Raw genomic sequence first — 115,343 nt, 5'->3', positions numbered from 1 at the left:
GTTCTCGAGCCCGTCCATCTTCTCGTGCATCGAGCCGGTGGCCTCGTTCTGACCCTTCTTGACCTTGGACAGCTCGATGTAGCCGGCGCGGAACATCGCCGCCAGCGGGCTGTACTTGAGCTGTTCGGCGACCCGGTAGATGTCGTCGAGGCGCTTCGACTCCCAGAAGCGGTCGAGGAACGTGATCGACTGCGACTGCGCCTGGCTGATGTGGATCAGCTTGTAGAGAATCACGAAGATCGTGGTGAAGATCGAGATGACCAGCAGGATGGCGACCACGAGCACGAGGCCCTTGGCGCCGAACAGCAGGTGGATGATGTCGATCTCGGCGAGCAAGCTGGGCGCGGGAAGCAACACGCCGGCAGGCTACACGCCCCCGCCCGGCTCCGTCAAACCGCGGGGCGCCCCCGACGGCGACGGTTTTGCTATCCTCCCGGCCGTGCCTCGCCCCGCCCAAGCGCTCGCGCCCGCGCCCGCCTCGCCCCTGCGGCGGCGCCCGAGCCCGGCGGCGGGAGCGATCCTCGCGCTCTCTGCGGCGACCGCCTGTGTCCGCGACAAAGGCGAGGTCGAGCTCAATTGGACGGTCGTCGACGCCGCCGGCCGCTCGATCTTCCCGGCCGGTGAGTTGGGCGACGTTTGCAACCTCGACGCCGACAAGTTCGACGACCTGTGCGGCTTCATCGGCAGCACCACCCCCGACGGTCCGCGCCGGCCCTACCGGCTGCGCACGCAGCTGCGCCTGTGCGAGCCCGACTGCCCGCAGGCCTGCACCGCCGACGAATCCTGCCAGATCGACGTGCGCACCTACGGCTGCAAGGCCGCCCGCGGGTTCTCCATCGTCGACGCCCGGGCGGACGAGCCCTACGACTTCGAGGTCGCGCTGGTCGCGGAGTTCGAGGACGACGGATGCGTCTGCGAGCTCGGCCCCGCGTGCGCCCTGACCCCCGGCCCGCGCACCCGCACCGTCGAGCCGGGCCTCTTGACCGACCTGCAGGTCTACCTCTTCGTGCTCACCGGCCTCGACGCCTGCGCGCAGGAGCCGTCGGAGCAGGGCCGCACCGTCATGGACCTCCAAGGATGCTGCGACGGCTGCTCCTAGGGACCTGGCTCTTGGGGCCGGCGTGCGTCCTGCCCGCGGGCGGGGCCACCGGCCTCGAGTTAACGTGGACCGCGCGCGAGGCGAACGCGGTCGACGGCCCCGACGCTCGCCGGGCGCGCACCTGCGAGGGTGCGGGCCTGTCCGGCGTGACCGTGCGGGTGATCGACGCCGGGGACCCCGCGCGCGACCGGGTGTTCGCGTACGCGTGTGAGACCGGCAACATGTCGCCGGCGGCGCGGGCCGTCGAGGCGCCGGAGATCTTCCTCGACCTGCGCCCGGGCACCTACGACTTGACGGCCAGCGGCCGCGCCGCCGGGGACGCGCCGCTCGTCACTGCCGTCGCCGTCGGCGAGGTCGAGAGCCACGCGATCACGGCCGTCGACCTCGAACTCGAGCGCGCCCCGCAACCACTCGACCTCGCGCTGACCGGCGCCTGCAGCGACCTCATGGTCGCCCTGCGCTACGCCGACCCCGCCGCCGACCTGTTCCTCGGCGACACCGACGCGCCGCCGGCGGTCTACCGTCAGAATTTGAGCAGCGACCGCGGCCTGCGCCTGGGCGGTCAGGAGCAGCCCTGCGCCGGCCTCCAGGGCGCGCACCGCGTCGCCGACGTCGACCCCGGCCGCTACCGCCTCGACCTCGAGATCGACGGCCGGAGCTGCTCGCGCGCCGTGACAATCGAAGACTCACCCGTCCAGATCGCCCTGGACCTTGAAAACCCCGCCTGTGACGGATAGACCGGCCCTGATGCTCCGCGCCCGCCTCGCCCCCCTCGCGCTCGCGACCGTCGCCGCGGCCGGCTGCGCGGAGGACCCGAGCTTCTGGGTCCGCTGGCGCCTGCAGCCGCCCGAACAGGCCGAGGCCGCCGAGCTCGTCTCGGTCGACCAGTGCACGGAGCTCGGCATCAGCGGGATCCGCGTCAGCACCCGCGACCAGGGCAACGCGCTGCTCGACGAGCGCGAGTTCCCCTGCTTCCCCTCCGGCTTCGAGGACCGGGACGCCCGCGCCCCCGGGCCCGAGGTCGGCGCCGGCACGTACAGCGTCACCGTCACCGCGCTCGGCCGGCGCGCCGTCCAGTTCTGCGCCGACGAGCCCGCCCCCGCCGCCGACACCGACGGCAGCGAGGCCGACACCTCTTGCAAGAAGGTGCTCGCCTCGGTCGCCCAGGACGTCGTGATCCGCGAGGCCGGCGAGGGCAAGCCGCTCGACGTCGTCATCGTCGGCGCCCCGCAGTGCAGCGACGGCATCGACAACGACCGCGACGGTTACACCGACCTCGCCGATCCCTCGTGCGCCGGCGACCGGGCGGGTTTCGAGCTCGGCGACAGCGCCGGCGCCCAGGTCGTCGTCCGCCCGCAGCTCATGAGCGGCAACCCGAGCGCCTACTGCGATGGCCTGGGGCTGTCGCAGATCGAGCTGGCGATCACCGGCCCGACGGCGAAGAAGCTCCGCTTCACCTGCACCACCACCGCCCAGACCTTCACCGAGTCGCTCGATCCTGGCGATTACACCCTCTCGGTCACCGGCCTCGACGCCAAGGGCAAGGTGCTCGCGGTGCCCACGCTGGACCCCGACCTCGTCAACTTCACGCTGGCGCCGGAGGGCTTCCGCAGCGTCGACCTCCCCGCCGACTTCACGATCGCCAGCTTCCTCGCGCCGATCGAGGCCGGCTTCGAGTTCTCGCTGGCGCTCCTCAGCGGCCCCGAGCAGCAGCCGCTCACGACCTGTGAGCCGGAGCCTGGCCTCGTGATCGACCGCGTCCGGCTCACCGTCCTCGGCCCCGACCTCGAGCTCGTGCCCACCGCCGCGCTGCACGACGGCGCCAACCCGCCGATCGTGCTCGACGGCGTCACCACCGTCCCCTGCACCCTGCTCGGCGGGCTCCCGCGCATCGAGCCGCTGGTGTGGGACGACGCGCCGATGGCCCACGAAGAGCTGTACCTGCGCGTCGAGGCGTTCGCTGTCGGCTCCGACGTGCCGTGCTACGGCAACGGCGACGAGCCGGTGCCCGCCGCCCCGAACGCGAGCCTCGCCATCGAGCTGCCGCGGGTCGCCTCCGACGGCGCCTGCGCCGAACCGACGAACCCATGACCGACACACCCGAACAACCCGGCACTTCGGCCCCGCCCGCCGCCCCGGCGCCTCGCTCCGACTCGCGACGCAAGCGTCGCGGCACCGGCCCGTTCCTCACCGCGGAGCAGGAGATCGCGCAGGCCAAGGAGGCCGCTCGCGCGCGCAACCCGGCCCCCGCGGCGGCGCTGACGAACGAGCGACCGCTCACCCCGAAGTTCGGCCGCTACGAGCGCACCGACTTCGAGCGCGTCGAGTCGATGCTCGGCAGCTTCGCCACCCGCCGGTTCGGCCCGTTCGTCGCCCAGGTGATGAACGGCTTCTTCGGCGGCGCCACCCCGGCCGAGAAGAACAACGCCGACCTGCGCCGGGCCGCCCAGACGTTCTGTCTGTACGGCTACCGCGACCCCAAGGGCGTCCGCCTGGTCGACATGTTCGCCAGCGCCGGCGTGCCGCTCGAGGGCCGCCAGCGCGCCGCCCTCGACGCCTGCCTGCAGGCGCGCCTGCTGCTGGTCGCCGTCGACGACGTCCACCCCGGCAAGCAGCGCGTGCGCGGCAAGGACCTCCTGCGCGACGAGCCCGTCACGCTCACCGACAGCAACCTGTCGCAGGCCCTGCGCGCGGGCGACCGCGTCCTGACCTGGTCGATCCCGTGGGGCACGAGCTGGCAGCCGATCGGCGTCGGCCAGCGCCTCGAAGCCCGCCGCGCCGCCGTCCTCGACCGCGGCCTCGAGACCCTGTGCGACAGCCTCCGCGCCGTCAAGCGCGAGCTGCCCGAACGCCACGGCCCCAACCTGTTCTGGCTGGTCCACCGGATCGCCAACGCGCCGATCGGCTGAGTGTGTCTTCCGGGGCATGTCCTCATGGACATGTCCGGAACGGACTAACTTGAAGGGCATGCCCGCGAGGGCATGCCCGCGAGGACATGCCCTCTCGACTCAGGGGCGACGGCGCCGGCGGCCCGTCGCCTCAGCGGCGGCGGCGCCGTCCCGCCAGCAGCCCGAGCCCCGCGAGCGCGAGCAGACCCCCGCCCGGCGCCCCGTCGCTGCGGCAGCCGCAGCCGCTGGCGTCGTTTTGCCCGCCGCTCGTCGCCGAGTCCGGCCCGCCCTCGCTGGACCCCGAGCTGTCGGTGTCGGTGTCGCTCGCGCTGGTGGTGGGCGCCCCCTCGGGGAAGCGCGGCCAGCCGTGGGCGAGGTTCCACTCCTCGATCTTCTTGTTGATCGCGGCCGTGTTGTTGACGAGGTGCATCGGCTTGCCCTTGAGGGCGACCTGCTGGACCTCCTCGGCCCACCACATCTCGCCGATGAAGTCGGGCCACGGCCCGCCGTTGGGCACGAAGATCTCGCGCTCGTCGGGCAGCGTGACCACGCTGTTGCCGTCGCACAGGTTGTACTCGGTGGCCGAGCGGAAGTTCGGCACGTCCTGCAGGTCCGGGTTGATGTGGAAGATCGGGTCCGCGATCATCTCGTTCGGCGAGATGACCGTGTACATGCGCGTCAGGTACGGGTAGGCGTCGACCAGCTCCTGCGCGTGCTCGCCGGGGGCGATGATCCGGCTGTCGAGCGCCTGCGCGAACGCGCTGCCGTCGCCCCACGCCATCGCGTCGATCTGGTCGGCGTAGGCCTGCAGGTTCGCGTAGAACTCCTCCGCCGTCAGCCCGTCCGGCACCGGCAGGAAGTCATTGAGCAGGCCCTCGACCAGCGGGTGGTTGTAGAAGCAGAAGTCGGCGCCGAAGCAGTTGGCCAGGCCCTGGTTGTTGAGGGTGCTTATCACCTCTTCGGGCGGCAGGCCGACGAACGCCGCCTCGTTCCACGACGTGCTGTAGAAGTTGAACGCGAACGGCTGGACCACGTTCGACGGCCCGGCGTACTCGGTCACGAACGCCAGCCCCTCGGCCTCGAGGTCGTCGACCGCCTTGGTGATGACGTCCTTGTAGTTGGCCGCGAACTGCAGCCAGTCGATCTTCAGCGGGTTGACGAGGACGTGGCGGTAGTTGGTCGGCGCCGCGCGGCTGTTGCCGAGCACGAACACGCGGATGTCCATGTTCTCGATCGACGCGAACCGCGTCAGCCGCAGCGGGAAGCAGTTCTCGTTCGACGGGTAGCGCAGCACGATCGGGTGGACGTCGCCGCCGTCGGACCCGGCCGCCAGCTTGAGCGCGACGATCACGTTGCCCTCGTCGAGGTACTGCTGCAGCACCATCTCCGAGCCGTCGATCCACTGGTACTCGTTGTCGATCAGCCACTGCTTGATCGGCTCGATCGTCTGGTCCTGCAGCACCACGATCTCGAACGCGCCCGCGGTGGTCTTGAACACCACCGGGTCCTCGCCCGGCCCCGGCTCCGCGCCGCTGGTGCTGCCGCCGGCCGAGTCGCCGGCGTCGGTGCCTGTCCCGTTGGTGGTGATGCCGCCGGAGATGCCGTCCTCGCCGCACACCTCGAACGTCTGCTGCAGCTGATAGGTGGGGACCGACGAGTTCAGCAGCGCGTCGAACAGCGGCTGCGAGCCGACCTCGAACTCGGGGATCTGGGCGATCGGGATCAGCCACGCGAACTTCTGCGCGTTGGTGTTGGGATCGATGCTGATCTGGATGTGGACCTCGACCTCGTTCTGATTGAGGACGAAGAGCACGTTCTCGCCGTCCTGGTTGACGGGCATCGAGTTCGGCAGCCCGCCGTCGCAGAACACGCCGCCGCAGGCCTCGGCCGTCTGCGGGATCGCCAGGGTCCACGCCGCGCCGAGCGCCGCACACAACAACAGGGAAGTTCGCATCACCGGTCTCCAATCGCGCAAGTTAAGCAGTCGACCACGACAGGGTCGCACAGGCGTGCGAGCCCCGCCAGTCGGGGCTCATGGCGACCGGCCGGCCCCGCCCCGGCCGCTGCAACCCGTTACAGCCGGCCGACGGGACGGCCTGCGGCTCAGGTGCGGAAGATGTAGGACCGCTGGCCGTGGACTCGCGCGACGCCGCGCGGTCGCGGCTGCATCGCGCCGCGCAGCTCGGCCATCATCTCGAGCGACGGGCTCGGGTCGCTGGGCGACTGCGGCGGCACCACGTCGAGGGTGAAGCGGATGTCGGGCGAGGGCTCGATCGTCCGCAGGTATTGCATGCAGAACTCGCGGGCCTCGTTCTCGTCGGTGGCCAGCACGGTCAGGCCCGTGGTGTAGCCGTCGGTGTTCTCGGGCCAGTGCTCGGGCCGCTCGCCGGCCTCGGCGCGGGCCACCACCGTGTACATGCTGACCTGCGGCGAGCGCCCGTGGTCGGCCTCGTTGAGACAGTCGAGGATGTGCGGCGTGATCCACTCGCGCTGGCCGGCCAGCCTGGCCACCTCGCGGGCCTCGCCCTGACGGCCGTTCTGCCACAGCGCCTCGAAGATCTCCTCCGCGACCAGGCTGCAGTAGCCGATCTGGCCCGGGTCCTGGGCGTAGCGCCGCTCGAGCAGGTCGAGCGCGCCGTACAGGAGGCCGAGCGCCTCGTCGAGGTCGCAGTCGGCCGCCGACAGCCGCCAGCCGCCGAGCACCGCGAGCGTGAGCGCGTTGCCCTTGTCGAGCTGGCGCGCCCGCTCGAGCGCGTTGAGGGCCTGCTCGTAGCGGCCGAGGCGGTACAGCGTGATCGCCTTGTTGTACTGCGCCCCCGCGTTCTCGGGGTCGAGGCTCAGCGCGAAGTCGAAGCGATCGATCGCCTCGTCGAGGCGATCGAGGTCGGACAGACAGATGCCGTGCTCGACCAGGATCTCGACGTTGATCGAGTCGTCGCTGAGGTACAGGTCGTAGATCTGTTCGGCCTCTTCGAGCCGACCCTGGCGCCGCAACAGCGCCCCGAGCGCCGCGATCGCCTCGTACATCCCGCCGTGCGGGTCGCACTCGTTGGCCCGGCGATAACAGACCTCCGCGTCCATCTCGCGGCCGAGTCGCTCGAGCACCGCGCCGAGGTTGTAGTGCTGCAGGCCGCCGCCCGGGTCCTGATCGATCGCCGCTTCGAACGCCTCGCGGGCCTTCTCGAGATCGCCGACCAGGTCTTGCACGTTGCCCAGCGCGATCAGGACGTCGGGCTCGCGCGGGAACTCGCTCGCGGCCCGGCGCGCGAGGGTCAGCGCGTGGTCGAGTTCACCGGTCTCGCACAACCCGCGGACCCACATGCAGTACATGCGCACGAGGTCGTCGGGCGGGAGATCGGGCTCCCAACAGCTTCGCAACAAGCGGACCGCCGAATCCGCGGCGCCCTGGTTCAGCAGGGTCGCGATCGCGTCGAGTTGGGGGAGAGAAGACATGGGAAAGCCAGGGCTTGGCGGCCTGAAGGGCCGTGGGGTTATGGTTTTTGCACGGGCCCTCGCGCTTGGCAATCCTGGGGATTTCGCCCGCTCGCTTTCTCGCCCGCCCCCCGGATTTTACGCGCTCTCGGGTCCGCCGCGAGTGGCACCAGCGGCGGGACAACGTCGCACATTGCGACGACCTGCGAGCCAGGCGAGCGTCCGCCGTGGCAACGCGCGGGCGAGCAGCGCCACCAGAGCCGAGGCCACGCCGTCGTGCGATACGGCGCGCCCGGCCAGCGCGTCGCGCAGCGCTAGGGCCACCACCCGGTCCGGCGACGCGGCGCCGGAGATCGGCTCACGCATGCCGGCGACCGCGAAGAACTCGGTCGCCACCGGCCCTGGACACACCGCGCACACGTCGATCCCCCGCGGGCGCAGCTCCTCGCGCAGCGCATACGCCAGGGAGATCACGAAGCCCTTGCTGGCTGCATAGGCCGCGAAATAGGGCGAAGGCACATACCCCGCCGCAGATGCGACCAGCACCAGCTTCGAGCCGCGCGACATCGAGGGCAAAATCCCGTGTGTCAGCAAGGAAAGTGCGCGAATGTTCAGGTCGAGCATGCGCGCCAGCGACTCGGCGTCCTGGTCGGCGAATGGCCCGAGGTGACCGACGCCGGCGCTGGCCACGAACAGGCGCACGGCAGGTCGTTCGTCTCGCACGCGCGCGAGCACGGCCTCGGTCCCTGCGGGCGTCGCCAGGTCGGCCGTGATCGGCAGCCCGAGCTCGCGCGGCAGCTCGCGCGCGATCGCGTGCAGGCGCTGCTCGCGGCGTGCGACCAGCCAGATCCGCGCCAGGTCGGCGAACGCCGGGTGCGCGGCGATCGCCCGCGCGAACGACTCGCCGAGCCCCGCGGACGCCCCGGTCACGATGGCGATCGGGCGCCCCGTCATGTCAGCGCGGCCAGGCGGTCGCGGACGATGCCGAGGAACATCGCCACCCCGGTCGGGATGAGGTCGTCGTCGAAGTCGAAGTCGGGGTGGTGGCAGACCGGCGTGTCCTCGTCGCCGCGGCGGGCCCCGAGGAAGAAGTACGCCGCCGGCACCGCTTGCGCGAAGTAGGCGAAGTCTTCGCCGCCCGCGAGCGGCAGGCCCGCGTTCGACACCCGTTCCCGGCCGAGCACGGCGGCCCCGACGCGGACCACCGTCTCCACGCAGCTCGCGTCGTTCATCGTCACCGGGTAGCCGATCTCGATCTGCAGGTCGATGTCGACCGCGAACGTCGCCGCCGTGCCGCCGATCACCTCGCGCACGCGCTCCAGCACCCGCTCGGTGGTGCTCGGCTCGAACGTGCGGATCGTGCCCTTCAGGCGCGCGACGTCGGGGATCACGTTGTGCGTCGTGCCCGCCGTGAATTGCGTGATCGACACCACCGCTCCGCCGGCGTAGCCGAGCCCGCGCGACACCACGGTCTGGAGCGCCGACACCAGGTGAGCGCCGGCCACGATCGGATCGCGACACAATTGCGGCTGACTGCCGTGGCCGCCCTTGCCGCGGATCGTGATCGACAGCATGTGGACCTGCGCCAGCATCGGCCCGACCTGCACGCGCAGCTCGCCTTTCGGGAACGCCGGCCAGTTGTGCAGCCCGTAGATCTCGCGCACCCCGGCCAGCGCGCCCTCTTCCACCATCACCTTCGCGCCGCCGCCGCGGACACCTTCCTCGGCTGGCTGAAAGAGCAGGCGGATGTTGCCGCGCACCGACTCGCGGTGGCGCGCGAGGATGTCGGCGACCCCGAGCAGGATCGCCGTGTGGCCGTCGTGGCCGCACTTGTGCGCGCGCCCCTGGTGGACCGAGCGGTACGGCAGGTCGGTGTTCTCTTGCATCGGCAGGCAGTCGAGGTCGGCGCGCAGCGCGATCGTCGGCCCCTCGGAGTGCGGGTGCAGGTCGGCCACCAGCCCCGTCTCGGCGCAATTGCGCGGCTGGTATCCGCGCTCCTCGAGCCACGCGCGGACCAGCGCCTGCGTGCGCACCTCCTCGAAGCCGAGCTCCGGGTGGCGGTGGAGGTCGTGGCGGATCTCTCGCAGGCGATCGGTGAGCGCCTCGATCTCGGCGCGCGGGTCGGTCCAGGACATGCCAGCAAGCTAGACCATCCTCCGGCCCGACGCGACCGCTTGCCCGCCTGCGGGCCGGCGCGCATCCTGGGGTCCATGAGCGGCAGCACCCCTCGCGGCCCCATTCGCAGTAAGGCTCTGGTCCTCTACGAGGGCGTGCTCACCGCCCACCGCTCCTGCGGGATCGCCCTCGCCGAGGCCTTCGATCGTCCGCCGGCCGCCTACCAATCGCTGCGGCGCGGCGGGATCACCGGGCAGGGCACCTGCGGCGCGGTCGTGGCCGGTCAGCTGTTGCTCGGCGAGTTCCTCGGCGATCCCGACCCGACCGGCAAGGTCACCCCGGCGCTGCGCGCCGCCATGACCCGTTACCTCGCGCGCGTCGAGGCCGAGCTCGACCGCGGCACCAGCCCCGACCTCGTCTGCAACAACCTCACCGGCCAGCACGGCGACTTCACCGGTCCGGCCCGCCACGCCTTCTGCACCGCCCTCGTCGGCCAGGTCGCGCAGATCGTCGACGACACCCTGCGCGAGCACGGCGTGGCCCATACCGCCACGCCGGTGACGCTCGCCGACGGGCGCCGGTTCGACCCGACGCTCGACCTCGAACCTGCCCCGAAGGCCAGCTGAGCGGCGGACGGGCGGGCGATTGCGTCGGCCCCGGTCGTCGTGCCACCCTTGGCGCATGCAAGAGCCGCAGGCCAGCCTTTCGCCCCCGGGAGTGCCTCCGCAAGCGCAGCCGCCGCTCGGCTCCTCGCCGACGCAGGCCACCGACGAGCTCTTCTTCGAGGGTATCGCCAAGCACAGCGCCAACATCGGCACTTATCTGTGGTGGGTCGGCGTATGCATCCTCGGCGGCGGCATCGCCTACGGCCTGTTGCAGATCGAGGCGCTCCAGGGCAAGCCGCTGTGGCTGCTGGCGCTGATCGGCACGCCGATGCTGCTGTGGTCGTACCTGCAGCACATCACCACCCGCTACAAGATCTCGCGCCGGCGGGTCGAGTTCCAGAAGGGCGTCGTCAGCCGCCGGCTCGACTCGCTCGAGCTGTGGCGCGTGCTCGACGTCCGCTACGAGCAGAGCCTGCTCGACCGGATCTTCGACAACGCCAAGATCACCCTCATCGGCACCGACCAGACCCACCCGAACCTGCTGCTCTACGGCCTGCCGAACCACCGCCAGCTGTTCGAGCGCCTGCGCGAGGCGGTGCAGTTCGCGCGCAGCAACAACCGGCCGATGGAGCTCGCCCCGGGCGCGCACGAGGGCGCCGACGCGTTCGCTCATCACCACCACTGAGGCCCGCGCAACTTCGCGCTGTGGGGTGACCGGCGACGTTCCGATCGCCGGAACACGCTTGCGGTATTCTCGGCTGCGATGAAGCCGCAGAACCCGTCCGCTTTGCACATCCTCGCCTTCGTGTACCTCACCTTCAGCCACGTCACCGACGGCGAGCTGAGCCACGAGGAGATCGACACCATCGCGCGGGTGCTGCACGGCTGGGTCCCGGACGCCACGAGCGACCAGATCTCCCGCGTCATCGTCGACACCGCCGCGTGGGTCCACAGCGTCGCCAGCGACGAGGAGCGGCTCGCGCAGGCCGAGACCTACACGCACCTCATGAAGGAGCAGATGAGCGAGAAGCAGCGCAGCGCCGTGCTGGTCAACCTCATCGAGCTCGCCCGCGCCGACGGCAAGATCACCGCGACCGAAGAGCAGTTCATCGGCCTCCTCACGCGGATCCTCGGCCTCGGTTGAGCTAACGTCGCCGCGCATGCGGCCCGACGAGGCGCTCTACCTCCCGGACGGCGACGCCGACCGCGCCACCCGCTTCATCGCCACCCCCTGGACGCGCGGCCCGTGGGACATGCGGCTCCAGCACGGCGGACCGCCGACCGCGCTCATGGTGCGGGCCATGGAGCGCCACGCCGCCGAGCTCGGTGAATTCCAGCTCGCCTGCGTCACCACCGACTTCCTGCGGGCCGTCCCGATCGGCGCCTGCGACCTCGCCGTCGAGCCGCTGCGCAGCGGCCGGCGGGCGCTCGGCCTGCAGTGCACCCTCGCCGTCGACGGCCGCCCGTGCGCCCGCGCCGGCGCCCTCTTCATCCGCCGCCTCGACGTCCCGGTCCCGCCCGAGCTCGCGCCCGCAGGCGACCCCGTCGACCCGCGCGGCCTCGACGAGCGCACCTTCGACTTCTTCCCCGACCCGGTCGGCTACCACACCGCCATCGAGCTGCGCCTCGGGACATGTCCCATCGAACCTGGCTGCGGGGACGGGTGGCTGCGCCTGCGCGGCCACCTGGTCGCCGGCGAGGCGCCGAGCCCGGCCCAGCGGGTCGCCGTCGCCGCCGACGCCATCAACGGCGTCGGCTTCGCCCTCGAGTTCGCCCGCTGGACCTTCATCAACGCCGACCTCACCATCTACCTCCACCGCGCGCTCGAGGGCGAGTTCGTGCGCCTGCGGACCCGGCACGTCTCGCAGCCCGACGGCCGCGGCCTGGTCGACGCCGAGCTCGGCGACCGGCGCGGCCCGATCGGCCGCGCGCTCGAGGCCCAGGTGCTCGAGCTGCGCGGGCCTGTCCCCAAGGACAGTTGATTCCGCGGCCGGGCGCCCGCGGGACGGCAGGCACCGGCGACCTCCCATGGATCGCCGGATCGCCGGCGCGCCTGAACCTGTCCCCGAGGACAGCCCGCTAGACCAGCGAGTACCCGCCGTCGGCCACGACGTCGGACGCGGTCATGAACGACGACTCGTCGGAGGCGAGGAACACCGCCGCGCTGGCGATCTCCTCGGGCGTGGCGCTGCGGCCGAGCGGCGACGCGCCGTGGGTCGAGCTCTTCACGTGGGCGATCGTCGCCTCGTCGAGGCCCATGTTGATCAGGATCGGCGTCTCGGTGAGGCCGGGGCTGAGCGAGTTGACGCGGATCTTCCGCGGCGCCAGCTCGACCGCGAAGGTGCGGGCGAACTGCCGCACCGCGGCCTTGGTCGCCCCGTACACGGACATGTACGGCGTCGCCTTCTGGTGCAGCCCCGACGAGATCAGGACCACCGAGCTGCCGGCGGGCATCAGCGGCAGCGCCTTCTGCACCGTGAAGAACACCCCCTTGATGTTGGTGTCGAGCAGCATGTCGAGCGACGCCTCGTCGACCGCGTCGACCGGGCCCATCACGCTGCGGCCGGCGTTGGCGACCACCACGTCGACGCGGCCGAACTTCTCCTTCACCGCGGCGTACAGCCGCTCGATGTCGGCCACGCGGGTGACGTCGGCCTCGACCGTCAGCGTGTCCGCGCCGAGCTCCTGCTGGGCCGCGTGCAGGGATGACGCGCTGCGCCCTGCGATCGCCACCTTCGCCCCCTCGCGGACGAACGCCTTGGCGATCGCCAGACCGATCCCGCTGTTACCGCCCGTGATGACCGCGATCTTGTCCTTCAGTCTCATACGTCCCCTCTTGCCGGCAGCCTACGCCGAAGCGCCGGCGCTTGACCATCGGTCTGCACGCGCGGAACCGCCCGGGCGCGAGCACCAACATGTCTCTTCGGACATGTCGTCTTCGCCGCTCGATCGCCCGGCGAACGGCGGTGCGCCGCGGATCCTGCGCCGCGTCGCGTGCGAGCGGGCGTGAGGGCTCGACGCCGCGTCGTCGTCGACGCCGCGCGAAGCCCCGTGCGCGCCGGCTCGAGCCACCCGCGCTACCATCCGCGGCGATGGAGCCCGACCCGCGCGAGCTGCAGACACCCGGCCAGCGCGTCCTGTCGCGGCTCCGTCGCATCTTCGTCGGCGAGCACCCCGGGGGCAACTACGTCCTCACCCGCTTCGTCGTCCTCCGCGTCCTCGGCCTCGTGTTCGTCGCCGCGTTCGCCACCGCGGTCGCGCAGCTCGTGCCCCTCGTCGGCGCCCACGGCATCACCCCGCTGGGGCCGGTCGACGACTTCTGGGCCCGACCGACCCTCTTCTGGTGGAGCGCCTCCGACGCGGCGCTGGGGGCCGTCAGCGTCCTCGGCCTCGTCCTCTCGATCGCGCTCCTGCTCGGCTGCGAGAACGCGATCCTCCTCGTCGTCCTCTGGGCCCTCTACCTCTCGATCGTCCACGTCGGCGGCCGCTGGTACGCGTTCGGCTGGGAAATTCAGCTGCTCGAGACGGCGCTGCTGTGCGCCGTCCTGAGCCCGCTCGCGCGCCTGCGGCCGCTGGCCGGCGATCGCCCTCCGCCCTACGTCGCCGTCGTCCTGCTGCGCTGGCTCGCCTTCCGCATCATGCTCGGCGCGGGCCTCATCAAGCTGCGCGGCGATCCCTGCTGGACCGAGCTCACCTGTCTCGAGCGCCACTTCGAGACCCAGCCGATCCCGAACCCCGTCAGCTTTTATTTCCACCACCTGCCGCCCGCGGTGCTGCGCGCCGGCGTCGTCTTCAACCACCTCGCCGAGCTCGTCCTCCCGTGGTTCGTGTTCGGCCCGCGGAGGCTGCGGATCGTCGCCGCGCTCGGCATGATCGCCTTCCAGCTCACCCTCATCGTCAGCGGCAACCTCTCCTTCCTCAACTGGCTCACCCTCGTCCCGCTGCTCGCCTGCCTCGACGACCGGTTCCTGCGCCGCCTCGTCCCCGCCCGCCTGCGCGCGCGCGCCGGGGACGGCAGCGCCCGTCCCACCCGCGCCGCCGTCGTCGCCGCCGCCTGTTACGCCGTCGTCGTCGCCTGGCTCAGCATCGACGTGGTCGCCAACCTGGCCGGGCGGCGCCAGCAGATGAACGCCTCCTTCGATCGCCTGCACCTCGTCAACACCTACGGCGCCTTCGGCAGCATCAGCACCGTCCGCCTGGAGCTGCAGATCGAGGGCACCGACGCCGCCGTCCCCGACGACTCCGCCGTCTGGCGGCCATATCACCTGCCTTGCAAGCCCGGCTCCGTCGACCGGCGGCCGTGCTGGATCTCCCCCGACCATCGCCGCCTCGACTGGCTCATGTGGTTCGCCGCGCTCGACCTCGCCGGCAACGGCTACCTGGCCCGAGAGACATGGCTCTTCAGCCTCCTCGACCGCCTGCTCGCCGGCGAGCCGACCGTCCTCAGCCTGTTCGCCGACCCGCCGCAGTTCGCGGGCGGCGCCCCCACCTTCGTCCGCGTCGACGTCTACCGCTACTGGTTCGCCCCGCTCGGCCACCCGGACTGGTGGCGACGCGAGCGCCTCGACCGGCTGATCCGTCCCGTCGCCCGCGACGATCCCGACCTCCGCGGCCTGCTCGACGGCGAGTGAGCCCCGTCCCTCGCGCCTGCGCATCGGCGCGCGCCGTCGCACCCCGCCACGTCGCAATTTGCCACGTCCGGCCCGGGTGCCCGTGTGCAAGCGCCGACCCTCGCGCCCGGCCTGGAACGGCGCTTGAATCGCGAGCGGCGGAGGATCTTCGTGACCCGGGCACTCGCGCTCCCCCTCCTCTTCTTCTGCGCCTGCGGCGGCGACCTGCCCGCGGGCAGCGACAGCGACGGCAGCACCTCGGCGACGACCGGCACCGCCACCGCGAGCGACGACCCGACCGCCGGGACCACCGGCGACCCGGGCGACGGCGACCCGATCCTGCTCGACCCGCGCGACCGCCTGTTGCGGATCTCCATGGCCCTCCGCGGCGTGCGGCCGAGCGACGCCGACTACGCCGCCGTCGAGGCTGACCCGAAGGCCATGTCGAAGCTCGTCGACGCTTACCTCGACTCGCCCGACTTCGGCGCCACCGTGCGCGACCTCCACAACGACGCCTTGCTCGTGCTCGCCGACTTCGGCGCCCCGCCGGCCGGCTTCCTCGCCAAGGACGGCCTCGCCGGCATGGACCTCGTCGCGGCCAACCGCGCGATCATGGAGGCCCCGCTGCGGCTCATCGAGCACGTCGTCACCGGCGACCGCCCCTACAGCGAGATCGTCACGGCAGACTACACCCTCGTCAGCGCCGCCTCGGCCGCCGCCTGGGGCCTCCCCTTCGATCCCGCCGGCGACCCCTGGCAGGTCCAGGAGCCGCCCAGCGACCTGCGCAACGCGGGCGTGCTCGCCGACTCGTGGCTGTTCCAGCGCCACGGCTCGACCCGCACCAACGCCAACCGCGGGCGGGCCAACGCCGTCGCGCGCGCCTTCCTGTGCGTCGACTTCAACGACCGCGACCTCGAGATCGACCCCAGCGTCAACCTCGCCGACCCCGAGGCCGTCGCCGACGCCGTGCAGGAGAACGCCACCTGCGCCGCCTGTCATCAGACCCTCGACCCGCTGGCCGCCTTCTTCTGGGGCTACAAGCCGCAGTTCGTCCCGCTGCTCGTCGACTACCCGCAGGACCACTACGCCGAGGGCTTCTTCACCACCGTCCTCGGCGTCCCGCGCCGCGACCCGCACTACTTCGGCAGCGTCGGCGGCTCGCTGGCCGACCTCGGCGCCCTGCTCAGCGTCGACCCGCGCTTCAGCCTGTGCGCCGCGCGGCGGGCCTACGCCTACTTCCACCAGACCGACCTCGCCGCCGTCCCGCTCGATCGCGCCGGCGAGCTGCAAGCTGTCCTTCAGGCCAGCGACGACTACAAGGCCATGATCAAGGCCCTCGTGCTCGCCGACGACTTCGCCCGCGGCGACGGCGAGCTCGGGCGCAAGCGGGCCCGCCCGTTCCAGCTCGCGCGGCTGGTCGAGGACCTCACCGGCTTCCGCTGGCGCAGCGACCTCACCGACTTCGGCGCCGGCGTCCTCGACCTGATGGACGACAGCCTGATCGGCTACCACGTCCTCGCCGGCGGCCTCGACGCCATCTTCGTCAACACCGCCTCCTACACCTACAGCGCCACCACCAGCCTGGTCCTGCGGGCCCTCGCGCGCCAGGCGGCCAACGACGTCGTCGAGGACGACTTCGCCCTCGCCGACAAGGCCGCGCGCCGCCTGTTCACCCTCGTGTCCGCCGTCGACACCGGTCAGGCCAAGCTGCGCCCGCAGATCGCCCTGCTCCACCGCCGCTTCTTCGGCCGCGACCTCGCCGACGACGCCCCCGAGGTGAGCGAGACGCTCGAGCTGTTCAAGGCCGCCCTCGCCCTCGCCCCCGGCGACGCCAGGCGGGCCTGGAAGATCACCCTCACCGCCCTCCTGCAGGACGTCCGGATCGCCTTCTACTGAGGAACATGTCATGAACACCATGTTCGAACATCCATGCCCTGAGGGACATGTCACGAGCGACATGTCTCGCCGGACCTGGCTGAAGCGCGGCCTCTACGCCGTCGCGGCCGCCGGCGCGCTCGCGGGCGGCCGCCGCCTGGCCGCCGCCGAGCCCGGCCCTGCGCGCCGGCTGGTCCTCGTGCTCGTCCAGGGCGGCTGGGACACCACCTACGCGATCGACCCCAAGCCGGGCGTCGGCGGCGTCGACGGCCCCGCCGGCGCTGTCCAGGAGTTCCACGGCCTCGACGTCCTCACCGACCCGGCGCGGCCGGCCGTCGGCGCCTTCTTCGACGCCTGGGGCGACCGCTGCGCGATCGTCCGCGGCGTCTCGGTCGCCAGCGTCGCCCACCCCGACTGCATGCACCGGATCCTCACCGGCGTGCTCGACGACACCGCCCCCGACGTCGCCGCCATCGCCGCCGCCGCTCACGCCCCCGACCTCCCCGCGCCCTACCTGATCCTCGGCCGCACCGCCTACAGCGGCCCTTACGGCGCCCTGTCCGCCAGGACAGGTTCCGTCAACCAGATCGTCACCCTCCTCGACCCCCAGCTCACCTTCCCGGCCATGGGCGCCCCGCTGCTCCCGCTCGTCCCGACCGACGCCGAGGAGGCCCTGATCCGCGCCCACGTCGAGCTGCGGGCCGAGCGCGAGCTCGCGGCCGCGAAGGGCAGCGCGCGCGTGCAGGACTTCCTCGACTCCCTGCCGCGCGGCGACCTCTTGCGCGACCTCGGCGAGGTCAGCAAGCTCGATCTGACCCGCACCTTCGACACCCAGATCAAACTCGCCGTCGACGCCCTGAGCCGCGGCCTGTGCCACTCGGTGCAGATCGAGAGCGGCGACTGGGACACCCACACCGGCAACGACGCCCAGGGGCCCAAGCACCAGGCGCTGTTCCAGAGCCTGGCCGGCCTCATGCAGTCGCTCTCCGCCGCCAAGCTGCTCGACGACACCGTCGTCGTCGTCGCCTCCGAGATGGGACGCACCCCGCGGCTCAACGCCGCCGCCGGCAAGGACCACTGGCCGATCACCAGCGCCCTCGTGCTCGGCGCCGGCGTGGCCGGCGGCCGGGTCGTCGGCGCCACCACCGACGCCCTCGACGCCGCCCCGATCGACTTCACCACCGGCGCCGTCGACCCCAAGGGCCGCCCGATCGCCTACGCCGACCTGGCCGCCGGCCTCCTCCAGCTCGTCGGCGTCGACCCGGCCGCGCACATCCCCACCGGAGCGCCCCTGCATGCCCTCTCGGCCTGACCCGCGGGCCCTCGCCCTGCTCGCCTGCCTGTCCCTCGCGTCCTGTACCGAAGACCCTGTCCCATCGGACAGCGATACCGACGACGCCACCGGCTCGACCGGCACCGGCGACCTCACCGGCACCACCGCCGACTCGACCGGCGCCGACTATCCGAGCCTCGACGAGCGGCCCTGCCCCGAGGACAGCATCCTCACCGCCGAGAACTTCGGCGCCCCGTTCATGCTGACCCACTGCACCGGCTGCCACCACGTCGCCCTGAAAGAAGGCGAGCGCGCCGGCGCCCCGCTCGGCGTCGACTTCGAGAGCCTTATCAAAGTTCGCGCCCAGGCCGAACGGATCTGGGCCCGCGCCGCCGATCAGAACGCCACCATGCCGCCGGTCGGCCCGCCCGCGGCCGAGGAGCGGGCCCGGCTCGGCGAGTGGCTCGCCTGCGGCGCCCCCACGGCCGCCGACCTCTGACGTCCCCTGCCGGTTCAGCGCCTCGGTCGCCGTCGGCCCGTTCGCCCCGCGCCTCCGCGCGCGGGTGCACGTCCGCGCGCGCCCCCGCACGCCTGCCTCCGCTCTGGCGAATCACGCTACCTTCCCTCCGTGCGCCTCGCCTTCGCGGTCCCTCTCGTGTTCGTCCTCGCCTGCGCCGACGGTTTCCCCGACACCGCCACCCTCGACATCGGCACCAGCTTCGACACCAGCACCAGCACGAGCACCAGCACCAGCACCAGCACCACCTGGTCGACCACCTTCGACACCACGATCACCGTCGACACGACGACCAGCGGCGACCCGACCACCACGACCGGGTCGACCTCGACCACCACCGGCGAACCGCCCGACGCGGTGCGCGAGTACGACCTCGACGCCGACGGCCAGCCCGACACCGACCTGTCCCTCGGGACATGCAACCAGTCCGCCGACCTCACCTGCCTGCGCGTCGACAGCGACCTCGTCCCTGTCCTCGAGGTCAGCCTCAGCCCCTTGCCCGACCAGTGCGACGGCAACCTGTTCGGCGCCCCGCGGATCACCTTGATCGGCGACCACGACGGCGACGGCCTGAGCGAGGTCGCCGCGCGTCACTGCCGCTTCGACGGCGCCCATGGCCCGCCCTCGCTCGCCGTCGTCACGCTCTCCACTGGCACCGTCAGCGCCCGCGCCGACGCCCCGACCGTCCAGGACCACGCCTGGAGCGACGACCTCCGCGATCCGCAGGGCCGGCGCCACCCGTTCCTCGCCCCCTCGTACGGCGACGGCGACAACCCGCTCGGCGACTGGGGCCGGCTGTGCGTCTACCGGCCCGACCTCCCGCCCGGCGACGGCTGCGGACCTGGCTTTTCGGCCATCCCGACCCTGCTCGCCCCCGGCGAGTTCCGCGAGGTCGGCGGCACCTTGCAGGACCTCGACGGCGACGGCTGGGAGGACATCAACCTGATCTACCACCGCCGCCAGCACACCGTCTCCGCGGCCACCCTCTCCCTCGTCGACGATCTCGAGTACGACGTCGCCGCCGCCAGCGAGCCGGAGAGCCCGAAGTGGTTCCACTCCGGCCGCAACTACGGCACCCACAGCGCCGTCGTCGGCGGCGACGGCCAGCAGCGGCTCGTCGTCGTCGGCGGCGCGCCGGTCGGCAGCTTCGGCGACGACCTGTGCAACGTCAGCCGCTTCCTCGCCGTGCTCGAGTCGAGCCCCGGGCAGCCGGCCACGCGCAAGCTCGCCTGGTCGACCTACTTCTCGTTCTCCTCGACCATCTTCGCCACCTACGACCCGATCTATACCGGCGACCCGATGGCCGACGTCGCCCGCCTCGCCGACGCCGTCGACGGCTGCATCCACCGCTTCGGCGACAGCCGCACCGTCATGGACGGCAAGGAGGTTTTGCTCGTCAACTACTTCGCCATGGACGCCCCCGTCGACCTCTGCCTCGACGAGCAGTTCGCCCTCTACCAGCCGCCCACCTGGACCGACGCCAAGGCCGACGCCTGGTACGGCTGCTTCGCCAAGAACAGGCAGGCCGCGGGCAAGTGGGGCATGCAGGTCGTCGACGAGCGCACCGGCCAGGGCCTCACCGGCAGCCAGCAGACCTACGTGTGGGGCTGGAGCGACCGCTTGCGCCCCGGCGAAGTCGTCTACCTCGTCGAGTACCTCCCGCCCACCACCCGGTGGGACCTCGGCGACGTCCCCGCGAGCGCCCTGCAGGTCCAGGCCCTCGTCGGCGGCCTGTGGCAGAGCCGCGGCGTCTTCCCGGTCGCCGGCCGCCCCAGGCTGCAGCAGCGCGTCCCCACCGGCGCCCAGGGCGTCGGCTCGTACACCACCTTCGCCGAGCTCACGCTGCACCCCGGCGACCCGCCCGGCGTCGAGCTCGAGGACGGCACGATCGTCGCCCACGACCCTGACAGCGACGCGTGGATCGTCCGCTGAGGTTTCGGACATGTCGTTACCTGTCCTTTCGACCAGCCTCACCCGGAGCTCCGCCGTGTCCGCCGCGCGACCCGCCCTCGTCCTCGTGCTCCTCCTCGCCTGCGGCCCCGAGGCGCCGCCCGAGACCGAGTCCACCGACAGCGGCACCACCGCGCCTGCGACCACCTCGACCACCAGCGGCGCCTCGCTCCCCTCCACCACCTCCACCACCTCGCCCACGACGACCTCGGGCACGACCACCACGACCCGCGACGGCGTCGGCTTCATCCGGCCGTTTGACGGCGGCGGCTGCTACGCCGAGTTCGAGGGCGAGGGCGCCGTGCGCTGCTCCCCGTGCGACCCGTGGTTTCAGGACTGTCCCCGGGGCGAGAAGTGCGTCCCGGAGGACGAGAGCGGCCAGGGCGACTGGAACGAGACGACCTGCATCCCGCTCGACCCCGACCCGGACGCGCCCGGCGAGCCATGCACCGTCGATCCGAAGCCGACCCACATCGTCGACAGCTGCGAGCTGGACGCCATCTGCCTCGGCGTCGATCCGGAGACCCTCACCGGCACCTGCGTCCCGCGGTGCCAGGGCTGGGCGGACGCGCCGGAGTGCCCGGCGGGCACCGCCTGCGTCATCAGCCACGAGGGCGTGCTGATCCCCTGCCTCCCGACCTGTGACCCGCTGGGCCCACCATGTCCCGGAGGCCAGGCGTGCCAGCTCAACTTCAGCGACCCCGACAACTTCGTCTGCCTCGAGACCGACCCGGACGCGCTGGCCCCTCTGTTCGCCCCGTGCGCCGGCCCTCTCGACTGCGGCCCCGGCCTCGCCTGCATGGACGCCGCGCTCGCCGGGGAGTGCGACCCGCAGCAGTCGGACCGCTGCTGCCTGGCGCTCTGCGACCTCGCCGCCCCGAGCTGCCCGGGCCTGATGCAGGAGTGCCTGCCGTTCTGGTCCACCGACCCGCCGCCGTCCGAGTGGGCCGACCTCGGCCTGTGCCGGCTGCCCTGAGGCGCCGTCGCCCGTCTCCGGCCAGCCCCTTGGGTCATGTCCTCTCGCACATGCCCGCTCGGACATGCCCGTAAGGGCATGCCTCTTCAGACATGCTCAACCGACCATCAGCCGCCCCTCGGGGAACGTCACCCGCCCGGTCTTCTGGGCCCCGAGGGCCAGCGCCAGCGACGTCGGCCCGACGCGGCCGATGAACATCAGCACGATCAGGACCCACTTGCCGATCGCGTGCAGGTCGTCGGTGATCCCGAGCGACAGGCCGACGGTCCCGACCGCGCTGACGACCTCGAACACCACGTAGGCGAACGGCAGGTTGTGGGTCGCCAGCATGATCACCACCGCGATCGCCGTGATGAGGCCGGCGACGGTGACGATGGTCCCGGCGCGGTACACGATCTCGTTGGGGATCGCGCGGCGCATCAGCACCGCGCGCGGCTGGTTGTAGAGCATGGCCGGCAGCGCCGCCGCCAGCACCGCCAGGGTCGTCACCTTGATCCCGCCGCCGGTCCCGCCCGGGGCCGCGCCGATGAACATCCACACCATCATCACCGCGATCGTCGCCTGCTCGACGCCGGTGAAGTCGACCGTGTTGAACCCGCCGGAGCGCAGCGTGACCGACTGGAACAGCGCGTTCATCCACTTGTCGAACGTCGACATCCCGGCCAGCGTCGCGTCCCACTCGAGCAGCGCGTACAGCAGCGTCCCGAGCACGATCAGCGCCAGCGTCATCCACAGCACCACCCGCGTCTGCAGCGAGAAGCGGCGGCTGACCCCGCGGGCGCGCAGCCACAGCGCCGCCAGCACCGAGAAGCCGACGCTGCCGACCACGATCAGCGCCATGATCGTGACCAGCACCACCGGGTCGCTCTGCTGCGAGACCAGCGAGTCCGGCCACAGCGCGAAGCCGGCGTGGCAGAACGCCCCGACGGCGTGGAACACCCCGTGCCAGATCGCGTCGAGCACCGGCATCCCGTGCTGGGAGAACCGCAGCGCCAGGACCGCGGCCCCGAGCGCCTCGAGCGCCAGCGTCGCCACGACGATGAAGCTCGCCAGCTCGTACGCCGCGCCCGGGCTCTGGATGTCGAGGATCTCCTCGAGCGCCTGCTCGCTGCGCAGCGCCAGGCGGCCGCCGAGGAGGATGGTCGCGAACGTCGACAGCACCATGATCCCGAGCCCGCCGAGCTGGATCAGGATCAGGATCACGCCCTGGCCGAACGGCGAGAACGTGCTCGCCGTGTCGAGCACCGCCAGCCCGGTGATGCAGGCCGCGCTGGTCGCGGTGAACAGCGCGTCGAGGAACGACAGCGGCTCGCCGCGGGCCGACGCCGGGAAGCTCAGCACCAGCGCCCCGGTCACCGCCATCGTCGCGAACGTCGACAGCAGCAGCAGCGCCGGGCGGTGCAGGAAGCTCTGCACGAGGTCGTCGAACAGCGGCCCGCGCGCCAGCACGAACGCGAACGCCACGACCTGGTACAGCGCCAGCGCCACCAGCCCGGCGTTCAGCGCCGACGTCCCCCAGGGCACCCCGAGCAGCACCAGCGCCAGCCAGATCAGGTGGCGCGGCGTCTGCCGCACCACCGCCAGCATGAACGGCCCGGTGAGCATCACCACCCCGAGCCCGAGCAGCAGGCACGTCAAGTCGGCCACGCGCGAGGCCGCGATCTCGAAGCCGACGATCGACAGGTTGGCGATCAGCGACACCGCCAGGATGTGGCGCGCCGCCGGCCCGTAGCGCTGGATCCACACGAAGTCCGGCGTCACCTTCTGCTCTTGTCGGCGGGCCCGCTGGCCGCGGGCGTCGGCGACGAAGAACTCGTTGGCGACGTGGACGCCGCTCCACAGCATCACCGCCCCGGCGACCGGGAAGTCGTGGATCAGCGCCGGCAGGAACGCGCCGATGTTGAGCGACAGCAGGATGAGCGGACCCCAGGTCGCCCACCGCCGACCTTGCAGCGCTGCAAGGGAGAACAAACCTGACAGCGCGACCAGGGCGGCGGCGTAGATCGCCCCGAGCAGCGTCACCTGGCTCGACGCACCGAAGTGGCCGAGCGGCGCGTCGGTCACGATCATGCCGAGCACGCCGACGACCGCGAGACCGACGAGTCGAGCGGCTTGCAGGCGGCGGGTCGGGCGCGGGACCAGCGTCGACGACATGGGGGCGACCGGCCTGCGACCATACCACGACCGCTCGCACCTCCCCTGCGGCGCCGGACGCGGGCGCGGGACCGCCGCGGGTCCGCGGCGTCCTGGGTTATTCTTGCGGTCGCATGAGCGCAGCCGGCTTCGCCGACCACATCCGCGACCTGAGCATCGTCCTCAGCACCGCCGCCGTCACGAGCCTGATCTCGCAGCGCCTCAAACAGCCGCCGGTGCTCGGCTACTTGCTCGCCGGCATCCTGCTCGGCCCGCACGTGCCGGGGATCGTGCTCGGCGGCGAAGAGAGCACCGAGCTGACCCACAGCCTGAGCGAGCTCGGCGTCATCCTGCTGATGTTCACCATCGGCCTCGAGTTCAGCCTGCGCAAGATCGCCCGGATCGGCCCCGTCGCCGGCTTCACCGCGGTCGTCGAGGTCGGCCTCATGCTCACGCTCGGCTTCGTCGCCGCGCGCGTGCTCGGCTTCACCTCGATCGAGTCGCTGTTCGTCGGCGCCTGCGTCGGCATCTCCTCGACCATGCTGGTCGCCAAGGCCTTCGAGGAGCAGAAGCTCAAGGGCGGCTTCGCCGAGGTCGTGTTCGGCGTCCTCGTGTTCGAGGACATCATCGCCATCCTCCTGCTCGCCGTGCTCACCGCCGTGTCGTCGGGCGAGGGCCTGACCACCGGCGAGTTCGCGCTCGAGATCGGCAAGCTGCTCGGCTTTTTGCTCGCGCTGCTGGCCATCGGCCTGCTCGTCGTCCCGCGCTTCATCCGCGGCGTCGTCCGCCTCAGCCGCAGCGAGACCACCCTGATCGCCGGCATCGCCGTCTGCTTCACCATGGCCACCCTGGCGGCCGAGGCCGGCTACTCGGTCGCGCTCGGGGCCTTCCTCGCCGGCATGCTGGTGTCGGAGTCGGGCGAGGGCGGCAAGGTCGAGCACCTCGTGCAGCCGCTGCGCGACATCTTCGCCGCCATCTTCTTTATCGCCGTCGGCCTCTCGATCAACCCGATGGACGTCGTCACCCACTGGCTGCCGGTGCTCGTGCTGACCGTCCTCGTCATGGTCGGCAAGACCGTCGGCGTCAGCCTCGGCGCCTTCCTCACCGGCAACGGCGTCAAGCGCTCGGTGCGCGCCGGCATGAGCCTGGCGCAGATCGGCGAGTTCTCGTTCATCATCGCCGGCCTCGGCATCGACCGCGGCGCCACCGGCAGCTTCATCTATCCGGTCGCCGTCGCCGTCTCGCTGCTCACCTCGCTCACCACCCCGTGGATGGTCCGCAACTCCGAGCGGGTCGCCGACGCCGTCGACCGCCGCCTGCCGGCCCGCCTGCAGACCTTCGTCACCTTCTACGAGGCGTGGATCGAGCAGCTCAAGACCGCCCGCGGCCCGGTCTCCACCTGGCAGCGGATCCGTCGCACCATCATCCTGCTCGCCGTCGACGCGGCGCTGCTGATCGCCAGCCTCGCCGGCGCGCGGCTGGTCCACCGGCGCGTGGTCGAGGCGCTGCACGACCGCTTCACCCTGCCGACCTGGCTGGTCGAGCCCGCCTTCACCGGCGCCACCCTGCTCGTCGCCGCGATCTTCTTCGTCGGCGTCATCCGCCAGAGCGTCAACCTGGCCAACATCCTCGCGCGCATCGTCCTGCCCGAGCGCCCGGGCGACGGCACGCCCCGGCCCGACCTCGGCGCCGCCCCGCGCAACCTCATCATCGTCGTCTTCCAGCTCGCGCTCGGCCTCGCCGTCGGCCTGCCGCTGGTCGCCATCACCCAGCCGTTCGTCCCGCCGGGCTCCACCTTCGCGGTGTTCGCCCTCATCATCATCGCCCTCGCGGTCAACGTCTGGCGCAGCATCAAGAACCTCCAGGGCCACGTGCGCGCCGGCGCCGAGCTGGTGGTCGAGATGCTCGGGAGGCAGAGCCGCAAGGCCGCCGAGTCGCACCACGGCACGCCCATGGTCGAGCCCGAGCCCACGGTCGAGGAGATTCTGCCCGGCCTCCCCGGCATGACCGCCGTGCAGATCGCCGAGGGCAGCGCCGGCCTCGGTCGCAGCGTCGCCCAGCTCAACCTGCGCCTGCGCACCGGCGTCGCCATCCTCACGATCCACCGCGCCGACGGCACCGAGATCCCGCAGCCGATCACCCGCCACAAGCTCGCGCTCGGCGAGGTCGTCACCCTCGCCGGCTCGCGCGAGGCGGTCGACCGCGCCAGCGAGATCCTGCAGAAGGGCCCGGCGGTCGACCCGAAGTTCCTCAGCTACGCGAGCTGACGCCGGCCGCGACGCGCAGGCGCGCTTGCGCGCTGGTCCGCGCCGCCCCGGGCCCTCGGGCGCGCGCGTGACCGGGATCCGCCCCGCCGTCGCCGCGATCCTGCTCGCGCTCGGGACCGCCCTGATGGGGCTCGTCCCCCGCGGCCACCCCACCGGGCGACCCGGTCCCCGCCGCCCCCGGGCCTGACCTGTCCTCATGGACAGCAGCGTCCGCACGCGCGGGCCCGTGGGCCCGTCGCAATCCGTGTTAGAACGGCGGGCTGTATGGTGAGGCTCCCTCGGCTCGGAATCGCCGGTGCGCTGATGTTGCTCGGCAGCGCCTGCTACGACGACAACAGCGCCCGGGACAGCGACCAGGCCGCGAGCAGCAGCGGCGATTCGGCCGGCACCGACGCGCCGCCGACCGGCACCGGCGAGCCGACCGGCACCGGCGGCGAGACCGACGGCGACAGCGGCGACGCGCCCGAGGCCTTCGAGCCGGCCGAGCCGGTGCTGCCGCGCCTCACCGCCACCCAGTACCGCAACGCCATCGAGCACCTGCTCGGCCCCGGTTTGCCCGGCATGCCGCTCGAGCCCGACACCAACCCGTACCTCTTCTACAACATCGGCGCCACCAGCACCTTCATCTCCGAGCTCGGCGTGCAGCAGTACGAGGAGGCCGCCGACGCGCTGTCGCGGGCGGTGTTCGCCGATCAGGCCCGGCGCGAGGCGCTGGTCGGCTGCGTCCCGCTCGCGCCCGGCGACGGCTGCGTGCAGAACTTCATCGGCACCTTCGGCCGCCGCGCCTATCGCCGGCCGCTCACCCCTGACGAGCAGGCGCGCTGGACCGACGTCGCCGATCAGTTGTCCGAGGGCGACGTCTGGCGCGGCCTGCAGTTCGCGGTCGCCGGCATCCTGCAGTCGCCGCACTTCCTCTACCGCGTCGAGCTCGGCGAGCCCGACCCCGGCGATCCCACGCGGCTGCGCTTCACCGGCTGGGAGATGGCGACGCGCCTGTCCTTCCTGCTGTGGAACGGCCCGCCCGACGACCTGCTGCTCGACGCCGCCGGCCGCGGCGACCTCTACACCGACGCCGGCCTCGTCGCCGAGGCCCAGCGCCTGCTCGACGACCCGCGGGCCCGCGTCGCCCTGCAGGAGTTCTTCGCCCAGTACCTCGACCTCGCGCGGCTCGACCACGTCAGCCGCGACCCCGCGCGCTGGCCGATGTTCAGCCCGACCATGACCGCGTCGATGCGCACCGAGGTGCAGCTCCTCGTCGACGACCTGATCCACCGCAACGACGGCGACATCCGCCAGCTCTTCAGCACCCGCCGCACCTTCGTCAACGCCGAGCTGGCCGCGCTCTACGGCGTCGCCGCCGAGGGCGCCTCGCCGATCACCTTCGTCCCGGTCGAGCTGCCCGAGGACGGCCCGCGCGCCGGCATCCTCACCCTCGGCGCCTTCCTCACCATGAACGCGCACGAGACCATCACCTCGCCGACCAACCGCGGCAAGTACCTGCGCGAGCGCGTGCTCTGCCAGGTCATCCCGCCGCCGCCCGGCGACGTCGACACCGACCTCGGCGACGACGAGAACATGGACGCCCAGACCGTGCGCGAGAAGCTCGAGCAGCACCAGAAGGACCCGGTCTGCGCCGGCTGCCACTCGATCATCGACCCGCCCGGGTTCCTGTTCGAGCACTTCGACTCGATCGGCGCCTACCGCACGCTCGACAACGGCTACCCCGTCGACGCCAGCGGCAACCTCGACGGCACCCCGCTGGACGGCGCGCGCGACCTCGCGGAGGCGCTCAAGACCGACCCGCGCGTCGGTCGCTGCATCGTCAACCAGCTCTACCGCCACGCCACCGGCCGCCTGCCGGAGCTGTCCGAGAACCCCGCCCTCGAGGCGCTCGAGCAGCGCTTCATCAAGGCCGACCATCGCTTCAAGCAGCTGCTGCTCGACCTCGTCGTCAGCGAGGCGTTCCGCACCGTCGCCGAGGAGACCGACGTATGAGCTTCCTTGTCCGCAAACCGCCCCTCTCGCGCCGCACCGTCCTGCGCGGGGCCATCGGCGGCGCCGCCGTGGCCCTGGCCCTGCCGCCGCTCGAGGCGATGCTCGGCGAGGGGGCCCGCGCCGCCGAGCCGACCGGCGACCCGATCTTCGGCCTCTTCTACTGGGCCAACGGCGTCCCGTGGCACGCCGGCCACGGCCCCGATCAGGGCGCCAACAGCCCCGGCGGCGACGTCTGGACCCCGCCGACGATCGGCGCCGACTTCACGCCCTCGCCGCTGCTGACGCCGCTGGCCGCCCACAAGGTCAGCGTCGCCACCGGCCTCGAGCCCAAGACCGAGGTCCCGCAGCCCGACAACGGCCAGAGCGACGGCCACATGCGCGGCTTCATGGTGGCGATGACGGGCGACCGGATCCGCCCCGAGGGCTTCGACCACCCGTCGCACACGCTGACCTGCCTGCGGCCGACGCTCGACCAGTACATCGCCGGCCACGAGCAGTTCTACGGCAACTCGCCGTCGCGGTTCCGCTCGCTGTGCCTCGGCGTCAGCGAGGCCCGCTTCCACGACTACGGCCACTGGAACGCGATCTCGTTCACCGGCCCCGACTCGCCGGTGGCGGCGATCCACAACCCCGCGCAGCTCTACTCGATGCTGTTCGACGTGCCGGCCGACCTGATGGCGCTGACCCGCCGGGTCACCCTGATCGACGCCGTCATGGCCGACGCCGAGGGCCTGCGCGGCCGCCTCGGCGGCACCGACAAGCAGCGGCTCGAGGCCCACCTCGACCACCTGCGCGAGGTCCAGCGCCGCCTCGACCTGTCCTCCGGGACATGCGACGTCATCCCCGCCGCCCCCGGCGACTCGGCCGACGTCATCGCCCGCACCGACATCATGGCCGGGCTCCTCGCCGCCGCGCTCAATTGCGGCCTCACCCGCGTGTTCTCGTTCATGCTGAGCTCGCCGGCGACCACCCACGTGTTCAACAACCTGGGCGTGCCGAACGGGATGCACCAGGTCTGCCACGACGGCCAGTGGGAGTACGTCCGCAGCATCACCGAGTACCAGATGCTGGCGTTCGCCCGCCTGCTCGACCACCTCGCGCTCGCCGTCGACCCGATGGGCGTCAGCGTCCTCGACCGCGCCTGCGTCTACGGCGTGTCCGAGTACGGCGAGGGCTACAAGCACAGCGTCGCCGAGATGCCGGTGGTCCTGGCCGGCGGCGCGAACGGCAAGCTGGTCCGCGGCTACCACTACCGCGAGCAGGGCGGCAACCTGTGCAAGGTCCACGTCACCATCCTGCGCGCGCTCGGCATCGACACCCCGAGCTACGGCTTCAACGGCGGCGAGACGACCGAGCACCTCACCGGCATCCTGGCCTGAGCGCCATGCCCGGAAGGACCTGCCCCTTGCAACCTGGCGCGCGCATCATGTCCCTTGGGACATGGCTCGCCGCCGCCCTCGCGGCCCTGCCCGCCTGCGCCGGCGGCGAGGGCCGCGACGACGTCTCCGGCGCCGCGGCCCCCGGCCCGACCGCGCCCGCGTCGACCGGGACCGACGCGACCGGCACCGCCGCGACCGAGCCCGACAGCACCACCGACGCCCCGCCGACGTCCACCGACGACGCCAGCAGCAGCAGCACGACCGACGGCGCCGACGACCCGCCGCTCGTGTGCGACCCGCTGACCACCTGCGGGGTGCAATGCGTCGACCTCATGACCGACCCGGCCAATTGCGGCAAGTGCGGCATCAGCTGCGTGATCCCCCGGGCCACCGCGGCCTGCAGCGCCGGCCAGTGCGCCCTCGGCGAGTGCGACGACGGCTGGTTCGACTGCGACGAGGACGCCGACAACGGCTGCGAGCAGCAGCTCGCCCCCGGGCAGATGTGCGGCCTCGTCTGCAAGCCCGACAAGCCCGAGGCCTGCAACGTGTTCGACGACGACTGCGACGGCCAGTGCGACGAGGGCGGCCTGCCCGGCTGCCGCGTCGGCGTCCACCGCAGCTCGAGCCCGACCCTCGGCCACCTCTACACCACCGACGCCGCCGAGGCGATGTCCGGCGATTTCACCCCCGAGGCGCTCAACTTTTATTATCTGTACTCGGCCCCCGGCACCGGCCTGGTGCCGTTCTACCGCTGCCTCAAGCCCAACGGCCGCCGCTTCTACACCACCAGCGGCACCTGCGAGAACGCGGCCACCCTCGAGGGCCCGCTGGGCCACATCGCCACCGACCCGCAGTGCGGCCCGACCCCGCTGTTCCGCCTCTACAGCGACGGCAACCACTTCTACACCACCAGCGAGGCCGAGCGCGACAACGCGGTGGCGATGTACGGCTATCAATACGAGGCCGTCGCCGGCTACGTGTGGTCCGGCCCGTGAGCGCCGACGCCTGACCGCCTGACCGCCTCCGCTGCGACCGGCGGCGCGGCTCGCCCGGACCGACCGGGGCTCGGCCTCTCGCCGCGCTCGCGGCCCGCGGGCCCCTGGGGCGCGCAGCGCCCGCCTCGGGCCCTCGCCGGGCCGGGCAGCGATCGCGCCCCGCCGCGCTCCGCTCGGACGCGTACGGTCTCATGGGGCCACGCGCGAGCCGTAAGACCGCCCCTGAGCCCCGTCGACACCCAAGCAAGGGTTGCACCGACGGCCGGCCACCCCCTCCAAACCTTAACGCGGATCGCGATTGCAGCATTCGCCGAACGGCCCTCGCGGTCCTGACAGTGCATACGCCATTCGTCCATTGTTCTGTCCTCCGCGAGCACCGCGCATTGCGTCGTGGCCCGCCTCGCAGCCGACGGTATCTTTTGCGCCGCCGGTCCGCCGCGTTCATGCGTCTACAGCCATGATTTCGATTGCGCCAGGCGGGCTCGTCTGTCAAATTGATGAAGTTTGGATGATTCGCCGGCGCGGCCGCTCACCGCCGCCTCGCCCGGCGTATACGACGATAGCGATGGGCTGACGATGGACGACGACAGGGCGCACTTCGAGTACCGAACACCGGTTATTCAGCTGTGGGGTCGACTCGTCGTCCCGCTGCAGGGCGACATCACCGATGAGGTCGCCGCGGCGCTCGTCGACGACGTGCTCCGGCGGATCCGCGACAGCGCGGCCGCCGGCCTCGTCCTCGACGTCACCGGCATGTGGACGATCGACAGCCACCTCTGTCACGTCATCGCCGGCCTGGCCACCGCCGCCCACCTGATGGGCACGCCCACGGTCCTTTGCGGGATGAGCGGGGCCATCGCCATCACTCTCCAGACCATGGGCATCGATTTCCGCCAGCTCCACACCGCCCTGACCCTCGAGGACGCGCTCGAACGCCTCGGCGTCACCGCGTGCCTCCGCGATATCGACCTCGAGGTTCAGGGCCCCCCATCGCCCGATAGAGGAGACCTAAGTGATGGATACGCATCCGCAACGTCCCCCCGAGACACCATCCCTTGAAGTATGCGGCCTCGAATACCGCTGGGACCTCGCCCGCGGCAGCTTCACGATCGGCGGCGTCCCGGGCGTCGCCTTCTTCCGCGACTCGTCGCTAGCGCGGCTCCTCGTCGGATTTTTGACCACACTCGGCCCGCACCGATTCGCGCTGATGCTGCTGGCCGAGGGCCAGCGCAGCATCGACGATGATTGGAGCATCATCGCCGCCCACCCCAGCTTCGAGGCCGGCTTCGCCGAGCTGGCCAAGTACGCATATACGGCCGGGTGGGGGCGCTGGGAGCTGGTCAGCATCGAGCGCGAGGCCCGGCGCGGCGTCTTCCGCGTCCACAACGGCTGGGAGGGCGCGATCCAGCGGGCGACCGCGCTCAACTGGGGCGTCGGCCTGGTCGCCGGCAAGTTCACCGGCTTCTGTCAGAAGTTGTTCGGCTGCACCTGCTGGCCGCGCCAGACCCGGTTCCTCGCCGACGGCGACGCCTACGACGAGATCGTCGTCGAGCCCTCGTCCCGCACCGTCGCCGACGAGCTCGACGCGCTGGCCGACGCCGGCCTGGCGACCAACGCCGACCTGCAACGCCTGCTCGCCGACCTCAAGACCAGCGCGGCCGCCCGCGAGCGTGCGCTCGGGGAGCGCGACCGCATGGTCGAGGAGCTGCAGGACAAGCTCCACATCATCGCCGAGCAGCGGGTCGCCATCGCCGCCCTCTCGACCCCGATCGTCCAGTTGTGGGACGAGGTCCTGGCCGTCCCGATCGTCGGGGCCATCGACACCGAGCGGACCGGCCGGCTGATGGAGAAGCTGCTCGCCAGCATCATCGACACCAAGTCGCGCTTCGCCATCCTCGACGTCACCGGCGTCGAGGCCATCGACGCCGGCACCGCCGACAACTTCGTCCGCATCATCCGCGCCGTCCAGCTGCTCGGGGCCCACGGCGTGCTGTCCGGCATCGTCCCCGGGGTCGCGCAGACGCTCGTCGACCTCGGCGTCGACCTGTCCGGCGTCCGCACCTTCGCCAACCTCCGCGAAGCCCTCAAGGCCTGCCTCGCCGAACCTGCAAGGAGCCGCCGTCATGCCTGATCTGCACCGCCGCTTCCTCGAGATCAGCGCCGAACTGATGTGCACCGCCAACAGCGACGGCTACTTCGTCGAGCTCAGCCCGGCGTGGGAGCGCGTCCTCGGCTGGACCCTCGACGAACTGCGCAGCACGCCGTTCCTCGAGCTCGTCGACCCCGCCGACCGCGAGGCCACGCTCGCCGCGATCGCGCGCCTCGCCAACGGCAGCGACATCGTCCGCTTCGAGAACCGCTACCGCAGAAAGGACGGCTCCTACATCGCCCTCGAGTGGGCCTCGGCGGCCCCGCAGGGCCCGGGCGAACCGATCTGCGCCGTCGCCCGCCCCCTCGCCACGCCCGACGCCGCCGACGCCGCCGCCGTCAGGCTCGGCGAGATCCGCCGCGAGGCGCTCACCGCCGCGGTCTCGACCCCGATCATTCAGGTGTGGGACGACATCCTCACCATGCCGGTGGTCGGCCTCGTCGACAGCATGCGCGCGGCCGACATGAAGTCGGCCCTGCTCGCCGCCGTGTCGCGCACCGGGGCGAAGTTCGCCATCGTCGATCTCACCGGCGTCGACGTCGTCGACACCGCCACCGCCGATCACCTGCTCCGGGTCATGCGCGCCGTCCAGCTGCTCGGGGCCCGCTGCGTGATCACCGGGATCCAGCCGTCGGTCGCGCAGATCATCGTCGGCCTCGGCCTCGGCCTGCCCGGCGTCGTCACCCTCCGCAGCCTGCGGGAGGGCCTGCGCTTCTGCCTGCGCGACCTCGGCTACGCCGTCCGTCGCGACGCCCCCGCCCCCTAGCTGCGTCGCCCGGCGCCGAGGTCCGGCGCCGGACCGTCGCCGCCGGCGATGTGGTGAATATCATCGCCACGCCGGATCGCGCATGGCCGCGCGTCCGCCGTCCGCTAGGTTTTTCCCGCAAGGGAGACGACCCGGATGTCCACGAAATTGTCCTTCGGCCTATTGATAGCACTGGCGACTGCTGCGCTCGCCTTCGACGATTGCATCCTGATCAACTTCGGCGAAGAGGACGACGAAGACAGCGAGCGCCGGGACCAGGACGTCCCTCCCCACCTCCGCGCCGACGCTGCGGCCGCGTGACGACCCCGCGCGCGGGCCGGCAGCCCGCGCGCGCCACCGCTCGCCCGCCGACGCGGGCGCCGATCGGCTATGTTGCTCGCGTGCGCCGCGAGCTCCGGATCTGCCGAACCTGGCCCCTCGCAGGGGCCTCCGCGCTCGCCCTCGCCCTCGCGCCGGCCTGCCCCGCGCCGCCCGACCCCGCGCCGGCCGGCTGCCCCGCGCCGCTCGCCGAGTCGATCGACGTCGCCGCGCTCGAGCAGCACCTGCTCGCCCTCGCCGACCTCGCCCGCGCCCACGCCGACACCCGCGCCGCCGGCAGCGACGGCTTCTCGGCCTCGGCCGATTACGTCGCCGAGCAGCTCGCCGCCGCCGGCCTGAGCGTGCGCCGCGAGCCGTTCACCTACGACGACTTCGTCCTCCTCGCCCCGCCGCGCCTGCTCCGGACCGACGCCGCGGCCGCCGAGTACGTCGCCGGCGTCGAATTCCGCGTCGCCACCTTCTCGGCCAGCGGCGACGTGGCCGGGCCCGTGATCCCCGTCGACCTGTCTCTTGGGTCAGGCAATGCCTCGACCAGCGGCTGCCAGGCCGAGGACTTCGCCGGCTTCTTCCCCAGCAGCATCGCCCTCTTGCAGCGCGGCGGCTGCACCCACCGGCAGAAGATCGACAACGCGATCCGGGCCGGCGCCGCCGCGGTCGTCTACTTCAACCAGGGCGACGCCCCCGAGCGCCTGGCCCTGTTCACCCCGCGCCTCGACCGCGGCACCACCCTCCCGGTGGTCGCGCTGCCCTACGCGCTCGGCGAGGCGCTCGCGCAGGAGAGCGACCTGCGGCTGCGCCTCGTCGTCGCGGCCGAGGCCGTCGTGCGCGAGACCGTCAACGTGATCGCCGACACCGCCCCGACCGCCAGCGGCCGCGTCGTCATGCTCGGCGCCCACCTCGATTCGGTGCCCGCCGGCCCGGGCGTCAACGACAACGGCTCCGGCGTCGCCGCGCTCCTCGCCGTCGCCGGCGCCCTGCCGCGCTGTGATCTGCGGCATCAGGTCCGCTTCGCCTTCTGGGGCGCCGAGGAGCTCGGCCTGCTCGGCTCGGTCTTCCACGTCGAATCGCTGCCGGCGGCCGAGCGCGCCGCGATCGCGCTCTACCTCAACCTCGACATGATCGCCTCGCCCAACCCGGTCCGCTTCGTCTACGACGGCGACGGCTCGGCGTGGCAGAAGGCCGGCCCCGCCGGCTCGGCCGCGATCGAGGCCGCCTTCACCGACTACTTCGCCGCCCTCGGCGTGCCGACCCGCGAGACCGCGTTCGACGGCCGCTCCGATTACTGGGCCTTCATCCGCCACGACATCCCCGCCGGCGGCCTCTTCACCGGCGCCGAGGCCCGCAAGAGCGCCCACGAGGCCCAGCTGTTCGGCGGCGAGGCCGAAATCGCCTACGACCCCTGCTACCACGCGGCCTGCGACGACCGCGACAACTACAGCCGCGAGGCGCTGCTCGAGAACACCCGCGCCACCGCCCACGTGCTCGCGGCCTTCGCCATGAACGACCCACCGCTGCCGGACGAGCCGACCCCCGCCGCCCCGCGCGCCGCCGTCGACGTCCACGCGCCCGAGCATTGCGACGATCGCCGCTGAGCCGCGCAGCCGTCGACCTCCACGCGCTCGACCTTGCGACGCCCGGTCGCCGCGCGCAGACGTCGACCTCCGCGCACTCGACCCTTGCGACGCAGCCGTCGACCTCCGCGCACTCGGCCCTTGCGACGCAGACCTCGACCTCCGCGCACTCGACCCTTGCGACGCCCGTCGCCTGGCAGCCCTCGACCACGCACCCGACCGCTGCGACGCGCCGTCGCCTCGCGCGCAGCTCTCGACCGCCACGCACCCGACCCGTGCGACGTCCGGTCGGCACGCGCAGCCCTCGACCTCCACGCACGAGCTCGCGACGACGTCGCCGCACCGGCGCCGGCTCCGCAGCGAAAGCGGGAAGCGGCGGCGAAGCGCCCACGTGCGCCCATCCACACCGGCGCCGAGTGCGACCGCCGCGGGTGCTACGTTGGATTTGGAATGCGCGAGCCTGCCGCTCTCCTCCCCGATCCCGCGCGCCGGATCGTCGACGCGCTCGCCGGTCTCGGCGGCCTCGACGTCGTCGTCGCCGTCCCGCCGCACGGCGCCGTCGTCGCCGCCACCGGGTCCGCGGCCGCCCTCCTCGCTCACTTCCCCGACGACCCCCGGCGCCACCCCATCGCCCGCTGCCTCGCCGGCGCCGTCGTCGACGAGGAGGTCCGCCGCGTCGGCGACAGCGGTCGGGTCACCTACGTCCGCGTGCGCGCGGTGCCGGTGCGCGACGCCGGCGGATCGATCCTCGCCGTCGTCGCCGTCCTCGCCGACCTCACCGCCGAGCGCCGCCGCCTCGTCGCCGCCGAGCTGCTCGACGAGGCCGGCCGCGTGCTGCTCGAGTCCCTCGAGCTCGCCCGCGTCGCCCAGCTCGGCGCCGAGCTGCTGGTCCCGCGCCTGGGCGACTTCTGCCTCGTCTCGCTGCTCGGCGGCGAGGACGAGCTGCGCCTCCTCGGCCTCGCCCACGCCGACCCGGCCGCGCTCGCGCGGCCGCTGCACGACCTCTTCCCGTTGCAAGATCGCGTCTGGGAAGTCCTTCAGGACAGCCGAGCCCGCCTCGTCGCCGACCTCGGCCCCCTCGACCCGCCGCTCCGCGACCTCGGCCTGCGCGCCGGCATCCTCGCGCCGCTGATCGCCCGCGACCGCGCGCTCGGGGTCGTCCGGATCCTCGCCGCGCGCCGCCTCGACGACGACGACCTCGAGCTCGCGCGCCGCCTCGCCGACCGGATCGCCCTCGCCCTCGACAACGCCCGCCAGCACGCCGAGGCCCTGCGCGCCAGCCAGGCCCGCGAGGACGTGCTCACCGTCGTCTCGCACGACCTCCGCAACCCGCTCAGCGCCATCACCCTCGGCGCCACCGTCCTGGTCAAGAAGCTGCGCGACGCCGAGGAGAACGTGGCCGTCATCCAGCGCAGCGCCGCCCGCATCGAGCGCCTCACCGAGAACCTGCTCGACCTCGCCGGCGCCCAGGCCGGCCGGACCACCGTGCTCGAGCGCGAGGTCGCCGACGCCCGCGAGATCCTCGAGGAGGCCCTCGCGCTGCAGAAGCCGCTCGCCGACAAGAAGGGCGTGCGCCTCGTCGCTCGCCTGCGGATGGCCCAGGCCCCGCTGTTCTGCGACCGCACCCGGATCGCCCAGGTGTTCGGCAACCTCCTCGACAACGCGATCAAGTTCAGCGCCTCCGGCCAGGAGGTCGTCGTCGCGGGCGACATCGTCGACGGCCAGGTCCGCTTCTCCGTCCGCGACCACGGCCCCGGGATCGACGACGCCGACCTCCCGCACATCTTCGAGCCGTTCTGGTCGACCGTGCGCGGCGGCAAGAAGGGCCTCGGCCTCGGCCTCTCGATCGCCCGCAGCATCATCGACGCCCACGACGGCCGCATGTCGGTCGCCAGCGACCACGCCGGCGCCGAGTTCACCATCACCCTGCCCCTCGCCCACGGCCCGGGCGGCGAGGACGCGCCGGCCGACGAGGGTTTTTCTGCCCCTTGAGACATGTCCCGGGAGACTGTCCCGCGCGCGGCCGACGCGTGGTCATGACATGTCTCTTGGAACATATCGCAGCGACGCCGGTCAGCCCTCGTGTCCGCCGCCGAGCTCGAGCAGCACGACCCCCGCGACCACCAGGCCGATGCCGACCAGCTGCGCCCCGGTCAGCGTCTCGGCGAACACGAACCGGCTGACGAGCGCGACCAGCACCACGCCGACCCCCGCCCACACGGCGTAGGCGATCCCCAGCGGGATCCCGCGGCCGAGCGCGAGCGCGAGCGCGACGAACGCCAGCACGTATCCGCCGGCCACGACCGGGTACGACCACCACGCCGCTCGCTCCCCCGCCGTGAAGCGCAGGAACGAGGTGGCGATCACCTCGAAGACGATCGCGGCCGACAGGAACAGGTACGCCAAGACGCACTCCCTGGACGCCTCGCACCATACCACGAGCCCGCCTCTCGCCCAGCGCGTCCGCGGCGCTCATGCCACCGGCGCAAGCAATGGCGATATTTCCCCTGCCCTCGTTGGACGATCCCGGCGCTCGTCGGCGGACCCGCCCGCGCGCTCATTCTCCGACGCAGGCCTCCGCGGGCGCCGTCCTCGAATCGATCGTCCGCGACGCGGCGCGCATGACACCGGCGCGAGCCTCCATCCGCCCGACCTGGCCCATCTCGCCGTTTCGCCGCGCTCGCCGGCCGAGTGACATGTCCGCAAGGACATCTCGCCCCTCGTCGGCCGGCGCGCCCGCGATTTCGCCGTCCTGGCGCCCGCGACGGCCCTCCGGTCGCTCGCCCCGCTGCCCTGGCCCCCCGACATGACATGTCCGCAAGGACATCTCGCCGCTCGCCCGTCCGCAGCGCGCGACCTGCGACGGGCGCCTGCGGTCGGGCTCGCTCGCCGGTCCTGCGATTTCACCGGCGGGGCCCGCTGGCTTGCGGCCCCGAATCCATCTTCGCGGCGAGCGTGGCCCGGCTTTTGCCGTATCCCCTCGATCGGCGACGCGGCCCGCCGCGGTTCGCATGCCCGCAGCGATGCTCCATCACACCCCCCTGCTCGACACGATCGCCGCTGGCCTGGTCGCCGCGTTCGCGCTCGGCGCATTGGCGACGCGCGCCCGGCTGTCGCCGCTCGTCGGCTACCTCGCCGCGGGCATCGTCGTCGGCCCGCACACCCCGGGGATCGTCGCCGACACCGCGCTGGCCAACGAGCTGTCGGAGATCGGCGTCATCCTGCTGATGTTCGGCGTCGGCCTGCACTTTTCGTTGCGCGACCTGCTCGACGTCAAGTCGATCGCGGTCCCCGGCGCCGTCGTCCAGATCGCGATCGCCACCGGCCTCGGCGCCGGCCTCGGCTGGCTGCTCGGCTGGTCGGCCAGCGCCGGCTTGATGTTCGGCCTGGCGCTGTCGGTCGCCAGCACCGTCGTGCTGCTGCGCGCGCTCGAGGAGCGGCGCCTGCTCGACAGCCCGCGCGGCAAGATCGCCATCGGCTGGCTCATCGTCGAGGACCTCGCGACGGTGCTCGCGCTCGTGCTCGTGCCCGCGATCGCCGGCGGGGAAGGCGGCGATCCGTGGCTCGCGCTGGTCCTCACCCTCGTCAAGGTCGCCGGCTTCCTCGCCCTCATGCTCGTCGTCGGCCGGCGGGCGATCCCCTGGATGCTCGAGCAGATCGCAGGCACCGGCTCACGCGAGCTGTTCACGCTGTGCGTGCTGGCGATCGCCCTCGGCGTGGCTCTCGGCGCGGCGCTCCTGTTCAACGTCTCGCTGGCGCTCGGCGCCTTCTTCGCCGGCATGCTGCTGACCGAGTCCGAGTTCAGCCACAAGGCCGCGAGCGACTCGCTGCCGCTGCGCGACGCCTTCGCCGTGCTGTTCTTCGTCTCCGTCGGCATGCTGTTCGACCCGCGGATCCTCGTCGACCAGCCGCTGCTCGTGCTCGCGACCTGCGGGATCATCATCATCGGCAAGTCGCTCGCCGCGCTGGCGCTGGTGCTGGCGTTTCGCCGCCCCTTCGCCACCGCGCTGACGATCTCCGTCAGTTTGGCGCAGATCGGCGAGTTCTCGTTCATCCTCGCCGGCCTCGGCGTCGAGCTCGACCTCATGCCGACCGAGGCCCGCGACCTGATCCTCGCCGGCGCCATCCTCACGATCCTCTGCAACCCGCTGCTGTTCGTCGCCCTCGACCGCTGGCAACGCCGCCGCGATCGGGTCGAGGCCGAGGAGCGGGCCGTGGTCGCGTCCGGCCCGCCGGCCCCCGAGGGCCCGTTCGTGCTGCTCATCGGCTACGGGCGGGTCGGCCGCGCGATCGCCCAGATCTTGCGCGAGCGCGGCACGCCGCTGCTGGTCGTCGACACCGACCCCGACCTCGTCGATCGCGCCCGGGCGCGCGGCATCCCGGCGATCTGCGGCAACGCGGCCAACCCCCGCGTCCTCGCCGAGACTCGGCCCGCCCAGGTCCGCCTCGCCATGCTCGCCATCCCGCAGGCCCTCGAAGCCGGCGAGGTCGTCGCCCGCCTGCGCGAGGCCAAGCCCGACATGACCATCATCGCCCGCGGCCACTCCGAGGCCGAGGTCGAGCACCTGCTGCGCCACGGAGCCGACGGCGCCGTGATGGCCGAGCGCATCATGGCGCTGCGCATGGCCGAGATGGCCGCCCACTCGCTGGCCTACCAGGACAAGACCGCCGCGACCGCCGTGGTGCCCGCGACGAAGGAACAACCTCCGGCGCCCTGAACCATGACGTCGATGACCGCCTCGCCGGTCGCATTGCGCACCGGCTCCGCGGTCGACGACCGGCCTAATGGCAGTCTTCGCGCTCGGTGCCGAGGAGCGGCGGCATGCCTCGCCGCCTGGGATCGAGGATCCATCGCGCGATCGTCCGCATGAATGTCCACGGCCCATCGCTCGACGGTCGGACATAGCTCGAATCACCGGGATCGGAGCCCATGCGCGCGAACATCCGGACGATCCACTCTCTCTTGTCGTCGCGCGGGATCTCCAGCTCGGGGAACCATCCTTCGAGCTCGCCCACGGGCACCGCGAAGATCCCGTACTCCTCGAGGTCTCGCAGGTATTTCTCCCACCCCTCGCGGAGCTCGGCCGGGACCGCGTGCAATCCGAGCGACTTCAGCCGCTTGCGATCTTCCACGCCCCGCGCCAGATCGCCGCGCATCTGGCCCATGCCGCGCGCGATCGTCTCGGGCACCCCCGCCGCCGCGAGCAGCGTCTTCGCGTCGTCGTGGATCACCGCGTCGAGATCGACCAGCATCACGGCCGGGATCCCCAGCCGACGAAGCGCACCGGCGATCCTCGGGATCGTCTGCCAGTTCTGCGCGTTTACGAAGTGGCAGCTCTCGAGGCCCTCCCGCTGATCGAGGAGCCGCTCGTTGATCTCCTGATAGAACGCGCGGTCGGCGTCCGCTTCGCAGACGACCGCGCCGTCGTAGAACAGGCCGGAGAGGATGTTCGCCGAGCGCAGCAGCGGGTCGCGCATGAGCGGCAGCAGGTCGCCCGTCGACAACAGGCGCGCCGTCGATGCCCCGTCGCGGTAGGTGAGCCGGATGACGTTCGACTGGCAGCCCGCCTGGACGCATCCGAACACGAAGTCGGGGCTGTGGGTGGCGGCGAACACGTGCCCGTCGCGCTCGATCGCCAGGTGTGTGAGCTGCTTGCCCAGCTTGCGGGCGAGCGGAGGATGAAGAAACGCGCCGGCCTCGTCGAGGAAGATCAGCCGCTCTTTCCCCGAGAACAAATGCCCCCAGAGCCCCACGTAGCTCCTGGTACCGTCGGAGAGATCGCGGGGCGACAACGTCGCGTCCATGAAGTCCTCGCTCTCGCGTCGAATCAACCGGCCGACGTCTTCGGGCGGAGGTGTTCGTGACAACCGTAGCTTGAGCGGCCCGGCTAGCGCATCGATGACCGGGAACAGGCCGAACATCTCGGAGAGCAGGGCATGGAACCGGGCCGTGGCCTCCGCATCCCGGAAAAGACCGTCGAGGCGGCTCACGGGATGCTCCTTGAGCGCTCTTCGCTCGCCACCCGCGATTTCGTCGATGCTCCGGGTGACCGACAGCACGAGGCGCTGGGCGGACTCGAACCCGGAGAACAGCGAATGAGCGAACTTGTCACTCCGCAGGTCCGCTTCGCGCCTGTTCATGGCATAGGCGGAAGGGCCGGCGAGTTTCATCAAATCGGTGAGGCGGTCCAGGAGAGGCTCCCCGTGCACTGCGAGGGCCCATTCGAGGAGCTGGGCCCGATCGGCGCGCAACGTTCGCTCGCACACGATGAGGCGCTGCCTGCGTTGTCCGGCGAGCTCGTGGAGCGCCGTGCTCTTGCCGGACGAGTTGGGGCCGACGAACACGTTGATGGGGGCGACCGGGATCGCCAGGTGTTGCACCTTCGCGCCGGCGATCGGGCGAAAGTGAAGCTCGATCGTTTCGTAGAGGGGCACGGCTGTCCTTTCTCACGCGATTCGCAGCGCTCGCACGAACGGGCGAGCCCGCCTCACCCCGGCGGCTCGATCGGCGCGCAGGTCGACACCCCCGCCCCGACGATGCGGATCGGCGCGTTCGCGTGGACCGTCGTCAGCGCCTTGCCGCTGTTGTCGCTGTCGTCGTAGTCGAGCTTCGTCACCTTGCTGTTGCCCGTCTGGCCGTTCGGGTCGGCGAGGGTGAAGAAGTAGAAGTCGCCGCCCCAGAACGCGAACGCGAACGCGTTCGTCAGCGGCAGGTTGTTGAACGGCAGCGTCTCGATCGCCTGCGCCGTCTGCTTGTCGAACTGGATCAGCTTCGCGTTCGGCACCCCGCCGAACGCGTAGAGGCGGCCGTCGCCGGTCCCCGTCAGCTCCGCCCCGTTGTAGTTCGTCGTCCCGAGCGTGTTCATCTGCATCGCCACCGGGTCGAACACCCCGAGCTTGCCGACCCCGGCGCCCTCCGACCACAGGCCCGCCTGGCCGTCCCAGTGCTGCCCGTACAGCTCGTCGCACGGGTCGCTCGCGCTCGCCGACACGAACGCCATCCCGAAGTGCATCCATCCGTTGGCGCCGGGTGTGTAGCCGGGGTCGACGCAATTCTGCGGATTGCTCACGTCGAGGCGGAACAGGTCGCCGACGTAGTTGCTCAAACCTTGCGGGATGGTCGTCTGGATCCACGCGAACCCGTCGCGGCCGACGCCCATCGAGAACGTCCCGTCGGTGGTCGGGCAGCCGAGCGGGCCGACCAGCGCGAAGCTGTTGCCGAGCGGATCGTAGGTCCACAGCTCGCGGTCGTCGGACAGCACGTAGATGAGGTCGAGCTTGGGCGCGCACGGGCACAGCGCGTCGTCGGGCCCGCCCGTCGTGCCCGGTCCGGGGTCCTCGCCGAGGTCGAATTTCGGGCCCCCGCCGCCCGTCGTCACCGCGCCCTCCGACGTCGTCGCCGCGCCCGTCGTCGCGCCTGTCCCCTGCGACTCGCCGCCGTCGCCGGTGGTCGTCGCGCCCGGGTCGCCCGGCAGCGTCAGGTTGGGCAGCGTCGTCGGGTACGTCCCCGCCGCGCCGGTCGCTTCCGCGCCGGACTCGTCGTTGCAGGCCAGCGCGAGGGCGACGAGCCACACGGGCGAGGGAGATCGCATTGCGGCACGCTATCGCCGGCCGCGCGCCAGCGTCAAGCCCACGCGCGCGCGTCCGCGGCGGACGAGCGGCCGTCGCCGCGAAAGCCCGCAGGTCCTTTCAGACATGTCCGAAGAGACACTATCCCGCGCCGCCGCGGCCGTGCTACCGTGGGCCCGTGCGCCCGGCCCTGCTCGCGCTGACCTGCGTCGTCGCCTGCACGCCGGGCGACGTCGGCGAGCGGACCCCGCTCGCCGCCCGCGAGCCGGCCCGAGATCCACCCACCACCGCCACGGCCCCCGCCGATCCGGCGGCCGCCCCCGCCTCCTCGCCCGCGAGCCCGCACGACCCTACCGCCGCAACCTCGCTCCCCGCCTCGCCCGCGCCCTCCGACGCGCCGTCCTCCTCGCCCGCGAGCCCGCACGACCCTACCGCCGCAACCTCGCTCCCCGCCTCGCCCGCCCCGTCCCTTCCCGCCGCCGACTCCCCCCTTTCTCGCGATTCACCATTGTCGACACCGCCCTCGCGCCTCCCATCATTGTCGGCACCGCCGCGCGACCCTGCCGAGTACTTCGCCCTCCTCGCGCCGCTGCGCTGCGATCGCGCCGTCCGCTGCGGAGAGATCGGCGCCTCCGAGCGCGAGCGATGCCTGCGCGAGCAGCCGCGCGCCCGCGTCCTCCTCGGCGTCGAGCGCGGCCTGCAGGCGGGCCGCTACCGCTTCGATCCGGCCCGCGCCGCCGCCTGTCTGCGCCTCCTCGCCGAGGCCGCCTGCGCCGTCGATCACGAGGTCCTGCCGGCCGGCTGCCTCGGCGGCGCCGTCCCGGCCGGCCTGCTCCCGGCGGTGGCGCCGGGCGGCGCGTGCGAGCGCTGGGAGGAGTGCATCGACGGCCGCTGCACCGGCGAGCTCGGCTGTCCCGGACAGTGCCGCGCCCACACGCCCGCGGCGGGCGGCCCCTGCGGCGCCGACACCCTGTGCAGCGACGGCCTCTACTGCGACCGCGACGTCTGCCGCCCGCGCGGAGACCTCGGCGCCCCTTGCGACGGCCACTGGCACGCCTGCCGACCGGGCCTCGTGTGCCAGGGCTACGTCGCCCCGGTGCACGAGCCGCACGCCTACCGGCGCAAGCAGCTCGGCGTGTGCGAGGCGCGGCCTGACGCCGGCCGGCCGTGTCACCGCGTCTCGCTCGGACACGACTGCGCCCCCGCTCAATTCTGTGACTTCAGCGCCGCCGAGCCCCGGTGTCGCGCCCGTTCGCCCGCCGGCGCCGCCTGCTCGTGGCAGGACGCCTGCGCCGACGGCCTGCGCTGCGACGGCCTGCGCCTGTCCGCCGCGGTGAACGGCGCGGGCGAGCGGCGCCTCGAAGCCCCGGGCGTCTGCCGGCCCGTCGCCGACGCCGACGCCCCCTGCGATCCGGCCGCCGCCGAGACCCGCTGCCCGATCGACATGCGCTGCGGCGACGACGGCCGCTGTCGCCCGCGCGGCGACACCGGCGCGACCTGCCGCGAACGCAACGACTGCGGCCCCTATCACCATTGCGAGCCCGCGACCCGCACCTGTCAGCCCGACGCCGCGCTCGGCGAGCCCTGCCGTCCCGATCGCGGCGGCGGCCGCGGCGACGCCGGCCCGTGCTTCCTCGGCGCCTGCGATCCGGCCGCCCGCCGCTGCGTCGGCGCCTGCTCGCGCGGCAATTGACGGCCGCCTGCGGCATGCTGTGCGCGTGCAGCTCCGCCCGCTCGTCGTCCTCGCCGCCGCGCTCGCCTGCGGCCCGCCGCCTGCCCCGAGGGACACCTCGCCTGTCCCCGCGGACAGCCGCCCGCAACCTGCCCCGAAGGACACCTCACCTGTCCCTCCGGCCACCCCGCCTGCCCCTCCGGACAGCCCCGCGGTCCGCGACCTGCCGATCCGCGCCGGCGCCGACGTCCCGGCCGGCCCGCTGGTCGTCACCCACGCCGGCGTCGGTTCGCCGCTGAGCGACGCCGACGGGGCCGAGCGCGCGGCCACGGCCGGCGGCGACGTCCTGGCCGCCGGCGGCAGCGCCCTCGACGCGGCGATCGCCGCCGCCGTCGTGCTCGAGGACGACCCGCGCTACAACGCCGGCACCGGCGCCAACATCCGCCTCGACGGCAAGACGATCCAGCTCGACGCCTCGCTCATGACCGACGACGGCCGCTTCGCCGCGGTGGCGGCGATCGAGCGGGTCAAGAACCCGATCCGCGCCGCCCGCCTGGTGCTCGACTCGCCGCACGTCCTGCTGGTCGGCGAGGGCGCGACCCGCTTCGCCCACAAGCTCGGCCTGCCCGACGAGGTCCCGCGCTCGCCCCAGGCCGAGGCCAAGTACGCGGCCCGCATGAAGCGGCTGCGCGAGGTCATCGAGGCCCCCGGCACGCAGGAGCCGGACTGGCGCCTCTACTGGAACTACCCCGGCGAGATGCCGCCCGACATGGTCGCGTGGCGCCACGGCGGCGACACCGTCGGCGCGGTGGCCCGCACCGCCGACCACCACTTCGCCGCCGCCCTCTCGACCGGCGGCACCTCGGTCACCCTCTACGGCCGCGTCGGCGACGTGCCGATCTACGGCGCCGGCCTGTTCGCCGGCCCCGCGGGCGCGGTCGCCTGCACCGGTCACGGCGAGGAGATCATCCGCCAGGCGATGGCCCGCACCGTCTACCAGGCGCTGGCCGCCGGCACCCCCGCCCGCGAGGCCGTGGCCCGGGCCGCCGCCGCGTTCGACCCGCGCTGGGACGTCGGCATCATCGCGGTCGATCGCGGCGGCTGGGGCGTCGCCGCCACCCAGCCGATGGCCCACGGCCACGTGCCGTGACGCTGCAGGCCGTGTCCGATCGGGCATGCCCTCCCTCGCGGGTATCGGTCATGTCCGTGCTGCCATGTTCGATAAGACATGTTCGCCGCGCCATGTCCTCATCGCCATGAAGGCTCCGACATCGCGCTCGCCAAAACCCGCGCCGACGCGCCTCGTCGACCACCCGCCGGGGTGCAGCCCTCCGGTCCGCCCGCGCCGTCAGGGCCCGGCGGCGCCGCAGCGGGCGCGGTAGCGCGGCAGCTCGGCGCCCGGGCCGTCGTTGAACTTGTCGACGAGCTTCCCGCTGCCGGTCCCCTGGACCAGCTGCAGCCGGTGCACGTCGCCGGCCCGGAACGAGCGCACGCGGGCGCCCTTGCCGTCGCGGCACGGCGACAGGCCGAGCTCGGGGCACTGCAGGGCGACGTAGAGGTCGCGCTCGCCGTAGCTGCCGGCCAGCACGCGCTTCACGGCGTAGCGCATCACCACCACGAACTTGTCATGGCCGCAGTGCGGGGTGCTGCGAGCCTCGACCAGCTCGGCCTCGACCTCGAGCTGGCTCGACGGCTCCGGCAGCGCCGACGGGTCGCCGCCGTCGACGTCGTCGACCGCCTCGTCGACCTCGGCCGCCGCCACCGCCGCGTCCGACTCCGGCGCGATCACGGCGGGCACCATGCCCGGGCTCGCCGAGGCCTCCAGCACCGGCACCGACATCCAACAGCCGGCCGGTCCCAGCAGACCGACGAGGGCGAGGCTCGCGACGCGCAAGCGGGTCACGGGACAATTCATAGCGCTTTCTCGCCGCGAGCACAGCCGAAGCCGATGGCGGGGCGAGCGGCGACGAGGCCGCAGGGCCGGGCGACGCCGGCCCCGGCGAGCGACGGCCCCGGCCGCGAAACGGCGCCAGCGGGCCCGTCCCCGCACGAATCAGCGAGCGGCGCCGGGACCGAGGTCCCGAGCGCCGCTTGTGGGGCCGACACGCACGTGCGATCGGCCGATCGCATGGAACGTGTTTCGCCGGAGCGAGCCGTCACTCCGGCGCGCGGCTCACGGGTTGAAAACGACCGTGAGCTCGACGCTCTGCAGCGTGCCGGTGTCGCCGCCGATGCTGTCCCCGATGCAGACCTGCCAGTCGCCCGCGCCCATGCTGCCGGCGAAGGCGGCGAGGTTCGGGCCGGGGCCCTTGCCGGGGTTCGGCTTGTAGTCGCACTGGAAGTCGTCGCGGCAGACGACCTGGTCGGTGCTGGCGAGGGTGCTGCCCATCGTCTCGGCGTCGGTGGTCCCGGCGTCGCGGAAGAACAGCGGGAACATGGCGTTCGCGTTCGACGAATCGCCGACGTAGAAGTTGGCGTCGTCGTTGGCCTCGACGACGCCCGGGCTGCGCATCAGCGTCACGACCTGCATGGCCGGGTTGAGGACCTTGATCGTCAGGTCGCCGATGAAGGTGTGGGTGAAGCCGATCAGCAGCGTCACGTCCTTGACCGTGCCGTTGCCGCCGCCGTTGACGGTCATGGTGGTGCAGGTCATCGTCGCCGGCATGCCGTTGTAGGCGTCGTCGGCGATCGCCAGGTTCAGGGCGTTCTTCGTCACCGTCTCGTTGGGCTGCTCGAACTGGCAGGTCGGGCTGCAGCCGTCGCCGGCGTTGGTGTTGCCGTCCTCGCACTGCTCGACGCCGATGTTGATGATCCCGTCGCCGCACTTGTTGGCCTTGCACATGGCGAGGCAGCCGTCGTTCGGGTTCGCGTTGCCGTCGTCGCACTCCTCGACGCCCTGCTGGACGAAGCCGTCGCCGCAGGTCGCCGGCTTGCAGGCGTTGGTGCAGGCGTCGGTCGAGTCCGTGTTGCCGTCGTCGCACTGCTCGCCGGCTTGCATGAAGCCGTCGCCGCAGGAGGCCAGCTTGCACACGGTGGTGCAGCTATCCTGGTTGTTCACGTTGCCGTCGTCGCACTGCTCGACGCCGACATGCACCTTGCCGTCGCCGCACACGGCGGTCACGCACAGCGACAGGCACGCCTTGTCGTCGCCGTTGCCGACCCCGTCGTCGCACTGCTCGACGTTCTCCTGGATGAAGCCGTCGCCGCACTTGGCGTCCTTGCACTCGAGCGTGCAGGCGCCGGTGTTGCTGTTCTCGGCCCCGAGGTCGCACTGCTCCGCCAGGCTGGCCTGCTCGAACCCGTCGCCGCACTTCGGCGCCTGGCACAGATCGGTGCAGCCGTCGTCCTGGTCGCCGTTGAGGGCGTCGTCGCACTCCTCGCCGGGGTCGACTTCGCCGTCGCCGCAGCCCTCGAGCGTGCAGGTCGCGCTGCAGCCGTCGTCCGCCATCGTGTTGCCGTCGTCGCAGGTCTCGCCCGGGCCGACGTCGGCGTCGCCGCAGACGTTGAGCACGCAGCCCTCGAGGCAGGTCTTGCCCGGGCCGTTGTCCTTGCCCGCGTCGCACTCCTCACCGCCGTCGATCCACGCGAACCCGTCGCCGCAGACGTTCGCCTTGCACTCGGGCGTGCACATCGCGTTGTCGCCGTTGGCGGCCCCGTCGTCGCACTCCTCCATGTTGCTCATCTGCGAGAAGCCGTCGCCGCAGCTCGCGCTCGTACAGGCGTTGGTGCACTCGTCGGTGTCCTCGGCGTTGGCGTCGTCGCACTCCTCGTTGAGGTCGACCATGCCGTCGCCGCAGCTCGGCACGCTGCAGTCGTCCTTGCAGGTCTCGCCGCCGTTGTCGGGGCCCTCGTCGCAGCCCTCGCCTGGTCCGACCTTGCCGTCACCGCACACGTTCTCCTTGCACTCCGAGGTGCAAACCGCGCGGTCGCCGTTGTTGGCCCCGTTGTCGCACTCCTCGCCCGCGTCGACGTTGCCGTCGCCGCACACCGGATCCGGCCCGTCCGTGTCGGTGTCGGTGTCGGTGCCCGTCTCGGTGGTGGTCCCGGTCGTCCCGGTGGTGGTCGGGCCGGTCGTCGGCATGTCCTCGGTCGGATCCGGCGTGCTCGTCATCGAGCCGGTCGTATCCGTCCCCGTGGACGTCCCGGTATCGGTCTCTGTCCCCGAGTCGGTCGTCGTGGCCGGGGTGTTCGAACACGCGGTCAAGAGCGCCACCGGCGCCGCGCCCAGGAAATAACCAAGGATCTGACCCTTCGTACAAATGCTTACTCGCATGGCGCGGACCATACCCTCGAGTTCACCTCGTCAACCAGGGACATCCGCTTGGAAAAACGTCCGCCAATTGCGGCACAGCAGCCCGGTGTGCGAGCCGCTGCGCACCCGCGGCTCCCCGATCTCGGCTGTCGCCGGCGACAGGTCGCGGCGCGGTCAGGATGCCTTGAAGCAGGCGCCGCTCCTGCCGAAGATCGCCGACGCAATGCTCGGAGCACGCCGTTCCGCCGTTTCCCTGCGGTTCTGCGCGAGCCTTTCGACCCTGGCTTGCGGCGACAGTGGGACGACCAGTTCGGCCATCGCCGCGGAGACGACGACGACGGGCTCCACCGGCTCCACCGGCGAACCCACCACCGCGACTGCACCGACCACCACGGCCGCGGAGACCTCGACGACGACCGACTCCGGGACCACCACGACCACGACGGCGCCGACCACCACCGCGGTCTCGGCCTCGACCACCACGACCACGCGTCGGACTCCACGACGACCACGACGACCACGGACCCCGACACCACCGACGCGACGACCTCGACCAAGGACGCCGGGACCGACTCGACGACCGGCCCCGGGGTGTGCGATCTCGGCTGCCCCGACGGCTTCTTCGACGTCGATGGCAACCCCCTCGCCGGCGAATGCGGATGTGAGTACTCCTGTATCAAAAAGGGGGACGACGATCCATTCGACGATCAATTCGACGACGCCAACTGCGACGGCAGCGACGGCGTGGTCGAGGATTGCATCGTCGTCTCGCCCTCGGTGGGCGACGACATCCACACCGGTCGCGCGAAGATCCGGTCAAGTCGACCGGTCACGCGATCGAGCTCGCGGTCCAGGGCGGATTTTCGGCGGTCTGCGTCTCGGGCGAGCTGTACGACGAATCGATCGTGGTTGCCTCCGGCGTCGACGTCCTCGGCGGCTTCGATCGCGAGGACCCGGACTTCAAGTTCCGCCGCTCGGCCAATGCCATCACCACGATCCAGGCCGCCTGCACCGTCGTCAGCGCCAGCGACATCGACGACGAGACCTGGCTGGCCGGCCTCACCCTCAAGGCCACCAGCAGCGGCCGGCCCGGATCCACCACCTACGCGGTGCGCCTCGCCAGCGGCAGCGCGCCGCTGGTGGTCCGCGACAAACTCATCGACGTCGCCGCCCGCGCGAACGGCCAGGACGGCGTGTCCGGCCAGGCGCCTCCGACTCCGCAGGCCAGCGCGGGCGCCAGCGGTCAGAACGGCTGCCAGGGCGCCAAGTGCGGCAACGGCGGAGCCGCCCCGCCATGCAGCGGGGCCGGCGGCGCCGGCGGCAAGGGCGGCTACAACGACGGCAACGGCCAGACCGACTTCCCCGGCAGCGGCGAAACCCCGGACGAGCCTCGGGCGCCTGCTTCACAAAGAGCGGCAGCGGCGGCGTCGGGGCCACGGGCGCCAACGGCACGCAGGGAGCCACGGGCGCCGGCGGCGCGAACCTCGGCCAGCTCTCGGCCGGCCTCCACGTCCCCGCCGACGACACCTCCGGCGCCGACGCGACGAACGGGCGCGGCGGCGCCGGTGGGGGCTCGTGCACGCTCGCCGGGGCGTGCTCCTGCAATCAGGGCAGCGGCGTCGGCGGCGCGGGGCTGCTGCGGCGGCCTCGGCGGCGAAAAGGGTCACGGCGGTCAGGGCGGCGGAGGCGGCTTCGCGGTGTTCGCCGTTGGTGGCATCATCCACATCCTGAGCAACGCGATGACCACCGGCAAGGGCGGCAATGGGGGCAAGGGCGGCGACGGCGGGCCCGGCCAGTTCGGCGGCCAGGGCGGCAACGGCGGCTCGGGCAACGACGATTCGGGCAACGGCGGCGTCGGCGGGAATGGTGGCACCGGCGGCAACGGCGGGGCCGGCGGAGGCGGCGGCGACAGGCCCTCGGCCTGCCTCGCGCGCGCCAGCAACGTCGTGTTCGTCTACGCCATGAACAGCTGCACCACCGGCGTGCCGGGCTTCGGCGGCGCGGGTGGTACCAATCCGGACAACAACCCCGCCCCCGACGGCGCGACCGGCCTCGCGGGCCCGAACCTGCAGATCCATTGACGGACCACGACCCCGACGAGCCGACCGACGCCGAGCTGCTGCTCGAGGACCTCGCCGCCGACCTGGTCGGCGAACGGCGCCACGAGCCGCTGCTGGTCCGCCTGTTCGCCGCCGAGGCGGGCGTGTGGCACGACCTCGACGAATTGGCCGAGGGCCTGCCGCTCGTGCGCGCCCGCCTGGACGAGCTCGACGCGCTGCCGATCCACGTGTCGTGGATCGACCTGCCCGACTCGATCCACGGCGAAGGGTATTGCACGATCACCTTCTACTGCGAGCGCGGTCACCTCTACCGCCTGGCCCTGTACAACCGCGGCCTTTTGGCCCGCAGGCGCGGCGAGCCCGGCCCGCCGCGCCCGCCGGGTCGCCTGCTCAATTGATTCACCGCGGCGCGATCACTGCGGCATGATCATCACGTCGTTGATCGGCCGGATCGCCGCGCCCGCCGGGTACGCGTACGACACGTTCAGCGTGTAGAAGTCGACCGACTCCGGCGAGCCCCAGCCCCACACCGTCACGCCGATCGGGTTGGCGCTCGCGATCTCGTGGCGGCCGTTCGAGCACTGGCCGACGTCTTCGAAGTTGCCGGTCACGAGGTCGACGCGGGTGTACTCGTGCTCGTCGTCGACCTCCGCCCAGCCGTCGAGCACGCCGGCGCAGCCGAGCGTGACGTCGGCGTAGGCCCCGTCCTGCTTGCGCCGCACCACCACCAGGCTGGTCTCGGAGTAGGTCGGGTCGGTGAAGAACACGTAGCGGTCGAGGTACTGCTCCGACGGGATCACGTTGACCCACTCGGGGTCGCCGCGGTTGTCGTGCAGCTGCCCGCCGGTCATGTACCCGGCGAGGTAGAACGGGTGCTCGCTGTCCTGGCTGCGCACCGTGAACGGCCCGGCCGCCGTGAATTCCGCGACCTGGCCGAAAGCCAAGGTGTCGGGCGCGCCGGCCGGCTTGGCCGGCTGCCACGACAGCGTCGTCCCGTCGACCGTGCCGACCAGCCGCCACGGCGGCGTCTCCTCCTGGCCCATCGCCAGCCGGTTCTTGTAGCGGACCGCCACGTACGCGCTGCCCAGCGCCTTGATCGGCGGGATCTGCTGGTGCGCCCCGTCGCAGTACGACGCCCCGACCGGCACGTTGAAGCAGCTCGCCCCGCCGAACACCCCGACCGGCTTGTTGGCGACCAGCGGCGAGCCCGTCAGCTCGGCCGACTGCGCGAACTGGATCGTCTCGCCGCGGTCGAGGTTGTACTTGATCGGCACCCCGGCCGCGCCGGCGGTGACGCCCGGACCGCCGTCGATCGCGACCTTCGGATCGATCGTCACCTCGGTGCCGTCCTCGCCGGCGACGACCGCCCACAGCGGCCGCGCCGCGGGCACCGCGACGCTCTGCGCATAGGCGTTGACGACCACGTAGTTGGTGTCCCACACGCTCGTCGGCAGCATCAGCGTCGCCGACGTGATCGCCACCGAGCCGCCGCCGTACGGCAGCATCTGGTAGGCCGCGACCGGCCGGTCGGTCGAGATCCGGAACCCCTTCCCGCGCCCCGTCCCGGCCACCTCGGTCTCCGTGGCCACGCCCGCGGGCGCCGGGCAGTCGGGGTTGTCACCTGGCCCTCGGGACAGGAACACCAGGGCCACCTGCCCGACCGGCAGCCCGGCGACCGGGTCGTACGGCGCGTAGGTGATGCTCTCGCCCTGGCCCTCGGGGATCCGCGTGAAGCCGGCGACATCGAGGCTCTGCCCGTCGTACTCGACCTCGATGTGGACCGACTCGTCCCAGGTGTTGGCCACGAACGCCGCGAAGCAGCCGCCCGTCTTGGTCGTCTGCGTCTTGACCGCCCAGAACTCGCAGCCCTCGCTGCCCTGCAGCAGCGCCGCCGCCTCGCACGGCTCGAGCGGGGTACACGCGCCCTCGACGCAGTACGAGTCCTCCTCGCAGGTCGCCACCAGCTGCCCCTCGCACTCGAGCCCCTTGAGGTCGGCCGAGCACTGCACCGGCGCGCACGGCTCGCCGGTGGTCGAGCTCGTCGTCCCGGTCGACATCTCGGTCGTGACCGCCTCGGTCGTCGTCGGCACCCCCGCGGTCGTCCCCATCGTCGCCGACTCGCTGCCGCTGCCCTCGGTGGTCGTCGTGCCGCCGAGAGTCTCGGTCCCGGTCGGCGCGTCGGTGACCGTCCCGGTCGCATCCGCGGCCGTCACCGCGCCGACCGTCGTCTCGGTGGCACTGCCGCCACGGCTGTCCGAGCCCTCTCCCCCCGCGCAGGCCACCACCGATCCGGCGACGAGAGTGACGAGAGCGACCGTGCCGAGCCCGCGCATCATGGCCGGCAGTATGACACGGAGCGCGCGCTCGTTGGCGCGCGCGAGGGAGCCGCCTGCCCGTCACCGGCCCGTCTCGCCGCCGCCGGTCGAGCGGCCGCGCGACCGTGCGCCCCACCCGCTGCGGGGCACGCATCGGGACACCTCGACGGCCGCGCCCCCGCACGACCGGTCGCCCCGCATCGATATGTTTTTTAGAACATGTCCGAAACGACATGTTCTATGAGTCATTGCCCGATCGCCGGGCCGGCGACCGGGCGCGGCATCGCGAGGCGGCCCGGGTCTCCGCGAAGCGCCTCCGCTCGCGGCGGGCAGCGACCGCCGCACGAGCGAGTTCCGCGGCGAACGCAACGACCGGACGCTGGGCATCCGGCAGCCCTCACGAGCGGTCCCTCACGGATCCTGACGCAACTGCGGCGGTTCGTCGGCCTTGAATCGGTCGACGCTGGGCTCGTATGGAGAGCATGACCGAGCTTCTTCGCCACCCCCTGGTGCAGGCGGCCCAGAGCTACGCCACCCGCGCCCACGCGGAGACCAATCACCTGTATGACGGCCGGCCTTATGCCAGCCACCTGAGCATGGTCGTCGAGCGGGCCGTCGAGTTCCTCCACTTGCTCGACGAAGCCGACCGCCCGATCGCCCTCGCCGGCGCCTGGGTCCACGACACCATCGAGGACGCGCGGCAGACGTACAACGACGTCAAGAAGGCCACCAACGAGGCCGTGGCCGAGGTCGCCTTCGCCTTGACCAACGAGAAGGGGCGCACCCGCAAGGAGCGGGCCAACGCGCGCTACTACGAGGGCATCCGCGCGAGCGACGTCGCCACCTTCGTCAAGATCTGCGACCGCCTCGCCAACGCCGGCTACTCGGCGGCCACCCGGTCGCGGATGCTCGCCGTCTATCGCCAGGAGCAGCCCGACTTCCGCGCCGCGCTCTACTCGGACCGCTTCGCCGAGATGTGGGACGCGCTCGAGCAGCTCCTCGCCCGCGCCTGACCTCCGCTCGCACGCGCGCGACGACTTGGTCGAATGGACAGGTCCAGGCCTCCCCGCTCGCCCTGGCTGCGGCGTTCCGGCCCGGGCCGCGCGCCTCGCGACCTCTGCGAGCGCCGACGCCCACCCGCGCTCCGACCCATCGGTGACATCGCTTTCGTGTGAGTGCCGGCGCGCGACGATATTGCCGTCAGCGGCCGCCGGACCCCAGGCGCCCGAGGTTCCCCCACGGTCCGCGCAGGCCATCGGCGCCCTCGTGTGCCCCGCCCGTCGCCGCGCGGCGCGTGATACCGTGGGCGTCCATGCCGACCGCGATCTCGCTCCGACACGCTGTCCTCGCTGCGCTATGTCTGGCGCCCCACACCGCCCGCGCAGAAGGCCCGCACGAACACCCCGACGTCTGTGAACTGACCGCCCCGCCCGACATCGGCGAGCACCCCGCGCCGATCGATTGCGCCGAGAGCAAGGACACCGGCTACACCAACGGCAACCCGTTCGAGATCACCGTCGTCCACATCGACGGGCGCCCGGTCGAGAAGAGCACCGCCAACGCCTACTGGGTCATGCGCGAGGCCGCGGCCGCGGACGGCGTCGACATGCACATCAACAGCGGCTTCCGCACGATGGCCGAGCAGGAGTACCTGTACGGCTGCTATGTCAATTGCAACTGTAACAATTGCAACCTGGCGGCCAAGCCCGGCTATTCGAACCACCAGAGCGGCCACGCGCTCGACATCAACACCGCGACGCCCGGCGTCTACAACTGGCTGAACGCCCACGGCGGCGCCTTCGGGTTCACCGAGACCGTCCCCGGCGAGCCGTGGCACTGGGAGTGGTGGGGCGGCGGCCCCGGCGGCGGGGTCTGCGACATCAGCATCCCGCCGCAGGGCTACCTCGACACCGTCGATTGCGACAACGTGTACGGCTGGGCCCAGGACCCCGACGCGCCCGACGCCGCGATCGACGTCCACGTCTACTTCAACGCCCCCGCCGGCGATCCCAACGGCATCGGCGTGCCGACCACCGCCAACCTGCACCGCGAAGACCTGTGCATGGCCCTCGGCTCGTGCGCGCACGGCTACGAGCTCGGCATTCCTCTCAGCCTGCGCGACAACGTCACCCACCCGGTCCACGTCTACGGCATCGACATCGAGGGCCAACAGAACCCGCAGCTCGCCCAGAGCCCGCTGACGTTCACCTGCGCCCCGCCGGCCCTGTCCGGCGTCCGCCGTCACATCACCAGCCCCGACATCCTCGCCGCGTGGAAGTTCGACCTGTTCTGGCAGCTCGTCAACGTCGACGAGCCGACCCTGCTGGCGATCCCCGACTGGATCGCCATCGAGCCCGCGCCGCAGCTGATCCGCGCCGACGACGGCACGCCCGAGGTGTACCTCAAGGACGGCGACGTGCGCCGTCACATCCCGAGCCCCGAGGTCGCCGACAATTGGGGCTTCGACCTCGGCGCCGTCGTCACCGTCCCGGCCGCCGAAGTCTATGCGATCCCGCTCGGCACGCCCCTGTGGGACAAGCCGGTGCTCGTCAAGGGCCCCGGGCCCGAGGTCTATCAGCTCGACGACCTCCAGTGCCCGCCCGGCAGCCGCGAGCCCCTGTGCCAGGTCGACGACACCACCACCGGCGGCGACGATCCGACCGGCCCGGCGCCGACCACCGGCGGCGATGCCACCGGCGGCGACTCGACCGGCGAAGGCCCCGACGCCAGCACTGGCGCGTCGTCGTCCGACGGCTCCGGCGGCGGCCCGACCGGCAGCGCCAGCGGCACCGCCGGCAACGACAGCGGCGACGCCGGCGGCTGCGCCTGCCGCTCGAACGCCGGCGACACGCAGCCGTGGGCGCTCGGCCTGTTCGTCCTCGGCGCGCTGGCCCGCCGGCGCCGCCGCGCGCCGCGGGCCTGATCGCCGCCACTGCCCGGGACAGCGCACCCGCGCCGCAGCTGTCCCGCGGAACAGGTGATGACCGCCGCGCCGTGGCTGTCCCTCGGGACAGGTGCTTCCGTGGTCTGGCCCGCGGGACAGGTCGTTGCCGCCCGCGCCGCTCATGTCCCCCGGGACATGTCGTTTCACGCCCCGCTCGCGGCAGGCGAGCCGTCTCCGCTCCCAAAGCCGTTCCTCTGCGCGTCACCAGCCGAATTGCCGCAGCGTCTCGCGGATCGGCGCCGGACGGACCGCGCCGTCGCTGCGCGCCCGCGTGCCCGCCCACGCCTCCACGGCCGCGACCGCCGCGGCCCGGTCGGCGTCGGCGAGGTCGGCGATCAGCGCCCCGTGGTTGCCGCCCGGCGCGTGGAACACGTACGAATCGGCCGCGTCGCCGAGCTCGAACGCGCCGGCCGTCCACGGGTCGTTCTCGCCGTAGACCAGCAGCACCCGCTCGCCCTCGCTGGCCAGCCAGTCGGCGACGTCCTGCCCCGGCGCCGGATCGTACGGCGCCGGCGTCTTGCCGGGCCCGGGCACGATGAAGTGGCGCGGCAGGTTGAAACCCGGGAACAGCCGCAGATCGGCGACCGCCGACTCGTCGGTGAAGGCCCCCCCGATCTGCGTCGCCGACTGCCAGTAATACGGCTCGTATCGCAGCAGGACCGCGTCCTCGCTGGGCTCGCTGACCTTGGCGAGGAACGCCCACACCGACCCGGTCACCGGCGCGCCGGCGCTGCTCGTCACCCAGACCGACGTCACCGGGCGCCGCGCCCACCTCGCCGAGCTCGAGCGCAACCGCCAGCCGATCGCCGCGCAGGCCGACGCGCTGCTGCGCCTGGCCGCGCCCGTGATCCGCGTCGGCGCCGGCGTGCTCGCCCTGCCGCGGATCGGCGCCCTCGATCGCCGGCGCGTCGACGTCGCCCTCGCCGCCCTGCTCGACCACACCGGCCGCGGTCGCGTCGTCCGCGTCGTCCTCGATCTCACCGGCGCCGCCGTCGACGACGCCGAGGTCGCCGCCGGCGTACTGCGGATCGTCCGCGTCCTGCGGCTCCAGAGCGTCGCCGCCGCGCTCAGCGGGGTGCGCCCGCCGCTCGCCCGCGCGATCGTCGGCGCCGGCGTCGACCTGTCCGAAGTGCCCTGTCATCAGACCCTCGAGCACGCGCTCGCCAAGCGCTGAAGCGATCCTTGAGGTGCTCGAAAGGACATGTTTCTCTGGACATGGCCTTTCGAACATTGCCTTTCGAACATTGCTCTTGATCGTCCGCGGGACGTCCAGAGACATGTCCGAATCGACATGCCCTTCCAGGCATCTTCCACCCGCGAGGACGCCGCGTTCGCCGGAAGCCGGTCCGCGATCACGCCGGCGTGCCGGCGTCTCGCGGCCGAGACCGGGCCCTTCAGGGCCCGGCCACGACGGTCCAGAGGCCGGCCTCGCCGGCGGCGAACACCAGGTCGAGCGCCCCGTCGGCCTGCACGTCGGCGGCCGCGAGGTGCTCGACCGGCGACGTCAGCGCCGCGCTCGCGCAGCGGCCCAGCTGCCGCCCCGGCGCGCTGCACAGGACCTCGAGCACGGCCTGCCCCGGCTCGCCGAGGCGGCCGACGATCACGTCGCCGAGGCCGTCCTGGCTCATGTCGCCGGCGATGTGCTGGATCGCCACGTCGGCGAGCTCGACCTGGGCGACGGGCCACTCGGCGGGCGGGCCGACGAGCCACATCGCGCCTGCCGCGTAGAGCGCGTCGTCCCACCATTCATTGGCGTGCGCGAACAGGAGCTCGTCCGCGCCGTCGCCCTCGAGGTCCGCCAGCGCGTAGCTCGCCTGCGGCGGCAGCGGCTCGTCGGAGGCGACGAAGGTCCCGTCGCCCTGTCCCCACCACGGCGTCGTCACCCCGGACTCGCTGACGAGCACGTCGGGCAACCCGTCGCCGTCGGCGTCGCCGATGCCGGTGAGCGCGGCCCACCGCGACATCGGCCCGATCTCCAGCGGGACGAACGAACCATCGTCGGCGGCCGCGTAGGTGCGCAGCGCGTCGAGCTCCGGCGCCTGGGCGACGATGTCGCTGCGGCCGTCGCCGTCGACGTCCGCCGCCGCGGCGCTGCGCAGCTCGCTCGCGTCCGTGACGACCGGCGCGCCGAAGCTCCCCTGCCCGTCTCCGCGGCTCCACGCCAGCGTGCGCGCGTCGCCGTCGTACGCGAACAGGTCGACGCGCCCGTCGCCGTCGAAGTCGCCGATGCCGGCCGGCGCGAGCGGCAGCGCCGAGCCGGGTTCGAGCCCGCCGTCGCGCTGCAGCCACAGCCCCGTCGGCGTGAGCACGTCGTCGCGCCCGTCGCGGTCGACGTCCGCGGTCCAGACGCGATGGACCGGGCCCACGTCGATCTGCCGCGGCGGCCCGAGGCAGACCTCGCCCGGCTCCACCACTCCGTTGCCGCAGGTGTCGGGCGCAGCGTCGGTCGTCGCCGCGCCGGTCGTCGGCAGCTCGCCGCTCGTCGCCGGCGCCGCCGTCGACGCGGTCGCGTCGCCGCTGGTGCGGGTGGTCACCGGACCGCCCGCGTCGGTCTGCCCGGGCAGCTCGCGCTCGTTGCACGCGCACCCCAGGGCCACGAGAACGACCGTGCGACGACGCATTGCGAAAGCCACCGTATCACGCGCCGGCGGCTCGGTGCGGCCGGCGCAGCACGGACCCAGACCGGCCCGGAACGGCGTCCAGAAGGCCGCGCTGGCGAGCACCCGGCGCAGCGCCGCTCGCTCCGCCGATGGCTCGGGCAGCAGCCTCGACCGCGCGCGGCGAACTGCGGGGCCGGGCGACGCGCCGTGCTGTCGCCGTGCTGTCGCGCATGAAAGGTCAGTCGCCGTCCCGGACCTGCTAGACCTGCTGGCATGTCCAAGACCTTCTCCGGCGATCGTTGCGTCCCGTGGCTCTATTCTCAGGCGGGGGTTCGCGTCGAGGGTGAGCCGAAGCCCGTCGCCCCGGCCGTCGACGAGGTGCGCGCACGCGTCCCGCGAAAGGCCGCGCTCGGCCTCAAGTTCGGCGGCATGGTCGGCCTGTTCGCGGCCGCCATGGCGCTGATGGCCGGCGCGCGTCCGGCCAAGGCCGAGGGTCAACCGGCGCAGGCCGCCTCGGTGCGGGCGATCACCGGCTACACCCTCGGTGGCCTCAGCATCGCCTCCTTCGCCGTCGGCCGCCGCCTCGACCGCAGCGCCCCCGCGCTGGCCGTCCTGTGCGCCGCCCGCGAGGCCGAGCTCGACGACCACCAGCTCGCCGCCCTCGCCGGCGACGCCCGCAAGCGGCTGTCCGACGCCTCCTTCCCCGAGGGCCAGGTGTGGCTGATCTCCGAGGCCCCGCTGGCCCCCGAGCGGCGGGCCGAGGCCGACGCCCTCAAGATCCGCTGCTTCGCCCCGGTCCAGGGCCGCATCGTCGAGGTCTGAAGCGCCGCGCCGGCAGGTTCGAAAGCACATATCCTCCCGGACATGTCCTGAAGAGAATGTCCTCGAGGGCATGTCCGAATGGCCATGTCGGCCCCGCCATGCGGGCCCGTCCTCGACGCCGCGCCTCAGCAGCCGTCGGCGACGTCGGTGAGCATCAGGCTGGCGGCCGGCTCGACGGTCTGGTAGGTCGCCTCCGGGTGGTGCTCGACGCAGCCGCCGACGATCGTGCCGGCCGCGTCGTCGTCGAGGTCGAACACGATCGTCGCCGGGTCGTCGTCGACGAAGCGCGAGTCGGTGACCGTGAACACCCCCTGCGGGTTGCCGTGGACCTGGGCCTGCGTGCCGGAGCCGCCGCGCTTGTGCGGGTCGAGGCCGACGCACCCCTCCATGGCGATCTGGCCCCACAGCCGGAAGTTGCGCTTGTTGTCGACCGCGACCGCGCGGACCAGCGTCGTGTCGGTCGACTTGAGGTCGTAGCCGCCGTCGGTGTTGCCGGCCGCGAACGTGTCCTCGAAGCGGATCGCGTGGTTGTCGCGCTCGGTCGAGAACCCGTCGGCGTTCCAGTAGCCCTCGACGTCGACCTGCTGGTGGTTCAGCATCACCGACCGCCGCAGCGTCACGTGGTGGGCCGCCTGGTCCAGCGTCACCCCGGTCGAGAACGACTCGAACGGCTGCGCCTCCGAGTCGCCGAACACGTCCTCGAGCAGCACCTCGTGCGTCTGGTACTGCAGCCGCGCGACCGCGCGGGCGTAGCCGCGGACCGACACGTCCTTCATCACCAGGCCGGTGATCGTCGCGTCCGTCTCGTCGCCGCCGACGAAGTCCTCGAGCAGGCGGTGGACGTTGGTGGCGACGATGTTGTCGAGCCGCAGCCCCGCGATCGGCTGGGCCACGCGCCAGCAGCCGTTGCCCTGATCGGCGAACGCGAGGTTGACGAATTGCAGGTGGTCGGCGCCGGCGTTCAGGCGGAACACGGTCCCGCCGACCGCCCCCTCGGCCGTCCACGGGTTCGCACGCGTGCCGACGAACCGCGGCCGCCCCGGCGAGTGCCAGTCGGCCCCGACCCCGCGCACCACGATCGGCGCCTCCGCCGTCCCGCCGCTGCCGATGAAAATTTCACCGCCGGTCTCGTACTCGCCGGCGTGGATCCACACCTCGTCGCCCGGCGCCGACGCGGCGATCAGCGCCGGCAGCTGGCCCAGCCCGGCCGCGTCGTCGACGCTGTCGCCGCTGCCCCCGCCCGCCGGCGTGATGTGCCGGACCGTCCCCGCCGGCCCGTCGCGCAGGCCGCCGTCGCCGAACAGCTCGAGCGCCGACAGCAGCGGCATCTCGCTGCCCGGCACGCGCACCAGCTCGACGTCCAGCCACGCGTCGGCGGTGATCTCGACCGTCACCGTCCCGCTCGCGTCGCCGGCCGTCAGCGCCGACACGTCGATCGGCTCGCCGACCGTCGCCCCGTCGATCCACAGCTGGGCCAGCCGCGTGCCCGGCCCCTGCGACGGCCCCGAGAAGTGCAGCCGCAGCTGATACGTGCCCGGCTCGACCGGCACGCTGTAGCGCAGCTGGCCGGTGCCGCCCAGCAGCTCGGGCGGCTCGACGCGCCCGGTCGCCAGCACCTCGAGCGGCACCTCGGCCGGCACGCTCGGCCCGGCGACGACCGCGTCGGCGGCGAAGATCTGCGTGTCCGGGCTGGCGCGGTACGGCGACTCGGGCCCGTCGTCGGCCAGGAACTCGCCGACCGCCGGCCCGCCGACGTTGATCCGCAGCACCGGCGGCCCGAGCTCGGGACCGGGCTCGCCGGTCGTCGACGTCTCGGTGGTCGGCTCGCTCGTGCCCGGCGTCGTCTCCGTGGTCGTCGTCGTGCCCGTCTCGCTGCCGGTCCCTGGCGAGCTCCCGCTCGTCGGCGCCGCCTCGGTCGTCGTCGGCTGGCCGCCCGTCCCCGTCGTCGACGGGTCGCCGCCCGTCGCCTCGGTCGTCGTCGCGCCCTCGGTCGTCGCCGCCGGATCGCCGCCGCACGCCGCCAGCCCGAACATCCACGCCCACGTCACCCTCGCCCGCGCCCGTCTCGCCGCCATGGAAAACATGGTTTCCTCCGGCCGCCCGGCCTGTCAACGAGTCGCCCTGAACCCCCAACCGCGGGCCGCGAGCCGCGCGCGACGCGAGACATGTCCCCAGGGACATCCACGACGCGCCTGTCCTCCAGGACATGTCAATTCTCCCTGCGCCGCCGCCGCGACCTGGCCCGAAGGCCCTCGCCGCCCAGCGCTCGAACTCCGCCTACGTCATGGACCACGGCTGCGACGCCACCGACTGCTGCTGGCACTGACGCGGCCCCGGCTGCGCCGCCGGACAGCATCACCCGCGCGAACGCGCCTGTCCTCGGGGACAGGCGATCCCGCCAGGACGCGCGCGCTTCACCGCAGGGTCGCGAGCTCCTGTCCCGAAAGACATCCATCCTCCTGTCCTCGGGGACATGTGAACATGTCCCTCAAGACATGACGTCCTCCACGCCGCCTGCGGGTCCGCTCGCCGAGCTGCCGCTTCGGACGACCTCGGGGCGCCGCGGGCCGCTCGCGCCCGCTGCTCCACGCCCCGCCGAGCCCGCCGCGCGCGCGGCGAACCTGCGCCGCGGGGGCCGCCGGCGCCGCCGCGTTCGCGGACGTCCGCCGCCGCGTGGGAAATTTCCCGGCGTTTTCGCCCGCCCGGCCCATCCTTCGCGACCGTGGGCCTGTTCGATCGCCTCGCCTCGATCCCGCCGCTGCGCCCGCCCTCGTGGCTGCGCACCGCGGTCAACTTGTTCGGGCACCGCCACCGGCGGATCTGGACCGACGGCGTGCGGGCGCACATCGAGCTGCGGTCGCTGGACGAGGCCGACTTCGCGCGGTTCGCCGACGCCGTCGAGGCCACCTTCGAGGGGCTTGGCGGCATCGAAGGCGTGCGGATCAACGGCCTGGTCGGGCGCGCCATCGTCGACTACGACGCCGGCGTGTGGACCCCGGACACGCTCGCGCGGATCGTCGACGCCATCGAGCTGCGGCTCGGGCTGCACGACCTCCCGTTCGCCGAGGTCATCCCCGACTACCCCGGCGATCGCGAGCCGCTGCTGCGCAAGGCCGTCGACCTCGGGGCCGACGCGTTCGGCGTGGTCCTCGGCACCGCCCTGCGGATCGTCGACTTCGCCCCGACCCGGGCCGGCTTCGACCTCGCCGCGCTGATGACCGTCGTCGACAACACCCCGCGGCTGCGCAAGCTGCTGGTCGACCGGCTCGGGCCCGCCGCCACCGAGGTCGGCGTCGGCATCACCAACGCGGTCGTCCAGGCCGTCGGCGCCGGCCCGATCGGGCTGCTCGTCGACATGGTCGTGCAGACCGTCAAGCTGCGGGCCGAGCGGTCGCGCTGCGCGGCGTGGGGCGAGCGCGAGGCCGAGCTGTGCGGCGACCCGCAGTCGCCCGCGCGGCTCGCCCCGCTGCCCGCGCGCGAGCGGCCGACGCCGCTGCCCGACAGCATCATCGAGCGCTACGCCGACGACGCCCTGTTCGCCTCGCTGGGCGGCTTCGTCGTCGGCATCGCCGACACCCACAACCTCGAGTCGGCCCTCACCCCGCTGTTCGGCGGCCTGCCGAAGGCCGCCTTCTACGGCCGCACGATCTTCGCCGCCGAGCTCGGCGTCGCGCTCGGCCGGCGCCGCTGCCTGGTTTTGCGCAACGCCGCCGTGCGCCTGCTCGACCGCGTCGACACCCTCGTCGTCGACGCCGGCGCCCTCCTCACCGACGCCCGCACCATGGCCGCCGTCGTGCCCGCGCCCGGCGTCGCCCGCGAGCCGGTCGTCCACCACGCCGGCATGCTGTTCCGCGAGGACGACTGGTCTTCCGTCCATGTCCATGAGGACTGGTCGATCGGCCCGCCCGCCGCGCTCGCCCCGCCCGACTGGCGCGGCCCGCTGCGGCGCGCCGTCGACGGCTGGTCGGGCGACTCCTTGCTGCTCGCCCACCGCGGCGAGCCGGTCGCCGTCGTCCACCTGCGGCCCGCGCTGCGCCGCGGCGCCGACGCCCTGCTGGCGGCGATCCGTCACTCGCGCCTGCACTTCGTGCTCGCCTGCGACGACCCGGCGCTGGCGCGCGTCCTGACCGCGCACGAGCGGATCGCCCCCGCCCACCTGACCGACGCCGTCGACGGCCTGCAGCGCCACGGTCGCGTCGTCGCCGTGCTGTCGGCCCGCGATCGCGTCGCCCTCGCCGCCGCCGACCTCGGCCTCGGCCTCGCCCTCGATCCCCGCGAGCCCCCGTGGACCGCCGACATCCTCCTGCGCGACGACCTCGCCGACGCCACCTTCCTCATCGACGCCTGCGTCGTCGCCCGCCAGGTCGCCGAGCAGAGCGTCGTCCTCGCCGGGGTCGGCGCCGCGCTGGGGGCCGCGCTCGCGCTCGGCGGGCTCAAGAAGACCCGCCCGCAGCAGGTCATGCTCGCCACCTACGCCGCCAGCGTGGTCGCCCTCGCCAACGGCCTGCGGCGAGCTGTCCTTTTGGCCAGGAAGCCGCCGCCGCCCGCCGTCGATCCGACCCCGTGGCACCGGCTCCCGCCCGACCTCGTGCTCGCGCGCCTCGGCGCCAGCCTCGACGCCGGCCTGCCCGACTCGCTGGCCGCCGAGCGCCGGCACGAGCCGCCGCGGCTGGCCTCGCGGCCGGTCCGGCTCGCGCGGGCCGTCGCCCACGAGATCGTCAACCCGCTCACCCCCGTGCTCGTCACCGGCGCCGCGCTCTCGGCCGTCACCGGCTCCTTCATCGACGCCGGCCTCATCAGCGCCGTGTTCGGCTTCAACGCCCTGATCGGCGGCGCCGAGCGCTTCCAGGCCGAGGGGGCGATCGCCGCCCTCGCCGACCGCGAGCGCCCTGCCGTCCGCACCCTCCGCGGCGGCCGCGTGCGTCCGGTCCCCGCCGACGAGCTGGTCGAGGGCGACATCGTCGAGCTGCACGCGGGCGAGGTCGTCCCCGCCGACTGCCGCTTGCTCGCGGCCGAGGACCTCGAGGTCGACGAGTCGAGCCTCACCGGCGAGTCGCTGCCGATCGCCAAGGACCCCGCGCCCTCCTACGCCGCCGCGATCGCCGATCGCAGCAGCATGCTGTACGAGGGCACCGCGATCGCGGCCGGGGTCGCGCGCGCCGTCGTCGTCGCCATCGGCCCCGACACCGAGGCGCGGCGCGGCCTGTTCGCCCTGCGCGAGCTCAGCCCCGAGACCGGCGTCGAGGCGCGCCTGCGCAAGCTGACCGAGAGCACCCTGCCGATCGCCGGCCTCAGCGGCGCCTTGCTGGTCGGCGCCGGCCTGTTCCGCCACCAGGACATCCACACCCTCATCGACCTCGGCATCAGCATGACGATCGCCGCCGTGCCCGAGGGTCTGCCGCTGCTCGCCACCGTCGCCCAGCTCGCGGCCTCGCGGCGGCTGTCGACCCGCGGCGCGCTGGTCCGCAACCCGCGGACCGTCGAGGCGCTCGGCCGGCTCGACGTCCTCTGCGCCGACAAGACCGGCACCCTCACCGAGGGCCAGATCCACCTCCACGGCCTCGCCGACGACCAGCGCAGCGCGGCGCTCGACGACGGCGAGCCGCCGGACTGGGCCCGCGCCCTGCTCGCCGCCGCCTTGCGCGCCTCGCCGCCGACCAACGGCCACCTGCCGCACCCGACCGATCGCGCGATCGTCGACGGCGGCGCGCGGATCGGCGTCGTCCCCGAGCAGGGCGTGCCCGGCTGGCAGCGCCTGCACGAGATGCCCTTCGAGCCGGGCCGGGGCTACCACGCCGTCCTCGGCGTCACCGACGCCGGCCTGCGGCTCACCGTCAAGGGCGCGCCCGAGGTCGTCCTGCGCCGCTGCGACCTCCCCGAGGCCGAGCGCGCCGCCGTGCTCGCGCGCGCCGAGGAGCTCGCGGGCGAGGGCCTGCGGGTGCTGGCGATCGCCGAGCGCCCGGCCAGCGAGGAGCGCGACCTCGACGACGCCCGCATCGATCGCCTGCGCTTCTGCGGCTTCATCCTCCTCAGCGATCCCCCGCGCGCCTCCGCGGCCGAGGCGATCGCGCGCCTGCAGGAGGCCCGCGTCGACCTCATCATGATCACCGGCGACCACCCGCGGACCGCCCGCCGGATCGCCGACCAGCTCGGCCTCCTGGGCGGGCGCGACGTCCTCACCGGACCTGAGCTCGAGGACATGTCCGACGAGGCGCTCGACGCCGCGCTGCCGGACATCGGCGTGATCGCCCGCGCCACCCCGGCGCACAAGGTGCGGATCGTCAAGGCCTTGCAGCGGGCCGGGCGGGTGGTCGGCATGACCGGCGACGGGGCCAACGACGCCGCCGCGATCCGCCTGGCCGACGTCGGCATCGCTCTCGGCGCGCGCGCCACTCTGGCCGCGCGCGACGCCGCCGACCTGCTGGTCGTCGACGAGCGCATCGACACCATCGTCGACGCCATCGCCGAGGGCCGGGCCATGTGGTCGGCCGTGCGCGACGCCGTCGCCATCCTCACCGGCGGCAACCTCGGCGAGATCGGCTTCTCGCTGGTGTCCGGCCTGTTCGGCGGCAGCGCGCTCAACGCCCGCCAGCTCCTCCTCGTCAACCTCCTCACCGACGTCGCCCCGACCATGGCGATCGCCCTGCGCCCGCCCGCGCCCGAGAGCCTGCGCCACCTCCTGGCCGAAGGGCCAGAAGTGGCCCTCGGCGAGGCCCTCGACCGCGACATCACCCTGCGGGCGATCACCACCGCCGGCGGCGCCGGAGCGGCGTGGATGGCCGCCCACATCCTGCCCGGCGGCCGCCGCGGCGCCTCGACCGTCGGCCTGCTCGCGCTCGTCGGCAGCCAGCTCGGCCAGACCCTCGTCGCCGGCAAGCTCAGCCGCGAGGTCCTCGTCACCGGCGTGGGCTCGCTCGCCGTCATGCTCGCCGTCGTCGAGACCCCCGGCCTCAGCCACCTGTTCGGCTGCCGCCCGCTCGGCCCGATCGGCCTCGGGATCGCCGCCGCCTCGGCCACCACCGCCACCGCCGCCTCGGTCGTCGGCCCGCCCCTGGTCGCCCGCGTCCGCGCCCGGCTGGCCGCCCGCCGCCCGCGCCCCGAGCCGCCGATGGACGTCGAGATCCGCCTCGGCAAGTCGGCCGCGTGATCGCGACGCAGCGCGGCCCGCCGGCCATGCCCATACACGTCCCGGGGGACATCTGATCCTCGCCGGCCCGCCCTGCGTCCCCTCGCGGAATCGTCGCTGTCCTTCGGGCCAGCTCATGCGGCCGCGGCCCGGGAACGCGTCCGCCGGCCCGCGCTCGCGCCCCGGCCCCTCGCCCTGGCGGCGCCCCCTCTCCGAATCGCCTGTCCTTGGAGACAGGATATCCCCAGGGAACATCGGATTCTCGTCGGCCCGCCCGTGTGTCCTCGCGCGGAATCATCGCATGTCCTTCGGGCCAGCTCATGCGGACGCGGCCCGGGAACGCGTCGCCGGCACGCGCTCGCGCCCCGGCCCCTCGCCCTGGCGGCGCCCCTCTCCGAATCGCCTGTCCTTGGAGACGGATCATGCCGGCGCGGCCCGGCCACGGGGCCGCGCCGACTCGCGCCTGCGCGCCCGGCCCCTCGCCCTGGCGGCCTCGCCGGGCGCATGTCCTTCGGGCCATCTCATGCGGCGGCGACCTGAAAGCGCGTCCGCGCCGACCCGCGCTCGCGCGCCCGGCCCGCTCGCCCTGGCAGCCCTTCACCGCCGCGCATGTCCTTCGAGGCAGCTCATGCGACGCGCCCGGCCGCGGGTCTGCAGACGCGCCCGCGCCCACCGCGGTGGCGCGACCGCTCGCCTGTCGTGCATGACAGACGAACTCCCGCGGTGGGACCTCGCCCCCTGCATCCTCGCGCGCCCGCACCCGCGGACCCGTGGTCTCACCGTGTGCGCCGGGTCGGGTGAACCGCGGTTCGCTCTTCTCAGGTGCCTCGCGCCTGGCTATACACGAGTCTGGTCGATCCCCACGCATCGCCGCCGTCCATGCCTGCACCTCATGCCCTGCTGTCCTGGCCCGCGCGCGATCGTTCGTCGGTGGGCCCAACACCACGCGTCCTCCTCGCCGGCGTCCTGTCCGGCGCGCTGCTGACGATCGGCTGCTACCGCGACGACGGCCCCGCGCAGGCCTCCGCGGCCGCCACCGGCGACAGCACCGGCACCGCGGGCACTGCCGCCGACACTTCCGGCGGAGCTGACGCCACCACCGCCGGCGACGACGGCCCCGAGCTGCCGGCGCAGCCGCTGCACCGGCTCAACCGGCTCGAATACAACAACACCGTGCGCGACCTGCTGGGCACCGGCCTGCGGCCGGCCGACGCGTTCGGGCCCGACCCCGAGGCCAGCGGCTTCGACAACATGGCCGGGCAGCTGCACGTCTCGGCGACCCTGCTCGACGCCTACGACAAGGCCGCGCGCGACGTCATCGCCGACGCGCTGTCCGATCGCCCGGCGTTCGCCGCCGACTTCACCGGCGCCGAGCTCACCGTCCCGGCCCCGGGCTACTCGATCGGCGAGCTGTGGGCGCTCAGCGGCAACGTCCTCAGCGTCCAGGTCAGCGTGCCCGCGACCACCGAGGCGCAGATCGTCCTGCGCGCCGGCGCCGGCGTCGGCGGCCCGGCGCCGGCCGCCGAGGCGCGGCTGCGGGTCAACGGCGTCTCGCTGCCGGTGTTCGCCGTCCAGGGCAGCTCGGCGATCCCCGCCGAGCACGTCCAGCCGATCACCCTCACCGCCGGCGTCCACACCATCGAGGTCATCCCGACCAACTGGGTCAACCTCCCGGCCGAGAACACCTTCAACAACATCTTCGTCGCCGCGCTCGGCGTGCGCTCGCTCGAGCTGGCCCCGGGGCCAGGTCACGATCGCGTCTACGTGTGCGAGCCGCAGGGCGAGGGCGACCTCGACTGCTACGCGCAGATCCTCAAGAACTTCGCCTTCCGCGCCTGGCGGCGCCCGCTCGGCGCCGCCGAGGAGGCCGGCCTCGTCGACCTGTTCACCCGCCTGCGCGAGCAGGGCGAGGCCGCCGACGAGGCGCTGCGGTTGGTCATGCGCGCCGTCATGCTCTCGCCGCGGTTCTTCTACCGCGCCCGCACCACCGCCGACGCCGACGCCGACGGGTGGCTCGACGACTACGTGCTCGCCAGCCGGCTGTCCTACTTCCTGTGGAGCTCGATGCCTGACCAGCGGCTGTTCGACATGGCTGCCGAGGGCCGGCTGGCCACCGACGAGGGCCTGTCCGAGGCCGTCGCCTTCATGCTCGCCGACCCGAAGGCGAATGCCCTCCTCGACGGCTTCGCCGAGCAGTGGCTGTCGACGCGGCACCTGCAGAGCTTCAGCCCGAGCCCCGACGAGTTCCCCGGCTTCGACGACGACGTGCGCGCCGCCATGACCGCCGAGTCCAAGCGGTTCTTCGGCGACTTCCTCGCCAACGACCTGCCCGTCGCCGCGATCCTCAACCCCGACTTCGCCTACCGCAACGATCGCCTGGCCACGCACTACGGCCTCCCGCCGGTCGGCTCGAGCGAGCTCGTGCGCGTCCCGGCCGGCGAGGGCGAGCGGCGTGGTCTGCTCTCGCTCGGCGCCTGGCTCACCGCCACCTCCGACGCCGAGCACTCCTCGCCGATCCGCCGCGGCCGCTGGTTGTCGGAGAAGCTCCTCTGCAGCCCGGTCGCCCCCCCGCCGCCGGGTCTCGTGTTCGAGCCGCCCGATCTCGGCGGCGCCGGCTCGGTGCGCGAGGCGCTGGAGAAGCACCGGTCCGACCCGACCTGCGCCGGCTGTCACGCCCTCCTCGACGTCCTCGGCATCGGCCTCGAGGAGTACGACGGCGTCGCCCAGCCGGTGATCGATCCGAACCTCGACAACCTCGGCGAGCTCCCGGACGGTCGCACCTTCGAGGGCGCCGCCGAGCTCGCCGAGCTCTACGCCGACAGCGAGGTGTTCGTCGGCTGCCTCACCCGCAAGCTGTTCACCTACGCCGCCGGTCGGCCGCTCGCCCTCTACGACGCCGACTACCTCGACGAGATCGCCGCCGCCGCCACGGCCGAGCGGCACACCCTCGCCGAGCTCATCGACGCCATCGTCCACACCCCGGCCTTCCGCGCGCCGGCCGCTCTCGGAGGCAATTGATGCCCGTGTCCCATCGATTCTCGCGCCGTCGTTGGCTGCTCGGGGTCGGCTCCGCGAGCCTCGTCTTGCCCGCGCTCGAGTACTTCGACGCCGGCAAGGCCAGCGCCGCCGGGCCCAAGCCGCGGCTGCTCGTCTATTACTTCCCCAACGGGCGCCGGCCCGAGTGGTGGGTGCCCGCGCTCGTCGACAACCAGCTGGTGTTCCCGGCCCAGGCCTCCGCGCTGCAGCCGTTCGCCGACCGGGCGCTCGCGCTCGAGAACCTGTCGAACAACGCCGCGATCGCCAGCCCCGGGGCCGCGCACGCCATGGGCACGGGCACGATCATGACCGGCCGGCACATCGTCGACCTCAGCGGCAACGGCCAGAACGGCGTCTCGCTCGACCAGCTGCTGGCGCAGCAGCTCGCGCTCGACACTCGCTTCAAGTCGCTGCAGTGGAGCGCCGGCGAGCCCGGCCCGTGCGACGTCGGCGGCTCCTCGTGCGCCTTCACCCAGAGCATCTCGTGGACCGGCCCCGGCTCGCCGCTGGTCGCCACCATCGATCCGAGCGCCGCCTTCGAGCGCCTGTTCGGCGCCGGCGTCGACGGCCTCACCGGGCCGGCGGCCGACCTCCGGCGGCAGACCAAGCAGTCGGTGATCGACTTCGTCCGCGACGACGCGCGCGTCCTCCAGCAGCACCTCGGCAGCGCCGACCAGGCCACGCTCGAGGCCTACTTCGACGCCCTCCGCGACCTCGAGCTCAGCCTCGAGAGCAGCGGGGCCGAGTGCGCCGCCGACCCGCAGCCGCCGGTACCGGGGCTCGACTACGCCGGCCGCGTCGACGCCTTCCACCAATTGATCCGGCTCGCCTTCCTCTGCGACCAGACGCGGATCTTGACCTTCATGATCGAGTTCGGCCTGAGCTGTCGCTCGCACGACTTCCTCGACGCGCCGGGCGGTCACCACGCGCTGTCGCACTTCGGCGATCAGGTCGCCAAGGATCGGCTCGAGAAGGTCGAGACCTGGCAGTGCCAGCAGCTCGGCGCGCTGCTCGGCCTGTTGCGCGACACCCCGGGCACCACCGGCGCCAGCCTGCTCGACGAGACGATCGTGCTCGCCATCTCGAGCATGGGCGAGGGCAACGGCCACGACCACGGGCACAACTGCCCGATCCTGTTCGGCGGCGCCGGCGTGCTCGCCACCGGCAATCGCAAGCTCGCCTTCCCGGGCGACGCCCAGCCGCCGCTGGCCAACCTGCACGTCAGCCTGCTCGAGGCCTACGGCGTCGAGGGCAGCTTCGGCTTCGACGGCGCGGTGTTCGGCGACGACGGCAACGCCGTGATCGACGGCATCCTGCTGTGAGCGCGATGACCCGGTCCGCCCTGGTCCTCCTCGCCCTCCTCGGCGCTGCGCCGGCCGTGCAGGCCGCCGGCCCGGTCGGGGCCGTCACGGCCGACTGCGCCGGCGTCTCCGGCTGGACGCAAGATCCGGACGCCCCGGCCACCCCGATCGACATCCACCTCTACTTCGACGGCCCGGCCGGCGACCCGGTCGCCGTCGGCGTCCCGCTCACCGCCGGCCAGACCCTGAACGTCGGCTGTCGCGGCGAGCAGTGCCAGCACGGCTTTTACGGCGCCCTCCCGCTGAGCCGCCTCGACGGCCAGCCGCACAGCGTCCACGCCTACGGGATCGACACCAACGGCGACCCCAACCTCGAGCTGTCGGGCTCGCCTGCCGTCTATGCCTGCCCGCCGCTGCCGATCGTCGCCGGCGTCAAGCGTCACATCGCGGGCCCCTCGATCCTCGATCAGTGGCACTTCTCCACCTACTTCGACCTGATGAAGGTCGCCGACCTCGACCTCGCCGGCACCCCGATCGGCACCACCGTCGACGGCCCGCCGCAGCTCGCCCTCGCCGAGGGCACCTCCGCGCCGCTGTGGCTGATCGATCAGGGCTTTCGCCGCCTCGTCGCCCCCGAGGTCGTCGGCGCCTGGCGCTTCGACCCGGCCACCGCGGCCGTGATGCCGGCCGACGCGATCGCCGGCCTGCCCGAGGGCACCCCGCTGGCGGCCCGGCCGCTCCTGGTCCAGGGGACAGGTCCCGAGGTCTGGCTGCTCGACGAGCACCAGTGCGGCGCCGAAGATCCGCACCCCGCCTGCGCCGAGCCGAGCGCGCCGACCACGGGCGACCCGACCTCGACCGGCGGCTCGCCCGGCGACGACTCCTCCGACAGCGAGGGGGACCCGACGGGCGCCGGGACCAGCGCCGAGACCGGCATCGACAGCGGCTCCACCGGCGAGGCCACCACCGCCGCGTCGACCGACGGCAGCGCCGCCTCCTCCACGGACGACGCCGGCGCCTCGGGCGACGAGGGCGGTTGCGGCTGTCGCAGCACCGCGCCGGCGAGCGCCTGGCTGCTGCTGCTCGCCCTCCGCCGCCGCCGCTCCGGCGGGCGCTGAAACCGGCGCACGGGGCCGGGGTGCCTGCGGTCCCAACCTCGCAGGGCCGCTAGCGCGAGCCAGCCGCTGCCGCGACCTCGCGGCGCCGGCAGGCGCGTGCTGTCGCGGCCTCGCAGGGGCGGCAAGGACCGCGAGCCGGCCGCGCCGCGATTTCGCGGCGCCGGCGGGCCAGCCAGCGTGCGCGCTGCCGCAGCCGCGCACGACCGGCGAGTCCGCGGCGGACATGCTCTTCAGCGCATGCCCTCGAGCGCATGCCCCTCGGAACATGCCCTGGAGCGCATGCCCCTCAGGACATGCGCTCACGGACACCCGCCGGCGAGCCGAGGCTCGCGCTCAGTCGGTGCCCCACTCCTGGCCCGCGAGCCAGGACAGGAAGTCGGAGCCGACCACGCGGCGGCTCGGCTCGTCGTGCCAGAACGACAGGATCTGCCCGGGCCTGCCGCCCTTCGCGGGCGCCAGGTCGACCACGTCGTGGTTGCCGGAGCCGTCGTAGGTGACGGGCACCCACTCGGGGATCCACCACTTCTGCTGCACGCCCGGGCCGGGGTCGCTGTGGTCGTTGTCGCCGAACACGCCCTTGTCGAGCAGGTCCTTCCAGATCTTCCACTCCTCGGCGATCCGCTTGAGCGACAGCAGCTCGCGGCCCGCGAGCACGAACCGGTCGCCGCCGCCGTCGTGCGCGAGGTACCAGGCCTTCACCGCGTCCGGCAGCCGCAGCCCGAGCGTCTGCTCGAGCTTGGCGATCGCCGCCGGGCTGGCGCCCTTCGGCAGCTTGAACCCGGCCGCGCCCGCGGCCGCCTCGATCCTGGCGATCAGCTTGGCCGGGTTGCCCCCGCCGGCCGACGGTTTCCCGCCGCCTGTCTTCGCCGAGGCGCCGCTCGCCGCAGCGGCGCCCTTCGCCGAGCCGTCCGAGCCTCTGGCCGAGTCGTCGGAGCCCTTGCCCGACTTCTTGCCCTTCGCCCCCTTCGCGGCCTTCGCCCCGCTCTTCTTGGCCTTCGTCGTGCCCTTGCGCGGCGCGGCGACCTCGGCCTTGCCCTTGTTCGCGGCCGCCTTCGCGGGCGCCGCGGCCTTGGCCGCCTTCTTGCCCGCCTTCTTCGCCGGGCCCGGCTGCGCCGGCTTGCTCGCGCCCCTCGCCGCGGTCGTCGCCGGCGGCGCCTTCTTGGCCGCCTTGCGGCCGCCTCGCGTGGTGGCCTTCGCCAGCACCGCCTTCACGGTCGACGTCGCGGCCTCGACCGCCGCCTTCGTCACGCTCGCCACGGTCTGCACCGCGTTCGCCAGCGCCGCCGGAGCCGCCTTGCCGCCCTTGCCCTTCCCGGTGGCGGCCTTCGCCTGCTTCTTCGCCCCCGGCCCGGTCTTCGGCGCCCCGATCGCCGCCTGGATCGCCTGCGCGGCCGCCTTCACCGCCTTCTTCGCGGCCTTCTTGCCCTTCGCCGCGTACTCGGCCGCCGGCGGCGCCTTCGCGTACTCGGCCCCGAAGCCGGCCTTCGCGGCCTTCTTGCCCTTCGCCGCCTTCTTGCCCTTCGCCGCGTACTCGCCCGCCGGGGTCGCCTTCGCCCCGTACTCGGCGCCCACGCCCGCCTTCGCCGCCTTCTTCCCCTTCGCCGGGCTCTTCGAGGTGTACGCGGCCGCGTCGATCACCTGGGCCGCGCCCTTGCTCGCCTCGGTCGCGCGCGGCGGCGCCAGCTTGCCGCGCTTCTTCGCCGCGCCCTTGGTGCCGGCGATCCACGGCGCCGCGGCCGTCTCGGTCACCGCCTGGACGGGCTTGGCCTTGCTCGCCGACTTGGCCCCCTTCGCCGTCTTCTTCGCGGTCGCCGGCGCCGCGCTCGCGGGGCTCGCGGCCGGCTTCTTCGCCGCCTTCTTCGCGGCCGGCTGCTTCGTCGCCTTCGCCGCCTTGCCCGCGGCCGGCTGCGTCGCCGCTTCGCGCGCGGCCGGCTTCTTCGCCGCCTTCGCCGCCTCGCTCGCGGCCGGCTGCGTCGCCGCCTCGCGCGCGGCCGACTTCTTCGCCGCCTTCGCCGCCTCGCCCGCGGCCGGCGGCTTCGTCGCCTTGCTCGCGGCCTTCGCGGTGCTCGCCGCCTTGGCCGACTTCGCCGAGGTCCCCTTCGCGGCCTTCGACGCCGCGCGGGTCGTCGCCTGGGTCGTCTGCGTCTTGCTCGCGGCCGCTGCTCGTTCCGTCGCCTTCGCCGCCGTCTTCTTCGCCCCCGCCGTCTTCTTCGCCATCCGGGTACCTCGCCTTCGCTTGGTAGATACACGCCGGATCGGCCGCTTCGCAAGCGCCCTCCGGGGCGGGGCGAAAATCCATCGACATCACCCGCGGCGGCCGTCGGCGCGCCGCGGCGGCGACGGACGAACGGCGAATCGACGGAGGATCGAGCCGATCATCCGACCTGCGGCCTGGCCTTTCGGCCACCACCTCGCCGGCGATCGTGCCATCAATCGCCGGAAAGCCCGGGGATCTCCTCGCCCGACTGGGCGCACCCGCGAAGTCGGCTCAGCCCGCCTGCCGGCGCGCCCGTTCGACCCCCGGCACCCGCTCGATCTTCGCCAGCACCCGCACCAATTGCTCGTTGCTCGACACCTCGAGGGTCGCCGAAATCGACGCCGACTGTTCCTTCTTGTTGGTCGTCACCGTCGTCCCGCTGACGTTGATGCCCAGGTCGGCGAACACCTCGACGATGTCGCGCAGGAGGCCGATCCGGTCGCTGCCCTGGATCAGGATCGTCACCGGATAGCGGCGGCGGTTCTCGTTGCCCCACGCGATCTCGATCAGGCGCTCGGGCTCGGGGCTCGAGAGGATGTTGGGGCAATCGCGGCGGTGGATGGCGATCCCGCGGCCGCGGGTGATATAGCCGATCACCGCGTCGCCCGGGACCGGCGTGCAGCAGCGGGCCGGGTGGCTCAGCACCCCGGCCTGGCCCTCGACGCTGACCCCGCCGGCGGCCGCGGGCTTGCTCGGCGGTCGCTTCGGGCTGGCCTCGGGGACAGGCGACGAATGCGTCGACGTCGCCGCCGCGGCCAGGCGGGCCGCCTCGGCCGCGAGCTTGACCGCCTCCTGCTGCGCGCGCTCGGCGTCGAGGATCTTGGCCGCCACCGCCTGGGTGGCGATGTCGCCGAACCCGATCGCCGAGAACAGCTCCTCCGGCGTGTTGTGATTGGCGAACAGCTTGACGTACTCGTCGTAGCGCGGGCGCTCGATGCCGAGGCGCTTCAGCTCGCGCTCGAGCGACTCGCGGCCCTGCACCGTCGCCGCCTCGCGGCCCTGCTGGCGGAACCACTGCCGGATCTTGTGGCGCGCGCTCGAGGTGATCACATAGCCGAGCTGCGGGCTGAGCCAATCGCGGCTCGGCTGGGGTGTCTTTTGCGTCAGGATCTCGACGCGGTCGCCGGTCTGCAGCTTGTGGTCGAGCGGCACGATCTGGCCGTTCACCAGCGCCCCGCGGCAGCGGTGGCCGACGTCGGTGTGGACGCGGTAGGCGAAGTCGACCGGCGTCGCCCCGACCGGCAGGTCGATGACGTCGCCGCCGGGCGTGAACACGTAGACCTGGTCCTGGAAGATGTCGGTCTTGAGCGACTCGACCACGTCGTGCGGGTCGGTGACCTCCTTCTGCCAGTCGATCAGCTGCCGCAGCCAGTTGAACTTGGCGTCGGCCAGGCGCCCGGCCTTGCGGCTCTCCTTGTAGGCCCAGTGGGCGGCCACGCCGTACTCGCCGAATTGATGCATCTCCGTCGTGCGGATCTGGACCTCGAGCGAGCGCCCGCCGGGGCCGACGATCGCCGTGTGCAGCGACTGGTAGCCGTTCGGCTTCGGGCGGGCGATGTAGTCGTCGAACTCGCCGGCGATCGGCGTCCACAGCCCGTGGACGATGCCGAGCACGGCGTAGCAGTCGGGCACCGAGTCGACCAGCACCCGCACCGCGCTGACGTCGTAGATCTCGGCGAACGAGACCCGCTTGCGCTGCATCTTCTTGTAGATGCTGTAGATGTGCTTGGGCCGGCCGCTGATCTTGCCGTGGATGCCGGCCTCCTCGATGCGCGCCTGCAGCGTCAGGATCGCGTCGCGAATCATCCCGTCGCGCTCGTCCCGCTTGGCCGCCAGGGCCGCGCCGATCTGGCGGTAGATGTCCGGCTCGAGCTCGCGCAGGCACAGGTCCTCGAGCTCCCACTTGAGGTGGAAGATGCCGAGGCGGTTGGCCAGCGGCGCGTAGATCTCGAGCGTCTCGCGGGCGATCCGCCGCCGCTCGGCCTCGTCGGGCAGGCTCCGCAGCGCCCGCATGTCGCGGAGGCGCAGCGCCAGCGCCACGATCACCACCCGCACGTCGGCGGCGATCGCCATGAACATCTTGCGCAGGCTCTCGCCGTCGTCGCCGGCCGGACGGTCCCAGCGCATCGTCGCCACCCGGCGTACGCCGTCGACGATCGCCTGCGTGTCGGCGCCCAGCGCCTCGCCCACGGCCTCGAGCTTGATAGTCCCCGAGATGGCCGCGTCGGCCACCATCGCGGCCGCCAGCGCCGGTGGGTCGAGGCGCAGCTCGGTCAGCATGTCGGACGCGACCACCCCGCGCTGGGCGGCCGCCGCGTCGCCCGCCTCCGCCAGCGCGTGGGCTTTGCCGACCAGCACGACGCCGTCGCTGTACCGACCGGCGATCTTCTCGCGCAGGCTGTCGAGGTTGCTCTCCGCCGCCTTGACCATCGACTCGGACAATAGGTCCTGGCCCGGCCCCTCGCCAGCGAAATTGTCGCCGCGTCCGCTGCAGGTCGCCGCCGCGGGCCCGCCCCCGGGGCGAGGTTCACCGGGACAGTCGCGCCCCTCGGCCCCGCCAGGCCCGCAGCCGCGCCGCGATCGCGCCGACGGCCAGCCCGCCCGCCAGCGCCGCCACGTGGGCCGCGCCGCCGACCGGGCCGACCAGTCCCAAGAGACAGGCGCCGAGCCAGCCCGCCGCCAGCACCACCTCGACCTCGCCCGCCGCGCCCGCGCGCCGCTCGGCCGCGGCGACCCCCAGCAGCCCGAACACCGGCGCCGACAGCCCGAGACAAGCTGGCCCGAAGAACATGGCCTGAACGACATTGCCCAAGAGACCGAAGCCGAGCACCATCGCCGCCAGCGCGGCGGTGCCGGAGCGGGCCTCGACGCGGCGGGCCAGCTCGGGCCACACGGCCGCGACGAACAGCAGGTGCAGCGGCCCCGTGTGGACGATCACCGGCGTGAACCACCGCCACGGCGCGCTCGCCGACAGGCCGGCGGCGTCGGGCAGCAGCCGCGCCACGAGCGGCGAGCTCGGGTCGCCGAGCCGGGTCATCAGCGCCGCGATCGCGCAGAACAGCAGCAGCGCCCATGTCAGCGGCGTCGCCGACGCCCACGGCGCCCGCACGGGGGTCCTCGGCGGCGCGTCGGCGGCCGCTCCGCCGCGCGAGAGGGCCGCCCGGCGTTCGGCGCGGATCCGCTCGGCCTCACGGGAGACGGCGAAGCGCGCGGCGCCCGGCTCGCGGCGGAACGACGCCAGCTCGTCGCGGACCCGCGGCAGCGCGTCCTCCTCGACCACCCACACCGTCCAGCCCTCCGGCGCCGGCCGCAGCCGGGCGACGATGCCCAGGGTCAGCAGGTAGTCGGCGAAGCGCCGGGCCTGGCGCTGCTCCGGGATGACGCCCGCGGGTCGCATGCGGCCGGGTCACAACCACCGGCCCCGCGGCGCTATTTCACTCGAGCTGCAGCGTCGCCGACTGTCCGTAATGGTCGGACAATTCGAAGTTGCCGGCCGCGCCGAAGTCGAGCGGCTCGGTGTACTCGAGCGCCGTGGCGACCACGCGGACGTGGCGCTCGACGTCGCGGACGAAGATGTAGTCGAGCCGCGCCGGGTACTCGGTCGCCCCATACTGGGAGAAGTACAGCGAGTTGCAGTCGCTGCCGGTGAACGTGTCGTGCGGGATGCCGTCGCAGCGGCCGGCCAGCGGCTCGTCGCGGTACGGCCCGAGCGCGAACGGCAACAGCAACTGCTGCATGCGCGTCACGTCGTCGGCCGGCTGCAGCGCGCTGCGGCTGTCGTAGAGCCCGCCGTAGTGCAGCATCAGCGGGTACATCATCGCGTTGTGCCACCAGCCCGCGAGCACCTCCTCGCCGGCGCTGCCGAACCGGTCCTCGGGGTAATACGGCCCGGCGTTGAAGTCGCCGCCGACCAGCACCACGTCGCCGTCCGGGTGGCTCTTCGCCCGCCCGCCGAGCACCCGCGCCTGCACGTCGCGCTCCTGCCACAATTCCGGGAATGCGGTCAGGTGCGTCGCATACAGATGGACCCGCCGTCCGGTCGGCGCGTGCGTGAAGCTCCAGCGAATCAGCCCGCGCTTGATCCCCGGCCCCGGGAACAGCTCGATCTCCCGCTGGGCCGCGAACTGCTCCTCGCCGAACTCCTGCTCCGCCGCGCCGATCAGCGCCTCGCGGACCAGGATCACGAGCCCGTGCTGCGCGTGCTTGTCCTCGCTGCCGGAATAGATCGCGTAGCCCTGCCGCGCCGCCTCGGCCGCGAAGCGCTCGACGTCGGCCAGCTCCCACGCCTCCTGCAGGAACAGCACGTCCCAGCCGTCGGCGAGCAGCCGCGCCGGCGCCTCGGCCCGCCGCTCGACGTAGCGCGGCACGCCGACGTGGGTGAACGGATACCAGCGGTTCAGCAGCCCGACGTTGTACGTCAGCACCTTGAGCGTCGCGGGTTCGGCCAGCGGCGGCAACGCGGCGTGCTCGCTCGCCTGCGCCGCCAGCAGCGCCGACGGATCGGGCGCCGCGGTGAAGCGCAGCCGCTCGGCGAAGTACAGGTCGCTCGCGCGCAGCGTCGCCCCGTCCTCGAGCGCCGCCGCCAGGTGCTGCAGGATCGGGCTGTCGACCAGCATCACCTCGTCCTCGGGTCGCGAGCCGAGGTCTTCGGGGATCTCGTCGTCGGCGCAGGCCGGCGCGAGGACCATCAGAGCGGCGAGCGTGAGGCGGTGCGCGTGCATCGTCGGTCCTCCGTCAGAATCGGCCGGCCAGCCCCAGCCCGGCGTAGCCCGGCCCCAGGCTCGGCGCCACCTGGACCTTCGCCGCGGCCCGCGAGTAACCTGTCCCATAGGCCAGGTGCGCCGCGCCGGCGAAGATCGCCCCGGCCCCGATCCAGAACGTCGTCTCGAGCGTCGTGTAGGCGCAGCGGTTGCTCGGGCACGCCTCGGCGATCGGCAAGAACAGCGCCCGCGACAGCGCCCACAGGCCGAGGCCGCCGGACAGCAGCCCGATCCCGACCCGGCGCATGCGCCGGGCGTCGCGGACCTTGCCGAGGCTCGCCTCGTGACCGCCGCGGCGGTAGGCCCCCGCGGTCAAGAGCCCGAGACCTGGCCCGAAGAACATCAGGTTGTTCCAGTTGGTCACGAACACCAGGTTCGCGGCGCTCCAGCGGGCGAACGGGTCGGTCGGCACGATCTGCGCCGCCGTCGACCAGAACACCTCGAGCCCGATCCGCCCGACCACCCCGAGCCCGGTGAGGACCCCACCGGCGATCAGCAGCCCGCGCCCCGTCTTCGCCCGGGCCGGCTGCGCGGGCGCGGTCGTCGGGGCCGGCACCACCGCGCCGGTCGCCGCCGGATCGGCCGGCGTCGTCGTCGGCGCGGACGAAGCCTCGGTGCCGTCCACCGCCGCCGGCGTCGCAGGCCCGGCCCCCTCGTCGGCGCGCACCTCCGCGGGCGAAGCGAGCGCGACGGCGAGGAGCAGCGACGGCACGATCATGGCGCCGCGCCACGATACCGGCTCGGCCGGCCGCTGTCATGACCGGCTCGCGCGCGAACCCGCACGCGCGCGCATGCTCGCAAGGGGACCGCGGCTCCCAGGCCCGTGCCCCTGGACCCGAGGGCAGGCGCTGCCGACCGCATCTCCCAAGCCGCGCCCGCGGGCGCGGCCTGTTCGCAGCATGTGGCACCTGCCGCTCGGGGCATGGCCCCGAGGACAGGCGCCACCTGGCGCGGCTCGCGCCCACCTGCCCGCGCTCGGGGACATGTCGCCTCGGACATGTCCTGGCGCACATGCCCTTTCAGCCAGCGCGCCGGCGGCGGCGCGCGAACAGCAGGCCGACCCCGAGCACCCACGCGAACGAGCCGGGATCACCGACGCTGCAGCCCTTCTTGGCGACCGGCGGCGGCTCTTGCGGCTCGGAGGGCGCCGGCGCCGGCGTGGACGGCTCCGCGGCGGGGGGCGGCGCCGCGGCGCAGGCCAGCTCGAGCTCGACCGCGGGCGTCGTGATCACCTTGGCGCGGTCGGGCGAGGCGACCTCGACCTCGACCTTGTGGCGGCCGGGCTTCAGCGCGTCGGGCTGCTCGCAGGCGACGAACAGCTTGTCGGTGCCGGCCTCGCCGGTCCACGTGCGGCCCGGATCGACGTGGTTGCACAGGCCGCTGCTGGCGTTCCACACCGCCCCGTCGACGCGGGTCTCGTAGACCAGGTACTCGCGCAGCGGCTCGGCCTCGGCCGGCAGCTCGACCTTGAGGGCCGCCGTGGCCGCCTCGATCTCCGCGCTGCAGCTCGCGGGGTGGGCCACGCTGATCTTCTCCTGCGCCGGCGCCGACGCGGTCAGCGTCGCCTGCGGCAGGGTCAGCGGCCCGGCCGCGATCGTCACCGTCGTCGTCGTCTCCGGCGGCGGCACATTGGTCGCGCCCGGATCGAGGTTCTTGCGGGTCTCGGCCGCCTGCGGCCCCTCGCGTACCGTCACTTCGTAGACCTGGCCCGGCTTGAACTTCGCCGCCGGGACGATCACCTCGAGCGGCCCCTTCTCGACGATCGTGTACTTGACCGGCACCTTCTTCTTGCCGTCGACGCGCACCACCGTCACGCGGCCCTTCGCGCTGGTCAGCTTCTCGCCGCCGGTCCAGGCGAAGCCCTCCGCGTCGGCGGGCACCGAGCCGCCGGCGCCGACGTAGAGCTTGCCGCCGCCGAAGTCCTGCCGCAGGCAGGAGCACGCCTTCGCCTCGCCCTCGCCCATGCTCGCCAGGGCCAGGCTCACCAGGACCACCATTCGTAAGAGTCGCATCGCCGGCATGGTACACGTCCGGGCCCGATCGTCAACCGCGCGGGTCGACGGCGCGTGCGTATGGGGGCTGACGGATCTCCCTGCGCGTGTCGTCGCGATCGGCCAATCCTCCCCGCCCTGCGGCGATACTGCGGCGTCGCTCGCGTCCCTGTCACTGTCCTGCCGAGCCGCCCGTGACATCGCATCGGGCCCGGCCGTCGACTCGCCGACGGCGATTCTCGGCGCAGCGCGCAAGATGCGGGCCGCGATCGCCGGGGCGTGATAACTTCGCGGGGCGTGCGCCCGATCTCCCTCGCCCTCCTTCTCCTCGCCTCGGCCTGCGCCGGCAACCGTAGTCTGCGCGCCGAGGCTCGCGTCGAGCTCGACGCCCTCGCGGCTCGCGGCGCGCTCGAGCCCGGCGAACCGATCGCCGCCGCCGTCCTCGCGCCGCTGGCCGCTCGCTTCGCCGAGGCGCGCGTCATCGGCCTCGGGCGCCCGCTCGCGGGCGGGCACGAGTTCGTGGTCCTCGCCCGCGACCTCTTCCTCGCCCTCGTCCGCGACCACGGCGTCACCGGCCTCGCGCTCGACGTCAGCATTCACGCCGGCTTCGCCCTCGACGCCTGGGTCACCGCCGCCGGCGAGCCCGACCTCGACGCGCTCGACGCCATCCTCCTCGACCTCGACGAGCCCGCCCTGCGCACCGCCGAATTGCGCGACTTCATCGCCGCGGTGCGGACCTACAACGCGGCTGGCCCGAAGGTCATGTTGCACGTCCACGGCACCGACCCGGGCGAGCTCGACGCCGTCGCGCGTGGCTACCTCGCGTACCTCCAGGCCGTCGATCCCGAGCACGCCGCGCGGGCCACCGCGATCCTCCGCGGCGGCGACGGCCCCGGCCTGGCCGCCCTGCTCAAGCGCCTCGACGAGCAGCGGCCGGCCTACGTCGAGCGCAGCTCCGCCTCCGCCTACGCGCGCGCGCGCATGCAGGCCGAGGCGGCCGTGCAGCTGCTCGACCAGGCCGAGAGCTGGGCCTTCGACGCCCCCGAGTTCCACCGCGCGCGCAACCTCGACCTCGCGCTGCAGCTCGGCGGCGCCGACAACAAGCTGTTCTTTTGGGGCGAGAACCGGCGGACCGCCGCCGACGTGCCCGGCGCCGCGCCCTCGCTCGGCGAGTACCTGCGGCAGTGGCACGGCCGCGGCTACGTCGCCGTCGGCGGCCTGTTCGTCCGCGGCCGCGCCGTGCTCGAGCGGACCGACGGCCGCCTGTGCCCGATCGATCTGCCACCTGCCCCTTCGGGCAGCTTCGACGGCGTGTTCGCCGGCCTCGCCGGCCCCGCGCTGCTGGCCGTCCCCGACCTCCTGCGCAGCAAGGGCCTGCAGCGCAGCCTCGGCGGCAAGCCGGCCATCCGCGCCATCGAGGGCGCCTACGATCCCGCCGACGCCGCCCGCTACAACGACCCCTACAAGTCGCTGTCCGCCGCCTTCGACGCCCTGCTGGTGGTCCCGACGGTCACCGCCGCCGCCCTCGCCCCCGGCCTCGGCCGCCCCGGCCCCGACGGCTGCGTCGAACTGCTGTGATTCGACGAAGAATGGTGGCACCGCGGCGCCGCGATCGAGCATGTCGTAAAGGGCATGTCTCCCGGGCCCGGCCACTCGCCGCGAGCCCCCGACGCGAGGCCGCGCCGGGCCGTCGCTCGCGGCATCTCGGCCGGTCGGAGCTCAGCACGCGCTGTCAGCCCGGACCCGGCGCGAATCGACCTGTCGCAAAGACCATCCCGTCGACCCGGCCGCTCGGGTCCCGCCATTACGCCGACGTCCGCGGACCTTCGGGTTCGAGTTCGCGCCGCGGCGGCAATCGACGGTCGCGCGATCCTGGCGTATTGACAGCGGGGCCTGATCTCGCCTACTCTCGCCCTCCCTGGGTCTCCATGTCGCTCGACGCCCGTCCTCTGGTTTGCGCCTCCTCGTACGCTCCGGCCGTATCGGCCGCCGCGTGCGTGCCAGGAGCGTATCCGGCGGCACCGGCGACAGTACGTTGATTTTGTCTCCGGGCCGTCGCGGCTCGTAACAATCTCCGATGCGACCGTCCTGTGAGGCGGCCGCGTCGGCGGGCACGTCGGGTATCGCCGTGTCCGCGCATTTGCCAGGACCCAGTCACGAAAGCACAGGTGCAATCATGTCCAGCTTCGCCGTCCACGTCGTGCGTGTGGCCATCGAGCCGCACGAGAACGCCGACGCCCTCGAGATCGCCCGCGTCGGCGACTACCGCTCGATCGTCCGCAAGGGCCAGTTCGTCAGCGGAGACCTCGTCGCATACATCCCGGAGCAGGCCATCGTCCCCGACCCGCTGCTCGACGAGCTCGGCCTGCGGGGGCGCCTGTCGGGCAAGGACATGAACCGCGTCAAGGCGATCAAGCTGCGCGGCGTGCTGTCGCAGGGCCTCGTCTATCCCGCGCGGCCCGGCTGGTCGGAGGGCCAGGACGTCACCGCCGAGCTCGGCATCGTCAAATACGAGCCGGTCGTACCGTCGCACATGAACGGCCACGTCTACGGCGCCGGCCCCGATCGCTGCGTCAAGTACGACGTCGAGAACGTCAAGGCCTTCCCCGACGTCCTCGTCGAGGGCGAGCCCGTCGTCTTCACCGAGAAGATCCACGGCACGTGGTGCCAGCTCGGCCTCGTGCCGAACGACGCCGCCGGCGAGCACGGCCCGCTGATCGTCAGCAGCAAGGGCCTCGCCGCCAAGGGCCTCGCCTTCACCCCGACGGCCGCCGAGAACGCTCACAACCTCTACCTCCGCGTCGCTCGCCACCTCGACTTCGAGGCCCGGGCCGCGAAGGTGTTCGCCGACGAGCTGGCCGCCGGTCGCCCGGTGTTCGTGCTCGGCGAGGTGTTCGGCGCCGGCGTGCAGGACCTGTCCTACGGCTCCAGGACCGACCAGGACCGCAACCTCGGGTTCCGCGTGTTCGACATCTACACCGGCTGGTACGGCCAGGGCGGGTTCCTGTCCGACGCCGACCTGCAGGCCGCCTGCGCCGCCCTCGAGCTGCCGCGCGTGCCCGTGCTCTACCGCGGCCCGTTCAGCCGCGCCGTGATGGCCGAACACACCGACGGCCGCGAGACCGTGTCGGGCCAGGCCCTCCACGTCCGCGAGGGCATCGTCATCCGCCCGCAGCTCGAGCGCCGTCACCCCGAGCTCGGCCGCGTCCAGCTCAAGAGCGTGTCCGAGAAGTACCTGCTCCGCAGCGGCGGCACCGAGTACAACTGAACAGTCGCGGCGCGCGGCCCCCCGCGCGCCGCGACTGCCCACATTTCACGCGCTCGCCCCCGCGGCTCACGTCTCATTCACACGTCGGCGGCGGCCCCGAGTCCGGCGAATCGAACCCCGGTTCGCACGGCCCGAATCCCACCGGCATGCAGCCCGTGGTGTAGAACGCCCGCGTCCCCCCGTCCGTGGCGACGCACACGACCCGCCCCGATGGTTTGCAGATCGTGAACGGCCGGCAGGCGAGGAAGGTCGCCGCGTCCGCGTCGGGCCGACACCACTGCGAATCAGCGCACTCGGCCGGGACGCCGAACAGCGCCATACAGGCGTCCCCCTTGGCCGCGCAGCCGGCCTCGTCCGTGACCGCGAAGCAACCGTCGGGATCGGCCTCCGGCGGCTCGTCGTGGGGCCCCACGATCAGGGCACATTCTCCGGCTCCCCTCGTCGACGCCCCGCTCGAGCTCGCGGCCTCCGTCGTCGGGTCCGGCGGCTCGCCACTGGTCGACGCGGGGCCCGTCGTGCCGCCCGGCGAATCGCCGGTCGTCGACGCAGGGCCCGTCGCCTCGCTCCCGTCGCCCGCGGTCGTCTCGCCGGGCGCCCGCGCCACGCATGCGGCCGTGACCCATTGCGCCGCGATCACGAGCTTGCACAGGGGTCGTACCATCGCCGCCATCTTCGCGCATACCCGAGTGCCTCGCAACTGCGGCGGGCCCGCGCAGGCCAGAACGGCCGCCCCCGCGTCGGCGCGCGGGAGCTCGAAGCGACCCGCTTGGCCCGGGGTCGCGCCATTTTCGCGCACCCCCCGAGTGACTCGCAGCCGCGGCGGACTCGCGGAGCCGAAGCGATGGCAAGCCCTGCCGACCTCGTCCGTTTCGCCCGCCGGGGAGCTCGAAGCGATGGACGCTCACGGCTCGCCCGACGCCCCCGGCTTGCGACTCGCCGGAGCGCCGCGTCCGAACCCGACCGCCGACCGCCTCACCGCCCGCGTCCCGACTTGCCGTTGGCCCACGCGGTGTAATCGAACAGCGGATCGAACAGCGGCCCGCGGTTCGGCGCGCCGAAGTGAATGGTCGGCGAGCGGTCGGCGGTGAGCAGGGCGAGCAGTCGTTCGACCGTCGCCGCGCCCGGCAGCAGCATCGCCGTCGGATCCGGCGAATGCACCGAGTCGGCCCCGTACTCGCGCTCGGCCCGGTGCCGGGCCTCCTCGGTCACCGCGATCTTCAGCGGCAACCACCGCTGGGGCGAGCCTTGCGGCGCGAACGCTCGCCAGGCCACGGCGACCAGCGCCTCCTCGTCGATCGAGAAGCAGCGACACACCTCGGCCCGCTCGGCCCACAGTCGCATCATCTGCCGCGGCCCGAACCCGAATTGCGTGTCGACGTGGACGGTCGCCGGACAGGTATCCGCCGTCGCCCACACGTCGCGCAGCTCCTCGAAGCGATCGAAGCCCGCCTGCGCCGTCAGCGTGCGCCCCGCCACCGCCTCGCGCACCCACCCCGGCGCGATCGGCCGCGGCAGCGCCGGCTCGGGCGAGGCGACCACCAGCCGCAGCTCCCACTCACTCGCGAGCCGCTGCAGCGCCGGCCAGTGCTTGTCGAGCCGCACGTCGCTGCGCAGCGCCAGATAGACCGGCTCGGGCGCGCGCGCCTGACCCCAGCCGCGCCACAGCTCGCGCTCGTCCTCGAGCGCCGCCACCGCTCGCGCCAGCTCGGGCCACTCGTGGTCCGAGCTGGGCCCGTAGAGGATCGGGCCCGGCTTCGCCCCGAACATCGGCGCTCCCGCGGATGAGACCGGCAGCGGCCAGTCCTCGCGCTGTACGTGCGGGCTGCCCAGCCGCGCCTCCAGGTCGGCGAAGCTCCGGCGCATCCGCTCGACCTGCTCGCCGCAGGTGCTCAGCGTGATGGCCGGCGGGGTCAAGGCCGCCCCGCAGAAGGGCAGCGCGAGGGCGAGGGCGCGGAGGAGCATGCTGGTGCGCGGCATGTCGTGCCGCCAACGCGGCGAGGAGCCCGCCGATCTCGCAGTCGTGCCCCGGGCCCCCGCACCTCGGGACATGTTTTCAAAGACATGTGATTCCCCGCGCCACCCGCGAACTGCGGGCCGCCCGTCGCTCGCGCCCGCGCGCCGACCTGTGATTCCCCCCTCCCACCCTCGCCCCGACGAGCCCGATCGCTGGCGCGCCCGCCCGACCCGTGATTCCTGCCTCCTCGACCACGAGCCCGTGCAACTTCGCGTGACCTCGTCGCCCGCTTCGGCACTGCGGCCCCCGACCGCAAGCCCGGGCGCCCCTTTGCGAGCTCGTCGCCCGGCCTGTGATTCCCGACCTCGCCATGGCCACGCGCGCCCGGGTGCCCGCACGCGCCGCGTCCTGTCACCAAAACCCGTGTCCTCGCCCCGCGTCGCCGCGGACCGAGCGGCCGCGCGTCGCGGACCTCCGATGCACGTCCCGCGCGCCGCTCACTCAACCATCGCCGCGGGCGTCTATTCCCGCCTCTGCGCCCACCGGCGCAGTGCGATCGCCCAACGATGCAATGTCCTTGACCGCATCCATTCGCTCGCTCAGGCTTCCGACGTGTCGTCCTCTGCTCGAGTCCTGTCGTCTGCCAGCGTCCTGCTCTTCCTCGCTCCCGCCTGCGGCGACGATACGGCCGACGGGCCCGAATCGGCCGTTTGCCCGGCCGACGCGCCGACCCGCCTGTGGGCCTCGCCCGCCGACCAGGCCCCCGCGCTCAACGGTCATCTCCAGGATCTGTTCGTCGCAGGGGACACTGTGTATTTCCGCTGGGGTGCCGACATTCCGACGTGGCGGATGTACGCCGCCGATCTGTGCGGCGACGAGGTCGCCCCCGTCGACCCCACCGCCGACCTCGTCGATCGCTTCATGTTGAGCGGCACCGACGACCTCGGCCGCGTCGCCTTCGGTTTCCGCGAGCGCGACGGAGCCATCGTCCAGCTCGATCGCCTCGAGGTCGAGGGCCTCGACGACCCGGTCGAGGTCGGCCGGATCTCCGACCACGACCTCATGGGCTGGAGCCGGGGCGCCCACGCGATGTACTTCACCACCACCCCCGGGCGCGACTCCAGCTGGGTCCCGTCCGCCGCCGGCGTGGGGGCGCAGCCGTTGACGCTGTGGCGCCTCGGCGGCGAGCCGGGCGACGAGCTCGAGCGCTTGCCCGGCGAGTTCGTCGACATCGGCTTCTCCGATCCGTTCGCGGGCGAGCCGGCCGGCGCCGGCCCGGTTTTCACCCTCACCGACGCCGGCGAGCTGCGGGTCTACGACCTGCAGGGCGACGAAATCGCCGTCATCGAGCAGGTGCGTCACGCCCAGCGGGCGCCCGGCGGCGCGCGCCTCGTGTGGCAGCAGCTCGGCGACGGCGAGGTCGAATCGACCTTCGTGCGCGACCTGGCCACCGGCGTCGATACCGAGCTCACCGCCAATGCCCACACCGCGGCCTCGTGGGGTCGCCTCGACTTTACGCAACGCCTCACCGGCACCTGGCACTGGGTCGACGACGACTGGCTCGGCCTCGTCGGCCCCGACGGCACCCTCGTGGCCGTCCACGACGCCGCCACCGGCGAGGCGCTCGAAGTGCCCGCGCACACCGAGGTGCTCACGGGCTCGACCCACGGCTTCTGGCTGCGGATGCCGTCCGACCCGGACGAGACCGTCGCCGCGCTGTGGAACCCGCGCGACGGCGAGCTGTTCGAGTGGTACCGCCAGCCGTCCACCTACGAATTCATCCGCCTGCCAATGATCGACGGCGACGATTGGTACTACCTCCGCAACGATCAAAACAGCTTCAATCGCGGCAGCTGGTGGCGCATCGATCGCACCACCGGCGCCTGGACCGAGCTGCTGCCCACCCTCGGCGTGCCCTTCCACGAGCTCGAGGACGGCCGGATCGTCACCTCGCTCGAGAACAGCGAGGACGCGTTCGTCCGCATCGCCGTCGTCGATCCCGCCACCGACGTCTACACCACCCTCGCCGAGGACGTCGTCTACGGGTTCGCGTACGTCCCCGAGCACGGCGTCTACTACCTCGACGCCGAGGGCCCGGACCTCGGCCTGTGGGTCGCGCCGCTCCCCGAAGCCGACACCCAGGCTCGCAGCCTGCGCGCGCCGGGCCTGCGCGACGGCGGCCCGCTGCTGACCGGCGCGCAGCCCCCGGGCCTTCCGGGCTTCACTTCGTTCGCCGGCGCGGCGGCTCGCTGACCTCGTCGATCAGCGTCGGCTCGGGCTCGAGGCACGCCGGCTCGTCGAAGCGCGGGCTGTTGACCCTGGTCGACACGGGCGTGTCGACCAGCATGTCGTCGGGCGCCGGGCCCAGCAGGTGCGCCAGAGCTGTCCTTTCGGCCATGTTCGTCGTGCGCGGCAGCGGGGCCAGCCAGCGGCCGAGCTGCCCGCGCGGCACGATCGCCGGCATGCGGTCGTGGTGGCGGCCGACGGTGTGATTGGCCCCGGTGGTGAGGATCGCGAAGTGGCGCTTCACCTCGCCGGTCTCCTCGTCGCGGACGTCCTTGTAGATGCCGGCGAACACGATCAGGCGCCCGCCGGGCGTGTGGAACCAGTGCGGCCGGCGGTGCTCCTTCGGGCCCGACCACTCGTAGAACCCGTCGGCCAGCACCCCGCAGCGGCCGCGCGCGAACACCTCGCGCGAGCTCGGCGCCGTCGCGGCCGTCTCCGCGCGCACGTTGATCTGCGCGCCGGGTCGCCCTCCCGCGAGGTGGAGGCCCCACACGCCGAGCTCGAGGCGACGGCCCTCCTCGGGCTCCTCGCACACGATCGTCGTCGGCTGCGTCGGCGCGATGTTGTAGCGCGGGCGGTACTCGGCGCGCAGCTGGGGCGAGATCTCCGCCTGCACCACGCGCGCGAGCGCCTCGAGGTCGGGGGTCGTCAGCGTGTAGCGGCCGCACATGTCCTCAGTGTCGCGCGGGACCGCCCCTTCGGCCAGCCCCTCGGTTATCTTTCTCCGCGTGCCGGACAGGACCTCCGCCGCGCTGACGCGGCTCGGCCGGATCCTGGGCAGCGCCGGCGTGAGGCTGCTGCTCAGCGCCGCGATCATCTTCAGCCTGATCCCCGAGCCGTGGGTCAAGCAGTACGAGCCGTTCCTGCTGGGGCTGTTCGCGCTCGAGTTCTCGCTGCGGCTGCTGCTGGCGCTGCGGCGCGAGACCGACGACGACCCGCGGCAGCGGGGCTGGCGCTGGCCGCGGCTCGGGGCGCTCGCGCTGCTGGCCCTCGATTTCGTCGCCCTCGTCAGCTTCCTGCCGATCGACCCGCGGGCCTCGCCGTGGATGCGGAGCCTCCGCCTGCTGCGATTCGTCGTCTTGCTCGGCTACTGGGCCCCGCTGATGCGGGACCTGCGGACCGTCATGTTGCGGCGCGAGCGGGCGCGGCAGGTCGTCGTCATGGCGATGGTCGTCGGCCTGCTGTCGTTCGCCGGCGCGCTGTTCTTGCAGCAGAGCGAGTTCGACGACCGCGGCGTCGACTACGACGAGGACGGCCAGGTCGACCGCGACGACCGCGACTTCTTCACCAAGCTGTGGTGGGCGTTCCGGCAGATCCAGGACCCCGGCAACATGATGACCGCGCCCACGGCCACCGGCGTCGTCTTCGTCAGCCTGTGGCTGACCGTCGCCGGCCTGTTCCTCGTCAGCTTCCTTATCGGCCTCGGCAGCGACGTCGTGCGCGAGATGATGGAGCTGAGCCAGCTCAGGCCGCCCGGGCTGCACGGGCACACGGTGATCGTCAACATCACCGCCGCCACCCGCCAGCTGCTCGAGGAGCTGATGCGGTACTACCAGAAGCTCCTGCCGCAGGACGTGCGGCCGCTGTCGCGCTGGTGGTTCTCGCTCCTGCTCGACAACCTGCGGCGGGCGCTGCTCGGCCCGCGCTACGTCGTCGTCGGCACCAGCCCCGAGCGGCCCGACTTCCTGCGCCGCAGCGAGCTGGCGCGGATCGTCTACCGCCACGGCAGCGCCACCGACGAGGCGTTCATGCACCGCGCCGACATCGCCGTGGCCCAGCGGGTCGTCCTGCTGGCCGACACCGCCGCCGCCGAGCCCGACGCCGAGACGATCCGCGCCTCGCTGGCGATCGTCGAGGGCCTGCGGGACCCGAGCCCCGCCGACCCGGAGGAGGGCGCCGTCACCGGTTCGAACATACAGGCGCAAAAGAACAGGTCCAAACGGACAGGTCGCGTCACCGACGGCCACCTCACCCACCAGCGCGGGCGCGGCAAGCTGCTCATCGCCGAGATCCTCGACGAGCGCAACGTCCCGGCCGCCTGGGCCGCGCTGGCCTCGGGCGGCGGCGAGCTGCGGGCCTTCATCGTCGTCGTCGACCGCATGATCGCCCTGTTCCTCGCCTGCGTCGGCCGCACCGCCGGCATCGGTCCGCTGCTCGCCGAGCTTTTGACCTGCACCGGCCACGAGATCTACACCTGCTTCTTCGACCTGCCCGAGCTCAGCTACAACTGCGAGACCCCGCCGCAGCTGCCCGCCGACCCGCAGGAGGCGATGCAGCGGCTGACGCGGCGGGCGCGGACGTTGCCGCCGCGGCAGCGGCTGGTCCCGATCGGCCTCCTGTACGAGGAGGTCGACGAGCTCGGCATGCCCGACCTCGGCGTCGTCATCGGCGGCGACCCCCGGCCGGCCGGGGCCGTCGCCCCCACCTGCAACGGCTTCATCGCCCTGGCCCCGAGCTTCTCGCACGTGCGCGAGTTCTCGGAGGCGCTGCGGCGCGAGCCCGAGCCCGTCGGCTGGTCCGAAGACCAGGAGGCCGCCGCGCGGCGGGCCGCCGCGGGCGCCCCCGAGTTCGTGCGCGAGCCGCACCTGCCGCTGCGGAAGGTGCTCGTGTGCGGCTTCCGGCCGGTCACCATCGCCCTGTGCGAGGCGCTGATCCTGGCCGAGCCGGCCGCCGAGATCCTCGTGCTCGTGCCGACCGAGGCCGAGCGGCGGGCCGCCCTCGATCGCATCCATGTCCATCGGGACATGGTCCAGAGGAACCTCTTGCGCGGGTACCACGGCGCCCTGGCCCCGCGGCCCGACGGCGACTTCTCGCACCATTACGAGCCGCGCGACGGCGGCGCCCCGATCGGCCGGGTCCAGATCGTCGTCGGCGACACCACCTCGCCGCTGCAATTCGTCGAGCTGCCCGGCGGCTTCGGTCACGTCTCGCAATTCGACCTCGTCTACATCCTCTCGAGCGCCGGCCAGGACAGCGACGCCCGCGGGGCCCAGACCCTCATGACGCTCGACGCATTGCTCACGCGCAGCGAGCCCGCCGCGCCGCACCTGCGGATCGTCGCCGAGTTCGTCGACGCCGAGCTCGCGCATCGTCTCCGCCAGCGCTACGCCGCGCTCGGCGTGGCGCGGGTCCAGGTCTACAGCACCGAAAATTTGCGCGCCTACTTCCTGTTTCAGAGCGTGCTCATCCCCGGGTTCGCGCGCGTCTACGGCCAGCTGCTCGCGCCGTGGGGTCACAGCTTCGCGCGCCTCGTGCCCGCCGGCCGCGGGCGCGGGCGCTGCCCGTTTCAGGCGCTCTCGGTCCATATCGCCGCCACCGGTCACGGCGTTCTGATCGGCGTCGAGCTCGACCGCGAGGGCGGGGGCAGTGAGCTCCACCTCGGCGCAGGCCCGGCCGGCGACGACGGCCTGGTCGACCTCGCACGGGTTCGTGGCGTATGGGTCGTGACGCTCGACCCGGCGGTGCAGCCTGCGGACCGGCGCGCGACCGACTGACGATCCTCCGCGTGTGGGCTTTTTGGGGCCCCCGGCGGCCCTTGTGCGTGCGCCCTGGCAACCCTGCGTTACCTTCGGCGACGGTCCCGCTTTTATGCTCACCGCGACGACCGCATCGATCACCCACGACGATCCTTTTCAGGCCGGTCGCGACCTCGCGGCCGAATTGAATGACACGCTCGGAGCCTCGCCCGACGTCGTCCTCCTATTCGCCGCCCCCACCTACGACCCGCACCGCCTGCTCGCCGGCCTCCACCGCCGCCTCGCCCCGCGCGTGCAATTGGTCGGCTGTACCAGCTTCGCCGAGATCGGGAACGAATGCGCCGTCAGCGGCTCGGCGACCGCGCTCGGCGTGCGCACGCGCGACCTCGACGCCCACGCCCTCTACGCCACGCGGGCCAGCGGCGACAGCTTCGCCGTCGGGCGGGCGCTGGGCGAGCAGACGCGCGAGCGGGAGGCCTCGCTGCTGCTGCTGCTCGCCGACGGCGTGCGGCTCGACGGCGCGGCCGTATTGCGGGGCGCACAATCGGTGCTCGGCCCCGAGTTTCCGATCGTCGGCGGCCTCGCGGCCGACGACGCCCGCTTCGAGCACACGCGCCAGTTTTGCGGCCGCGACGTCCTCGAGGGCGCCGTCGTCGGCCTCGCCCTCGCGGGCCCCGTGCGTCACGCCACCGTGGCGCGCGGCGGCTGGGAGCCGATCGGAGCGACCCGCCGCTGCACTCGCGTCGAGCGCGACCGCCTCGTGCTCGAGCTCGACGGCCAGCCCGCGGTCAACCTCTATCGCGAGTACCTCGGGGCCCAGGGGCGCGACCTCAGGACCGCCGGCATCGAGTTCCCGCTCGGCATCGTCGGCCTGCCGGACCGGCCGTGGGACGGCGACGACGGGGTCCAGGTCGTCCGGGCCGTGTGCGGCGTCGACGAGGTCCGCGGCGGCCTCCGGTGCACCCGCGAGGTCCCCGAGGGCGCCGAGATCCGGATGCTCCGCGCCACCAAGGACGACCTGATCCGCAGCGCCTCCGAGGCCGCGGCGGAGCTCGGCCGCGCCCTGCCGGGCGGCCGGATCGCGCTGGTGTTCGACTGCTTCTCGCGCAAGATGGTCCTCGGCGCCCGCTACAAGGAAGAGGTCGCCGCCGCCTATTCGCGCCTCTCGCCCGACCTCACCCGCGTCGGCTTCTACACCTACGGCGAGCTGGCGCCGGTGGCCGGCCAGACCGAGCAGCACGACGCCACCTTCACCGCCGTCGTCATCGAGGGTTGAAGGCCATGACCGACTGTGAATGCGTGTTCGAGCGCGCCGACCTGCCGGAGCTCGGTGACGACGAGCTGATCGATCACGTCGAGCGCTGCGGGACATGTCCCAAAGTACATACCGGAGCCGCCCGCGTCCTGCTGGCGCGCCTGCAGGGCAGCGCCCGCGACCTGCGGCGGTCGGCCAACCGGGCCCGCCAGGCCGAGCGCGAGCTCGCCGAGCTGCGGGTCGACGTCGACCGCACCGAGCAGCGGATCGCCAACCTCGAGCGGGTCCACAAGGTCAGCACGCGCGAGGTCCTGCAGAAGAACGCGCTGCTGGCGATGATCTCGAGCATCACGATCGCGGCCAACGAGGCCCACACCGAGGCCGACGTCTACCGGATCTGCATGCACAAGGTCTGCTCGGCCTCGGGCTGGTCGCTCGCGCGCCTGACCCCCGCGAGCGGCGGCACCAGCCGCTGGCACGTCGCCGACCGCCTCGCCGCCGAGTTCACCCGCCTGCTCGTCGACGGCGAGCCGACCGCGCTCGGCCTCGACGCCCTGCGCGGCGGCAAGCCGGTGTGGGCGCCCGATCTGCGGGCCCGCCTCGACGCGCCGTGGATCGAGCGCGCCGCCGGGCTCGGCCTGCGCGGCGGCGCGGCCCTGCCGGTGGTCGTCGGCGGCCACGTGATCGCCGTCGTCGAGTTCTTCGGCACCGCCGGCGAGGGCACCGCGACCGCGTTGATGCTGGCGATGGCGACCATCGGCGCCGAGATCGGCCGCGTGCTCGCGCGCCTGCGCGCCGACGAGGCGGTGGCCCACGCGCGCGACGCCGCCGAGGGCGCCAGCCGGGCCAAGAGCGCCTTCCTGGCCAGCATGAGCCACGAGCTGCGGACCCCCCTGAACGCGATCCTCGGCTACGCCGACCTCGTCCACGACGTCCTCGAGGAGGAGGAGGGCGCGGGCGCGGTGCGCGAAGACATCGTCCGGATCCGCCAGGCCGGCGAGCACCTGCTCGGACTCATCAACAACATCCTCGACCTGTCGAAGGTCGAGGCCGGCTTCATGCCGGTGCTCACCGAGCGCTTCGACCTCGGGGCGCTGATCCGCGACACCGCCGACCTCCTCAAGCCGCTGATGGACCGGCGCAACAACGTCGCCTGCCTCGACCTCGCCGACGACCTCGCCGACGTCGAGACCGACCCCACCCTGGTGCGCCAGATCCTCTTCAACCTGGTCAGCAACGCCTCCAAGTTCACCCACGCCGGCACGATCACGATCGCGGCCGCGCGCCAGACCGACCCGAGCGGCGCGCCGTGGTTCCAGCTCTCGGTCGCCGACACCGGCGTCGGCATGACCGAAGAGCAATGCGCGCAGCTGTTCGAGCCGTATCGCCAGGTCGACCCCCGCCTGGCCCGCCGCGCCGGCGGCACCGGCCTCGGGCTGACCCTGTGCCGCGGCCTCTGCACCCTCCTCGGCGGCACGATCGCCGTCTACAGCGCGCCGGGCCGCGGCTCCTGCTTCACCGTCCGCCTGCCGCTGCACTGATTCGCCGCGATTGCATGCACATGTCCCTCGGGACACGTGCGAGGCGTCGCGCGTCGGCGAAGCTCGCCTCGCGCGAGTCGGGTCGGGCCGCGCGTACTCCTCGAGCCTGCGGCGCTCGGTGACGTCGAGCGCCGGGCCGGCGCCCGCGCTCCGCCCGAAGGACGGCCCGCGCCCCGGTTCTCGGCGACCGAGTCGACGCGACGCCGATCGACGAGGAGCCGCGGGGATGCGGGGCAGCAAGGCGGTCAAGGAGGCCTTGTGCTCCTCGGGCATGCGCGCGTCGAATCGGCGCGCCTTCGCGCGCCCGGCGACGGCCGGAATGCGCGAATTCGCATCTCCAGAATATATCTTGCAGATACCTTTGGGCCATTATATCTAAAAGATATGAGCCTCAGCGCGAAGAATCCGGCGCCCCTGCGCCCGCTCGTGCCGTCGACCCTCCTGGCCGCCACCTGCCTCGCCGGCTGCGTGCGCGATTCCGCCCCCGAGCCGCTGGGGCCTGGCCGGCACTCCGTCTACGTGACCGCCGCCGACGGCACGCGGCTGGCGGCGGACGTCTGGCTGCCCGAGGGGGCCCGGGGGCAGGTGCCGACCTTGCTGCGCCTCACTCGCTACTGGCGAGCCACCGAGTACCTCGGCGACGGCGCCGCGGCCGATCGCGAGGAGCAGCTGGCGCAGCTCTACGTCTCGCAGGGGCTCGCGGTCGTCGCCGTCGACGCGCGCGGCACCGGGGCGTCCTTCGGCGTCTCCACCGGCCCGTGGAACGCGGACGAGCGCGACGACGGGGCGGCGGTGCTCGACTGGATCGTCGACCAGCCCTGGTCGAACGGACAGGTCGTCGGCCTCGGGGTCAGCTACGAGGGCAACACCGCGGCCTTGCTCGCGGCGAGCGGGCACCCGGCCGTGAAGGCTGTCGTCACCCGGTTTTACGACCACGATCCGTTCGCGCAGCTGGCGTTCCCGGGCGGGATCCCGAACGTCGGGTTCATGGGGGCGTGGAGCGAATTCACCGCGGCGCTCGACCGCAACGACGCCTGCGCGCTCGCGCGGCACGAGGGACGCACCTGTCCGGAGAGACAGGCGGAGATCGCCGGGCCGCGGCCGGTCGACCCGGACGACCTCGACGCCGCCCTGGCCGAGCACGCGGACAACCTCGACCTCGCGGCCGCGCTCGCCGGCGTCACCTTCAAGGACGACCCGCTGGCGGCGGGCGGCGAGAGCTTCGACGACATCGCCCCGTACCGCTGGGCGGCCGAGCGCGCGGCCGTCCCCACCCTGCTGACCGCGAGCTGGATGGACGGAGGCACCGCGGCCGGCGCCCTCGACGCGTGGGCCAGCGAGGACGGCCCCGCGATCGTCGAGATCGGCGCGTACTCCCACGGCGGCATCTTCGACTCCGACCCGCTGCGCGACCCGCTGCCGGCGGCCGATCCGGCGATCGAGGCGCAGTACGTGCAGGCGCTGCAGTTCCTCGCCGAGCAGCTGGGCGGCGCGCCGGCGCCTGCGCGCGAGCTCCGCTACGTCACCCTGGGCGACGGCACCTGGCGCACCACGACCACCTGGCCGCCGTCGTCGGTGACGCCCCGGCTCCTCGCCCTCGACGCCGGCGGCGCGCTGCACGACGGCCCCGCCGATCCCGGCGAGGACACGCTGGTCGTCGACGCCGCGGCGACCACCGGCCGCGAGAACCGCTGGCTGGCCGCCCTGCACGGCACCCCGGTGCGCTACCCCGACCGCGCCGCCGCGCCGGGCCTCCTGTCGTGGACGACCGCGCCGCTGGACGCCGACATGCGCGTGACCGGCACGCCGGTCGTCCGGCTGCAGCTCCGCTCCTCGGCCGCCGACGCCGCCGTGTTCGTCTACCTCGAGGACGTCGACGACCACGGCGTGACGCGGTACGTGACCGAGGGACAGCTGCGTCTCCTGCACCGCGCCACGGGCGACGCGGGGCCCGGCCGCGAGCGCGTCACCGGCCGCTCCTACCGTCGCGCCGACGCCCGCGACTACGCGCCCGGCGAGCTCGTGGACCTCGTCATCCCGCTGCTGCCGACCTCCGCGCGGTTCGAGGCCGGGCACCGGCTCCGCTTGTCGCTCGCCGGCGCGGACGCCGACACGTTCGCGCCGATCACCCCGGACGGCGCCACGATCACGGTCCTGCGCGGCCCGGCCGGGTCGACCCTCGAGCTGCCCGTCGACGGCGCTCCGTGACTGGTCTAGAAGTCGAATCGTGAGCCGACAGGAGCAGACCCACATGGCGGTGCTCGGGGCGCTGAGCGTCGAGCCGATGTCGGGCTACGCGCTGCGCGAGGCGATCCGGGACGTGCTGGGCCATTTTTGGAGCGAGAGCTTCGGCCAGATCTATCCGGCCCTCGCCAACCTCGAGGAGCAGGGCTTCGTCGCCCGCCAGCCCGGCCCCCGCGCCGGCAGCTCGATGTTCACGCTGACGCCGTCTGGGCGGGCCCGGCTGCACGCCCTGCTCTCGCAGCCGATCCGGACGGCGCCGCCGCGCAACGGGCTGCTCCTGCGCCTGTTCTTCGGCCGGGTCCTGGGCGCCGCGGCCTGCCGCAAGCTGGTGGCGTCGGCCCGCGAAGAGGCCGCGGAGCGCCTCGCCGCCTACGCGAAGATCCGCGCGACCACGACGGCCGAGGGCGGCGTCGATCCCTACATCGGCGTGACGCTCTCGTTCGGCGAACACATCGCCCGGGCGGTGCTCGCCTGGGCCGACGAGACGCTGGCGACCCTGTCTCGCCTGCCCGACGAACCCGACGCCTGAAGCCCGGTCGGCCGCGAACGCGGGGTGTCCTTCGGGACATGTGATCCGACCCTCGCGCTCGCTCGCGACCACCCCAGGCGCGGCGCGAGCCGCGAGCCGCGATTGTCCACAGATGTCCCTCGGGACATAGGATGAGCCGTCGACGTCGGCCCGGACGCGCGACGCCTCGCGCCGCGACGGCCCGCGCGTACGAGGTCCCGGCGGAAGCCGCCCAGCGCCCCGGCAGCCCTCGGGGAGCGCCCGCCCGGCAGCCGAGCCGGGTCCCCCGCCCCTCGCCGCGCGGCGCCTCGGGACGTGGAGCCGACCGGACGCCCGCGCTATAGTGCCGGAGCGTGGGCCCCGAGAGCGACGACGACGAGGCGCTGCTGGCGGCGTGGCGCGGGGGCGAGCGCGCGGCGGGGCAGCGGCTGTTCGAGCGCTACTACGAGGCCGTGGCCCGGTTCTTCGTCAACAAGGTCGGCGACGCCGGGACCGAGCTGATCCAGAAGACCTTCCTCGCCTGCGTCGAGGGCATGCCGCGCTTCCGCGGCGACGGCAGCTTCCGCAGCTACCTGTTCGCGATCGCCTACCGCCAGCTCTGCCTCCATTACAAGCGCCGCGCCAGCGAGCCGGTCGACCTCGGCAGCCAGTCGGTCGCCGGCCTCGATCCCTCGGTCGCGGGGGTCCTCGTCGAGCGCGAGGAGCAGCGGCTCCTGCTCGCCGCGCTGCGGTCGATCGCGCTCGAGCTGCAGGTCGTGCTCGAGCTGCACTACTGGGAGCAGTTCTCGGTGGTCGAGATCGCGGCGGCGCTCGAGATCCCGCAGGGCACGGTGAAGTCGCGGCTCCGCCGCGGGCGCGAGCAGCTGCGCGAGGCGATCGAGCGGCTCGCCGCCACCCCCGAGCTGGCGCTCAGCACCTTCCGCGGGCTCGAGAGCTGGGCCGCCGCGGTCCGCGCGCGCGCGCGCGAACGACCGTGAAAATTTCCGTGATCCGGATCGGCGCGGCTCGAACCACGCCGACATGCTCCACCACCTCGCTCAGCTCGTGAAGAAGATCGAAGAAGGCGACGCGACGCGCTCCGACGGCTCTGCCGACGCCCCCTCGCTGTCGCAGGACACCCTGCTGTCGCCGGACATGCGCCCCGACGTGCTGGTCACGCCGGATCACGTCCGCGCCAAGCGCACCGTCGCCGCCGCGCTGTTCGGCACCGACCCGGAGCCGGTCAACCTCGGCCGCTACCGCCTGCTCGGGCGCCTCGGCGCCGGCGGCATGGGCATCGTCTACGCCGCCTACGACGGCCGGCTCGAACGCAAGCTCGCGCTCAAGTTGTTGCGACCGAGCCGGCTCGGCAACGCCGACGCGGTGGCGCGGACCCTCCGCGAGGCGCGGGCGCTGGCCCGGCTGTCGCACCCCCACGTCGTCCACGTCTACGAGGTCGGCGAGCTCGACGGCCGCGAGATCTTCGTCGCCATGGAGCACCTCGACGGGCCGACCTTGCGCGCCTGGCTCGACGCCGAGCGGCGCCCCTGGCGAGCCGTCCTCGAGGTGTTCCGCCAAGCCGGCGAGGGCCTGGCCGCCGCGCACGCGCACGGCATCGTCCACCGCGACTTCAAGCCCCACAACGCCATGTTCGGCGGCGACGGCCGCGTCCGCGTCCTCGACTTCGGCCTGGCCCAGATCGACGGCGCCGCCGACGTCCGCGAGCCCGTCACCGCCGCGAATTTCGCCGAGCGCCCCGGCTCGCTCACCAGCACCGGCGCCGTCCTCGGCACGCCCGCGTACATGGCCCCCGAGCAGCTCGCCGGGCAGAAGGGCGACGCGCGCAGCGATCAGTTCAGCTTCTGCGTCGCCCTCTACGAGGCGCTCTACGGCAAGCGGCCGTTCGCCGGCGAGACCCTCGGCGAGCTCGCGGACTCGGTGAGCTCGGAGCGCGTGACGCCGCCGCCGCGCTCGAGCGACGTGCCGGCGTGGGTCCGCGAGGCGCTGCTGCGCGGCCTGCGAGCCGACCCCGAGCGGCGCTGGCCGTCGATGACCGCGCTGCTGGCCGCGCTGTCCGGCGATCCCGCGGCCCGGCGGCGCCGGCGGCAGCGCTGGACCGCGGCGACGATGGGCCTCGCCGTCAGCCTCACCGGCGGCGCGTGGTGGGCCGGCGAGCACCTCCGGCGCGCCGACGCCGAGCAGCGCGCCGCGCTCGACCGCGAAGTGGTCAGCGCCCGCGCCGAGGTCGACCGCCAGGCCGTGGCCAAGCTCCTCGCCCAGGCGCGCGGCCTGCTCGACCGCGATCCCGCGGGCGTGATCCGGACGCTCGCGCAGCTCGATGCGATCGCGCCCGCCGACGCCCTCGAGGTGCGCACGCTGGCCCTCGCCGCGCTGGCCCGCGGCCTCCCCGACGCCGCGCTCGTCGGTCCGGAGGCCGAGCTCCTCGGCGTCGCGACGGCCGCGGACAGCGGCACCATCTTCGCCCAGGACGCGGCTGGCGACGTCTGGCGCTGGACCGCCGACGATCGACCGGGCGAGCGGATCGCCCGCCTCGGCCAGCGCGCCGGCACGATCGTCGTCGCCGCGAGCGGACAGGCGTGGGCCGCCGCGCTCGGCGACTCGCTGGTCGGCGGGCACCTGCAGGACGGCGCCTGGCAGACCTGGCGCGCCGCCTCGCCGGAGTACGGGTCGCCGCTCGCCGACCTCATGATCACCGCCGACGAGCGCTGGCTCGTCGCCCAGCGCGGGCTGCCGCTCGTCGTCCTCGATCTGCGCACCGGACAGCCGGTCGAAGATGCCTTCCCCGAGCTCGGCGGCGGCGACGGAGACGTCCGCGGGCTCGTCTCGCCCGACGCTCGCTTCCTCGCGCGCGGCCGCCTCGGCGCCGACGCGATCACGATCTGGGACCGTACCACCGGCGAGACCCGCAGCGCGCCTGCGCTCGGCGCCCTGGGCGAGCTCGTCGGCGTCGTCGGCGACGGCCGGACCCTGCTCGGCAGGAGCGAGCGCGACGGCGCGACGCGCCTCGTCGCCTGGGACCTCGCCCGCGCGACCGCGCAGGAGTGGCGCAGCGACGTGCTCGGGGCGACCCGGCTCGGCGGGCTCGTCGGCCTCACGAGCGCCACCGACGACGGCCGGGTCGTGTGCGTCGCCCCGCCGCTGGCCGCCGCTTGTCAGTGGCAGCACCCCATCCAGCAGTTCGATCGCCTGATCGCCGACGCACGCCATTACGCGCTCGAGACCCCGCGCGAGCAGCAGCCTCGTCGCCCGCTCGATCTCGGCGACCTCGCCACCGGCGCCGTCGTGCGTCGCTTCCTCCCCGGTCCCGCCCGCGACGGCGGCCAGCTCGATCACGCCGGCCGCTACCTCGCCGCCCGCGGCCCCGCGATCGACGTGTGGCAGCGTCGCGACCCCGCGCACACGCTCGTCGACCTTCACCGCGGCCTCGCCGACACCACCCATCACAACTCGCCGGACGGCAAATTCATGATCCGGCAGCACAAGCCGAGCGGCGCGCTCACGCGGATCGACACCCGCACCGGCGCCGCCCAGCCGCTCACGACGTGCCTCGCCGCGGGTGAGAAGACCTCCTGGATCGCGGTCGACGAGACCGGCCGCGCCCTCGTGCCCCACGGCACCGCCCTCGATCTCTACCTCCCCGGTGTGACGGAGCCGCGGGCGATCGCCGGCGTCTCCGGGCCGATCCGCCAGGCCCTCCTCGCGCCCGACGGCCGCGGCTTCGCCGTGCTCACGGTCAGCGGCACCGTCCACGCGTGGTCCGATCCCGACGCCGCCCCGCGCACCTTCGACGCCGGCGCCAAGGGGATGCGCGGCCTGATGTACGCCCCCGGCGGCGATGACCTCGCCGCGATGTCCGCGGATCGCGGCGTGCAGGTGCTCCGCGACGGCGCGATCACCCCGGTGCCCGCGCCCGGCGATCCGGAGCAGACGGTGTCGATGGCGCTGTCCGGCGACGGCCGCTGGCTGGTCGCGCTGCGCATGGGCACCGGGACGCTCGTCCTCCACGAGCTCACGACCGGCGCCACGCGCCAGCTCGACCTCGGCCTGAGCCTGCGCGCCGAGGGCTACCACCAGGTGGAGCTCGCCCACGACGGCGCGCAGATCGCCGTCAGCGAGGAGGAGCGGCTGTTCCTCGTCGACGTCGCCAGCGGCGCGGTGCGCAAGGTCGACGCCGGCGCCAACATCTGGTCGCTGCAATTCGAGCCCGGCGGCGACCTGCTGTTCGGCGCCGTCGGCGACTTCATGCAGGCCTGGGACCTTCGGAGCTTGACCCCCACCCCGCTGTGGCGGACCCGGGGTTTCGCGCGCCTGGCGCACATCACCCCCGACGGCGAGCTCGTGACGCGCGAGGAGGGCGAGGTCCACCGCTTCGCCTTCGGCCTCGTCCCGCGCGAGCCGGAGGCGCTGCACGCCTGGCTGCGCGAGCGCGCCGCCCGGCTCGGGCCGTGACGCCGGCGCCGCGATCCGCATCGGATGTCTGAAAGGTCAGGTCACCGCAATCGCACGCACGACCGCGGCGCGCTGCAGGAGCCCGATGTCCAAGAGCTCCTGTCGCCGCGGTCGACGCGGGGCCGCGGCGATGCGGCCCGAGCCGGCCGTCCTCGAGGCCATGTCATGACGACGCCGAGCGCTGCCGCTCGCGGCTCCGTGAGCGTCGTCCGCCGGCGGTCCGGGCATGTCTCCGAGGACATGTCCATCGCGCCATCGAACGCCGAAGCCCGCTCGCCCTGGCCCCGGCGAGCGGCGCGCGGACGAACGGATCGGCTTCGAGCTCCATGCGACGAAGCACATGTCCGTACGGACATGTTTGCGGGCCCGCCCGCTCTCCCGCTCGCGGCGAGGACGACGGCCAGCACGAACAGACAGGTCACGAAGGACATGGCGCAACAGACACTCCAATCGCCACGTGCTGGCGACCGAAACCGCGCCCTCGTGCGCTCGCCGTCGCCACGGCCGAGTTGGTCGCCGGTCCGCACGACCCCCCGCTGTGCCGGCGGGCCGCGGCGGCGCGCTGGTGAAGCGAGGCGGACGCGGTTACCCTGCCGGGGTGCGGATCGTGCAGATCGACCGCGAGCCGCTGCACGTGCTCGCCTACCTCGACGCCGCCCCGCGCGGCGGCTCGCAGACGCGCGAGCTGCCGCTGCTGCGCGCGCGCGTCGACGAATTGCCGGCGCAGCTCGACGCCCTGCTCGTCACCTCCGACCTGCAGGGGCGGGCCGCGCTGAACGAGGCCGGCGGGGCCCTGCGGCTGCTCGGCGAGGCCCTGGCTGAGGAGTACGCCACCCTGGCCGAGCTCGATGCCGTGCCCGACCCGGCCTTCACCGGCGTCGTCCTGGCGGGCGACCTCTACGCCGCCCCGGCGGCCGATCGCCTGGGCGCCACCGGCGACGTCCGCGACGTCTGGCGGGCCTTCGCCGCGCGCTTCCGCTGGGTCGCCGGCGTCGCCGGCAACCACGACCTGTTCGGCAAGCCGACCGACCAGGCCCGCTTCGCCCGCGAGCCCGGCGTCCACCTCCTCGACGGCCGCGAGGTCGAGCTCGACGACCTGCGGATCGCCGGCGTCGGCGGGATCTGCGGCCGCTCCGGCAAGCCCAACCGCCGCCCCCCCGACGAGTTCGTGGCCGCCGTCCGCCGCCTCCTGCCCGCGCGCCCGCACCTGCTCGTCCTCCACGAGGGCCCCGACGCCGGCCCGCGCCGGTTCGGCAACCCCGACGTGCGCGACGCCGTCGACGGCCGCGACACCCTGGTGATCTGCGGCCACTCGCACTGGCACGACCCGCTGGCCGAGCTCCCCGGCCGCACCCAGGTCCTCAACGTCGACGCCCGCGCCGTCCTGCTCGAGCGCGCCGATCTCTGAAAGGACATTGTCTCGAGGTCATGTCTGTTCGAACATGACCTCGAGAGCATGCCCCATTGCACATGCGCTCGTCCGCACCCGGTCCCGCGGCTCCGCACCGCAACTCCGCACCGCGTCTCCGCGCCGCGGCTCCGCGCCGCGGCTCCGCACCGCGGCTCCGCACCGCGGCTCCGCACCGCGGCTCCGCACCGCGGCTCCGCGCCCCGCCCGCGCCCGCCCGATCCCGCGTGGAGCGCCGGTGATGACGACATCCGGCATGCCGCGCGCCGATCGCCGTACCCCCCACCGGGCGGCGACCGGCGCCGCGTCCGAACCCGGACGACATGCTCTCCGGGCCCCTCATTCAAGCGCCTCAGTCGACCATGCGGACCACCACCTTGCCCTTGGCGTGGCCGGCCTCGAGGTGCGCGAACGCCTCGCCGATCTGCGCGAACGGGACCACGCGGTCGACCACCACCTCGAGCGTGCCGTCGTCGATCCGGCGCGCGAGGTCGGCCAGGTCGGGGCCGCTCGGGTGCATGAACAGATAGCGGTAGCGGACCTTGCGGGCGCGGCCGCGCAGGCGCAGCCCCAGGCTCGCCGCCCAGAACAGCGCCGCCAGCCCGGGCCCGCGCCCGAGGTCCTTGCGCGCCGTCTCGGGCTCCGGCACCCCCGCGATCGACAGCACCAACCCGCCCGGCTTCACCACCGCGAACGAGCGCGTCAGCGTGTCGCCGCCGACCAGGTCGAAGGCCCCGTCGTAGTCCTTCAGCACCGCTTCGAAGGGCTGCCTGGTGTAATCGACGACCACGTCGGCGCCGAGGCGGCGAACCATCGCCTCGCCGCGCGGCGACGCCGTGGTCGCGACCTCCGCGCCGAACCGCTTGGCCAGCTGCAGCGCGAACGTGCCGACCCCGCCGGCCCCGCCGGGGATGAACAGCCGCTGCCCCGGCCCCGCGTGCAGCTCGTCGCGCAGCCCCTGCAGGGCCGTCAGCCCCGCCAGCGGCACCGCGGCCGCGGTCGCGAAGTCGAGCCGCGCCGGCATCCTCGCCACCAGCGACTCGGCGACGCACGCGTACTCGGCGAACGCCCCGAGCGCGTCCTTGTCGACCCGCGCGAACACGCGGTCGCCGGGCGCGAACTGCTTCACCCCCGGCCCGCACGCCTCGACCACCCCGGCCAGTTCGTTGCCCATCACGATCGGCAGCGGATAGCGGCGGATGACCCGCAGCTGGCCCTCGCGGATCTTGTAGTCGACCGGGTTGAGGCCCGCCGCGTGGACGCGGATCCGCAGCTCGCCCGCCCCCGGCTCCGGCACTGGCACCTCGCGCAGCTCGGCCGCCTCGGGGCCGCCGTAGCGCGTCATCACGTAGGCTCGCATGGTCGTCATGGCCCGCCGAGTGTACGCATCCGACGGTGCGCCCGCGAGCGGGTCCGGCGCGATCACGGCGCCCGGAATTGCTGGGGCGTACCGTCCTCGACCGTGATCGTCACCACCACGTCGACCGGCGCCGGCGCGCCGACGTGGAGGATGAACGCCACCCCGCCCGAGTGCGGCGACACGTTCGACACCCACACGTCCGCGTCGCCGAGCGAGAAGATGTAGTCCTGCTGCGTCTGACCGTGGGGGCCGATGACGTAGGCCGAGCCGTAGTCGGTCGCCTCCGCGGCCGACACGTGGACGATCGACAGCGGCGAGATCGGCGGGTTGATGCCCCACTTGAAGTCGAGGCGCGAACGCCCCAAAAGGCCGTGCTCCTTGCCGTAGAAGACTCGAATCGACTTCGCCACGACGACTTTCATGGCATGGGCCGCGGTCGCCGCCAGCGCCGGCCGGTGGAAGTCCTTCAGGCGGTGCGCGGTGGATCAACCTGCGCGGTCGGGACCGCGCCGCCGGCCGAGCCGCCCGGTCCGCGAGGATGCAGCCGATCACGCGCACCGACGCACCGACGCGCCCGGCGTGACGGAGATCAAGCGAAGCGCTCCGAATCGCGGCGCGGCTCGTAGCGATCGTGACAGCGCGCGCGAGCGATCGACATCCGGCTCGGCGCGGCCGCCCGACGCTCGATGCCACCGACGCGAGCACGACGGAGACGACGGGGCCGTGCCGCGGCGTCTACGGCCCGTGCCAGGCCCGCGAGCCGCGGTGCGCCGACGGGCTCACGTGCGTCGTCTTCGACGACCTCGCGGACCTCGTCGCGTTCGACACCCGCAACCCGCTGCGGGCGATCGCCGGCGACGCCAGCCTGTTCGCCTACCTGCGGGACCGCCACTCGCCGTCGTCCCCGCCGCCGCGCCCTGACGCCCGCCTGGACCTCCCCGGCGACGGCTGTGCGCCCTCCTGCGGCCCTGCTGGGCCGGGTCGCAGAGCACGGCGCAAGCGGCAGGGTCGGGCGCCCGTCGAGCACCCGACGTCGGCGTCTGCACCGCGCCGTGACCCCGCCGGCGGGCAGCGCCGGCGCTCGGCGCGGCACGCTCGCCGGATCAGCCGTCGCCGTCCCGCGCTCGCGCCCGCGCCGCTGCGCCGGGCTCGAGCTCCAGCGCGATGCCCAGCCCCGCCAGCGCACCCGCCAGATCGGGCGGCAGCGGGGCCACCACGCGGACCTGCGCGCCCGAGCGCGGGTGCGGCAGCGCCAGCGACCAGGCGTGCAGCGCCAGCCGGTGCAGCGCGTGGCGCTCGCGGAACAGCCGGTTGTGCTCGCCCTTGCCGTAGCGCACGTCGCCGATCAGCGGGCAGCTGATGTGCTTGAGGTGGCGGCGGATCTGGTGCAGCCGCCCCGTCAGCGGCCGCGCCTCCACCAGCGCGTAGCGGCCCGCGCGGGCCAGCGTCGTCACCTCCGTCACCGCCGGCACGCGCGGCCCGTCCTCGGCGCGCGGGATCGGGTGATCGATCGTCACGGCCTCCGGCGGGTTGCCGCGGACCAGCGCCAGGTAGCGCTTCTCGACCTGTCCCGAGGTCCAGACTTCCTGCAGCGCTCGCGCCCCCGCCGGGTCGAGGGCGAACGCCAGCGCGCCGCTGGCCCCGCGATCGAGGCGGTGGACCGGGTACACGTAGGCTCCCACCGCCTCGCGCGCGAGGTCGAGGAGCGCGACCTCGTCGTCGGCCCAGCCGCGGTGGACCACCAGCCCCGCCGGCTTGGCCACGATCAGCAGGTCGGCGTCGCGGTGGAGGATGAACCCTTGCTGCTGCCCGGAGGGCAATGTCTCATGAGACATGTCCGAAGTACCACGCCGATCAACCCGGGCACGGCGCGACCCACGTGTAGCAGCACGTGTTCGCGTCGCCGTCGGCCCGCAGCTGGCGGGTGCGCTTCTCGTCGAGCGTGCCGTGGGCCCCCTCCGGCACGCCCGGCGGCAGCGTCCCCGCCTCCGCCGGCGGCGCCGCCGACTCGCCCTCGGTGCCGCCTTCCGCGGCCGCCGGCGGCTTCTTGGCGTAGGCCGACTCGACGTGGATCGGGCACGTCAACGTCGAGCCCGCCGCGGCCTCGGCCATCCGCTCCGCCACCTCCGCCGGCCCGCACCAGCCCTCCCCCGGGCAGCGCGCCGGCCCGCCGCCGCGCCCGGCACACGCGAGGCCGAGGATCATCGAGAGCGCGAACAGGACGGACAGGACGCCGCGAGACATGCGCCGGCAACCTATCACGCCCCGGCCGCCTGTCCAGCGGCGTCGTCGCTGCAGGCCTCACCGGCCCCGGCCGGCCTCGCCGGCGGCCTCGTAAGAAGGTCGTTGCGACCTGCCCTCGGCCGACGCCACCCGCCCGGGCCGCCCACCGTCGGAGGCGAAGATCCGGCGCGCCCCGTGCCCCTCACGACGAGCTCGCGGCGAGCAGCGTCCTCATGGACATGTCCTTCTCAACATGCCCATGAAAACATGTCCTGTTCAACATGCCCATGAGAACATGCCCGATTCATCATTCCCCCCCTGCCGCCCCGCCCCGCAGCGCCGCCGCCGCTCTCCGCTCGCGCTCGAACGCCGCCCCGGCCGCCTGCAGGTCGGCCTGCGCTTGCCCGGCCAGCGTCGCCGCGTCCGCCTCCCCGCGGGCCGCGCGGATCTTCGCCAGCGCCAGGCGGGCCCGGCCGCGCGGCAGCGGGGCCGGCAGCAGCGGCAGCGCCTGCGTCAGCAGGGGCTCGGCCAGCTCGGCGTAGCCGCGGGCCAGCAGCACCCGGGCGCGCAAGGCCTGCACTGCGGCGGTCTGCGCCGGCGTCGCGCCGCGGCGCGGGCGGGGCAGCGTCGCCTCGGCCGCGTCGGCCTCGCCTGCGAGCAGCAGCGCCTCGGCCAGCTCGGCGCGGGCCAGGTCGGTGTCGGGGTGGTCCGTGCCGCGGTCCTGCTCGCGCAGCGCCAGCGCCTGCCGCAGCTCGACCAGCGCCTCGTCGGTGCGGCCCTGCCACGCCAGCGCCGCGCCGATGCCTGCGCGCACGTCGGCGATCGCCGCCGCGTCGGCGCGCTCGGCCCCGATCAGCAGCGCCAGCGCGCGCTGCGACAGCTGACCCGCGTCGTCCCACCGGGCCTGGCGGGCCAGCGTCCTGGCCAGGTTGTCGAGCGTCGGCGCCAGCTTGGCGTGGCGCGGCCCGTACAGCGTCTCCTCGGTCGCCAGCGCCCGGCGGAGCAGCGTCGTCGCCCGCTCGAGCTCGCCGACCTCGGTCAGCACGATCGCCAGGTTGCTGCGGCCGATCGCCACCTCCGGGTGGTCCTTGCCGAACCTCGCCTCGCGGATCGCCAGCGAGCGCTCGAGGTGCCCGGCGGCCGCCGCCAGGTCGCCGCGCAGGAACTCGACCCGGCTCATGTTGCCGAGCACCAGCGCCACCTTCGGGTTGTCGACCACCTCCTCGGCCTCGTAGATCGCCAGCGCCCGCCGGTAGTCGGCGGCGGCCTCGTCGTGGCGGCCCTCGGCGGCGCGGACCACCGCGCGGTTGTTGTAGAACGCCGCCGCGATCCGCGGCCGGTCGGGCACGCGCTGCAGCAGCGCCGCGGCGCTGCGCTCCCACAGGGTCGCGCGGGCGCGGTCGTTGCGGTGGTAGCCGTCGACCACCAGCAGCGCGCTCGCGGCCTCGGCGGCGACCTCGGCCGCGCCTGTCCCGAGGGCCATAAAATACGCGTCGCCGAGCGTCGCCGCCGCGCGCTCGTAGTCGGCCAGCGAGCGCTGGAGGTTGCCGATCCGCAGCAGCGCCTCGGCCACCAGCGCGGGCTCGCCGAGCTCGCGCGCGGCCGCCAGCACCACCTCCGCGCGGGCCAGCGCCGGCTTGTAGCGGCCGACCTCGTTCGCGGTCTTGATCTCGGCCAGCCAGCGGCGGACCTCCTCGCCGCGCATCGTCCGGTGGACGTCGGTGTCGCGCAGCCACGCCGGCAGGCCGGCGACGTCGACGCAGGCCGCCACCGGCTCGAGCTGGCCCTCGGCCTTGACCGCGTGGCGCGCCGCCGTCTCTGGCTCTTCGGCCAGGGCCGTCAGCATCGCCGCCAGCTCGCGCGCCTGTCCGCTGAGACAGGTCATGCGCCCGATCAGCGCCGGCTGCTGCTCCGGCGCCGCCTCCTGGTAGGCCTCGCAGGCCGCCAGGTACAGCTCGCCCCAGCGGTCGGCGCGAGCCTCCATCACCGCCGCCAGCGTCTGCCAGGCCTCGTCGGCGTACGGCGCCCCGACGCCGGTGATCGCCGCGCGCAGCGGCCCCTGGCGCTCGGCCCACAGCCGCGCGACGCGGTCGGCGTGGCCCTCGCACTCGCCTTGCGTCTCGCGCCACAGCGAGAACCCGAGCGCGCCCGCGATCGCCAGCAGCAGCCCCAGCGCCGCGCCCACCAGCCGGCGCCGGCGCAGCCGCGGCGCCTCGGTGATCGCGTGCAGCAGCGCGTCCATCGACGCGTGGCGGCGATTCGGCACCGCCGCCAGCCCGCGGGCCAGCGCCGCCCGCAAGAACTTCGGCACCTTGGGCGGGCGCGGCGGGCGACGCAGCTCGCCGGCCATGACCGCCTGGAACCGCTGCGCCGGGTCGCCGTCGGGGAACGGCCGCACCCCGAACAGCGCCTCGTAGAACGCGACGCAGAAGCTGAACTGGTCCGAGCGGGCGTCCGCCGGCAGCCCGAGGTGCTGCTCCGGCGCCATGTAGGGCGGCGTCCCGGCGATGATCGACGTCTGCGGCCCGGGCGCGCCGGTGTGCAAGATCCGCGCGACCAATGAGGACGGCGGCCCGAGCCCGGCCGTGCGCGCCAGCCCGAAGTCGAGCACGCGCACCCGGCCGTGCACGTCGATCATCGCGTTCTCCGGCTTGAAGTCGCGGTGGACCAGGTCGGCGCGGTGGGCCGCCGCCAGCCCGCGCCCGGCTTGCACGAACGCGGCCGTCACCTCCTGCCACGGGCGCGGCCCGCCGCGGGCCATCCACTTGCGCAGCGTCTCGCCCTCGATGAACTCCATCGCCACGAAGACCTCGCCGGCGAGCTCGCCGACCTCGTGGACCGCGACCACGTTCGGGTGGTCGAGCCGGGCCAGCGTCTGCGCCTCGCGCAGCAGCCGGGCCGCGCCCTCGCCCGCGTCGTCGCCGGCGGCGCGCAGCAGCTTGATGGCGATCTTGCGCCCGAGCTGGCGGTCCTCGGCCTTGTAGACCACCCCCATCCCGCCGGCGCCGAGCTTGGCCTCGATGGCGAAGCGGCCGAGCCGCGCCGGCATGGCGGGCTCTTTGGACATGTCCTCCTGAACATGTCCCTTGCGACCGGCGCGCGGCGGCTCGGTCGACATGTCCTGCTGCGGCCCGAGGCGCAGGGTCGGCGCCGACGCGCCGAGCGCCTCGTCGGACCGCTCGTCGCGCCGGCCGCTCACGGCCCCGCACTATAACCCGCGGCGGCGGCCGCCGTGCCCTCAATCGCCGCCCGGCTCGCCGGCGCCCGCATCGGCGGGCGCAGCGGCCTCGACCGCCGGCGGCACGAAGCGCTGCCACACCCGCTGACCGGGCCGCGTCTCCGAGCGGAACAGGATCCGGCCCATCCCGTCGTGCTGGTAGCGCACGCACAGCCCGCTCGCCGGCGGCCGGCGGAACAGCGCCGTCGCCTCGCTGCGTGTCAGCGCCGACAGGTCGTGGACCGCCGTCCTACACGTCTCGCACCGGCGCACCCCGGCGTCGCCGGCGAACGCGTGCCAGTCCTCGTCGCAGGCGAACTTGAGGCGGAGGCTGCGGATCGACGCCATCTCGCGCTTCTAGCGGATCTCGACCTTCGCGCCCAAGGCCTCGAGCGCGACGCGCAGCGCCTGCGCCTCGTACTGCACCAGGCCCCGCGCGACCACGCTGGGCGTCTGGTCGACCAGCACCATCACCTCGGCGAGCCCGAGCGGCACCGCCTCGCGGATCGTCTTCATCACCTGCACCCGCCTGGGTCCGGGCGACAGCAGCACGACGTCGAATTCGGGGATGCCCATCCGCTCGTTCGGGTCGTAGAGCGGCGCGCCCATCGTCACGTGGACGGGCCCGGCGTAGACCGGCTCCATCCCCCACAAGTCCTCGAGCTCGAGGATCAGCTCCTGCAGCTCGGCGGGCCCCAGCCGGCCGAGATAGGCGATGACATCCTCGCGCGCGACCGCCACCTCGACCTCTTGCGTCAGCCGGCGAACATCAGGTAGCCGAGCACGACCAGCACCACCCCGCCGATCGTCACCGCCGCGATCGCGCCCCCCGACATCCGCGGCGGCCAATCGGGCAGCGTCTCGTCGTCGAGCCGCAGCGGCTGGGCCGGCAGCGCGCGCGACGACAGGACCTCCGCCGGCACCGGCTCGCCCTCGCTCGCCACCACCTCGTGGACCTCGAGCGCCGAGAACACCTCGGACACCGCCGTCTCGCCGAGCGCCTCCGACTCCTCGGCGATCGCCGCGAACGCCTTGACCAGCGACACGTTGTTCCGCTTGGGCGGCACCGTCACGGGCCGCTCGGCGCGCGGGGCCGGCGGCTCGTCGAGCTCGACCGCGTCGGCCGCCAGCTCCTCGATCGTATCGACCTCGTCGACCTCCTCGATCTCGGCGATCTCGAGCGACGAATCGACCGGGCGCGGGGTCACGGTCTTGCGCGGCGTGTCGATGGGGCGCAGCGTCTCCTCCATCACCGACGCGCCGGTCGCCAGCAAGGTGGCGGTGCGGCCGTCGACCTGGACCCCGGGCGGCAGCGGCTCGCGCCGGGCGACGGCCGCGGACAGGGCCGCGCGGAACTCCGCCGCGGTGCGGAACCGGTGCTCGCGGTTCCACGTGATCGCGGTGCGGATGACCATGCGGATCGACTCGGGGACGCTCAGCTCGCCGATCAACCGGTCGGTGTTGCGGATGACGTCCATCGTCAGGTCGCGCTCGTAGAACAGGAACGCCAGCGTCATCCCGAGCCCGTACACGTCGGCGCGGGCGTCGGCCTCGCTGGCCCGCTCCATCATCTCGGGCGCGGCGTAGATCACCGTCCCGAGCCCGCCCGCGGTGCCGCCGGTGGTGTCCTCGGCGCGCACGAGGTCGAAGTCGGTGAGGTACGGCGTGAAGTCGTCGGAGACGAGGATGTTGCTCGGCTTCACGTCGCGGTGGAAGATCCCGCGCTCGTGGGCGAACGCCAGCGCGTCGGCCACCGCCAGCAGGATCTGCAGGCGCTTGCTGACCGACAGCCGCCCGCTCATCACCGCGTCGCGCAGGTTGCCGCCGGGCACGAACTGCATGGCGAAGTACTCGTACTCGCCGTCGCTGGCCGAGGGCTCGATGATGCGGACGATGTTGGGGTGCTCGATCTGCGCCATGATCCGCGCGCCGCGGAAGAAGCGCTCGCGCCGCTCGGCGTTGTGGACGTGCTGCGCGTGCAGCACCTTGAGCGCCACCTCGGTGTCGGTGGTCTGATCGAGCGCGCGCCACACGGTGGCGAAGCCGCCGGCGCCGAGCTGCTCGAGCACGACGAAGCGCTCGTCGAGCACGTCGCCGCGGTGCAGCGGCCGGCCCATGCGCAGCTGCCGGCGCAGCATCTTGATCTCCTCGTGGATCTCGCGCGTGTCCTCGCCGAGCGCCTCGAGCCGGGCCTTGCGGGCGCGCGCGGCCTCGATGCGCTGCTCGAGGTCGCGGATGGTGTCGAGGCGGGTGTCGCCGACCGGCAGGCCGATCTTGGTGCCGCCGCGCGGCGGGGCCGTCTGCGGCAGCCCGAGGCTGACCACCAGTTGGTCGCAGATCTGCTCGAGCACGCGGTCGGCGTCGGCCACCGACAGGCGGTCGAGCGGCTGCGACGGGTCGCCGAGGGTCCGGAAGTCGAGCAGGTCGGTGCCCTCGTAGGGCGTCTCGCTGACCATCAGCCACATCACCGGCAGGCCGCGCTCCTGGGCCATCAGCACCAGCGAGTACAGCTCGCCGCCGGGCGCCAGCTCCTCGGCGACGAAGCGCGGCGAGATCAGCAGGATCACCGCCCGCGCGCGCGCGAACGCGTCGGCCAGGACGTCGATGCGAGACGCCCGCGACGACGAGTCGCCGGCGTTCCAGAACTCGAGCTGCGCGGTGTCGCGGTGGGTCCGCAGGTGCTCACGCAGGTGCTCGTACCAGCGCCGGTCGCCGCGGCCGTGGGCGATGATCACGTGGTCGCCCGGCGGCGCCACCGGGCGCGGCGCGCTGACGTCGGCCCGCCGCCCCGCCGGCGTCTCGGCCTCGGCCGGCGCCTGCGCCACCAACTCGCCCAGCGTCAGCAGGCCCGAGCGCTCGGTCCGGGGGAACGAGTTGTCGGGCGACGACGCGGCGTAGATGCCCTCGAACGGCTCGAGCGCGGCCCGCAGCTCGGCGCACGAGGCGAACCGCTGCTCGCGGTCCTTGCACAGGCAACGCTCGATGATCGCCGCCAGCTCCGCCGGCAGGCCCGGGGCGCGATCGGCGATCGGCACGTGCGGGAAGTGCAGGATCGCCGTCAGCACCGACGGCACGTCGGGCCCGGTGAACACCGGCGCGCCGGCCAGCGCCCGGTACAGGATCGCCCCGATCGCCCAGATGTCGGTGCGCGGGTCGACGAAGGCGGCGCCGCGGGCCTGCTCGGGCGACATGTACTCGGGCGTGCCCATGAACAGGTCGGCCGCGGTGCGCGACTTGCTGGCGCCGGCGGCGGCCGAGAACTTGGAGATCCCGAAGTCGAGCAGCTTGACCAGCACGCGCTCGTCGCCGAGCTCGTGGAGGTAGATGTTCTCCGGCTTCATGTCGCGGTGGACGATGCCGGCGCGGTGCACCGCCTCGAGCCCGACCAGCGCCTGGCGCATCAGGTGGACCGCGAGCTCGGGCTGCAGCTTGCCCTCCTCGAGGATCAGCGACTCGAGCGAGCGCCCCGACAGCCGCTCGAGCACGATGTACGGCCCGTGCGCGCTGCTCTTGACGAGGTCGAGGACGTCGCAGACGTGCGGGTTGTGGATCCGTCCGGCCGCGGTCGCCTCCCAGAAGAACCGCGCGAGCACGGCCGGGTCGCTGATGACCTCGGCGCGCAGCGACTTGATCGCGACTTCCTTCTGCGTGTCGATGTTGCGGGCGTCCCACACCAGGCCGAAGCTGCCTTCGCCGATCAGGCGCTTGAGCCGGTACTTCTGGTCGAGCAGCACGACCTCGCCGGAGGTCGGGCAGACCTCGACGTCCTCGGCGTGCAGCTCGGCGCAGTACGGGCACTGCAGCGAGTCGCGCGACTGCGGGAACATCAGCGTCACGACGTCGAGCCCCCGCACGAACGAGCGGCGCCGAACGCCTGCACTGCGGTCCCGGGGCGAGTAGCCCCCACACGCAGCGGAGGCCCGGGTGAGCTCGGCAGCATCGCGGCGGATTGTATACCAACGCGTCGGGCCCCGGGCGCAGCGTCAGGCGCTGCAGGCGCGACGCGGCCGGCCGCCCCGGAGACACCCGACGCAGCGAGAGATCCTGCCGCTCGCAGACCGGGCGAACTCCGCCCTCGGCGCCGTCGTTCTCGCCGGGCGCGGCTCCGAGCACCCATGCGCGCACACGATCCCACCAGGAGGGCGCCCGATGGGGTCGCAGCGGCCTCACCGCGTGGACCCGAGGCCCCGCCCGCCGGCCCCGACTCGGGCCAATGCGGCGAGTCCCGATTGCACATTGTCGGCCGGACGTCCCGCCAATCGGCGCGCCCCGGCAATGGCATGACCACGCCGCGATGCGACCGTTCGCCGCGCCCGCACGCGGCGCGCGGCGAACGGGCTCGCGAATCATCGCTCGACCGCGGTGATCGGGCGCGTCGCGCAGCCCGAGGCCGGCCCGGGCTGCGCAAGCTTTTTCAAGAGTCGCTCGCGCCGCTCCTGCCGCGGTGCCCCTGCCCGCGGGGCGGACGCGGGAGATCGCTGCTCCCGCGGCGTCAGCTCCCCGCCACGCGCCGGGAATCGCCCCCCGCCGCCGGCGCTGCCGCAGGGATCGCGGATCCCCTCAGCGCTTCTTGTTCGGCGCCGTCGGTTTGCTCTCGGCGATCTGCGCCAGCTCGGCGAGCGCCGCGACCGCGACCTTGAGCTGGGTGCGGCGGTCGGGCCCGCGCGCCTCGGGCACCGTCGAGGCCACGCGGTCGCCCTGCAGCTTGAACTTGCCGTGGGTCGTCGCGTTCAGGCGGCCGGCTGTCTCTCCGGACAGGGGCGTGTCGGGCCCGAGGCGGACCGCCAGGCGCGTGCCCTTCAGCTCGACCGCGAGCGCCCCGAGGCGGCGGCCGTAGGTCTTGCAGATCATCACCAGCCCGAGGTGCTCCGCCTCGAGCGGCGCCTCGCCGTAGCGGTCGATGATCTCGCTCATCACGTCCTCGACCGCGTCGCGGTCGCGCGCCGCCGACAGCCGGCGGTACAGGTCGAGGCGCTGGCCGACGTCGCGCACATACGCCTCCGGCAGGTAGGCCGGGGCGTCGAACGCGATCTCGGGGTCGGTCTCCTTGATGATCGGCTCGCCGCGCAGCTCGGCCACCGCTTCTTGCAGGATCCGGGCGTACGCGTCGAAGCCGATCGCCTGGATCTGCCCGCTCTGGCGCGCCCCCAGCAGCTCGCCGGCGCCGCGGATCTCGAGGTCGTGGACCGCCACCCCGAAGCCCGAGCCGAGCTCCGCGTGGCGCTGGATCGCCTCGAGCCGCCGGCGCGCCTCGGGCGACAGGCGCTCGAGCGCCTGCACCATCAGGTAGCAGTGGGCGCGCTGCTTGCTGCGGCCGACGCGGCCGCGCAGCTGGTACAGCTGGGCCAGGCCGAACTGGTCGGCGTGGGCGATGAACATCGTGTTGGCGCGCGGGATGTCGAGCCCGCTCTCGATGAT

The 115,343-nt window shown here is 73.3% G+C and carries 83 protein-coding genes (2 of these 83 cut by a window edge); 48 read left to right on the top strand and 35 right to left on the bottom strand.

Going from position 1 to position 115,343, the window contains the following annotated elements; translation table 11 throughout:
• On the bottom strand, positions 1 to 357 hold the 5' portion of the coding sequence (locus tag NAEX_RS37495) for a MotA/TolQ/ExbB proton channel family protein (protein ID WP_245913888.1). It extends 348 nt beyond the left edge of the window; only the first 357 of its 705 coding nucleotides appear in the window; its start codon is at positions 355 to 357; the stop codon falls past the left edge of the window.
• An 82-nt stretch (positions 358 to 439) separates the two neighbouring features.
• Between NAEX_RS37495 and NAEX_RS37490 the strand changes: the two genes are divergently transcribed.
• From NAEX_RS37490 to NAEX_RS37475, 4 genes are read left to right on the top strand one after another with little or no spacing between them, the layout of a single operon-like run.
• Complete coding sequence (locus NAEX_RS37490; protein ID WP_096332268.1) at positions 440 to 1,099, top strand: hypothetical protein; 660 nt, start codon at positions 440 to 442, stop codon at positions 1,097 to 1,099.
• Positions 1,078 to 1,836: a hypothetical protein gene (locus NAEX_RS37485; protein WP_143141165.1), complete on the top strand. Its 759-nt coding sequence runs from the start codon at positions 1,078 to 1,080 to the stop codon at positions 1,834 to 1,836. Before NAEX_RS37490 ends, NAEX_RS37485 begins: the two co-directional genes overlap by 22 nt.
• Before the next feature lie 10 nt (positions 1,837 to 1,846).
• A complete protein-coding gene (locus tag NAEX_RS37480) occupies positions 1,847 to 3,190 on the top strand; it encodes a hypothetical protein (protein ID WP_096332266.1) in 1,344 nt (447 codons plus the stop codon).
• A complete protein-coding gene (locus NAEX_RS37475) occupies positions 3,187 to 4,008 on the top strand; it encodes a DUF7986 domain-containing protein (protein ID WP_096332265.1) in 822 nt (273 codons plus the stop codon). The genes NAEX_RS37480 and NAEX_RS37475 overlap by 4 nt, the downstream gene beginning before the upstream one ends.
• Positions 4,009 to 4,138: 130 nt before the next feature.
• Here the strand turns inward: NAEX_RS37475 and NAEX_RS37470 are convergent, their stop codons facing one another.
• From NAEX_RS37470 to NAEX_RS37455, 4 genes are all read right to left on the bottom strand, one after another.
• Positions 4,139 to 5,941 (bottom strand): DUF2330 domain-containing protein, encoded by a 1,803-nt coding sequence (locus tag NAEX_RS37470; RefSeq protein WP_096332264.1) that lies wholly within the window; start codon positions 5,939 to 5,941, stop codon positions 4,139 to 4,141.
• A 149-nt stretch (positions 5,942 to 6,090) separates the two neighbouring features.
• A complete protein-coding gene (locus NAEX_RS37465) occupies positions 6,091 to 7,440 on the bottom strand; it encodes a tetratricopeptide repeat protein (RefSeq protein ID WP_096332263.1) in 1,350 nt (449 codons plus the stop codon).
• A 117-nt stretch (positions 7,441 to 7,557) separates the two neighbouring features.
• Positions 7,558 to 8,373, bottom strand: coding sequence for an SDR family NAD(P)-dependent oxidoreductase (locus tag NAEX_RS37460; protein WP_096332262.1), 816 nt, complete (start codon positions 8,371 to 8,373; stop codon positions 7,558 to 7,560).
• Positions 8,370 to 9,554, bottom strand: a complete 1,185-nt coding sequence (locus tag NAEX_RS37455; protein ID WP_096332261.1) for a M20 metallopeptidase family protein — start codon at positions 9,552 to 9,554, stop codon at positions 8,370 to 8,372. The genes NAEX_RS37460 and NAEX_RS37455 overlap by 4 nt, the downstream gene beginning before the upstream one ends.
• A gap of 75 nt (positions 9,555 to 9,629) precedes the next feature.
• Here NAEX_RS37455 and NAEX_RS37450 point away from each other — a divergent pair, with 75 nt between their 5' ends.
• The 4 genes from NAEX_RS37450 (at position 9,630) to NAEX_RS37435 (ending at position 12,121) form a co-directional block, all read left to right on the top strand.
• On the top strand, positions 9,630 to 10,160 hold the full coding sequence (locus tag NAEX_RS37450) for a C-GCAxxG-C-C family protein (protein WP_245913887.1): 531 nt from the start codon (positions 9,630 to 9,632) through the stop codon (positions 10,158 to 10,160).
• A 55-nt stretch (positions 10,161 to 10,215) separates the two neighbouring features.
• Positions 10,216 to 10,824 carry a PH domain-containing protein gene (locus NAEX_RS37445; protein WP_096332260.1) on the top strand — a complete coding sequence of 203 codons (609 nt, stop codon included), beginning with the start codon at positions 10,216 to 10,218 and terminating at the stop codon, positions 10,822 to 10,824.
• Positions 10,825 to 10,902: 78 nt separating this feature from the next.
• A complete protein-coding gene (locus tag NAEX_RS37440; protein WP_096332259.1) occupies positions 10,903 to 11,283 on the top strand; it encodes a TerB family tellurite resistance protein in 381 nt (126 codons plus the stop codon).
• A 16-nt stretch (positions 11,284 to 11,299) separates the two neighbouring features.
• The gene (locus NAEX_RS37435; RefSeq protein ID WP_096332258.1) at positions 11,300 to 12,121 is read left to right on the top strand and encodes a thioesterase family protein; all 822 of its coding nucleotides are present in this window, start codon (positions 11,300 to 11,302) and stop codon (positions 12,119 to 12,121) included.
• 97 nt (positions 12,122 to 12,218) lie between these two features.
• Here the strand turns inward: NAEX_RS37435 and NAEX_RS37430 are convergent, their stop codons facing one another.
• Complete coding sequence (locus tag NAEX_RS37430) at positions 12,219 to 12,965, bottom strand: SDR family NAD(P)-dependent oxidoreductase (protein ID WP_096332257.1); 747 nt, start codon at positions 12,963 to 12,965, stop codon at positions 12,219 to 12,221.
• Between the two features lie 266 nt (positions 12,966 to 13,231).
• Between NAEX_RS37430 and NAEX_RS37425 the strand changes: the two genes are divergently transcribed.
• The 6 genes from NAEX_RS37425 (at position 13,232) to NAEX_RS37400 (ending at position 21,340) form a co-directional block, all read left to right on the top strand.
• The gene (locus NAEX_RS37425; RefSeq protein ID WP_170136336.1) at positions 13,232 to 14,770 is read left to right on the top strand and encodes a lipase maturation factor family protein; all 1,539 of its coding nucleotides are present in this window, start codon (positions 13,232 to 13,234) and stop codon (positions 14,768 to 14,770) included.
• Between the two features lie 150 nt (positions 14,771 to 14,920).
• Positions 14,921 to 16,645, top strand: coding sequence for a DUF1588 domain-containing protein (locus NAEX_RS37420; protein WP_143141139.1), 1,725 nt, complete (start codon positions 14,921 to 14,923; stop codon positions 16,643 to 16,645).
• Between the two features lie 61 nt (positions 16,646 to 16,706).
• Complete coding sequence (locus tag NAEX_RS37415; protein WP_177326016.1) at positions 16,707 to 17,936, top strand: DUF1501 domain-containing protein; 1,230 nt, start codon at positions 16,707 to 16,709, stop codon at positions 17,934 to 17,936.
• On the top strand, positions 17,920 to 18,396 hold the full coding sequence (locus tag NAEX_RS37410) for a hypothetical protein (protein WP_096332253.1): 477 nt from the start codon (positions 17,920 to 17,922) through the stop codon (positions 18,394 to 18,396). The genes NAEX_RS37415 and NAEX_RS37410 overlap by 17 nt, the downstream gene beginning before the upstream one ends.
• 129 nt (positions 18,397 to 18,525) lie before the next feature.
• Positions 18,526 to 20,346 carry a hypothetical protein gene (locus tag NAEX_RS37405; RefSeq protein ID WP_096332252.1) on the top strand — a complete coding sequence of 607 codons (1,821 nt, stop codon included), beginning with the start codon at positions 18,526 to 18,528 and terminating at the stop codon, positions 20,344 to 20,346.
• 55 nt (positions 20,347 to 20,401) lie between these two features.
• On the top strand, positions 20,402 to 21,340 hold the full coding sequence (locus NAEX_RS37400) for a hypothetical protein (protein ID WP_096332251.1): 939 nt from the start codon (positions 20,402 to 20,404) through the stop codon (positions 21,338 to 21,340).
• A 96-nt stretch (positions 21,341 to 21,436) separates the two neighbouring features.
• Here the strand turns inward: NAEX_RS37400 and NAEX_RS37395 are convergent, their stop codons facing one another.
• On the bottom strand, positions 21,437 to 23,494 hold the full coding sequence (locus NAEX_RS37395) for a TrkH family potassium uptake protein (RefSeq protein ID WP_096332250.1): 2,058 nt from the start codon (positions 23,492 to 23,494) through the stop codon (positions 21,437 to 21,439).
• Positions 23,495 to 23,607: 113 nt separating this feature from the next.
• On the opposite strand from NAEX_RS37395, the gene NAEX_RS37390 reads away from it, so the two are divergent.
• The 10 genes from NAEX_RS37390 to NAEX_RS37350 all read left to right on the top strand — a co-directional run bounded on the left by NAEX_RS37390 (position 23,608) and on the right by NAEX_RS37350 (position 36,905).
• Entirely contained in the window at positions 23,608 to 25,740 is a 2,133-nt protein-coding gene (locus NAEX_RS37390) for a cation:proton antiporter (RefSeq protein WP_096332249.1), read from the top strand.
• Positions 25,741 to 26,043: 303 nt separating this feature from the next.
• On the top strand, positions 26,044 to 27,735 hold the full coding sequence (locus tag NAEX_RS37385; protein ID WP_211302540.1) for a DUF1592 domain-containing protein: 1,692 nt from the start codon (positions 26,044 to 26,046) through the stop codon (positions 27,733 to 27,735).
• Positions 27,732 to 29,114: a DUF1552 domain-containing protein gene (locus NAEX_RS37380; RefSeq protein ID WP_096332247.1), complete on the top strand. Its 1,383-nt coding sequence runs from the start codon at positions 27,732 to 27,734 to the stop codon at positions 29,112 to 29,114. Before NAEX_RS37385 ends, NAEX_RS37380 begins: the two co-directional genes overlap by 4 nt.
• A 5-nt stretch (positions 29,115 to 29,119) precedes the next feature.
• Positions 29,120 to 30,109 (top strand): hypothetical protein, encoded by a 990-nt coding sequence (locus tag NAEX_RS37375; RefSeq protein ID WP_143141137.1) that lies wholly within the window; start codon positions 29,120 to 29,122, stop codon positions 30,107 to 30,109.
• A gap of 576 nt (positions 30,110 to 30,685) precedes the next feature.
• Positions 30,686 to 31,168, top strand: a complete 483-nt coding sequence (locus tag NAEX_RS37370; RefSeq protein ID WP_143141136.1) for an STAS domain-containing protein — start codon at positions 30,686 to 30,688, stop codon at positions 31,166 to 31,168.
• Positions 31,125 to 32,240 carry an STAS domain-containing protein gene (locus NAEX_RS37365; RefSeq protein WP_096332244.1) on the top strand — a complete coding sequence of 372 codons (1,116 nt, stop codon included), beginning with the start codon at positions 31,125 to 31,127 and terminating at the stop codon, positions 32,238 to 32,240. The genes NAEX_RS37370 and NAEX_RS37365 overlap by 44 nt, the downstream gene beginning before the upstream one ends.
• Complete coding sequence (locus tag NAEX_RS37360) at positions 32,233 to 33,024, top strand: PAS domain S-box protein (RefSeq protein WP_096332243.1); 792 nt, start codon at positions 32,233 to 32,235, stop codon at positions 33,022 to 33,024. Before NAEX_RS37365 ends, NAEX_RS37360 begins: the two co-directional genes overlap by 8 nt.
• Positions 33,025 to 33,159: 135 nt before the next feature.
• Positions 33,160 to 33,324, top strand: coding sequence for a hypothetical protein (locus NAEX_RS51335; RefSeq protein WP_170136335.1), 165 nt, complete (start codon positions 33,160 to 33,162; stop codon positions 33,322 to 33,324).
• A gap of 80 nt (positions 33,325 to 33,404) precedes the next feature.
• Entirely contained in the window at positions 33,405 to 34,934 is a 1,530-nt protein-coding gene (locus NAEX_RS37355; RefSeq protein WP_143141135.1) for a M28 family metallopeptidase, read from the top strand.
• 429 nt (positions 34,935 to 35,363) lie between these two features.
• Positions 35,364 to 36,905: a sensor histidine kinase gene (locus NAEX_RS37350; protein WP_096332241.1), complete on the top strand. Its 1,542-nt coding sequence runs from the start codon at positions 35,364 to 35,366 to the stop codon at positions 36,903 to 36,905.
• Between the two features lie 81 nt (positions 36,906 to 36,986).
• Here the strand turns inward: NAEX_RS37350 and NAEX_RS37345 are convergent, their stop codons facing one another.
• Positions 36,987 to 37,319 (bottom strand): DMT family transporter, encoded by a 333-nt coding sequence (locus NAEX_RS37345; RefSeq protein ID WP_096332240.1) that lies wholly within the window; start codon positions 37,317 to 37,319, stop codon positions 36,987 to 36,989.
• Between the two features lie 617 nt (positions 37,320 to 37,936).
• On the opposite strand from NAEX_RS37345, the gene NAEX_RS37340 reads away from it, so the two are divergent.
• A complete protein-coding gene (locus NAEX_RS37340; protein WP_096332239.1) occupies positions 37,937 to 39,631 on the top strand; it encodes a cation:proton antiporter domain-containing protein in 1,695 nt (564 codons plus the stop codon).
• A 64-nt stretch (positions 39,632 to 39,695) separates the two neighbouring features.
• Here the strand turns inward: NAEX_RS37340 and NAEX_RS37335 are convergent, their stop codons facing one another.
• Both NAEX_RS37335 and NAEX_RS37330 read right to left on the bottom strand, forming a co-directional pair.
• Positions 39,696 to 41,348, bottom strand: a complete 1,653-nt coding sequence (locus NAEX_RS37335) for an ATP-dependent nuclease (RefSeq protein ID WP_096332238.1) — start codon at positions 41,346 to 41,348, stop codon at positions 39,696 to 39,698.
• Between the two features lie 53 nt (positions 41,349 to 41,401).
• Entirely contained in the window at positions 41,402 to 42,505 is a 1,104-nt protein-coding gene (locus NAEX_RS37330) for a hypothetical protein (protein WP_143141134.1), read from the bottom strand.
• 515 nt (positions 42,506 to 43,020) lie between these two features.
• On the opposite strand from NAEX_RS37330, the gene NAEX_RS51330 reads away from it, so the two are divergent.
• Positions 43,021 to 44,175: a hypothetical protein gene (locus tag NAEX_RS51330; RefSeq protein WP_170136334.1), complete on the top strand. Its 1,155-nt coding sequence runs from the start codon at positions 43,021 to 43,023 to the stop codon at positions 44,173 to 44,175.
• Between the two features lie 25 nt (positions 44,176 to 44,200).
• Positions 44,201 to 45,304, top strand: a complete 1,104-nt coding sequence (locus NAEX_RS37325) for an isoaspartyl peptidase/L-asparaginase (protein WP_170136333.1) — start codon at positions 44,201 to 44,203, stop codon at positions 45,302 to 45,304.
• Between the two features lie 198 nt (positions 45,305 to 45,502).
• Here NAEX_RS37325 and NAEX_RS37320 read toward each other — a convergent pair whose 3' ends face one another.
• From NAEX_RS37320 to NAEX_RS48850, 3 genes are all read right to left on the bottom strand, one after another.
• Positions 45,503 to 46,057, bottom strand: coding sequence for a hypothetical protein (locus NAEX_RS37320; RefSeq protein ID WP_096332235.1), 555 nt, complete (start codon positions 46,055 to 46,057; stop codon positions 45,503 to 45,505).
• 270 nt (positions 46,058 to 46,327) lie between these two features.
• The gene (locus NAEX_RS37315) at positions 46,328 to 48,427 is read right to left on the bottom strand and encodes a DUF4215 domain-containing protein (protein WP_170136332.1); all 2,100 of its coding nucleotides are present in this window, start codon (positions 48,425 to 48,427) and stop codon (positions 46,328 to 46,330) included.
• Between the two features lie 153 nt (positions 48,428 to 48,580).
• On the bottom strand, positions 48,581 to 49,201 hold the full coding sequence (locus NAEX_RS48850; RefSeq protein WP_143141133.1) for a hypothetical protein: 621 nt from the start codon (positions 49,199 to 49,201) through the stop codon (positions 48,581 to 48,583).
• Between the two features lie 110 nt (positions 49,202 to 49,311).
• Between NAEX_RS48850 and NAEX_RS37305 the strand changes: the two genes are divergently transcribed.
• Together NAEX_RS37305 and NAEX_RS37300 are read left to right on the top strand one after the other, a co-directional pair.
• Positions 49,312 to 50,487, top strand: a complete 1,176-nt coding sequence (locus tag NAEX_RS37305; protein ID WP_143141132.1) for a hypothetical protein — start codon at positions 49,312 to 49,314, stop codon at positions 50,485 to 50,487.
• Positions 50,484 to 50,864 (top strand): hypothetical protein, encoded by a 381-nt coding sequence (locus tag NAEX_RS37300; RefSeq protein WP_096332231.1) that lies wholly within the window; start codon positions 50,484 to 50,486, stop codon positions 50,862 to 50,864. Before NAEX_RS37305 ends, NAEX_RS37300 begins: the two co-directional genes overlap by 4 nt.
• A 15-nt stretch (positions 50,865 to 50,879) precedes the next feature.
• Here NAEX_RS37300 and NAEX_RS37295 read toward each other — a convergent pair whose 3' ends face one another.
• Entirely contained in the window at positions 50,880 to 52,802 is a 1,923-nt protein-coding gene (locus NAEX_RS37295) for an IgGFc-binding protein (protein ID WP_096332230.1), read from the bottom strand.
• A gap of 461 nt (positions 52,803 to 53,263) precedes the next feature.
• On the opposite strand from NAEX_RS37295, the gene NAEX_RS37290 reads away from it, so the two are divergent.
• A complete protein-coding gene (locus tag NAEX_RS37290; RefSeq protein ID WP_096333856.1) occupies positions 53,264 to 53,794 on the top strand; it encodes a phosphohydrolase in 531 nt (176 codons plus the stop codon).
• A 299-nt stretch (positions 53,795 to 54,093) separates the two neighbouring features.
• Positions 54,094 to 55,704, top strand: a complete 1,611-nt coding sequence (locus NAEX_RS37285; RefSeq protein WP_096332229.1) for a M15 family metallopeptidase — start codon at positions 54,094 to 54,096, stop codon at positions 55,702 to 55,704.
• Positions 55,705 to 55,926: 222 nt separating this feature from the next.
• On the opposite strand, the gene NAEX_RS53360 is transcribed toward NAEX_RS37285, so the two are convergent.
• Complete coding sequence (locus tag NAEX_RS53360) at positions 55,927 to 56,430, bottom strand: alpha/beta hydrolase family protein (protein WP_245913886.1); 504 nt, start codon at positions 56,428 to 56,430, stop codon at positions 55,927 to 55,929.
• On the opposite strand from NAEX_RS53360, the gene NAEX_RS53355 reads away from it, so the two are divergent.
• Positions 56,411 to 56,899, top strand: coding sequence for an STAS domain-containing protein (locus NAEX_RS53355; RefSeq protein WP_170135320.1), 489 nt, complete (start codon positions 56,411 to 56,413; stop codon positions 56,897 to 56,899). The genes NAEX_RS53360 and NAEX_RS53355 overlap by 20 nt on opposite strands.
• Positions 56,900 to 57,119: 220 nt before the next feature.
• Here NAEX_RS53355 and NAEX_RS37270 read toward each other — a convergent pair whose 3' ends face one another.
• A complete protein-coding gene (locus NAEX_RS37270) occupies positions 57,120 to 58,346 on the bottom strand; it encodes an FG-GAP repeat domain-containing protein (RefSeq protein WP_100793349.1) in 1,227 nt (408 codons plus the stop codon).
• Positions 58,347 to 58,598: 252 nt separating this feature from the next.
• On the opposite strand from NAEX_RS37270, the gene NAEX_RS37265 reads away from it, so the two are divergent.
• The gene (locus NAEX_RS37265; RefSeq protein ID WP_096332226.1) at positions 58,599 to 59,147 is read left to right on the top strand and encodes a hypothetical protein; all 549 of its coding nucleotides are present in this window, start codon (positions 58,599 to 58,601) and stop codon (positions 59,145 to 59,147) included.
• Between the two features lie 125 nt (positions 59,148 to 59,272).
• Here NAEX_RS37265 and NAEX_RS48845 read toward each other — a convergent pair whose 3' ends face one another.
• A complete protein-coding gene (locus tag NAEX_RS48845; protein ID WP_143141131.1) occupies positions 59,273 to 61,222 on the bottom strand; it encodes a hypothetical protein in 1,950 nt (649 codons plus the stop codon).
• 647 nt (positions 61,223 to 61,869) lie between these two features.
• On the opposite strand from NAEX_RS48845, the gene NAEX_RS37260 reads away from it, so the two are divergent.
• The 4 genes from NAEX_RS37260 (at position 61,870) to NAEX_RS37245 (ending at position 71,728) form a co-directional block, all read left to right on the top strand.
• Positions 61,870 to 66,294 (top strand): cation-translocating P-type ATPase, encoded by a 4,425-nt coding sequence (locus NAEX_RS37260; RefSeq protein ID WP_096332225.1) that lies wholly within the window; start codon positions 61,870 to 61,872, stop codon positions 66,292 to 66,294.
• Positions 66,295 to 67,203: 909 nt separating this feature from the next.
• A complete protein-coding gene (locus NAEX_RS37255; protein ID WP_170136331.1) occupies positions 67,204 to 69,291 on the top strand; it encodes a DUF1592 domain-containing protein in 2,088 nt (695 codons plus the stop codon).
• A 5-nt stretch (positions 69,292 to 69,296) separates the two neighbouring features.
• Complete coding sequence (locus NAEX_RS37250) at positions 69,297 to 70,631, top strand: DUF1552 domain-containing protein (protein ID WP_170136330.1); 1,335 nt, start codon at positions 69,297 to 69,299, stop codon at positions 70,629 to 70,631.
• 5 nt (positions 70,632 to 70,636) lie between these two features.
• Entirely contained in the window at positions 70,637 to 71,728 is a 1,092-nt protein-coding gene (locus tag NAEX_RS37245; protein WP_143141130.1) for a hypothetical protein, read from the top strand.
• 333 nt (positions 71,729 to 72,061) lie between these two features.
• Here the strand turns inward: NAEX_RS37245 and NAEX_RS37240 are convergent, their stop codons facing one another.
• From NAEX_RS37240 to NAEX_RS37215, 6 genes are all read right to left on the bottom strand, one after another.
• Complete coding sequence (locus NAEX_RS37240) at positions 72,062 to 73,945, bottom strand: SMI1/KNR4 family protein (RefSeq protein WP_096332221.1); 1,884 nt, start codon at positions 73,943 to 73,945, stop codon at positions 72,062 to 72,064.
• A gap of 271 nt (positions 73,946 to 74,216) precedes the next feature.
• Positions 74,217 to 76,415 (bottom strand): RelA/SpoT family protein, encoded by a 2,199-nt coding sequence (locus NAEX_RS37235; RefSeq protein WP_143141129.1) that lies wholly within the window; start codon positions 76,413 to 76,415, stop codon positions 74,217 to 74,219.
• Positions 76,416 to 76,512: 97 nt separating this feature from the next.
• On the bottom strand, positions 76,513 to 77,382 hold the full coding sequence (locus tag NAEX_RS37230) for a rhomboid family intramembrane serine protease (RefSeq protein WP_096332219.1): 870 nt from the start codon (positions 77,380 to 77,382) through the stop codon (positions 76,513 to 76,515).
• A 37-nt stretch (positions 77,383 to 77,419) separates the two neighbouring features.
• Positions 77,420 to 78,706 (bottom strand): endonuclease/exonuclease/phosphatase family protein, encoded by a 1,287-nt coding sequence (locus NAEX_RS37225; protein WP_143141128.1) that lies wholly within the window; start codon positions 78,704 to 78,706, stop codon positions 77,420 to 77,422.
• 13 nt (positions 78,707 to 78,719) lie between these two features.
• Complete coding sequence (locus NAEX_RS37220; protein WP_096332217.1) at positions 78,720 to 79,463, bottom strand: hypothetical protein; 744 nt, start codon at positions 79,461 to 79,463, stop codon at positions 78,720 to 78,722.
• A 301-nt stretch (positions 79,464 to 79,764) separates the two neighbouring features.
• Complete coding sequence (locus NAEX_RS37215) at positions 79,765 to 80,757, bottom strand: hypothetical protein (protein WP_143141127.1); 993 nt, start codon at positions 80,755 to 80,757, stop codon at positions 79,765 to 79,767.
• A 276-nt stretch (positions 80,758 to 81,033) separates the two neighbouring features.
• Here NAEX_RS37215 and NAEX_RS37210 point away from each other — a divergent pair, with 276 nt between their 5' ends.
• Together NAEX_RS37210 and NAEX_RS37205 are read left to right on the top strand one after the other, a co-directional pair.
• Entirely contained in the window at positions 81,034 to 82,314 is a 1,281-nt protein-coding gene (locus tag NAEX_RS37210) for an erythromycin esterase family protein (RefSeq protein WP_096332215.1), read from the top strand.
• A gap of 598 nt (positions 82,315 to 82,912) precedes the next feature.
• A complete protein-coding gene (locus NAEX_RS37205) occupies positions 82,913 to 84,004 on the top strand; it encodes an RNA ligase (ATP) (RefSeq protein ID WP_096332214.1) in 1,092 nt (363 codons plus the stop codon).
• Positions 84,005 to 84,077: 73 nt separating this feature from the next.
• Here the strand turns inward: NAEX_RS37205 and NAEX_RS37200 are convergent, their stop codons facing one another.
• Together NAEX_RS37200 and NAEX_RS37195 are read right to left on the bottom strand one after the other, a co-directional pair.
• Positions 84,078 to 84,665, bottom strand: coding sequence for a hypothetical protein (locus tag NAEX_RS37200; protein WP_143141126.1), 588 nt, complete (start codon positions 84,663 to 84,665; stop codon positions 84,078 to 84,080).
• Positions 84,666 to 84,976: 311 nt separating this feature from the next.
• Positions 84,977 to 85,981: a hypothetical protein gene (locus NAEX_RS37195; RefSeq protein WP_096332212.1), complete on the bottom strand. Its 1,005-nt coding sequence runs from the start codon at positions 85,979 to 85,981 to the stop codon at positions 84,977 to 84,979.
• Between the two features lie 589 nt (positions 85,982 to 86,570).
• Between NAEX_RS37195 and NAEX_RS37190 the strand changes: the two genes are divergently transcribed.
• Positions 86,571 to 88,211: a hypothetical protein gene (locus NAEX_RS37190; protein ID WP_096332211.1), complete on the top strand. Its 1,641-nt coding sequence runs from the start codon at positions 86,571 to 86,573 to the stop codon at positions 88,209 to 88,211.
• On the opposite strand, the gene NAEX_RS37185 is transcribed toward NAEX_RS37190, so the two are convergent.
• A complete protein-coding gene (locus NAEX_RS37185) occupies positions 88,180 to 88,914 on the bottom strand; it encodes an SOS response-associated peptidase (protein ID WP_170136329.1) in 735 nt (244 codons plus the stop codon). The two genes, NAEX_RS37190 and NAEX_RS37185, sit on opposite strands and share 32 nt — an antisense overlap.
• Before the next feature lie 58 nt (positions 88,915 to 88,972).
• Here NAEX_RS37185 and NAEX_RS37180 point away from each other — a divergent pair, with 58 nt between their 5' ends.
• The 8 genes from NAEX_RS37180 to NAEX_RS37145 all read left to right on the top strand — a co-directional run bounded on the left by NAEX_RS37180 (position 88,973) and on the right by NAEX_RS37145 (position 103,125).
• A complete protein-coding gene (locus tag NAEX_RS37180; protein ID WP_170136328.1) occupies positions 88,973 to 91,738 on the top strand; it encodes a hypothetical protein in 2,766 nt (921 codons plus the stop codon).
• Between the two features lie 94 nt (positions 91,739 to 91,832).
• Positions 91,833 to 92,996 (top strand): FIST signal transduction protein, encoded by a 1,164-nt coding sequence (locus tag NAEX_RS37175; RefSeq protein WP_096332208.1) that lies wholly within the window; start codon positions 91,833 to 91,835, stop codon positions 92,994 to 92,996.
• Between the two features lie 5 nt (positions 92,997 to 93,001).
• Positions 93,002 to 94,516 carry a sensor histidine kinase gene (locus NAEX_RS37170; protein ID WP_096332207.1) on the top strand — a complete coding sequence of 505 codons (1,515 nt, stop codon included), beginning with the start codon at positions 93,002 to 93,004 and terminating at the stop codon, positions 94,514 to 94,516.
• A gap of 384 nt (positions 94,517 to 94,900) precedes the next feature.
• On the top strand, positions 94,901 to 96,724 hold the full coding sequence (locus NAEX_RS37165; protein ID WP_096332206.1) for a CocE/NonD family hydrolase: 1,824 nt from the start codon (positions 94,901 to 94,903) through the stop codon (positions 96,722 to 96,724).
• A 19-nt stretch (positions 96,725 to 96,743) separates the two neighbouring features.
• Complete coding sequence (locus NAEX_RS37160) at positions 96,744 to 97,289, top strand: PadR family transcriptional regulator (protein ID WP_096332205.1); 546 nt, start codon at positions 96,744 to 96,746, stop codon at positions 97,287 to 97,289.
• Between the two features lie 332 nt (positions 97,290 to 97,621).
• Positions 97,622 to 98,245, top strand: coding sequence for an RNA polymerase sigma factor (locus tag NAEX_RS37155; protein ID WP_096332204.1), 624 nt, complete (start codon positions 97,622 to 97,624; stop codon positions 98,243 to 98,245).
• Between the two features lie 43 nt (positions 98,246 to 98,288).
• Positions 98,289 to 101,717 (top strand): serine/threonine-protein kinase, encoded by a 3,429-nt coding sequence (locus NAEX_RS52465; RefSeq protein WP_245913885.1) that lies wholly within the window; start codon positions 98,289 to 98,291, stop codon positions 101,715 to 101,717.
• 598 nt (positions 101,718 to 102,315) lie between these two features.
• Entirely contained in the window at positions 102,316 to 103,125 is an 810-nt protein-coding gene (locus tag NAEX_RS37145; protein ID WP_096333854.1) for a metallophosphoesterase family protein, read from the top strand.
• Positions 103,126 to 103,477: 352 nt separating this feature from the next.
• Here the strand turns inward: NAEX_RS37145 and NAEX_RS37140 are convergent, their stop codons facing one another.
• The 9 genes from NAEX_RS37140 to mfd all read right to left on the bottom strand — a co-directional run.
• Positions 103,478 to 104,485, bottom strand: coding sequence for an NADP-dependent oxidoreductase (locus NAEX_RS37140; RefSeq protein ID WP_096333853.1), 1,008 nt, complete (start codon positions 104,483 to 104,485; stop codon positions 103,478 to 103,480).
• 62 nt (positions 104,486 to 104,547) lie between these two features.
• Entirely contained in the window at positions 104,548 to 104,895 is a 348-nt protein-coding gene (locus NAEX_RS37135) for a hypothetical protein (RefSeq protein ID WP_096333852.1), read from the bottom strand.
• Between the two features lie 693 nt (positions 104,896 to 105,588).
• The gene (locus NAEX_RS37130) at positions 105,589 to 106,320 is read right to left on the bottom strand and encodes an RluA family pseudouridine synthase (protein ID WP_096332203.1); all 732 of its coding nucleotides are present in this window, start codon (positions 106,318 to 106,320) and stop codon (positions 105,589 to 105,591) included.
• Between the two features lie 19 nt (positions 106,321 to 106,339).
• Positions 106,340 to 106,729: a hypothetical protein gene (locus NAEX_RS37125; RefSeq protein ID WP_096332202.1), complete on the bottom strand. Its 390-nt coding sequence runs from the start codon at positions 106,727 to 106,729 to the stop codon at positions 106,340 to 106,342.
• A 286-nt stretch (positions 106,730 to 107,015) separates the two neighbouring features.
• Positions 107,016 to 109,907, bottom strand: coding sequence for a serine/threonine-protein kinase (locus NAEX_RS37120; RefSeq protein WP_096332201.1), 2,892 nt, complete (start codon positions 109,905 to 109,907; stop codon positions 107,016 to 107,018).
• A 39-nt stretch (positions 109,908 to 109,946) separates the two neighbouring features.
• The gene (locus NAEX_RS37115) at positions 109,947 to 110,273 is read right to left on the bottom strand and encodes a hypothetical protein (RefSeq protein WP_096332200.1); all 327 of its coding nucleotides are present in this window, start codon (positions 110,271 to 110,273) and stop codon (positions 109,947 to 109,949) included.
• 9 nt (positions 110,274 to 110,282) lie between these two features.
• Complete coding sequence (locus NAEX_RS37110; protein WP_096332199.1) at positions 110,283 to 110,666, bottom strand: ribosomal protein L7/L12; 384 nt, start codon at positions 110,664 to 110,666, stop codon at positions 110,283 to 110,285.
• 14 nt (positions 110,667 to 110,680) lie between these two features.
• Entirely contained in the window at positions 110,681 to 113,752 is a 3,072-nt protein-coding gene (locus NAEX_RS37105; RefSeq protein ID WP_245913985.1) for a serine/threonine-protein kinase, read from the bottom strand.
• Between the two features lie 733 nt (positions 113,753 to 114,485).
• Positions 114,486 to 115,343, bottom strand: partial view of a transcription-repair coupling factor gene (mfd, locus tag NAEX_RS37100; RefSeq protein ID WP_096332197.1) — the final stretch only. It continues 2,856 nt past the right edge of the window; the window shows 858 of its 3,714 coding nt (coding positions 2,857-3,714); the start codon falls outside the window, past its right edge; the stop codon is at positions 114,486 to 114,488.

This window comes from Nannocystis exedens, from assembly GCF_002343915.1.
Lineage (GTDB): Bacteria > Myxococcota_A > Polyangia > Nannocystales > Nannocystaceae > Nannocystis > Nannocystis exedens.
The sequence above is the reverse complement of the archived record's forward strand: the minus strand, read 5'-3'. Positions and strand labels throughout refer to the sequence as shown.

Excerpts from the sequence above, each read along its gene's own strand:
- NAEX_RS37430 (WP_096332257.1), bottom strand. The coding sequence starts at position 12,965 with ATGAGACTGAAGGACAAGATCGCGGTCATCACGGGCGGTAACAGCGGG.
- NAEX_RS37285 (WP_096332229.1), top strand. The coding sequence starts at position 54,094 with ATGCCGACCGCGATCTCGCTCCGACACGCTGTCCTCGCTGCGCTATGT.
- NAEX_RS37480 (WP_096332266.1), top strand. The coding sequence starts at position 1,847 with ATGCTCCGCGCCCGCCTCGCCCCCCTCGCGCTCGCGACCGTCGCCGCG.
- NAEX_RS51335 (WP_170136335.1), top strand. The coding sequence starts at position 33,160 with ATGTCCACGAAATTGTCCTTCGGCCTATTGATAGCACTGGCGACTGCT.
- NAEX_RS37245 (WP_143141130.1), top strand. The coding sequence starts at position 70,637 with ATGACCCGGTCCGCCCTGGTCCTCCTCGCCCTCCTCGGCGCTGCGCCG.
- NAEX_RS37370 (WP_143141136.1), top strand. The coding sequence starts at position 30,686 with ATGGACGACGACAGGGCGCACTTCGAGTACCGAACACCGGTTATTCAG.
- NAEX_RS37220 (WP_096332217.1), bottom strand. The coding sequence starts at position 79,463 with ATGATCGTGCCGTCGCTGCTCCTCGCCGTCGCGCTCGCTTCGCCCGCG.
- NAEX_RS37105 (WP_245913985.1), bottom strand. The coding sequence starts at position 113,752 with ATGTTCCCGCAGTCGCGCGACTCGCTGCAGTGCCCGTACTGCGCCGAG.
- NAEX_RS37230 (WP_096332219.1), bottom strand. The coding sequence starts at position 77,382 with ATGCGACCCGCGGGCGTCATCCCGGAGCAGCGCCAGGCCCGGCGCTTC.
- NAEX_RS37240 (WP_096332221.1), bottom strand. The coding sequence starts at position 73,945 with ATGGCGAAGAAGACGGCGGGGGCGAAGAAGACGGCGGCGAAGGCGACG.
- NAEX_RS37205 (WP_096332214.1), top strand. The coding sequence starts at position 82,913 with ATGTCCAGCTTCGCCGTCCACGTCGTGCGTGTGGCCATCGAGCCGCAC.
- NAEX_RS37115 (WP_096332200.1), bottom strand. The coding sequence starts at position 110,273 with ATGGCGTCGATCCGCAGCCTCCGCCTCAAGTTCGCCTGCGACGAGGAC.
- NAEX_RS37235 (WP_143141129.1), bottom strand. The coding sequence starts at position 76,415 with ATGGTCAAGGCGGCGGAGAGCAACCTCGACAGCCTGCGCGAGAAGATC.
- NAEX_RS37380 (WP_096332247.1), top strand. The coding sequence starts at position 27,732 with ATGAGCTTCCTTGTCCGCAAACCGCCCCTCTCGCGCCGCACCGTCCTG.
- NAEX_RS37460 (WP_096332262.1), bottom strand. The coding sequence starts at position 8,373 with ATGACGGGGCGCCCGATCGCCATCGTGACCGGGGCGTCCGCGGGGCTC.
- NAEX_RS48845 (WP_143141131.1), bottom strand. The coding sequence starts at position 61,222 with ATGGCGGCGAGACGGGCGCGGGCGAGGGTGACGTGGGCGTGGATGTTC.
- NAEX_RS37360 (WP_096332243.1), top strand. The coding sequence starts at position 32,233 with ATGCCTGATCTGCACCGCCGCTTCCTCGAGATCAGCGCCGAACTGATG.
- NAEX_RS37125 (WP_096332202.1), bottom strand. The coding sequence starts at position 106,729 with ATGTCTCGCGGCGTCCTGTCCGTCCTGTTCGCGCTCTCGATGATCCTC.
- NAEX_RS37410 (WP_096332253.1), top strand. The coding sequence starts at position 17,920 with ATGCCCTCTCGGCCTGACCCGCGGGCCCTCGCCCTGCTCGCCTGCCTG.
- NAEX_RS37395 (WP_096332250.1), bottom strand. The coding sequence starts at position 23,494 with ATGTCGTCGACGCTGGTCCCGCGCCCGACCCGCCGCCTGCAAGCCGCT.
- NAEX_RS37165 (WP_096332206.1), top strand. The coding sequence starts at position 94,901 with ATGAGCCTCAGCGCGAAGAATCCGGCGCCCCTGCGCCCGCTCGTGCCG.
- NAEX_RS37415 (WP_177326016.1), top strand. The coding sequence starts at position 16,707 with ATGTCTCGCCGGACCTGGCTGAAGCGCGGCCTCTACGCCGTCGCGGCC.
- NAEX_RS37130 (WP_096332203.1), bottom strand. The coding sequence starts at position 106,320 with ATGTCTCATGAGACATTGCCCTCCGGGCAGCAGCAAGGGTTCATCCTC.
- NAEX_RS37470 (WP_096332264.1), bottom strand. The coding sequence starts at position 5,941 with ATGCGAACTTCCCTGTTGTTGTGTGCGGCGCTCGGCGCGGCGTGGACC.
- NAEX_RS37170 (WP_096332207.1), top strand. The coding sequence starts at position 93,002 with ATGACCGACTGTGAATGCGTGTTCGAGCGCGCCGACCTGCCGGAGCTC.
- NAEX_RS37175 (WP_096332208.1), top strand. The coding sequence starts at position 91,833 with ATGCTCACCGCGACGACCGCATCGATCACCCACGACGATCCTTTTCAG.
- NAEX_RS37140 (WP_096333853.1), bottom strand. The coding sequence starts at position 104,485 with ATGCGAGCCTACGTGATGACGCGCTACGGCGGCCCCGAGGCGGCCGAG.
- NAEX_RS37225 (WP_143141128.1), bottom strand. The coding sequence starts at position 78,706 with ATGCACGCGCACCGCCTCACGCTCGCCGCTCTGATGGTCCTCGCGCCG.
- NAEX_RS37385 (WP_211302540.1), top strand. The coding sequence starts at position 26,044 with ATGTTGCTCGGCAGCGCCTGCTACGACGACAACAGCGCCCGGGACAGC.
- NAEX_RS37185 (WP_170136329.1), bottom strand. The coding sequence starts at position 88,914 with ATGTGCGGCCGCTACACGCTGACGACCCCCGACCTCGAGGCGCTCGCG.
- NAEX_RS37435 (WP_096332258.1), top strand. The coding sequence starts at position 11,300 with ATGCGGCCCGACGAGGCGCTCTACCTCCCGGACGGCGACGCCGACCGC.
- NAEX_RS37475 (WP_096332265.1), top strand. The coding sequence starts at position 3,187 with ATGACCGACACACCCGAACAACCCGGCACTTCGGCCCCGCCCGCCGCC.
- NAEX_RS37340 (WP_096332239.1), top strand. The coding sequence starts at position 37,937 with ATGCTCCATCACACCCCCCTGCTCGACACGATCGCCGCTGGCCTGGTC.
- NAEX_RS37425 (WP_170136336.1), top strand. The coding sequence starts at position 13,232 with ATGGAGCCCGACCCGCGCGAGCTGCAGACACCCGGCCAGCGCGTCCTG.
- NAEX_RS37465 (WP_096332263.1), bottom strand. The coding sequence starts at position 7,440 with ATGTCTTCTCTCCCCCAACTCGACGCGATCGCGACCCTGCTGAACCAG.
- NAEX_RS37295 (WP_096332230.1), bottom strand. The coding sequence starts at position 52,802 with ATGATGCGCGGGCTCGGCACGGTCGCTCTCGTCACTCTCGTCGCCGGA.
- NAEX_RS37365 (WP_096332244.1), top strand. The coding sequence starts at position 31,125 with ATGGATACGCATCCGCAACGTCCCCCCGAGACACCATCCCTTGAAGTA.
- NAEX_RS37350 (WP_096332241.1), top strand. The coding sequence starts at position 35,364 with ATGCGCGAGCCTGCCGCTCTCCTCCCCGATCCCGCGCGCCGGATCGTC.
- NAEX_RS37485 (WP_143141165.1), top strand. The coding sequence starts at position 1,078 with ATGCTGCGACGGCTGCTCCTAGGGACCTGGCTCTTGGGGCCGGCGTGC.
- NAEX_RS37375 (WP_143141137.1), top strand. The coding sequence starts at position 29,120 with ATGCCCGGAAGGACCTGCCCCTTGCAACCTGGCGCGCGCATCATGTCC.
- NAEX_RS37330 (WP_143141134.1), bottom strand. The coding sequence starts at position 42,505 with ATGCGATCTCCCTCGCCCGTGTGGCTCGTCGCCCTCGCGCTGGCCTGC.
- NAEX_RS37265 (WP_096332226.1), top strand. The coding sequence starts at position 58,599 with ATGTCCAAGACCTTCTCCGGCGATCGTTGCGTCCCGTGGCTCTATTCT.
- NAEX_RS37445 (WP_096332260.1), top strand. The coding sequence starts at position 10,216 with ATGCAAGAGCCGCAGGCCAGCCTTTCGCCCCCGGGAGTGCCTCCGCAA.
- NAEX_RS37390 (WP_096332249.1), top strand. The coding sequence starts at position 23,608 with ATGAGCGCAGCCGGCTTCGCCGACCACATCCGCGACCTGAGCATCGTC.
- NAEX_RS37195 (WP_096332212.1), bottom strand. The coding sequence starts at position 85,981 with ATGCCGCGCACCAGCATGCTCCTCCGCGCCCTCGCCCTCGCGCTGCCC.
- NAEX_RS37450 (WP_245913887.1), top strand. The coding sequence starts at position 9,630 with ATGAGCGGCAGCACCCCTCGCGGCCCCATTCGCAGTAAGGCTCTGGTC.
- NAEX_RS37315 (WP_170136332.1), bottom strand. The coding sequence starts at position 48,427 with ATGCGAGTAAGCATTTGTACGAAGGGTCAGATCCTTGGTTATTTCCTG.
- NAEX_RS37215 (WP_143141127.1), bottom strand. The coding sequence starts at position 80,757 with ATGCGACTCTTACGAATGGTGGTCCTGGTGAGCCTGGCCCTGGCGAGC.
- NAEX_RS37290 (WP_096333856.1), top strand. The coding sequence starts at position 53,264 with ATGACCGAGCTTCTTCGCCACCCCCTGGTGCAGGCGGCCCAGAGCTAC.
- NAEX_RS37200 (WP_143141126.1), bottom strand. The coding sequence starts at position 84,665 with ATGGTACGACCCCTGTGCAAGCTCGTGATCGCGGCGCAATGGGTCACG.
- NAEX_RS37455 (WP_096332261.1), bottom strand. The coding sequence starts at position 9,554 with ATGTCCTGGACCGACCCGCGCGCCGAGATCGAGGCGCTCACCGATCGC.
- NAEX_RS37440 (WP_096332259.1), top strand. The coding sequence starts at position 10,903 with ATGAAGCCGCAGAACCCGTCCGCTTTGCACATCCTCGCCTTCGTGTAC.
- NAEX_RS37270 (WP_100793349.1), bottom strand. The coding sequence starts at position 58,346 with ATGCGTCGTCGCACGGTCGTTCTCGTGGCCCTGGGGTGCGCGTGCAAC.
- NAEX_RS52465 (WP_245913885.1), top strand. The coding sequence starts at position 98,289 with ATGCTCCACCACCTCGCTCAGCTCGTGAAGAAGATCGAAGAAGGCGAC.